This window comes from Nodosilinea sp. E11 (genome assembly GCF_032813545.1).
In the GTDB taxonomy this organism is placed as follows: domain Bacteria; phylum Cyanobacteriota; class Cyanobacteriia; order Phormidesmidales; family Phormidesmidaceae; genus Nodosilinea.
The window spans coordinates 1-115343 of sequence record NZ_CP136514.1 but is presented as its reverse complement, the minus strand read 5'-3'; the positions used below and the strand labels follow the sequence as shown (position 1 = coordinate 115343).

Sequence of the window (115343 nt, the reverse complement as noted above, 5' to 3'; positions counted from 1 at the left end):
GGGGCAGAGCTTTCGGTTAAGGCTGTCCATTGCTGCCATCAAGCGATCGCGCTTCTCAGTATCCACCGGGGCCGCAAATAAGCTACCTTGCACCTCGCCCACAGGGATTAGCTCAGTGGCGATGACTTTGGCCTTCAGATACTCATACCCCGGCGTAAATGCCGCTTCAGCTAGCCTCATGGCCTCGTGGATGAGCACAGCGGTATCGTTAGTGGGCTGGTCGAGGGCTACAGAGCGAGCCGCACCATACTGGTTCTCGGGGCGGTAGTAGCTGGTGCGCATGGAGACGGTGAAGTGACCCGCCAGCAGGCCATCGGCCCTGAGCTTTTCGGCGCAGCGGGTGGTGTAGGTGGCCACCGCCTCTTTGATGTCAGAGAGTTCTGTCACCAGGTGGCCAAAGGAGCGAGAGACAATCCGCATGGAGACGGGGGCGGCCACGGGCTCCATCGGGAAACAGGGGGTGCCGCGCAGTTCCAAAAGGGTTCTCAGGCCAAGCACTCCAAATTTTTTCTTGATCACTCGCTCGTCGGCCTGCTTGAGCTAGAGCACCGTTTTGATACCCATGCTGTTGAGCTTGGCCTTGAGGTTTTTGCCAACGCCCCAGACCTCCCCCACATCAAGGCTGGCCAGCACAGCGTCAGGATCGGCCAGGGATTCAAGGTCGAGGACTCCGTTCAGGTTTGGGTAGCGCTTGGCGACCTGGGCGGCTAGCTTGGCCAGGGTCTTGGTTTTGGCAATGCCCACTGATACCGGAATGCCTGTCCACTGCTTGACTGTGGTGCGAATCTTCTGGCCGTAGTCGCCCAGATCAGCTTTAGTGAACCCGTGCAGGCCCAGAAAGGCTTCATCGATGGAGTATTGCTCAACCTCGGGGCTAAAGTGCTGGAGGGTCTGAATGACCCGCCGCGACATGTCCTTGTAGAGCATGGGGTTTGATGAGAAGGCGTGGATCTTGCCCCGGTGCAAAATCGCATCAACTTCGGGCTCTTGGCCACTTTTGGTGATGTGCAAAACTGGCACCTTTTGCGGCCCTCAAATTACAGCTGTTTAGCTGGTCAAAATAAACCGCTTCTCTAACAACTCCAAGTTAGCTCGCCCAAACATCTGCCGTTTCAGCATCTTAAGCCGATTATTCTGCCCCTCTACTGGTCCATTGCTAACCGCTAACGTCATCGCGGCTTTGACCGCGTCATAATCCTCCTCCAATCCCTCGGCGAAGCTCTGAAACGCTTTTATTGAGCTGGTTTTAGCCGCCTGTAGCCAATCATCCAGCTGATTGGAAAGCCGCTGCCGAACGAGATTTATAAAGCCTTGGGCCAGCGAGATAGCCCCCAATAACTCGGGCTGTTGAGCCAGCTGCTCTAATAAGACATCATCTTCAGTTGTGCGGGTTTCTGTTCGCTGTAAGATCAGCCATGCCGCTCGGCGAGCACTCAAGGGCTTGTGAGGAGCGGTTGAACGGGGAGGGGCTGGCCCCCGGCCCGACAAATCGTTAAGAGATTCCGGGCTAGGTAGGCCCGAAGCCGTTAATTGACGCAGCTGATGGGTATAGCGGGCTAGGGTCGAGTAACTTCCCGGATAGCCTTGCTGTTGGATCTGGTGAAAGAGGGCTTTGGTCTGGTGCTGTCCCCGATTCCATTGATCCTGGAGATAGGGTTTATAGGCCTCCAACCCACTTCCTTGTTTATGGATAGTGGGTTGTCGTTCAGGAAAGGTTGACGCGGCCAAATACTTGTAGACCGTCCGTTTGCCAATACCGAGATGGTGGGCGATGTCTTTAATGGCGTATCCTTGCTGCCGTAAGGCATGGGTTTGCTCATAGGTCTCCAAACGATGAGCCCGGTTGAGCGCTTTGGGAGACTGTGGATCCTCAGGTAGGTCTAAGGGATGCGGAACCTCGAGACCATCCGCCTGACACTGGTCTTTTTCAACCTGTTGGAGGACTGAGTGGTGTCCCTTAAATGCTGTTTCCAACGTCTCTTCGAGATTGTGCAACAGATGAAAGCGGTCGGCCACTTGAATCGCATCCGGTGCGCCTTGGCTCATCCCTCGCTTGTAGGTCTTGGAACGGTCCCGAGATAAGATTTCGACGCCGGGATGCTCTTTGAGCCAGCGTTCAAGGGTTTCTGCCGTGCGATCCGGAAGCAACGCAATGGGCTGATGCTGCTCAAGATCCACCAAAATCGTGCCATAGTTGTGCCCTTTGCGTAGGGCAAAATCGTCTACCCCTAAGACCTTTGGGGTCGTTAAAGACGGTAACGGCAGGCTCGAAATGACCCGCAGCATTGAGTTTCGACTATGCCTATAGCCAACCTGTTCGCTCAGGCGAGCCCCAGCGGCACCCCCCAACGCTAGGGCCATGGCTTTGAGATGGTCAGCATACCGAACGGTACGCCTAGCCCAAGGGGCCACGATTTCGGGTAAGCGTTCGGTAAAAATCCGTCGAGGACAGGTGTCATTGAGGCAGAAAACCTTGCAGACCGTCAGCACTATCGTCAGGCTGAATTGGACAACAGGTAAGTCTTTCAGGGTTCTGTCGTAGTGGCTATGGATACGGTGACTCGGGCGATGACAGAGAGGACACTGAGCTACGGTCTGAGTAGAGACAAGGTGAACCGTGACCTGCTGGGTGACCGTATCCAAATCCCAGTGCTGCAAGCTCAATTCAGTTTGGCTGGGGAGTAGATGCGAGATGAGGTCCATGGGGGTAGCTGATGTGAGAATGGATCCTCCTATTGTCTATAGCTCTCCCTAGATGGATCACCAAAAGTGGCCAAGAGCCCGAAGTTATGCAAATACGCACCCGGTTCACCAGGTCTTGGATAGAGTACAGCGTTGCCTGCATGGCCACCAGCGGCTTGGCTTCGGGCGATCGCGCCACGACGGTGGGTAGGGACGGGGCGCGGTTTCTGCCTTAGCAGTTCCGTTTCCACCATCCCCCCCGTTTAGAACCGTACGTGCGACTTTCACCGCATACGGCTCAACACTTGCTTATCCTGCTGAGTTTTGAGCTTATGGCAGGTGATGCAGAGCAACTGAAGGTTTTCCAGATAATCCGCATCCCGAGGGTCTTTAAACGCTCCACGAGGTCTTTTGTGGTCAACTTCGAGGTCTGCTGCCGGGTAGCATTGCCGACAGTGGGCACAAACATGGCCATCCCTCGCCAGGATGTCAGGCCGCCAGTCCATACTTTCTCGATTTCGACTCTCGTGCCCTGTCCAGGCATCATCTAAGGAGAACACGTCCTCCCGTTGAATAGCCTGGCCCGGTGCCGTGTAAGGATTCGCATGTTGCTTGGGTAGATACCGTTTGGTCGGAATTTCCCTCAACAGCCTCAGAGTGTGGGTATCTGTCCCAAAGGTTGACCCTTGGTAGTACTTTTCCATCACCTTTGGCATGCTGAGTTTGTACTTCCGGCCCAGCCAGTGTCCCATTAGCCAGAACACCTGGGCATCGAGCCGACTAAACACATGCTTGGGGCTCGACACATACTGGTAGTATCGTCCCCATCCTGAGATGATCCGATTCAGCGCCAGCAGCTTGGCATTGACCGAGCTTTGATGGGTGCGTGGGCTCAGAACCAGCTTCATTTTGTCTAGAAACCGCTTCTTTGCCGCATCGGGAATGGCGGTTCGTGGAACCATCACTCCGCGTGACCCAATAGCTCGTTGAATCCAGATGCCGAGGAACTGGAACCCATCATTGGCATGGGTGACCTTAGTCTTGTCCATGGCCAAGTTTAAGTTGAGCTTGGCTTTCAAGAACGCCTGTAGTTCTTGTTTCATGTGGAGGGCTTGGGCTTTGGTGCCATTACACATCACGATAAAATCGTCGGCATAACGCACGTACAGGAAATTCGCGTCCCTTGCCTTTCTCCGCTTCGCCTTGAAATAAGGGCTTAGGCCGGTATAGCCCTGCATATAGTCATCCAATTCATGGAGGTATATGTTGGCTAGCAGTGGACTTAGAATTCCGCCTTGCGGGGTTCCCTGTTGGGTCTCCCGAAAGAGCTTGCCCTCCATTACTCCTGCCCGCAGGAACTGCCAGGTCAATTTCAGGAGTTTCTCGTCTTTGACCCGCCGTCTGAGCAGTCGCATGAGAATGCGGTGCTGGACGGTATCAAAGTACGAGGCAATGTCTCCCTTAATGATCCAGAAGTAGTGTCCGTTGCGAGCCCGTAGTTGATTCACGATGTAAGCTATGGCGTCCATCGTGCAACGGTTGGGTCGAAACCCATAGGAGCGAGGACTAAAATCTGCCTCATAAATGGGCTCTAGGATCATCCGAAGAGCGTCTTGTACAATCCGGTCTCGGATAGCGGGGATGCCTAACGGTCGTTGTTTAATTCGTCCGTCTGGTTTCCGCTGCTGTATCGTCACTCTCCGCACTGGGTAGGGTTCAAACGTCCCCTCTTTCAAGGCGATTCGCAAAGACAAGAGGTTGCCCTTTAGTGTCTCATCGAAGTCTGCCATCGTCATGCCGTCAGTTCCGGCCGTCTTACTACCCCGGTTCCGTTTGACATGGCCATGCGCCACCTTGAGCCAGTCATCATTCACGAGCAGTGAGTACAGGTCATAGAACTTTCGTTCTTTGTCCTGTTCTGCCCATAGACTCAGTTTTCGCTGCATTTCGCTAACGTTCACGAGACTTCACCCATGTTGGCATTCAGCTAGTTTGCATTGAAACGTTCCGCAAGCTGTGGTCCTTCGCCCTGTAAACGGCGCTACCGTCTCTTTAAGAGGGGCGTGACTCCCCCGACTATTATGACCACACCGACCCTCCTGATACTCGCTGTTTGGCGATAGGACTTGCGTGGGTTCCAGGAGACTTTCGTCGCCTGTACTCATTTGCTCACGAGTTACGTCCTTCAAGAGGTTCCCAGGTTTGTCGTTAAGGACTCTGTGAGGGAACTTAGGCGGGGGCTACACAATCCACCTTTTCCTGCGCTCTGCAGTATCCCGACGTGGGTATGGGGTAGTTCAGGTAACCCATACCAAAAGTGTAACTACGGCTGCATTGTAGCTACACTCCAGCCTCAGCGCGGATGTATTGCGTTGAGACTCTGTCGCTGTCCTGGATTAAATAGGGTAGGACAGGGGCAACGTTTAACCCGTAGGTGTCAATCCCCTTCAGTTGGATTCACCGTATTCCCTCTTAGCCAAGCACGGCCTCTTGGTGGCCTATTTCGCACCTCACCGCGCCTTTCAGGGGCATGCTGCTCACACCATAGAGCATCCTATGATGCTTAGCCCCAACGGCTTATCTCTTACCTGCATAAGAGATAGAGTTACTGATGTTAAGACGTATCCATCGTTCACTCATTCCTTAACGCCACTTCCTGGCGCACACAGCCATCGTTGTTGGAGAGCACCACCACTGGCTTGCCCTCCAGGTCGGGCCGGAAGACTTTCTCACAGGAGGCGAAAAACGGTAATTGCTCAACTGGGTTGACGGGTACCGGCGAATGAGGGAGAGTGGTAGACTTTTGGCATGAAAGACCTGCCGCCGTTAGAAGGCCTCAGTTCTGAGGAGAAAGATGCTCTGATCCGAGAGCTGTGGCAGATGGTGCAAGCGTTGCAGGCAGACGTCGAGAGGCTAAAAGGCAAACGCACCAAGAAAACGTCGCGCAATTCGAGTTTGCCACCCGCGAAAGGATTTAAGCCTAACTCAGAGGGTTCTAAGCCCAGCCAAAGCGAGCGAACGGCGAGTGTGGGTCGAGCGGGAGGTGGCCGAGACCTGAGCGCATCGCCTGACCAAGTGGTGGTAGCGCGAGTGAACCGTTGCCCTCACTGTGGCAACGCGGTAGAACGTGCTCATCAACAGCTCAAAGCGGTCTATGAGCGGATTGAACTGCCCCAGGTTCAGCCCCAGGTGACCCGAGTAGAACGGTATGGGGGTCAATGTCCATGCTGTCAGCAGAGCTATGAAGCCCCCGTGCCAGTTGGGTTAGAGCCTGGTTCGCCCTTTGGTCAAAGTATCGCCAGTGTGGTGACGTATCTGAGGTACGGTCATGCGGTGAGCTATCAACGGCTCAGCCAACTGATGGGGGAGTTGTACGGGGTGACGATATCGGAAGGGGCAATTGCGAATCTGCTCCAGCGGGTTCAAACCCAACTTGCCGCGCCAGTGGCACAAATTGTCGAGCGTCTGCGCCGTGCCCGTCTGGTGTGCAGCGATGAGACGAGTGCCCGCCTCAATGGTCGTAATCAGTGGGAGTGGGTGTTTCAGAACGAGCAGGTGTGCCTGCATGTGATTCGCCCCAGCCGGGGGAAAGCCGTGATTGATGAGACGATGGCCGGGCACCGCCCCCAGGTCTGGGTCTCCGATTTATTCAGTGCGCAAAAGGCCCATCCTGCTGAGCAGTGGCAAGTCTGTCTGGCCCATCAACTCAGGGATTGCCAGTATGCCATTGATGCGGGCGATGACCTGTTTGCCCCCCGGATGAAGCGGCTATTACTGCGCGCCATTGCCGTGAATCGACGACGACATCAATTGGCTGAATCAACCCTTCAGCAGTACCGGTCTCGATTGAGAGGCAGCCTACGGGAAATCTTGAACTTGAAGCCCAAGTCGCCCGAGGGTCAGCAATTGCTCAAACGCTACTTGAAGATTCGGGAGCATCTGCTGCTGTTCCTAGACGATGAGACGGTACCACCGACCAATAATGCCAGTGAACAAGCCTTGCGTTGGAGTGTGGTCTTTCGCAAGGTCACCCACGGCTTTCGCTCCGACTGGGGTGCAGAGTTGTTCGCCCAGGTGCGCTCGCTGGTGAACACCGCTCGGCGGCAGGGTATGTCTGCCTTCGAGGCCATTTCTCGCGCCCTTACTTCAAACCAGTCGGATTGGCTACTGAGTTGAGCAATTACGAAAAACGAGTTGCAATCTACCAGGGCGAACATGGCTAGACCCTATAAAGAATAAGGGTTTACAGCATTGGAGGCAGGAAAGATAGACGCAGTAGTAATCCTGTACTATCCTCTGCGGTGGTCACTGTCCTATGAGACTGTCCTATCGTCACCAGGGCAGCATGGGCCAACGTCTTTGGGCCACTGCGATCGCGCTGGGGCATTGTGCTTTAAAAACAAACCTCCACTGCCCAGCGCTACCAGTGGGGGTGGCTCTCAGGGTGTATCTACGCTCTAGGACGCTCTCAGGAACTCGCTGTGGGCCTATGGTGCCCTTGGTTTGGGGGGTACTCGTAGAGGTAGGCCAGATTGCGCTGTTTGGCGTATCCCTCGGGCCTGATGTGATCTCATGCAGTAGTAGGGCTGGTATTGCCGTTATGCCCTGAGCTATCGGGACTTAGAAGAGATGATGGCAGAGCGCGGCTTGTCGGTTGACCACAGCACGATCAATCGATGGGTCTTACAGTATGGACCGGAGCTAGACAAGCATTGTCGTCCGCATCTGCGCCCGACGAACGACTCCTGGAAAGTGGACGAAACCTACGTGAAAGTTAAAGGGGAATGGAAATATCTTTATCAAGCCGTAGATTCCAGCGGCCAGACCTTGGACGTTATGTTGAGTGCTCAGCGCGATGCCAAAGCGGCCAAACGCTTTTTCAAAAAGGCTTTGAGAGCCCGTCACACGTCTACTCCTCGTGTCATCAACGTGGACAAGCATGCCGCCTATCCGGCGGCGGCAGATGACCTCAAAACAGAAAAAGCGCTTCCGGAAGAGACCGAACTTCGTCCCGTCAAGTATCTCAACAACATGATTGAACAAGACCATCGCCGCATCAAGCGCTTGGTCAAACCGGGATTGGGCTTCGGCTCCTTCCATACGGCTCGACGCACCCTCAAAGGGTACGAAGCGATGGCGATGATCCGCAAAGGACAGATCCAAAATGTCGATAGAGGGGATGTGACAGGACAGATCTCTTTCATCCACCAAATCTTCGGTATCGCTGCATAGATATAGATAAGGAAGAGGGATTTCATCCCCTAATTTTGTTTTTGCGACAGAACCCGGTGGCGGATTGTTTCGCTGATTTCTAACGCCGCCTGCTCCTCAGCGCAGTCTTATCAATACTCTAGAGTTGGCAGACCGCCTGGTGGAGTCTATAGGGATTAGGTGTTTTAGCCGAAATTTTTACACAGGGCGTTTGCGTAAGTATATTGGGGGACAGAGCGGGCACACTGAACAAGGAACTTGGTCGATTGAGAAGACCGAATAAATAGGTATATCAGCATGTTTATAGCCAAAGTGGGTTAAGCCCATGGCTAATCCTAAGCCCACTGCTCTCACAGCTGCCATTATTCACGATCCCCTGACCATAGAGCCAGGTAGCTCGGTGATGAGCGCGATCGCCCTGATGAGCGACGTTCGCACCCTTTGCCCGATTGACCGCGACCACACCGCTGAGGAAAGCCTACACCCAGAGGCTCGCTCTAGCTGTGTGGTGGTGGTGGACAACGACCAGGTGGTAGGTATCTTGACCGAGCGGGATGTGGTGCGCCTCAGTGCCCAGCAGCAACCCCTCGACCAGCTTTTGGTGGCAGAGGCGATGGCCCATCCGGTGATCACCCGACGTCAATCTGACCTCGTTGACCTAATTAGCACCATTGATCTGCTGAGACAGCAGCACATCCGCCATCTGCCGATTGTAGATGAGCAAAATCGCCTAGTGGGCCTAATCACCCACGAAAGCCTGCGGCAGCTGACCCGGCCCGTAGATTTACTGCGGCTGCGGCTGGTGCACGAGGTGATGACCGCTCAGGTGCTCACGGCCGGGCCAGATCGCTCCATGCTAGAAATTGCCCGGCTGATGGCCGATCGCCGGGTGAGTTCGGTGGTGATTATGGTGCCCGGAGGCAGCGCTGATGCCCCCTTCCAGCAGGCGGTGGGGCTGTTGACGGAGCGAGATCTGGTGCAGTTCCAGTCGATGGGACTGAGTTGGACGAAAACCACGGCCCAGACGGTGATGAGTAGTCCTGTATTTAGCGTTGCCCCTGAGGTATCCCTATGGGAGGTGCAGCAAATTATGGAGCAGTGCTGGGTTCGGCGGCTGGTTGTGGCTGGCGAGCAGGGGGAATTGCTGGGTATTGTCACCCAAACCAGCCTGCTGCGAGTCTTTAACCCTGTCGAACTGTACCAACTGGCGAAAGTGCTGGAGCAAAAGGTGACGCGCTTGGAGACGGAGCGGATTGCCCTGCTACAGAGCCAGGCGGCAGCGTTGGAATGGCATACAACGGAGAGCAACCAAGCGATTACGGCCAAAAAGGCGGTAGAGGAGGAGCTACAGCGGCGAGAGGCCCGCTACCGCGCATTGATGGAGGGCGCTAGTGATGCTATTTTGCTGGCTAATCCTGGGGGATATCTGATTGAGGTTAACCCTCAAGCCGTGGAGTTGTTGGGGTACGAAAACCACGAGTTGGTGGGGATGCACTTCAGCCAGCTGCATCCGCCAGACAGTTTACCTCACGTGGCAGAAGCCTTTGCAGCCTTGGTCAAGAGGAAAAGGATCCATAATTTAGACCTTGAGATCCTGCGGCGGGATGGGCAGCGGGTACCCGTAGATATCACGGGATCGGCCATTGAAGTGGGGGGAGAAATTATCATCCAAAGCATCTTCCACGATGTTCGCGATCGCCGCCAGACAGAACAGGCTTTCAGGGATAGTGAATTACGCTTTCGGCGGGTGTTTGAGTCGAACGTAGTGGGGATGATGTTCACCGACTTCAATGGCCGCATTAGCGACGCCAACGATCGCTTCCTAGAGATGCTGGGCTACACCCGCCAGGAGCTAGAGTCGGGCAATTGCCTCAACTGGGCAGAGCTGACGCCCCCGGAGTATCAGGCCCAAGACCAGGCCGCGATCGCCCACCTCCAGCACCACAATGCCATTGATCCGTGGGAAAAAGTCTACCGCCATAAAGACGGGCATTGGGTTCCAGTGCTGATTGGGGTGGCGATGCTGTCTCGTGAAGACGAAAGCTGCGTGTGTGTGGTGGTGGATATTAGCGATCGCAAAGGCTACGAAACGGCCCTGCAAGACTCTCAGCAATTGTTGCAAACCGTTCTAAATACTGTGCCCCTGTCGGTCTTTTGGAAAGATCGGCAGTCGGTGATTCTGGGCTGCAACCAGGCCTTTGCCACCGCCGCTGGGTTTGCCGAGCCTGCCGATGTGCTCGGCAAAAACAATTTTGACCTCGGCTTGCCCCAGGCGGAAGCCGAAAGCTACACCGCTGACAGTCTTCAGGTAGTCACGTCAGGCATTGCCAGGCTAGGCATTGAAGAAACCATCACCCCAGCCGGGAGTGAACCACGGTGGGTAGAAACCAACAAACTGCCCCTCCGGGACGGAGCCGGGACTATCATCGGTGTTGTCGGCACCTCCCAAGACATCACCGTTCGCAAGCAAGCCGAGCAAACCTTGCGTCAGCAGACCGAACGGGAAACCGTGCTGCGGGAGATCACCCAACGGATTCGTCAGTCCTTAGACCTGAGGGCCATTCTAAATACTGCTGTTGAGCAAATGCAGCACACACTGCAAGCCGATCGGGTGGCTGTGTATCAGTTTCGTCCCGATTGGAGCGGTGACTTTATTGCTGAATCTGTGCATGAGCCCTGGGTCAAACTGATGAACCCTGGTATTCAGAAAGTCTGGGAAGATACCTATCTTCAGGAAACCCAGGGGGGGCGATTTCAAAACCACGAAGCCTTTGTTATTCCAGATATCTACCAGGCGGACCTTCAATCCTGTCATATTGAACTTCTAGAACAGTTTCAAGCCAAAGCCTTCGCTATTGCCCCGATCTTTTCAGGGGAAACCCTTTGGGGACTCCTGGCCATTTATCAGAATGAGACCTGCCGCCAATGGCTACATTGGGAAGTTGACTTATTGCAACAAATTGCCAATCAGTTGGCGATCGCCATTCAGCAGGCCAGCCTGTATAAGCAGGTTCAGACGGAGTTGCGAGAGCGGCAACAGGCAGAGGCCAAAATCACCCAACAACTGCGGCAGCAAACGGCCCTAGAACTGATTCTGCGACAGATTCGACAGTCCTTGGATTTGCCAGAACTGTTGGAGATCGCCACCCAGCAGGTACAGGAGTTGCTCCAGGGCGATCGGGTGATTGTGTTTCAGGTTTGCCCCAATGGCCAAAGCCACATTGTTGAAGAAGCCGTCGCCCCGGATCTCCCCCGACTCAAAGCTATGCATTGGGAGGATGAAACCTGGTCCCAAGATATTCTAGAACGCTATTGGCAAGGGCAGCCCCGGATTGTGCCCGACGTGATGGATGACATCTGGACCGATTGTTTGGTGGACTATTCCCAGGCCGGGCAAATTCAGTCCAAAATGGTCGCCCCAATTCTCCAAGAACTACGCAGTCCAGAAGATCATCGCTGGGTGTCCCCCGCAGACAGCAATAAACTGTGGGGGGTGCTAGTGGTTCATGCCTGCCACACCCGACGGGTCTGGCAGCCGGAGGAAGCTCAGCTTTTGCAACAGATTGCCAACCAACTGGCGATCGCCATTCAGCAATCCTATTTATTTGATCAATTACAGCAGGAACTCACCGAACGGCAACAGGCCCAAGCCCAACTCACCCAACGCAACGAGGAACTGATCCGCGCCACCCGCCTCAAAGATGAATTTTTGGCCAACATGAGCCACGAACTGCGCACCCCCCTCAATGCCATCCTGGGCATGACAGAAGCGCTGCAAGAGAAGGATGTATTTGGCCCGGTCAATGCCAAACAACTCAAGGCGCTTAAAACCGTTGAGCGCAGTGGCTCACACCTGCTGGAGCTGATCAACGATGTGCTAGATGTGGCCAAGATTGAAGCCGGCCAGGTAGAACTGGACTGCGCTCCCACGGCGATCGCTCCTCTGTGTCACTCTAGCCTGGCGTTTATTAAACAACTCGCCCTACACAAACGCATTCAACTCACCCTAAATTTGCCCGCAAATTTGCCCACTTTATATGTAGATGAACGCCGTATTCGGCAAGTGCTAATCAATCTGCTCAACAACGCGGTGAAATTCACCCCCGAGGGGGGTCAAATCACCCTTGAGGTCACCCCCCTTGAGCCCACGCTATCCTCAGCAGCCCCTGCCTACCTGCAATTTGCAGTGACCGACACCGGCATTGGCATTACCCCCGCAGAGCAGCAGCGTCTGTTTCAACCCTTTGTGCAGGTAGACAGTGCCCTCAACCGGCAGTACCAGGGCACCGGGCTGGGGTTGGCCTTGGTCAAGCGCATTGTGGAGCTGCACCAAGGGCGGGTGGGGCTCACCAGTGATGTGGGGGTGGGCAGCTGCTTTACCTTTGCTCTTCCCTGTGGAGCGGCGATTCCCTCCCCGGAGCCGGCGTCTATCGCTTCCCTTGAGACACCCTCACCGGCAACTACTTCTGCCCCAGCACCGCTAATTTTGCTGGCCGAAGACAATGAAGCCAACATTAGTACCATCGTGAGCTATTTACAGGCCAAGAACTATCGGGTTGAAATCGCCTACAACGGGCAGGAAGCCCTTGACTACCTCCAGCACCTCAGGCCCGATCTGATTTTGATGGATATCCAGATGCCAGGGATGGATGGCCTGGAGGCGATCGGCCATATTCGCCGTGACCCGAGCCTAGATGAGGTACCGGTGATTGCCCTGACCTCGTTGGCCATGCCCGGCGATCGCGATCGCTGCCTGGCCGCTGGCGCAACCGAATATTTGAGTAAGCCGGTTCGGCTCAAGCAACTGGTCGAGATCATCCAGACACTGATCCCGCAGACCTCCAGCATCCCCCTCCCAATTCCTGAAACCCAACACCCGAAACCCAGCCCCTAAAGCCCACAGCAGGGTCGCGGTACCGATACTACCCAGTATTCTCCAACACTTAGCTAGCCACTCGATTTAATCTCATGGCCTTACCTTCCACCGCACCTCCCACCCTCTTGGTGGTGGATGATGAACCCGACAATTTTGATGTTATTGAGGCCATGCTCAGCGTTCAGGGCTACATCCTGCATTACGTGAGTAATGGCCAGGCCGCCCTGGACTGCCTCAACACTGTGCAGCCCGACCTGATTTTGCTAGATGTGATGATGCCTGGGCTCGACGGCATGGCGGTATGTCGGCAAATCAAGGCTCTGCCCCAGGAGCGCGGCGTGCCCATCATCATGGTGACGGCTCTCGACTCCAAGCAGGATCTCAGCCGCTGCCTGGAGGCCGGGGCCGATGACTTTCTCAGCAAGCCCATCAACCGGGTTGAACTGGTGGCCAGAGTTCGCTCCATGCTGCGTATTCGCCAGCAATACCAGCAGCTAGCGAGTTTCAACGCCGAGCTTGAGAGCTTGGTCCAGCAGCGCACCGCCCAGCTCCAGGTGATGATTGACACAGATGCCCTGACTCAGCTTCCCAGTCGCCCCCAATTGTTGCAAGCGACGTCGATGGCGTTGCAGTCTGCGGACAGGTCTAAAGAGGGGGCAATCACGGCCCCTATGCCTGATCATGGAGTTGCTCTAGCCCATCTAGACTGCGACCACTTTAAGTTAGTGAATGGGGCCTTTGGCTATGACGTCGGCAACGACTTACTCAAAGCCATTGCCCAGCGCCTACAGCAGCTGCTGCGCCCTGGGGATGTGTTGGCCCGAATGGGGGGCGATGAGTTTTGCTTTCTATTGCACCACCTGGATCACCCGGCCCTGCTAGAAAGCTGGACCCAGGCTGTATTTGAGAGCTTTGCCAAACCCTTTCGGGTAGCCAACTGTGACTTTTTTATGTCGGTCTGCATGGGGGTGGCGCTGGCCGATACCGCCACGGCCCAGCCAGAGACCCTGCTCCAGGCGGCAGATACTGCCATGCATCGGGCAAAGCAGCAGGGCAAGGGTAGCTACCAAGTGTTTGATGCCCAGTTGACCACCGCCACCCGCCATCGTCTTGCCCTGGAAACTGACCTGCAACGGGCCTTGGAGCATCAGGAATTTGTCACCTACTATCAACCCATTATTCGGTCGGCCACCGGTCAGATCGTTGGCTTTGAAGCCCTAGTGCGTTGGCAGCACCCCGAGCGACATCTGGTGCCGCCAGGAGAATTTATTCCCTGTATGGAAGAGACCGGATTGGTGGTGCAAGTGGGGCTAGTGGTGTTGCGGCAAGCCTGCGAGCAACTGCGGATCTGGCACCAGCAGGGTGCCCCCGACTTAACCGTGAGCGTTAATCTCTCGGTGCGACAGTTTGACAGCCCTACCCTGGTAGCCGACATTGACCAAATGTTGGCCGCCACCGGGGTGAATCCGGCCTGCCTGAAGCTAGAAGTTACCGAAAGTGCCCTGATGAACGACGCCGAAGCGGCGATCGCGGTGATGGAACAACTGCGATCGCGCCAGATTCAAATCAGCCTAGATGACTTCGGCACTGGTTATTCCTCCCTGGCCTACCTACATCGCTTCCCCATCGATACCTTAAAAATCGATCGCTCCTTCGTGCAGCAGATTCACACCGGCAACCGCAGCCACCAGGTGATCAACACCATCATTGCCCTTAGCAGTCAGCTATCGCTGTCCGTGATTGCCGAAGGCATCGAAACCCCAGAACAACTCCAGTTTCTGCAAGCGCTGGGGTGTGAATTTTGCCAGGGCTACCTGTTTGACAAACCTCAACCCGCCTCAGAAATTTTGCTAAAACGGCCCCCATCCCGTGCCGACTTGGCAGCGTCACTGTTGGAGGCCCCAACAGTACCAACCTGAGCTGAGCTGACCTCAGAGCTGGTATGGGTACAAACGCTAGCTGGGAAGGGTTTTGGGTAGGGGAAATGGGTATCGGGTATCGACCTGATACCTAACACTTGACCCCAAACCCCTCTACAAACGATACCTCTCCCCCTATAACTTCCCCACCCATCCCTAAGCGTGGCCTGCCAGTCACAATCATCAAGGGCTTTTTGGACAGCGGCAAAACTACCCTGACCAATCAGCAAAATCTCAAGGTGCCGGTCTTAGTCAACGAGTCTGGATTTGGGGGCAAGGTAGCTGGGGAAGTGGCGTGCCCTTCGTAACGAAGGGCACGGTTGGCGCGAATCTCAAGCTTACGATGGAGTGTTCGCTTTCCAAGGAAAGCTGAGGCTCCAGCGACTGGGAGTAGCCCCCAATCCGGCTGCATAGCTGCCCGCGCCGCAACCATGCCGCAGCTGCATCTCCTGTGAAACCCCTCTTTACACAAAGCATCCCAACCAAACCTCTCGATTGACTGGGACGTTTAGGGAGAACGGCAAAATCATACTAAATCCGGATCGCATACCCCCGAAATAATTAGACTTGTCATGCGGGCCACCAGTGATAATTGGTCAAGGCTTTAATCTCGGGTTGCATTGACAGCAAAGTACGGCAGCGGGCCTCAAGGACATCTTCGAGATCATTGAGGGCCATCGACAAAACCGGGAATTAAAACATAGGCACAAAGCCGTTCGCTACTACAACAGCGACGCCGCAGACCTAGGCCTACAGCACCACACAAACTATTGGGCTAGTCAGAAACTTAACCGCTGACGAACAGCAGATCGGAGCTCATCGCTTGCTCAATCTGCCGCAACTATACTGGCCTCGCCCGAGCAAAACCGTAATATAGATTGCATCATATATGATGCAAGATCTTTGTGAGGATGCCATAGTAATTGGGGTTACAGCCCAGAGTCGTGTTTTCTGCAAGGCACTACAGCGGCTGATCTACCCTGGCAGACCTTAGCTTTTGGAGCCGCCACCTTGGTCAAGCTGCAATTGGGAAGTTTCAAGCAAGCTCCCCGCACTACCCATGCCACCGTTACTGAGCACCTCCGCCAGGCGATTCTTCTAGGGCAGTTGCCTGGCGGTACCCGTCTGGTGCAGTCGGAGTTGGCAGAAGCCTTTAACGTCAGCGTTACGCCCATTCGCGAGGCGCTGCGCGAGCTCAGTACCCAAGGTCTGATCGAGCTGGATGCGTTTAAAGGAGCCGTAGTCCGTATGCCAACCCTGGGTGAGCTGGAAGAGGTCTACGAGCTGCGATCGGTTTTGATTCCCCTCGTCGTCAAAAAGAGTATTGCTCGAATTACCCCCCAAGCGCTTCAGCAGGCTGCCGCTCTATTAACCCAAATGGAAGCTACAACTGAGCATGAGCCATGGGTTGATCTCAATCGCCAGTTCCACAACCAGCTAGATGACGCTGCCCAAGCTACCTGTGAAGTCCAATCAGGGTGCCCCCGGCATTGACGGGATGTTGCTGGACGACTTTGCCGCCTACGCCCGGCTTCACTGGGCCGAGATTCGCCAATCCTTACGAGATGGACGCTACCGCCCCGCTCCGGTGCGACGGGTCGTAATCCCCAAGCCAGGGGGGAAGGGCGAGCGCTTGTTGGGCGTGCCCACAGTCCTAGACCGGGTGATCCAACAAGCCATCTCACAAGTGCTGACGCCAATGTTTGACCCGGAGTTTTCCGAGTTCAGCTTTGGTTGTCGTCCGCAGCGCAGTGCCCACGGCGCGATTAAACAGGTAAAGGACTACGTCAAGCAAGGATATCGGGGGGTGATGGATTTGGACTTGGAAAAGTTCTTCGACACCGTGAACCACGATGTTTTGATGGCGAGGGTGGCCCGCAAGGTGCGGGATAAGACCTTGCTAGGCTTGATAGGTCGATACCTGCGAGCCGGGGTGATGGTCGAGGGCGTGGTTCAGACAACGGAGTGGGGAACCCCGCAAGGGTCACCCCTATCGCCGTTGCTCGCCAACATTCTGCTGGATGACCTCGACCAGGAGTTGAAGCGCCGAGGCCACCGTTTTGCCCGCTATGTGGACGACCTGGTTATTCTGGTCAAAACACCGCGTGCGGGCCAGCGGGTGATGGCGAGCGTGACTCGCTATCTGACCCAGGTGCTAAGACTCAAGGTGAATCCGCAGAAAAGTCGGGTTTGTCGGATTGAGCGATTGGAGTACCTGAGCTTTACGTTCCAGGGAATCCGCATTGTTTGGTCTGAGCGAGCTTTCCAGGACTTCAAGCACCGCTTGCGGGGGTTGACTTCGCGGCGGTGGCGAGTGTCGATGGAATACCGGCTGAAGCGGATCAGCCTCTACCTGCGGGGTTGGATGGGCTACTTTGGGATTTCCCAGCGGTATGGGCCAATTCCCGAGTTAGATGGGTGGCTAAGGCGTCGAATTCGGATGTGTTATTGGAAACAGTGGCGCAGACCGAGGACGCGCATTGGCAACCTGCTCAAGCTGGGAACCCCGAGACAACACGCTTTTTCAACTGGCTTGAGCCGGAAGGGCTATTGGCGGTTGTCACGGACGCTGGCGACGCAGACGGGGATGACCAATGAGTGGTTAGCACAGCAGGGATTGATCTCGATTCGTGACCTCTGGATGAAAGCCCAGGGTTACGATGAGAAGTCTGCTAATTCGTCTAGCAGTTAGGTTGAGAACCGCCCATTGCGGAGCCGCACGATGGGTGGTGTGGGAGGGGGGGATTCGTGAGGATTCTCCCTATCCCGATTTAGCTTCGTATCACAATACGCAGACTATCGCTCATTTAGCCTGAGACAGACTGCTTTAGAAAATTTATGAATGCGCGAACTTTAAGGGGCATATAGGCACGGGACGGATAGACCAACCAAGCGGCGGTGCTGAAATTTGTTGCCGTCACCTCATAGTCTGGAAACACGTTGATAAGGGTACCTGCCTGCACATCGACATCCACTAACCACTTGGGTAGAAGCGCCAATCCCATCCCCGCGATCGCACATTGCTGCAAAGCAATCGCACTTGAAATTACGGTACGTCCAGAGACTGACACCTCGCTGACCTGTCCGGTCTGATCCTTCAACAGCCACCGCGAGCGAAATCCGGCGAGGGGGAATAGCAAACAATTGTGATTGGCCAAATCCATTGACTGCTGTAAGGAGTGCGATCGCTTAAGATAAACCGGACTTGCACAGACTGCATATTGGGTGGGCATTAACCGTTGGGCCACCAGGGTAGAATCCGCCAGGACTCCGAGGCGCACGGCAACATCAATGCGGTCAGCCACCAGATCAACTACCGTATCAGTCAACCAGAGATCGACGGTGAGATCAGGATATTGTGCAGCTAATGCCGGAAGCAGTGGCACAATGCAGTGGTGCCCAAAGGAAACAGAAGCCGTGACGCGAAGGGTTCCCCGAGGCTTTCTAGAAACGTCCGTGATGATGTCAATGGCTTGCTGCATCTCGGCTAGCAGCGGTTCGATGCGCTCAAAATAGGTGGTTCCGGCCTCGGTGGGGGACAGCTGGCGGGTGGTGCGTTGAAAGAGCCGCACGCCGAGTTCAGCTTCTAGCCCCGCGATCGCTCGGGAAACTGATGAGGGGTCTAGATTGCGATCTCGCGCTACAGCCGCAAAGCTGCCCTGGTTCATGACCTCCACAAAGAGCTGCAAGGCCGATACATCCATCGCTGAAACCGACTCCCCATCAATGTTGGTGCTCGTGTGCTAACCGTGATCGTAATGGAATCACGGCGATTCATGAAAAAAACACACGAGTGTTGTTCATGAGTTGGTCTTTATTGCTTTATATGCAGTGAGTAGAGTGAGCTCATGGTTCACAGTTTCTTTGGAGGCCAATTCATGACCCGAATCGCATTATTAGGCGCGGGGGCTATGGGTTCTCGCATGGCTCAAAATCTACTCAAGGCTCAGTACAAGCTAATTGTGTATAACCGCACTGCCGATAAGGTCAAGCCCTTAATTGATCAGGGAGCGGTCTACGCCGACAACCCTAAAGCCGCCGCTGAACAAGCTGATATTGTGATCAGCATGGTTACGAATAATGAAAGTTCCCGCAACGTTTGGCTTGATCCCAAGGTCGGGGCCGCACTGGGACTGAACAAGACTAGCATTGCGATCGAGTCCAGCACCTTAACAGTCGGATACATCCGTGAGTTGGCCGCCGCGATCACCCAGCGTGGTGCAGCCCTTCTCGATGCGCCCGTAGTAGGTTCCCGCCCCCAAGCCGAAGCGGGAAAACTGATTTATCTGGTTGGGGGGGAAGCTGAAACCCTGGCTCAGGTGCAGACAGTCCTATCCTCTGCGGGGGCTAGTGAGATTCACCATCTAGGGGAGAACGGTCAAGGCATGGCGATGAAACTAGCGGTCAATGCTCTGTTTGGCATTCAAGTTGCTGCATTGGCAGAAGCCCTTGGCATGCTGGCCAAAGGCGGCATCTCTGGAGACAGGGCAATGGCCTTGCTGGGAGAGTTACCGATTCTCAGTCCCGCTGCCAAGCTGGCTGGCAACCTAATGCTGACGGGCAATCATGCTCCGCTATTTCCGATTGAACTGGTTGAAAAAGACTTTCGCTATGCAATCGCCACAGAGCAGACCTCCGGGGCCAAAATGCCTATAGCTACAGCTCTACAGGATGTTTATCAAAAGGCGATCACCGAGGGATATGGAAAGGACAATATTACCGGGGTGATTCAACTTTTCGTCTGATATCCTCTCTAGGAAGGTCATGTCAACCGACAAAATATAAGTGATTGCAATAACCTTCAGGAAGAAAGCTAACGATCGTGGTCAACGTTTGCAAATAGCTTTGAACTCATCACCAGCGGCTTGAGTCTGTCCGATGCACCACGGTTGTTAGGCCCAATTTCTGACTGGCAAATATTCTCAGGCTTCATATCCTGAAAGCAGAAATTAGTCAGGAAGCCTGACCACCAACTCCATCTCGACCTGCAATTCGGCTGCAGCCAGTGCCTCGACCCCAACACCGGTGACACAGGGTTGAGCACCCTCAAAGGTAGCCAGAAACGGTGGCATAACTTCTTCTGGCACTGGTCTGTTAAGAGGAGATGCATGGAAACCCTCTCATACCGAGGAGTTCCTGGGTGGATAGCGGGCGACTGTATAGGCCGATTGCCATCGCCGGAGTCGTCTGTTTCCCCAATCCCCAATGCGGTCTAACCCAATTGTGGATGATCCGTTGGACATCTAAGGCTCGCTGCAACCCGTCTTGCGTTTTAGCATAGAGGTTTTGACGCCGACGATAAGCGCTGCATCGCCGCCTTAAGGCCGCATTGTGAGCCTCGTTATGGTTGGCATGCACCTCGGCTAGCGGGCTAACGGCGGTGTAGGGATGCTCTGGTCTTACCCACATGATTCGCCGCAGGCCTTGAGACCCTTTCACTTTCATGGCTACTTCCAGGCCATACCGCCAGACTTTTCGGGTGCGATAGGCACTCGGAGAATTGCGTAGCACCAGATAGACACTGGCTAAGTCCCACAACGCTTTGGCGTAGCGCCACTCACCATCAGTGAACCACCGGATATAAGAGCACGCTTGCGCCCACTGCCAGGCCTGTTGAGTTCCCCGCTGAAACAGCAGTTCATCTTTGTGTCCTGCTATCGCTGACACCCAGTAGCGGCTCTGGCGCTCAATAAAGTGAATCGTCCATCCCTGAGAGCTAGCGGGGGGGACGGTTCTCGCCCACGCGAGTGTAGACTTCATCGCCTTCCAGCGTCACCTCTTGTTCGCCTGGGGCTGGGGGGGACCAGGTGTCAGCTTGACGGGCTAACCGCTCTTCCCAGCGCAAAATGGTGGAGTGCGACGTCCCAAACAGGCGACCTGTCGCTCGTACTCCCAGCCCTTCGCTGCGACCATTGAGGGCAGTCGCGACCACTGAACTGGGGGTTCGCAGGCGAGCCATCGGGGTGCCGGTTCGGTCGTTGAAGCACTTGCTACACCCTTTACACCGATAGCGCTGAAGCACAGTGCCATCTGAGAGCGATTCCCGACCATTCTTTACGACCTGTTGACTCTGGCAGTAAGGACAATCCATGAGACTGAAGTAGTTGCACTACAGTCATTTTACTCATCACCGTCTAGCAGACCAGTGCCGCCAACACGTCGTCGGTGTCATAAATGGCTTCTAAAATTAGCTCTTTAGCCGTGGCAATATCATCGCCATAGCCGATACCAATGTCGTACTGCAACCGGCGGTTTTCAAAGGCGGTGTTGACCAAAACCGAATTGGTAAATAGCTCTCCATTAGGAATCACAATGCGGCGACCGTCGTAGGTTCTAAGAGTGGTGGCGCGAGTTTCAATGTGCTCGACGGTGCCCTCAAAGTCTTTGAAAATGATTTGATCGTCGATTTGAAACGGCTCAGTCAATAAAATGAGAATGCCCGCCAAGAAATTCTGCAAGATATCTCGAAAGGCAAAGCCAATCGCCACCCCGCTGATGCCCAGGAGCTGCACCAAATCGCCAGCCTGCAGGGTGAGAATGACAATGGAAAGGGCGACAAAAAGACCCACCAAAACCGTTGTGCCCTGAGCCAAACGCCCTAAAACCAGACCGACATTTCGCGTCCGCCGCCGCCGCTGGGTGAGCCGTCTAACCGTTGTTCTAATGCCTTTAGCTACCCAAAAGAAAATTAAAAATACGACAATGGCCAGGGCAATGTTTGGCAACAGAGCCAGAAAACCATTGACCATCGCCTGAATTTTTTCCCAGATGGGTGAATAGTCGAAATTCATAGATCTAGAGAATAATATCTATGCCAGCCTAAGGAAAACCAGGGGACTCGGCCTCTACCCCCAGTGGGTTATGGGTGTGCTGAATTAATTTTTAGCAGGAGGCGCTTCGAGCACATTGACGCTGACTAAGGGCGTCACATCAAACCCCTCATCAAGCAGGTGAGCTTGAATGGCCTGGGTCAACTCAGCCCGAATGTCTGCGTCAGAATCGCTACTGTTGGGCTGGCGCTGCACAAAGACCTCCGACAGCAGCGTATTTTGGCCCTGGATGTCAGCCCGAGTAAACCGCGCCGTTGACTCCACCAGCTTGACCTGGGGAAATTGTTGAATGACGGATTGCACTTCGGCATTGGCCCGCTGGGTGCGGCTGGAGCGCTGTAGGCTGGGCGAGTTTGACAGCTGCCAGGTGAGCAGGCCGGCCAGAGCGATCGCACTGACCCCAGCGCCACCGGAAACACTCCGGGCTTGCCCCGCCGGTAGCGCGCCCCGCGGGTAGATAGCCCAAAGGTGCGAAACAAAATCGCCGCCGACAGGTTGATGCCGCTGAGCTGGAGCAGCAGCAAAAACACCCCATTGACGGCCATATCCCAGCGGCCAATGGCCATGGCCATGCCGATAATGCCCGCCGGGGGAGCCAGCGAGGCCGCCACCAGCATGCCAGTGGCCGTGCCCGACACCAGGCTGCTGCGCTCCGACTGCACCAGGTTGACGGCCCCCGCCGCCCCCGCGGCCAGGGGCAGCAGCACTGCCACCGCTGAGATCTGGCTGTTGTCGATCATCAGCGGGGTGGCAATCTGCTGCTGAAACACCAGGCTGAGCAGGGCCGCCACCGCAATGGTGACCAGCAGGGCGGTGAAGTAGCGCAGCACGCTGCGGCCCATCAGGTGGCGATCGCCCCGGGCCGAGGCAATCGCCGTATTCATGGCGGGTCCGGCAAAGGGGGCGATCAGCATGGCCGCCACCAGCAGGTATGTGGTGTTGGTAAATAGCCCAATCCAGACGATCACGCCTGCGATCGCGGCATAGCTCAAAAACCCCTTCCACGAGCCCACGCTCTGTAGCCCGGCCAGAAAAATCTCAATCGGGCTGCGCTCCTCCACCTGGGTGACCTGCTCCGCGGCCTGCCCGGCGGGGGGGTGCAGGGCCATGACCCCGGTTGGCACCAGGGTAACCTTTAGCTCCGGCAGATCTTGAAGCGCCTCTAGCAGCGACTCTACCCGCTGGTTAGAGACATGCACCAGCACCATGTCGTGGGGGTTGTCGCCAGTGGCCTGCCACTGGGCCAGGTTGGTGCCCTGATAGTCCCTGGCCTTTTGCAACACGGTCTCGCCGTTGCCGCTAGGCACTTGAATCAACAGTTGGCGCATGGAAAATCCGCAGGTAGAGCTCGTTCAGTCACGCTCTCTATCCTGGGGATGGTCGGCGAGCTTAGCATCGCCTGAAAGGCTAGTAGTTGACTGGGCCGAAGGGGATGGGCTGTTGAAACGCTAGGAACTATGGCGGGCCAGCACCCACAGCGACAGCTTTTCGAGCATAACCAGCGTGGCGGTAATGCCCACCGCTAGGCCAAATAAAAGCAGGTTACTCTCGTTGCCCGAACGCAGCGCAAAGCTCAGCGACGTCGCCACCGCAGGCGGGTGAACCACATCCAGCACAATCATCAGCACGATAGTAATCACCATTGCCAATCCGCCCGACAGGTAGCCCGAGCCCACCGTTGTGTAGGTGATAAAGCCCAGACCTGCCGCCATCAGCTGCGAGATCAGCAGCGTGCGCACCGAGTTGGTGCCGTGCTGTGGGTCGAGGTAGATCAAAAAGGCGCTGGAGGCCAACGAGGCAAACAGCAGTCGCTGCTGGCTGAGCGCTTCGACCAGGGCCAAAACTGCTAAAACTACCGCCGTTGGGGCGATCGCCAGGGCGAGTTCTCCCCTTAGATTCAGCCGGCGGCGCAGGGCACGATTAGCACCTTTAATAGGCTTCAGGCTTTTGCGATCTTGACTCATATTTGAACGAGGTTCCAGTGGCTACAGCAATCGGTTCCCACTTAGAATCAGCAACGCTGAAAAATTCAGCATGTCCAACTCTCCAAATCCAGCCGCGATCGCATGAGCCAAAACGAGCTAGACCTCACCCGACCCAACCGCGCCAAAGCTACAGATTGACGCTCCACAACTGTTCCCTTAAACAGAAGCGAGGCTGACTCAAACCGATTACTATCGGCCAAGTGAGCACCGTTTGGGGTGATAGTGACTCGTCTCCAAGGTAACTCACAAGCCTCACCTGTGGACCACTGGAGATAGAGCGATGCAGTTTAAAAAATGGGTCGGCCTGCTGGCCCTGGGAGTCTCTATCTACTTGCTCTGGGAAATTCGTCAGGTGCTGCTGCTATTGTTTGCAGCGGTGGTAATAGCGACCGTGCTAAACCGGGTGGTGCGAGTCTTACGGCGGCTGCGGATTAAACGGGGACTTGCGATCGCCATCACCATTGCCCTGCTCCTGCTGCTGGTCTTTGGCCTTTTTGCCATTATTCTGCCCCGATTTATTGGCCAACTTCAGAATCTAAGCGCGCTGCTGCCAGGGGCGCTCGAGCGCCTAAGTAACATTTACAACTGGTTTCAGGGCCGCATTCCCGGCATGGGTCTAGGAGAAAGCCAAGGGGTAGACCGCCTGCTAAATGAAGCCCAGGCACTAGTATCCAGCACGTTTGGCAACTTTTTCATCATCCTCAACTCGTCGATCAACGCGGTAGTCAACCTATTGCTCGTTGTAGCAGCTACCGTCATGTTGCTAGTCAATCCTGGCTCCTACCGACGCACCGTCATCGTCGCATTTCCCGCCTTCTACCGCGATCGCGTGAACGAAATTTTGAACAAGTGCGAACATTCGTTGGTGGGCTGGTTTCAAGGCACCCTAGTAGGCATGGCAACCATCGGCACTCTGAGCTATATTGGGCTGCTGATTTTGGGAGTGCCGCTGCCCCTAGTCAATGCCATTCTCGCCGGGCTGCTAGAGATTATTCCTAACGTTGGCCCCGTTATTAGCGCGATTCCAGCCATACTACTAGCCTTACTAGATGCTCCCTGGAAAGGGCTTGCCGTGCTGATCTTGTACTTCTTAATCCAGCAGCTTGAAAGCCTTATCCTCATGCCCATACTCATGAAACAAACCGTATCGCTCATGCCCCTGTTTACGCTGCTTTCGGTCGTCATATTTGCGGCCTTGTTTGGGTTGCTAGGGCTATTTTTGTCTGTTCCACTGCTGATTGTGGTACAAACTTGCCTACAAGAAGTGCTGGTCAAAGATGTAATGGATTCTTGGCAAGCCCCCCGTCCCCCAAGCCAAGATCAGGTGCACCAGCGATAGGCTGGGCTTAATTGCTCCCATGGGCGATTGAGCATGGCAGCCATGAAGAAATCTTCGAAGAGTTAGATCGCCAGGACGTCACAGAGCGTTATCTGCCGCCGTGAAAGCGATTGAGCAAACTTAATATGTGGAGAAAAGGTGATGTCTATCAACTGGAAAGGGTACCGCTTTGCTGCTTGGATTGGGCAAACGCTACTTGTAATCGCTGTTCTCGCCACTGCTATTCAGGGTAAGTGGCAAGATACGATCGCCCTAGCTCTTTTCCTAGTCGTCTCTCTTATATTTGTGGTGAAAGATGATAAACTACCAACCCTGTTTGATTTTCTGTTTGTCCTTGCAGCTTTACTCAATGCCGGAGGTTGGGTATGGGAATGGTTTTATGCCCCTGGACTTTATGACGAGCTAGTTCATGGGTTCACCATGTTTTCAATTACACTAGCTCTGAGTTTTTTGGTGTACAGCCCCATGCTACCGATTTTTCGTCAACACATACTGCTATATCTAGTAGCGATTACTAGCTTTGGTATTGCAATTGGAGCGTTGTGGGAAATCACTGAATGGTTAGCAGGTAGGATTTTGGCAGCCGACGTGATTGGCAACGTCGATGATACAGTCACTGACATGATCATGGACACGTTAGGATCAGGGTTGGCAGCCATTTTCAGTCTTTGGGCATTGCAAAAGTGGACAAATTTGAGTGTGGGGAAAGAGGCAGCAAAAAGCCATCTAAGTCATCATAAATAATAAGTTACTTTGCAATCACCATTTCTACTGTTGACAGAAAACAATGAAACACATACTTTCTGTTTTTTTGACAGCTGTGCTAGTTAATATATTTGGTCTATTGCCGAATTCGCCAGCGATCGCTCAATCTAGCTACTGCCCTGATCCGGGACCAATTCCAGCGGCTGAAACTACCCGAGAATTGGAGCTACCCCAGTTCGGCGTGGCACTCACGATTCCCTCCAACTTCAGAGCAATTCTTCGCAATGACGGTACAGTTGAGGTTGTAAATCCTGGAACTTATCAAGTTCTTACCTGTGTTGCCCAAGGTGGACAAGCATTAGGAAGGGGATACGCTTCCGTTATTGTTCGCTCGGTCAATAATTCCGAGAATCTTAAGTTGCAGCAATTTGTTGAGCGGAATACCCACTTTCAGGGGCAGATTTCTCCTTACACTTTAGACGATCAAATAGGATATTTAGTACAATCACGCTCAGATAGCAGCGCTCAATTTTGGCTGCAACTAGTAAATCGTTCAGACGTTGTTGTGATTTCGGCAGGCTGTAGCTGTAGAGGGATGCGCGATCGCTTAATTTCAATTTTAGATCGGTCTAGCTTGATTACCTCAAGATGACTCCTTATCTCTAGATAGCGCTTTCCCGTTAGATAAGTGGACTACAAGTTTTTAGAAGCAATTTGCGGCAATGTTTCATTGCTGTCGAAGCAAAAGATATGGAGCGAGTGCAGATCATTGTTCGGCGCTATAAGGGTACCCGACAACATCACACTCTATGTCTTTGATGCCTAGGTGTCACGGTCGATTTGGCCGCACTGACCAGGTTAACGCTCGAATTGGTGATGAAAGTAGATGGAGAAGCTGGGGTGCCTTACGTCCCTGAGGGCACGTCTGACGCCGGACTTAAAAGCATGGTGGAGTGATCGTGCCCTCAGGAAAGCTGAAGCACCAGCGACTGGGAGTTACCCTCGATTAGGCCGCACAGTGGCCTGGTATAGCTGCCTGCGCCACAGAGCAGCATCACAATCTCGCTCGGCAGCTTTCTCGTGAAACGTTCCACAAGTTGTCCAACACGGTGCTGGACAACTGCCGCTTAGCTACGTTAAAGCCCCCTGCGGGTACGGGTGTGTGGTAAGTAGATCGGCTCATTGCGCGTGCAGGCAACTATTCCTCCTTCACTCGCTAGTACGGGTCGTGTGATTTCAGCACATTTGTCTATTTCGGACGAATATATTTGGGCGTTGCTGGATGAGTGTATGACTCGTCAAAATTGTCCCTCACCCTAGCCATCTCCCAAGAGGAGATGGGACAAGACGTCCTCAACCCTTCTTCCAACGGGAGAAGAGTTGAGGGGTAATCATGCCTGGAATCAGCAACGCCAGTGGCTGAAGACCGCGAACATTCACTAGAAGGCACTATGGCAGCCTTGCTACCAGGGGCCAGGTACTCAGAACAAAGACAACAACGGCCACAATTGCTAGGAGTCCGTCAATTAAGTTGCCTAGCAGAGAGCCGACTACCGTGCCGAGGCTGGCGCGCAGGGCAACTTTGGCTTTAGACTCTCCATCGAGCTCTTTGCGGGTCAGATATTCTCCTAAAAAGGCTCCGATAAAGGGACCAATCAGGATTCCTAAGATGGGGCCGCCTAGCGGCAAGGCAGGCAGCAGTCCCACAATGCCGACCACCAGACCAATCAACGCCCCGAGCTGGCCCCACTTGCTAGCCCCAAATTGCTTAGCGCCCCAGTAGGCCGCCAAGAACTCAATAGCGGCACTGGCAATCAGCATGGCAAACACAATCAAGATGGGCCAGCCAATGCCTGCGAACTGGGTGATGACTGACCAAATCAAAATTGCCAACAGAATCAAGCTTGATCCTGGCATGCCAGGAATCAGTTCACCCACAGCTCCCAGGGCCATAACCCCCACAAGAATCCAATACAGTTGTACGTAGTCCATGTTTTGACCTCACGGAGTTAGCGTAGACGGGGCGGCACGGTTTGAGAAAAGTTCTGTTGACCCTCCTCTAACGCTGGGGGCACTCCCTGGGGATAGGTTTCTTGAATGAGCGCCTCTAAACGTTCAACCCGGTTGCCCGGATTGGGGTGGCTGCTGAGAAACTCTGGCGGTCGGCCACCTTCACTCGCCTGATCTAAAATCTCCATCAGCTCCACCAGTCCCTCGGGGTTGTACTCGGCGGCCGTCATGAAGTCAAAGCCCAAGCGATCGCTTTCTAGCTCATCCTGCCGCCCATAGTTCAGATTGACGAGCTGATTCACGGCCTGAGCAATCATCGCTGCCTGCCGACCGCTGGTGGGATCATCGCTGGCCGCTACCCCCACCGCATTGACTAAAGCCACCCCTAGCTGCCGCCGGGCCAGGTGCTCTGAGCCATGGCGGGCAATGACATGGCCAATCTCATGGCCCAAAACCCCTGCTAGCTGGGATTCTGCGGTTAGCTGGCGGAGCAGGCCGGTGGTGACAAAAATTTGTCCTCCTGGCAGAGCCAGGGCATTGACGGTATCGGGGTCGTTCAGCAGGTGAAACTCAAAGGAGTAGGACGATTGGGCAGCAGCGGAACGGCTCACCACCTGTTGGCCCACCTGATCCACGTAGCTCTGCAAGACCGGATCGGGGTACAGGCCGCCAAACGATTGCACCACTTCCTGGCTGCCCTGCTGGCCCAAAACAACCTCTTCTTGGGGGGTTAAAGCGACGCGCTGGCGTTCTCCTGTGATTGGATTTTCTGACACAGTTGTGACGTAATTGAACAGCCCAAAGAGGGCAAACAGCACCCCTATAGCCAGACGAACCAGCAACTTGATCACAACAATTGCCCCTCTCAACCCTGCTGACGTTACCGACAATTAACCCTTTTGTCCTCTGGCGCTAGGCTGATACCCGCAGTTCACTAGGGCCGACAGCTTTTGCTCAGTCAAGCTCAAATAATGATGGTTATCGGCGTTGGGCTAGTCAAGAGCCCAGACACAATATCGCTCGGTTAGCAAGCACCCAACATCTGCCGAGCGATCGCTTCACGTTTGCTCCATAAACAAGACGTTCAGCCTAAAAACAGCAAAACTGCTCAAGCTAGTTGTCCGCGCCGCAACCCTGCTGCAGCTGCATCTCCTAAGGAAACCCTCTCTGCACAAGGCATCCAAGTCAATCGAGAGCTTTAGCTGCGTTTTGCAGGTAGAACGGTAAAATCAGGCGTTGAGACAACTGGCACAAGGTAGCCGGTTAAACTAAGCCGCTGAGTCGCCTCAACGGCTCGTCTTCAGAACCAGACGTGAGAGTTTCCCCTCATCTAGCTCCTCAACAATGCAATGCCTTGACAAGGCAGACCTCCTCAAATCGCTTAGCGTTTTGTTGTCGTGACAGTGTCGGTGCAGAAGTTGCAGGTTAGAGTATCGGTTGTCCCCTCCCTGGCAAAGGGGTAGGACATGGTCTACCTCCATCCGGTCTTCTGCCCTGAAATACAGACCACAGGCTGGGCACTTCCCTGACTGTCGTTTTAGTAAGACCGCAACTCGGGTCGGGAGTTCAGGGTGCTTGCCTAGGCGTTGACTCCAATAGAGCCAGTCCCCGTCGTAAGGGCTTCTGTCGGCTTTCACTTTGACATGTCGCCTAATGGCGGTGTCTTGGTGATTGATGAGCCGACTCTTGCCATCGCTGGTCGAGAATTGGGACTGGTGCCAGTATTTACGCGCGACCCACTGACGACTCTTGTTGGAGTGCCGACGGGTCGCCCATCGCCATAGCTTCCAAAACGTCTGCCACTGCGCTTTCTGAAAGGTCTTCTTACTGACGCCAGAGGCGTAGTAATTCGTCCAGCCTCGGATAACCGGGTTGAGTACCCGAATCAGCGCACTTTGTGGTGCTGCTCTATAAGCCTGGATAATAGACCTAACTTGCGCTAGGTGTCGTTTTAGGTTCGCCTTGCTGGGCGTAATGAGCGTTTTGTGGCCAAGGTGGGACTTGGACTGATGTTTACCGACCCGGTTTTGCCGGACTGTAAACCCCAGAAAGTCAAATCCCACATTGCCCTGATACGGGTGCAAGGTGTGCGAGTACCGGGTTTTGCTTGGCTGTAGCGCTAAGCCTCGCTCGGCTAGCCAGGAGACAATGGCCTGCTGGCAGGCTTGAATGACGTCAAGCTGTTCGTGGAGAATGACGAAGTCATCGGCATATCGAATCAGATGCGCTTTAGGGCTCACCTGTTTGATTCGGCGTTCCATTCCGTGTAGGGCGATATTGGCTAGCAATGGGGAGATAACTCCTCCCTGGGGAGTGCCCTCTTCGGTTGGAAACCACTGCCCTGATTCCATCACTCCCCCCTTGAGCCACGCTCTGACCTGACGACGAATCAGGGGCGGAGCGTTGAGCTCTTGCAGCAGGGCTTGGTGACTGATGCGGTCAAAGCACTGCGCAATATCCGCGTCCAGAACGTACTTGGGAGTAATCCGGATGCAGTTAAAGATGGCCTCTATCGCATCGTGGGCTGAGCGTCCTGGGCGGAACCCGTAGCTATTGGGCTCAAATCGGGCTTCCCATTCGGGTTCCAACGCCAGCTTCAACAGCGCTTGTCGGGCTCTATCGGCCATTGTTGGAATACCGAGCGGGCGCTTTTCTTCCTTACCGGGTTTGGGAATCCATACTCGGCGAGTGGGTTGAGCTTTATCGGTCAGTCTCAATCGTTTGACCAGAAGAATCCGACGTAATGGGTTCAGTGACTTTACGCCATCTACCCCAGCGGTTCGTTTTCCCTGGTTGTCTTGACTGACCCGGCGCACAGCTAGGCATCGGGCTGCCCAGGACTTTAGTAGGAGTCGTTGCAATCTGTGAACTGTTTTGACATCGCCACGACGGGAGGCTCGATAGATTCGCGTTTGCAGCTTGTACACCTGCCGCTCTAGCTTGCGCCAGGGCAGCGAGTGCCATTCATACATCGTCGTAAAGGACGTGTTCATGACGTCTGTACTGCGACTTGCCACTCTATCTTTTGCATCATCGTGCCTACGTCAGCTTATCCCAGCCCTTCGGCTGGGCCTTTGCTTCTTAGGCAATCCTGCCTGCTACGCTCTTGCGGTTTGGCACCTACTCAAGCTATCGACCGTTGCTTGAGAGAGTCGTAGCAGGTTATCCCGTTCCAGATAACCGTTGGTTGAATGGTTAGGAGGATGCTATCCACCGGGTTTATCGGGAGTGCTTACTGATCCCTGGACCGTAGGTCAGCCCCTTATCCTTTGCCTTTTGGCCCCAGTCGATTGGCCTCGGCGACTGGTTCTAGTTAACGATGGCTACGCATCTTCGCGTTCGCTCTCCATACATTCGTGCTCGACGGGATTCCAGGTGAGGCTCCCTGGTTACCGCCTTTTATTCCCGCTTCACCCGTTGATAGCCAGTCGCTGAGTGGGGAATAGGCTGTCACCCTTGCACCTAGGGGGTAGGACTTGAGCGCATTGAGATATGGGCTCTCACCTACACGGTTATCTAGTTGTCAAGGTGCGCTTGGGCACTTTCCTTGCCGCTCATCCCTGAGTCTTTCAACTCATTTCGAGCGAACGGGTCGCACAGTCCAAAGCTAGTCCACGTTTGAGCGCTACTGGCACAGAGCATAAGTGCTCATGGCCAATGCTTCAGAAAACACAGTTTTAGCTAAAGCTCAATCTCTAGGGCTTTTTGGGTTAACTGAAGTTCGGGTTCACTCTGACAGTGAGTCAGTTGATGAGCGATTTCTTGGCAGTACTCCAACGCCGCATAGTGGCCCTGGTTGCGGCGCAGGGCTTGCGCCACTGGCCCCTGCCGGAGGATACCCACAACGGAAAAAATGGATTCTTCTTCTGAGGCAGCCAGCCGGGCAACGTCGGCATCGAGTTGTCTCCCCTGGGGCTCACCAGAGCCGCCTTGGGCGACCTTAGAATAATGAGCGTAGTGTTCCTTCCAGAGCTGCTGAAACGCCTCGTAATCGGTGAGGAGCTGCTGACACTGGGCCTGATTCATCGCCATTAATTGAGCCAGCGCCTCATCTTGGTCAGGACGATACTCAACCTGTCGGTGCTTTTGAAGACCATTGATCGAGTAAGCAGGCCCCAATCGGCGACCGGAAAAAGAATGGCCATCAACAGCGTAGGAAATACCGATAAAGGCAGGCCCATCCCCAGGATTTGAAGCTTTTCGCAGGTGAACCTCAACCCCCCTCGCCTTGAGCCGGGTTACCAGCATAGCCATGGTGGGGTTGTCGTGGGTGGCGCAGTCAATCTCATCCCAGATCGTTTCCTTGGGCAACGTTTCCCCGGTGCGTTCTTTGCGCCGACATTCGCCAGTGGAGAGGTTACGGCGCTGGCTATCTGGGGCAACATCGAGGGGCATAAGGCCCATCTCCTGCTCTAGCTGCCGCGCCAGACGTTGGAGTCTGAGCCTGCTAAAGCTGTCATTGACGCGATTGCCTTCTAAGTCGATGGCGGAGGTCGCAATGTGCCAATGCTGCACGCCATTGACCGCCTCCTTGTCGTGGTGCTCAGTGACGAAGAAGGGGCAGCCCCCATGGCCCATGCTGTCCAATATTTTCAGGGAGATCAGAGCGATCTGATGGGTATCGACGTGTTCGCTCGGTGGGAGGCTGACCATCAGGTGAGCCATGGTCTGTTTCACCTGTCGATCCCGAGGGCGAGAGACGACCCAATTAAATTCACGCGCCAAATCCTTAGGGTCACTCCAAGCCATGTTGGAGATGATGAGGGGCTGGGTGCTATTGACCTTGTTTGGGTCAAGTAGATAAGAACACAGACCGTGGGCGTTACGGCCCTTAACCATCTTGATGATCATGATTGTCCTCGCCTGGGCTGACGGGTATCAAGGTGCGCTGGATCTCAAGGTTCGACTGATATAGGTCTTTCAAGGCTTGGAGCATAGCGGGGGGTGCTGAGGTGGCATAGCGTTCTTCAATCTCAGCCAATGCCTTATTCAATCGACTGACGTGGCCGTAGAGATCGCGATGGGTAACTGAAACTGTTGGGGGACAGAGGCCCAGCGTGCGGAGGAAGCTTGCCGCCTTTGTTGGCTTAGCCGCCCGGTTAATGGCCTTGGCCTCAGCCTCAGAAACGTAGACAACGATCCGTTTGGTGCGCGAGGTATTCATGACTGGTATAGAAATACTTAACAATTCTTTGTCCAGAAAGGCGATTTTTCGATATTGGGGAGATATTCGTAAGTTACTATCCGAAGTAAGTTTTGAGCGGTAAGCCCCAGGTCATGAGCAGGCGAATTCCATGGAAAGATTTTCTGCTGTTACTGTCAGTATAAATCAGCGGTAATAGTGCTGTCTAGCCACTACTTGCCCTAAAAATTCTACTTCCAAAAAAGTTGACAAAGAGGTTGAAGAGAGTTGAGGGCAAATGTTGAGAATGGTTGATGCTAAAGGTTGAGAAGAGTTGAGGGTAAAGGTTTAGGAGAGTTGAGGGTAAGGGTTGAAAAGAGTTGAAGGCAAATGTTGAGAATGGTTGATGCTAAAGGCTGAGAAGAGTTGAGGGTAAAGGTTTAGGAGAGTTGAGGGCAAGGGTTGAAAAGAGTTGAAGGCAAATGTTGAGAATGGTTGATGCTAAAGGCTGAGAAGAGTTGAGGGTAAAGGTTTAGGAGAGTTGAGTGCAAGGATTGAAAAGAGTCGAAGGCCAATGTTGAGAATGGTTGATGCTAAAGGTTGGGAAAGAGTTGATGATAAAGGTTAAGAAGAGTTGATGCTAAAGGCTGAGAAGAGTTGAGGGTAAAGGTTTAGGAAAGTTGAGGGCAAGGGTTGAGAAAAGTTGATGGTAAAGGTTGAAAAGAGTTAAAGGCCAATGTTGAGAATGGTTGATGCTAAAGGTTGAGAAGGATTTGATTGAAAAGGTTTAGGAAAGTTGAGGGCAAGGGTTGAGAAAAGTTGATGGTAAAGGTTGAAAAGAGTTAAAGGCCAATGTTGAGAAGAGTTGATGCTAAAAGTTGAGAAAGAGTTGATTGAAGAGGTTTAGGAGAGTTGAAGGCAAGGATTGAAAAGAGTTGAGGGCAAATGTTGAGAATGGTTGAGGGTGGAAGTTTAGGGAAGATGACTATTCGTTTGATGATTTTTAATTAATCAAAGGTGTTGCTGTGGCTTTAGATGAGTCTCTTGGAGGCAAGATAAGTAATCACTTTTCTGCCACTTTTCCGCAAGAATCAGCAGTCATAAATGATGAGATAACAGCTTATGACGTTGTTAAGTCATGTTTTAAGCAAATCACTTTGTTTAGGAAAACAGAGAAGGACTGGGGTATTGCTGCAACTCACTTGATGGATTCCTTTGAGGCTGTTACCAGTCAGAAGATTTCTATCAGTTCATCCACTTTGAAGAGTTACTACTATGCCATCAAGGCTACCTCTAGTAGTAAGAAAAGGAAGAAGAGCAAGAGCAAACCTAGTGCCATCAAGTCACCACCTGTAGTTGAAGTGGCGACGGTAGACGACCTGCCGCCAGAGGTGGATTCTGCCAGTCCCGAAGAAACCGTTGCTGAGATTCCCAAGGACACCGTTGTCACTGCCGGTAAAAAGAGGAAAAAAGCGGCTGATGCTCATGGAGGCTTTCAAGTACCCCGGCGACCCGGCTTCACCCCGCCGGTTCACATCAGTGGTTTGTAGAGAGTTAACGTGTTGTTTAGAGGGCTTATTCCATGACAACTAGAACAGTCAATATTATCAATGGCGCGAAGGGAGGAACGGGAAAAACGCTGTTTGCCCGGTTGCTGTACACGGCGTTAGAGCAAGCCGGGGCTAAAGTAATTGGCATTGACTCAGACCAGGAAAACCCAGAGTTTTCATCGTTCCACTCAGACCCAGAACGCTTTGCGGTGCCGACAATGGACTGCCTATCGCTAACAGGGGGCAAAAACCTGGTAACGCTGCTGTCAGGGGAGCTGACCCCCTCAGTCGCCAGTCAGCTGCCCGTTTTGGCCCAACGCTGTCCCGCTGATGTGGTGGTGGTGGATATGCCCGCCGCCTCAAGCACAAAATTGCGGGAGCAAATAGATTTGTTTGACATCATTCCGGCCTGTAGCGATATGGGTTACGAGGTGACGTTAATCAGCGTGCTCAGCGCTAGCTACGGGCCGATCGAGTCGATTGGCCGAATGCTAGAGTTCTGCGGTGATACAGTTCGCTGGGTGGTGGTTAAGAACCAGTATTTTGCGGTTGAAGGCGCAGACGACTCGTTTTCCTTCTGGGATGAGTCGAAAGCCCGAAAGCGATTCAAGAAGTATGGCGGGGTAGAGATTGACCTTCCCCGGTTGGCCGACACCACCTTCAAAGCCATGCAAGCCAGCTACATCCCCTTCACGGCCCTCGATAGCCTGACGTTGGGCGACAAGCTCTTAGCGCGGTCGTTTGTTCGGCGTAGTAAGGCGCAGATCGAGACGGCAGGGGCGTTGATGGGTCTACCGGCCCCAGTGGCTGAGGTCGCGTAGATGGGACAGCCAAGCGTGGAGGACATTGCCAGTATTGAAACGGTTCTGCATGAACTGCTGCTGCGGATGGAAGCCCTAGAGCGAGTTCACCAGCAGGACGTTGCCCATATTCGCGTGAGTTTGGATCAATGGCAGGAGATCACCCAGAGCCTATCGCGGCTGTTGGAGGTTCGCACCCAAGAGACAGCGGAGGTGAGCAGCGGCTACAGGACACTAGGCGAACACTTAGTCAGATTCAGTCAATACTTGGTGTCATCAGAGGTGATGTTGAAGCGGGCGGAAGGGCCATTCACGACCTTAGCGACCTCGCTGCCCAACTTGATCATGGAGCTGGAGAAAATCGAGAGCCAGGTACACCCGGTGAACGATCCGCAGAGCGCAACCGAGGTCAAGGCGGAATTACAGACGCTGCGACGGTTGATTCAGCGCAGGGCCACCCTGAGAAGCGGAAGCGGAACGTCGATTTGGACTGAACTCGCGCAGTGGAGGGCAGCGGTGGTGTGGGTGTTGGTGGGTGCAGCGGTGATGGGAATGCTTCAGTACCTAATTTTCCGAGGCAGCGGGTTTCAGAGCGCCCTTACCGACGTCCGCGCCAGTGGCGGAACCGTAGATCGCCGTCTAGAGCGCATCGAAATTTGGCTGGGAATCGTCGAGGACGATTAGAACAACACGCCCTCTGAGCCAAAGGGGATAAAATCCTCTGTTTTTTTATTGGGATTCTTGGATAGAGTAAGAAAGAAATTCTAGATGCCGCAGAATTATTTTCTGAGGATTGATTCGGATTTTGACCTATATTTTTTGGGCGTTCTAAGCTATGGCAGTAAAAGAGAAAGGCGTGTTGGTTGGCAAAGAACTTCTGGCCAAGGTGAAAGAGAATGATGGCCAGAGCAAACGGGAACTGGCCAAGGAATGTGGGTATTACACCATCAGCAAAGATGGCCAGACCCGAGTGAACCTATCTGAGTTTTACGATGCCCTGTTGTCTGCCAAAGGCATTCAACTGGAACCCCAAAAGGGTTCAGAGGGACGAGGTCGAGAAGCGACTTATACCCTAACGGTGCACAAGAATGGACAGATTGTGATTGGTGCAGCCTATACCCAAGAGATGGGACTGAAGACCGGCGACGTATTCAAAATCAAGCTGGGCTATAAACATATTCACTTAGTTAAACTGGACGAAGAGGGCAATGAAGACGACGCCTAATTAGATAGCGAGGCGGTGACTTAGCTTCTAGGTTGATAGAGCCCTTCCTGTTGAAGTTTTTCGGCTGCGAATTTGAGGAACGGCTCGGTTCTGCCCTTGTTGTGAGTTTTGAGGGAGTCATCACCCAGGGATTTGTTGAAGGCCTCGATGTCCTCGTCAAGATCCGTGGTGATGGCCTTAATCGCGGCCGCATGAACGCCGACCGCCTTAAGTAACGCCCCCGAGAACTTAACCGTCTCATCGGGATGCTCCTGCGCCCACAGTCGAGCGAGTTCAAGCAACCGCACCCCGCGCAGATAAGGCTTCGTGCCTTGCGCCTTATCGTGGTTGTCAGCAGCAGGTTGAGCCCGTGTCGGTGCCGGTGCCGCCGCCGCTGGCACAGCCCCCTCGCCCTGGCCCTCGCGGTCAAAATCGAAGTCAAAGAAGCGCTGAGCAGCCTGGAGTTGATTAGGGTCATCCGCGATCGCCCTCAACTCCTCCAGCATCCCCAAAAGCCGGTCATATTCGACCTTGAGAGCTTTGAATTCCGAGTCATCACCCTGTCCCCCGCCTGCGCGCGCCAGCCGGTCAATCGTCACCGCCTGAGCCGAGATAGTTTGGGCCTGAGTCGAGATGGTCGCCGCCTGAGTGGAGATCGTCACCCACACCGGATCACCCTCCCTTGACCCATTAACCTGCGGACTCGGCGTTGTCTTAGCGGGAAGAGAATCAGCCACAATCAGCGCTCCTTGGGTTTCTATCGAGGATTGTTCAACCGGTGCATCCAACTCCTCAGGCGGCAACGGAATCGGGCCACTCGCCGCCAACTTCACCCCCCGCGCCGTCAGGGGCTTTCCATTGCGAGTGAGATAATACTGGTAGTAATGGCCCGTCACCGAGGCATTGCCCGTAGTCGTGTCATCGAGCAGCACATGACCCAGTAGATGCTGAGCCAGGCGCTGCTCCGCCATATTGGGTGGGCAAAAGAAGTGGAGCGCGATCGGCACATAGACTGCCCGGCAGCGATGAATCGAGATATTGGTAAACCCTTGAGGCGTCGGCAGCACCCCCCCCAGCACCTTAACCACCCGGCGATTGACCCGAGCGTTGAGCGCCTCCATCCTAGGGTCATCCGAGGCGACGCCGCTTAAATCCCGAACATCGGCGGAGGCCCTGAGTTTTTCAACCGCCAGCATGACATCCTGAGCGGGCACCAGGGTCAGCATGTTGTAAGCAGGCTTAGCGGCCTTCTGCTGGCCGGTAAAGCGCAGCACATAGGGATGCTGCTGGGGAATCATCTGAGCCATATCCGCCACGCAGGGTTCGAGCTGCCCGAGGCTAACGACCTCCGTATGCCGCCGTCCGGTAACAGCCGCGATCGCGATGATTAAGTCGATGGGGTCATTGGAGGCCAACAGGAGGTTAATTTTGTCCATGTAGGCATCGAGATCGACGGGTTGTCGCTCATCCTGACGAGCATTGGCATTTTGGGTCGTAGCGGCTCTGAGCTGAGCCTGCACCTCAATCGGGTACGTAAACCCGTCTAAGGCATAGTGCCGCGCCTCAGAGCCACTGCTGGGCTCCCCCGGCAGCGGATTGCGCTTCACCCACCGGCGAGGGTACGAGTTTTTGCCATTGAGGGTGATACGCCCGGCCTCGATCGCGGATTTAATCGCTTTGGTATAGCGCGGGAAATAGACCGAATTGATACTACTGCGCGGGTACGCCATTTCCAAAAGCTCCTGCTCCGCCGCACAGAGCCGGTCAATCGCCGCCTTGGTGTCCGTGCCCAGGGCATTCATCTCCACCAGCTTGGCGACGAGGATAGCGATGAGCTCCTCCAGTTCTTTTTTGGTGAGTTTAGTGCGATCGCCGTTTTCGATGCGCTGCTCCATCGCCGCGACGATTTCGGCGCGGGTGGTGTCGAAGGTTTGAGATAGAGCGGCCATAGCGATGGACAGTTGAGCGGTAACAGCATCATCTATGACGTTCAATTATAGCAGTCAATAAATTTATAGCGGTATTAGAAACCTATGTTATTCCCTCAACCCGAAAGGGTTTTTGCTGGGTGAGGAATAGGCTCAGCCCCAGATGAAGCAGGCCAAGGCGATCGATACACAAAGCCCCGCCAGGGCCAGCGGTGTTCATGGGGGTTCTTGATGGGGAAGAGAGAGACTAGGGTGCGATCGCGCTACGGGGCCATCCCAGGCAGGGACTCAGCGGTGATGGGGGCACCGTGTCGCAGCTCCTGCCATTGGGCCTCGATAGGCTAGTGGCTCCACACACAAATCACAATCTTTATGCTGGTGTCGGGGCTGTTGAATTGCTGCACTTCAGCCACGCCTCAGTCCCCATCCTTACCCTGGGTGACGCCGTTGCCGGGGTCTGCCAGGGTAAGGACTCTCGCACCCTGGGCCGCTACTGGAGTCTGCTTTGTAGATGATCCAGGTTTCGTTAGTCACCATAGCGGGTGTCCTCAAAGCTAGTTTGTTCACCCTAAAACACGCAATCGACCTTGAGTATAGGGTCTTCGTTCCGCCTCACATGTTTTAACTCCCACCCATTTCGCCTGCCCCTCTCAGAGCATTGGGCCGGGTCAGTGGCCGCATGGATGTTCTCCTGGGTGCGATCGCTCTGCGGCTGGCTCATGCCCCTGGCTCCTTATTTTTGAGCAGGTCAACGCCTCGCACTGGCCCCCCAAGTTCAGACAACTTAGTGAGCGCCGCCGCAATCTGGTCAAGGCGATCGCATGGGGGTAGGCATCGGCCCATCTCTAGATGTGGGCGTAGTGGATCTTGCTGGGCGAGATCAGACGCTCGACAGGGCCAAGGCTGACAATCTCAAAGTGGTGTTGTACTGCTCTAGCCCATGTTTGAGAACACAGCTTGCTTAGCCTATGCCCTCATAGTTTTATCTGTTCCTACTCTTCAGTTGGTGCATCTGGCTGAGAAGACTCGACCGCTGGCGGCGGGGTCGGCTCGGCTGGCGCAACTGGTGTGAGTGGTGGAGCCGCAGGAGCCGCAGGAGCCGTAGGAGTTGCAGGAGTTGCAGGAGTCGTAGGCGTAGGGGGTGGGGAAGCGCTGGGCGCAGGCGGACTAGGGGCAGGTGAAGGTTGAGGCGGGCTCACGGGTGCTGGCTCTGGGGCTATGGATTCTGCCTCGGCTGGTTCTGCCTGTGCGGGTTCTGCTTCTACGGGTTCTGCTTCTAGGGCTTCTGGCTCTGTTGTCTCTAGCGCTGAAGATGCTGGCGCAGTTGGATCTGCGGCTGGCTCAGCGACCTCAACCGGTGGAATTGGCGTGGTTGTTAGTTCAGGGCTGGGCTCGGTTGTTGCGGTTGCGGGCGTGGGGGTAGGCTCGGGCGGTAGCTCTACCGCCTGGCGCTCGCCTCGGCTGCGGGCATCGCGGTTGCGACGTGACCCTTCAATGGTGAGATCGTACTCGATGGGCACACTGGCACCGCCTGCGACCGGTTGAAAGCGGGAATTTCTGGCGGCCTGAATGGCCGCTTGGTCGATTGCTGGATTGCCGCTAGATCGGGTTAGGGTGACACTGCGCACGCTGCCGTCGGGGTTGATATCGACGCTGACCATGGGTTGGCCTTCGGCCCCTGCCTCCAGGGCGCTTTGGGGATAGCTGGGACGCACGCAGTTTTGACAGGCCACGGTGCGCGAGCCCTGGCCTTGGCCGTTGCCGCCCGAAGGGTTGGTGGTCTCTGAAGTACCAGTGCGGGCGGTGGTGGCGGCAGTACCTGCTGAGTCAGAGGCGGGAGGCCCAGCTGAGTCAGAGGCGGGAGGCCCAGCTGAGTCAGCGTTACCGTCCGCTGGAGTTGTCGTTGCGACTTCGCCCTCGGCTTCTCGCCGTCGCTGTAGAAAGTTGCGCAGGCGATCGAACTGAGAGGAGTCTTCTAAGTCAGGCTCGGTTGGCTCGGTCTCGGCAACTGACTCTTCGGCTTCAGCAACTGCCTCCTCAGGTTCAACGGTTTCGGGCGGCAGGTCGGCCTCTGGGATTTCTTCCTCCTCGTCTTCGGCCACCTCTAGCTCTGATTCCGCTGCGGTTTCGGCTAGGGGTTCAGGCTCTACCGGTTCAGGGATCTCGGGCTCGGCGACGGCGACGGGTTGGGGCGCAGTGACAACGGCAGCTTTGGGAGATGGGGCCGATGCCGCCGGAGCCGGGTCGTTAGTCTCGGTGTTGAGTTCGGCGGGCTGGGTGGGGTCAAGTACCTCTGGCTCTGGGGTTTCGACCAAAGGCTCGGTGACAATCAGCTCGATAGGGGAAATGTTGGCTTCGTCGGCGTTTGGCCACAGGTTGAGCTGGCTGAGACCCAGGGCGATCGCATGTACCCCCACCGACCCCAACAGCCCCCACAGCAACAGCTTGCGCAGCTTGGCCTGGTCTTGCTGGTGTTGTTCGTAGCAGAGGTTAGAAAGACTCATGGGCAATGTTTGAGTAACGGCAACGCACAACCCGCTTCACTATAGTTGAGAAAAATTATGGACTACACCGAGGGCTATTGATAATCTGACCGAGAAGGCTAAGGTCTGGATTTGAGACCAAAGCTTCGGCGACACGAATTTTGAGCCTAGCAAATGTAGTGCAGCTTCTGACAGCAAAGGAACTCAGGCTAAATCAAAGGTCGAATCTTCCCTGCGATCGCGTTCTTCCTAACCATACTATCAGGATCTATTCTCTTTAAGACTTGACAATAGTATCGGAATCAGGCTCAATGCATTTGACAGTGATTTGCAATAGCCTGGGTTGGGCTACCCTAACCTCGGGTTGAGGAGGCCCCAAAAATCGGGCCGCTGCAAGCGGGAATCTATGACAGGACTTAGACTATGGGCAGTATTTTTGCGGCGGGCGGCATCGTCATGTGGCCGCTGCTGGGGTTTTCGCTGGTGGCGATCGCGCTGATCATCGAGCGGCTGATCTTCTGGTTTCGGCTCAATCAGCGCCAGCGCCCGGTGATGCAAGACATTCTGCGCACCTACCGGCAGGCCCCGATGGATGTTTATCCCAAGCTGCGCCAGAACGTTAGCCTGCCGATCGCCCGCATTTTTCTAGAAGCCCTGGACATTGAAGGGGCCAGCCCCAAGCAATTTCACCTGGCCCTGGCCAGCGCCATGCAGGCCGAACTGCCCCATCTGCGACGCTTTAGCACCGTCTTTGCCACCATCATCAGCGTGGCCCCGTTGCTCGGGCTACTTGGCACCATTTTGGGCCTAATTGCCTCCTTCGATGCCCTACAGCTCGGGGATGTGGGGGCGAACGCCGGGGCGGTGACCGGCGGCATTAGCGAAGCGTTGGTTTCCACCGCTGCTGGGCTGGTGGTCGCGATTGGCACGCTGCTGTTTGCCAACCTGTTTCGCGGCCTCTACAAGCGCCAGGTGGCACTTATTCAGGAATACGGCGGGCAACTCGAAATTTTGTACGAGACCCACTATGAGCGGATGAGTCAGATCAAGGAAGAGACCTTTGCCAGGTAGGGCAGGGTATGCGGCAAACGGTCCAAGGCCCGAACCGCAAACCGTAGACCGCAAACCCAATTAATCCACCCCTGCCCCTCCCAAGAGGGGACGCCGATACCCGACACCCAACACCCTTTCTCCCATGTTTTTCCCCGAAGAGCCCGAAGACGAGTTTGAACTAAATATTGTGCCGATGATCGATGTCATCTTCGCGATTTTGACGTTTTTCATTATCTCTAGTCTGTATTTGACGCGCTCTGAGGCGCTGCCGGTAAATTTGCCCAAGGCCGACAGTTCTGAGGTGCAGGAGCGAACGCAGATTACGGTTTCAGTGGAGGATTCTGGTGCGATCGCGCTGAATCGAGAATCCATTGCCCTCGAAGATCTGCAATCGAGTGTGCGCGACCTAATGGGTACCACTCAGGAATCGGTGATTGTGATCAATGCCGATGAAGCCGTCAACCACGGTCGCGTGATTGCGGTAATGGACGAGCTGCGAGCGATCGAAGGGGCCACCCTGGGGATCGCAACTCAACGGGAGAATTAACGCTGGTGTCCTACCTTCAGTCAAACAGGCCGTCAGATGGGCCAAAGCATTTCTTAAGGCTGTCCCAATCGCCTCTAGTGCTGGTGTTAGGGTTGGCGTTGGGCAGTTTGCTGCTGCTGGTCTGTCTTTTGGCAAGCGTTTTGCTGGGGGCAGCGGATATCGCGCCGGAGATGGTATGGCAAGCCATCTTTCAGTTTGACGGCTCCACCGAACACTTGATTATTCGCACAGTGCGGCTGCCCAGGGCGATTTTGGCGGTGGTGGTAGGGGCAGCCCTGGCGGTGGCTGGAGCCATTACCCAGGGGTTGACCCGCAACCCGCTGGCAGCACCGGATATTTTGGGCATCAACGTGGGTGCGGCTCTGGCCCTGGTGCTAGCGGTGTTTTGGCGGGGTAGCGGTAGTTATGTGGGGTTTGCCTTTGCGGGAGCTGCGATCGCAGCCTTTACCGTCTACTGGCTGGGTTCCATGGGCCGCAGTGGCCTCACCCCGCTCAAGCTGGTGATCGCCGGGGCCGTTCTGACATACCTACTGAGTTCACTGACTACAGGCATTCTCATCCTCAGCCAGCGCACCCTAGATGAAATGCGCTTTTGGCTAGCGGGGTCGCTGGCCGGACAGGACATGGCGACGATGTTATCGGTGCTGCCCTACATCGCCGTGGGGCTAGTCGCATCTTTAACGCTGGGGCGGCAACTGACGCTGATGAGCCTGGGGGAAGACGTGGCCCAGGGTTTGGGGTTGCAGGCGGCCTGGGTCAAGGTGGGCGCGGCGATCGCCGTCGTCCTGCTATCCGGTAGTGCCGTGGCCCTGGCTGGTCCCATTGGCTTTGTTGGCCTGGTGGTACCCCACGTGGTGCGCTTTGTCGTGGGTGTGGACTACCGCTGGATCTTGCCCTACTCAATCATTTTTGGCGGCATTTTGCTATCGGTGGCCGACCTCGCTGCCCGGCTGGTCATTCGCCCTCAGGAACTGCCGGTGGGGATTATGACCGCGATCGTGGGGGCACCGTTCTTTATCTATTTGGCCAGGTCAAAAATTAAGCGGTGAAACACAGGCTTCGGTGTCGCAAAACGGTGCATCGCTTCGCGGATGCACCCTACAGTTCCCTCCCCTATCTTCCTAACCTCCCCCATCACCCCGTCACTCCATCACCCCCATGCCCATTACACCTTGGCTCTCCATCCGCCCTCAACGCTTCCCCCTCTCATTTCGGGTTGATCGGCGGGTGCCTGCGGTGTTGGCGGTGCTGGTGGCGATCGCCCTACTCTCTTTGATCTTCAACGTCAGCCAGGGAGAATACCCGGTGCCGCCGTTGGAGGTGGTCAAAACTATTTTGGGCTTTCCGGCCAGCCTCGACTATGCCTTTGTGGTGAATACTTTGCGTCTGCCCCGCGCCCTGGTGGCGCTGCTGGTGGGCATGGGGCTGGCGACGGCGGGAACGATTTTGCAAGGGCTGACCCGCAACCCCCTGGCGGCACCAGAAATTATCGGCATCAATGCAGGAGCCAGTCTGGTGGCGGTAGCGCTGATCGTGCTGTTTCCGCAGGTGGCGGTGGGGTGGTTACCGATCGCCGCATTTTTGGGCGGGCTGGGGGCGGCGATCGCCATCTACCTTCTAGCCTGGAACGGCGGCAGCTCGCCCATGCGTCTGATTCTGGTCGGCATCGGTCTGACCTCGCTGACCGGGGCTTTCACCACTTTGATGATCACTTTCGGCAACATCTACGACGTTAGTCAGGCTCTGGTGTGGCTGACGGGCAGTGTCTACGGGCGCAGCTGGGAGCATCTGTGGCCGCTGCTGCCCTGGCTGGCGGTGTTTCTGCCGTTGACCCTGGTGCTGGCCAGAGATCTCGACACCCTGAATCTAGGGGACAACCTGGCCCAGGGTCTCGGCAGCCGAGTGGAATGGACTCGCAGCCTGCTGCTGCTCTGCGCTGTGGCCCTGGCCGGTGCCTCGGTAGCCACCGCAGGCACCATCGGCTTTGTTGGGCTAATGGCTCCGCACCTGGCCCGCAACCTCGTTGGCCCCTCCCACGCTGGGTTAATTCCAGCCGCAGCGCTGACGGGAGCCTGCATTGTTGAACTGGCTGACATCGTGGGTCGCCTCGCCTTCGCCCCCATCGAGCTGCCCTGCGGGGTGATTACTGCCATCATCGGCGCACCCTATTTTTTGTGGCTGCTGTATCGCGATGGTCAAAGACCGGCCTCCTAGGCCAATGCAACCAGTAATTCAAAATTCAAAACTCAAAATTTGCTCATGCTCACCAATACCGCCACCCAAATCGCCCTCACCACCCGCAAGCTCACCCTGGCCTACGACGGCAACGTGATCATCCAAGGTCTAGATCTGGCGATTCCCCAGGGGCAGATCACTACGCTGGTGGGGCCAAACGGCTGTGGTAAATCCACGCTGCTGCGGGGCATGGCGCGGTTGCTCAAGCCCCAGGGCGGTACGGTGTATTTGGATGGTGATGCGATCGCCCACCTGCCCACCAAAGACCTGGCCAAGCGCCTGGGTATTTTGCCTCAAAGCCCTGCCGCCCCCGAAGGGCTGACCGTGCGCGAGCTGGTGGCCCAGGGCCGCTACCCGCACCAAAACTGGCTCCAGCAGTGGTCGAAGGACGATGAGCTGAAGGTGGAAGAGGCGATCGCCACCACCCACCTACACGAGTTTGCCAACCGCCCCCTCGACACCCTCTCCGGCGGGCAGCGCCAGCGCGCCTGGATTGCCATGGCCCTGGCCCAAGATACCGAAACCCTGTTGCTGGATGAGCCCACCACCTACCTCGATCTGGCCCACCAAATTGAAGTGCTGGATCTGCTCTACCAGCTCAATCGCCAGGGGGGTCGCACCATTGTGATGGTACTCCACGACCTGAATATGGCCTGCCGCTACAGCCATCATCTAGTTGCTTTGCGCGATGGACAGGTCATCGCCCAGGGACAACCCACTACAGTTGTAACCGAGACGATGGTGGAGCAGGTATTTGCCCTCAAGAGCCGCATTATCACCGACCCTGTGTCGAACACGCCGCTGTGCCTGCCCATCGGCCAGTCCATTGAGAATTAGTTTTATCAATCTATAAATTACTCTACCGAAGCTAAGTTTTGGGTCGAGTGCTGGTACTGGCTTAAGCCAGCTAATCAACCTGTTGTAGATCGCTAGGAGAGTCGACAAACTCCAAGCGTCCGGCTTCTAATTGCAGAATTTGATCGGCGCGATGGAGCACTGAGGGCCGATGGGAGACGACCAGACAGGTGGGGTGCATGGGTGCATGGGTGGACGGGTAGATGGGTGGATGAGTGGATGGGTTAAACAACTGCTCCCACAGGCGTTGTTCAGTCTCGACGTCCAGGGCACTAGAGAGGTCGTCAAACACCAGCAGGGCGGGCTGGCGCAGCAGCATGCGGGCGGCGGCGGCCCGCTGTTTTTGCCCACCAGAAAGCCGAAAGCCGCGAGTGCCGATTAGGGTCTCTAGCCCCTCGGGCATGGCAGTAAGATCGCGATCAAAGACAGCAGTGGCGATCGCCCATTCCATCTGTTCTGGACTGACGGCATCCCCCAGGCCCAACAGCAGATTCTCCCCCAGGGAGGCGCTAAACAGTTGAGGAATCTGCGGCGTATAGGCAGCCCGAGGCGGCACTAGGAAATTCGCCGGGTCGCGGATCCGCTGACCATTCCAATACAGCGCGCCAGACTGACTGGGCAGCAGGCCCAGCAGCACTCGCAGCAGCGTGGTTTTGCCTGCCCCCACCTGGCCTGTAATTACGGTCAAACTTCCCGCCTTTAGGCTAAAGCTGATATTGCTGATGCCGCCACCGCCTGGATAGCGGTAGGTCAACCCTTCAACCCGCAGCTCGTGAAGGGGATCGGGGATGAGAGCAGGGGCGATCGCCGGTAAGGTCGGCTCGGGGCCAAGGAGGGGTTTGAGGTAGAGGGGGTGGGGATGGGTGAGGGGGTGAGGGGTGGATGGGTAGACGAGTGGGTAGGTGGGCGAGTGAGTGGGTAGGTGGGTAGGTGGGTTCGGTTCGGTTATTTCATGGGTGCTGGTTTCGCCTACGCTCCCACGCTCCCACCCTCCTACTCGCCCACGCTCCCACGCTCCCACCAAGCCCCCCATGCGCTCAAAGGAGACTTCGCTCTGCTTGGTGGTGGCGATAAAGCCGCCGAGAAAGGCGAGGAAATAGGTAACAGACGATAAGTAATAGACAAACAGGGCAAAGTCGCCGACGGTGAGGTCGCCCTGGGCACCAAGGCTCTGGGAGGCGACCAGCAAAATTAGCCCGGTGCCGATGCTGACGATGTTTTCAAAGCCGGAGTTGAGCACGGCGCTAAACACCTGGTCGCGCACCATCAGGTCGCGGCGGCGATCGCACCGCTCCTTCAACTCATCCAGCATTTGGGCTTCGGCCCCGGCCACCTTCACGGCCTGCACGGCGGTGAACAGTTCACCAATTAGCCCGGTGACGCGCTGGGTGGCCTGGCGGCTGGCGCGGCGATAGCGTTTGAGCCGGTGCTCGGCCTGGTGGGCGAGAAGTGCGATCGCGCACAGCGGCAAAAACACCAGCAGCGTCATCGTTGGGTTAACGCTGATTAGCAGCGCTACAGAGCCCACCGCAAACACCCCAGCCCCAAAGATCTCGTTGGTGCCCACTACCACATCCTCAATCTGCGCCGCATCGTCGCGAAAATAGCTGAGAATTTCGCCGGGGGAGGCATTTTGGCCGTTGGCCCCGCCTGTGGCCAGTTCGGCTCCGGGGCGCTTGAGCAGCTCAAACAGCAGGTTGTGTCGCACCAACCCGCTGATCAAAAAGCGGTGCTGGGTCTTGGTAATGCGCCCCACAAAAATCGCCACCATCCGCGCCAGACCCACTGCCAGCAGCAGCCCAATCCACACCCATGGCGACGCCTCAAAGCGCGACTCTCCGGTGAGGGTGTCAAAAAACTCGCGAATGATCAGCCCCGGCACCGCAGGCAGGCCCAGGATGAACAGCCACAGCAGGGTATCGACCCAGTAGAGCCGCTGGGCGTAGCGGATGAGCTGCCAGAGGAGGTGGGTGATGGGGGGCATAGGGGTGATGGGGTAATGGAGTGATCGGGTGTTGAGCCATCACTCTCGCACTCCATCACTTTTCCTAGGAGCCTTTGCCGGATATTTTTGGCCACTCAACGGAGTTTTTGTAGAGGGCTGTTCTTGGGACTACACTGCTGGGTCAATTTGGCATAGGGGTTGTTAAATGGGCTGCTCAATGTGCCAAATTGCGGGGGTAGCAGGCTGGATGTTGGCGATCGCCGCCCCCGACGGCATACCCCTTGCCGTCGGGGGTAGGGTGCGCTATTCGATTAGCACGGTTTTGGTGGCAATTGCCATCCACATCTCGGCTCCGCTGGATGCTGGGCTGAGGATGTCGCTGGTGGGCGGCACGGGGATGGGGTCGCTCCAGTCGTTGGGGTCGGTGTAGCCGTGGGCGTGGAGGATTTTGATGGTGCGATCGATGCCGGCAAGGCTGCCGTAGAGCATGTGCCGCACCTTCTCGGGGGTTGAGGGCTTTAGGGACCGGGTCCCTCTGTCATTGCCCCCGGCCCCTGACGAAAGCGGCAGGGACCCGGTCCCTGGATTCCCTTGGTCGTCGCTGGCATCGGGTTCGAGGTATTCAAACATGGGTTCTGTCTCCAGTTGTGGTTTAGGAAGACAGAACGCGAAAACCCTAGCCACCCACGCTTGAATTGCAAACTGAGGGGGCTAGGGTACCATATGCCTAGCCTCGCAATCTGCCGGTCAGACTTGCGGGGTTAGCTGTCTGTTGGTGGTGAGACACCTTCAGACAGCGCCAAGATTTTCGAGTTCTGCGTAGTCACCGTTCTGCTGAACGGCTTAATGTAAAAGGATAATGATACAAAAGCTCCCCGTCAACCGTAGGGGTGGAGAACAGCACGATGCGCTGGCAAGTATTTAGCCAGAGTAGTTTTGCTCATTTTTCCTTAAGGAAGCTAATATGCAGATAATTTGCTCATAGAGGTAGTTAATCAGACAGGGGAAAATCTTAATAAACCGTCAATCTACTCAACTCAGGAATTCTTAAGTGAATCAAAATCGTATTGATTTATCAGAGTGGGTAATTCACTTCGTCCATGATAGAGATTTGAATCACTATCTCGAAGATATGGATTCACCCTTGCCAGTTCGTTTTGACAGCCTAGGAAAACCTTTGATTCATGTTTTAGATCAAATTACTTATGAAGATCAAAATGCATATGAAAATGGCCTTTATCATCCATATGGATTAGATGCTGATGCAAGCGCTTACTCTGTATTAAAAAGAATTTTATTTGACGGTTATATAAAGTCAGGATGGTCATTCCGAAAAAGGAAACCCACTATCTACGGTCCACAATCAGCTGTATGTTTTACTGAAATGCCACTTTATGCGCTTCTTGAATATGCATCCAATAGAAATAATTCTTCCTCAGTCCAGTCTTATGGTATTGCTTTGCGTAAGCAAGAATTCTTCAAAGCTGGTGGTAGACCTGTAATATATGGATTGTCTGGAAACCATAAAGAGGCATCTAAAGATGATTCTTATTTTGGAAAAGGATTTCGATGCTTAGCGTCCTCTTGCGGCATAGCACTAAATGAGCAATATCGCTATGTGGCAATGAATTTAGATAAAAACAAATGGATAGATTGGACTCATGAACGTGAGTGGAGATGGGCTGATGCTAGGGAAAGCTATGAATTCCCTGGTTTCCCAGTATGGGTAGAAAGTCAGAGTCCAAAATTGAGTCAAATTCTTGTAATAGTAAAAGAAGCATGGGAAGCAAAAGATTTTATTGATTCAGTAAAAACTCACTACGATGAGCGTGGAAATATTTATGACTCAACTTACGATCGAGAAAATTTGCAGAATACAGCAGTAGTATCTTTGGAGGAAATTGAGCAACAGTTAAGTAGCTTCTCAGTAATTCGTTTAGAAGATTTACCATTGAAAAGCTTTTCATGCATAGCGCCCAAAAAACCTTCAGCTGAAGTTCTTGAAAAAGTGAAACAAGCTTTGAAGGAAGCTCGGAAAGAAGCTGAAAAAGCTGCAAAGAAAGATAGAGATATTGCTCCTCGCAATAAAGATGGGTACATTGCTGATGTGTGCGGGTTTGCAACAGTCGTTACCTCAGAGGCTAATACAGAGATTACAGATGCCCTAATCAGCTTAGATTATGCTTCTCCTTGTGATGGAGAGCAATATTACCTCTTTAAAACAACATCTGGTATAGATACTGAACAAGCTTTAAGGGTAGCAGAAGCCGCTGCCAAAGCAGCGGCTAAAAAGCTTTCTGAGTTGTTGGGGCAGACGTTTTCCGTGGATTCAAGATGGGACTGAAAAACAATAAATAAATATGAGCAAGCTTAGAGTGATCGTAGATTTTCTGTAGGTTGGGTTGAGGCACAAAACCCAACCTACATTTGAATTAGCTCAAGCCAGCATGGCCCAAGCACCCAAGTCACCGTTCTACACTTGTGTGAAAGTTAAACAGAGCGATCAATTAATAATAGTTTTTTTACCAAAATATCTACCCTAAGCGCACCAATTCCTTTACCCATTTATGCGCGATCGCCACGCTCAAACTCTAGTGCGATCACAGAGATCCTGTAGGTTGAGCTTCCTTCGTCAACCTAATAGTTCCAGAATAATTCTATTCCCACCCACTGTGTTTTGAAAAGTGATTGTTCCATCAGTGCCTCAATTATTTGGGTAAACTCCCCGCTCAAAATATAGCGGCTCCTAGACGGGCGAGGTACGATCAAAGTAGAGGAAATGCAGAACGGCGCTACACTATCGCATTTCTGGCAGGAGGGCGTGATGAAAGCCTACTCACTTGATTTTCGAGAAAAGATAATTGATGCTCACTTTATGGAGGGGGTCTCGGTTCGTAAGGTGGCTAAGCGGTTTGGGGTGGCGACGAGTTTTGTCGAAACGCTTTTGAAGCGTCTTCGGGAAACGGGCGATATCCTACCTAAGCCCCATGGGGGTGGCCCTCAACCTAAACTCAACGGGGAACAACTCCAGCTGGTGAGAGCCTTAGTTGAGGCGGATAATGATGCGACCTTGGAAGAACTCTGCGACCAACTCGCTGCCGAAACGTCGATAACGATTAGTCGCTCGACCATGGGTCGGATGGTGCAAAAGCTTGAGCTCACCCGTAAAAAAAAGCGCTGCACGCCACCGAGGCGGAGAGTCCACGGGTGCGACAAGCCCGGGTTGACTATTGGCAGTCCATTCGAGAGGTAGCCCCGGAAGACTTGGTGTTTATGGATGAGGCGGGGGTTAACTTAGCCATGGTTCGATTGTACGCCCGTGCTCCAAAAGGCCAACGTGCAATCGGGGACCGTCCGGCCACACGAGGGCAGAACGTGTCGCTGGTCAATGCGCTGAGTTTGCGCGGTCCGATTGCTCCGTTGACAATTCTCGGTGCGATGGATGGTTTGACCTTTGAAGCCTACATCATCCGTCGAGTTGCGCCCAATCTGTGGCCTGGGGCAGTGCTTGTCGTTGATAATAGTCGTGCGCATAAAGCCACGGAAGAGGTCAATGCTGCGCTTGAAGCGGTGGGTGCACGACTGATGTTTTTGCCACCCTATTCACCAGACTTTTCACCTATTGAACCGTTCTGGTCGAAGGTCAAGAATAGCTTGAGTTCAATTGCTGCACGGACTTATCAAGCCTTAAACGAAGCGATTGAGTTTGCCTACGCTCAAGTTACCTTGGAAGACATTCGTAACTGGTTCACAAATGACTGCTACTGTACCTCATCCGAATGAGAACCGCTATAATGATGGAAGCTCAGATTAAGTGTTGGGTTTCGCTAGCTCAACCCAACCTACTAACTAACGGCATCTTCTATAGCAGACTATTACATTTCGTATACCTAGCCGTTTTGTGATCCTATCCTATCCGTGTTGTAGTCTATTACAGTGCTTTACAACTGGGTGAGGGAAAACTGCAATGGAGGTATTTCAATTTAATTGGGGACAACTCGGTGGTGACCTATTAAAGCTGGGCCTCGTTTTTCTAATCACCTTGCCCATAGCTTGGGAGCGAGAGCAGTCAACCCGGATTATGGGACTCCGTACTTTCCCTCTCGTTGCAGTTGCTAGCTGTGGCTATGTTCTAGTTGCTATTTCAGTTATTGGCGCAAGTGCAGATGCCCAATCCCGCATTATTCAAGGGCTCATGAGTGGTATCGGTTTTATTGGCGGAGGTGCAATTCTCAAAGAAGGGGCCAACGTACGGGGCACAGCAACAGCTGCAAGTGTGTGGACCACAGGTGCGATCGGTGCCGCGATCGCCTATTCCCGATACGAGATAGCAGTTCTTTTGAGCGCAGTTACTTTTTTAACCCTTCGTGTACTGACACCGCTTGAACGACAAACGGGCAAATCAGATCAACGGAACGATGATTGAGTGCGATCGCAGACCTCATGCGCCCAGACAACTCCCTCAAGGCGCAGGCGGAATGCGCGCCATTCTGCGAGATTGCAGCTCATCGGGCAGCTTGAAGTAGGGCACCATGCCATCGTCGCTGTCGAGGTAGAGTGCGGCAGCGGTGAGCAGGTCGGTGGCGCAGGTGGTGGGGTCAAAGTCGGTGAAGAGATAGGTGGTTTTGCCGGTGCCCACGTAGGCGATCGCGCGGGGCTGTTCACAAATGCACAGACACCCGGTAGATGCGATCGCCATCTCATCTTTGCGGGGCCACTGCTCGTACAGCGCTTCCAGGTGTTTCAGCAGATGGGCACCGCCAGTCTCCCCGTCGCGCTTTTCTTCAGCGGCGGTAAAGCCGCAGCTTTTGCACACAATCAGCTGGTCGGGCATGGCTAAGAGGGCTCTAGCAAGTATTTGAACAGATCATCAATCACGGCATTGGCGGCGATCGGGCCGCTGCCGATCCAATAATCCGGCACTTCATAGACTCTGCCTTGCTGCACAGCCTTTAACTTTGCCCAAAGCGGATCTGCTGTTAAGCGATCAAGCCTTTCGGTAACGCCTGGAGTGCCATGGGTTGAAATCACAAAGATGACATCACCATCGGCCTCATGCAGCACTTCTTTTGAAATCCGGTACTGAATTGGACTTGAGCTATCTCTTTGCTGGGTGGCAGTTGCATCAAGATTCTGAGCGGGTGGACGAGCCAACCCAGCATCCTGAAGAATGGTTCCGTTGAAACCGGCTGTGGTGTACACAGTAATAGTATCAGGATAAACATAAACAATGGACACTTCTGTTTGGCTGAGGCGATCGCCCATTTGTTGCTTAAAGGTGTCCAAGCGTTTGTAATAATCATCTATCACTTGTTGGGCTGCCTCGGGTTTTCCGACTGCATCGCCCGTTAACCCAAAAAAGGTTTTCCAGTCTCCGCTATGGGTAAAGGGTAACAATACCGTTGGTGCAATTTGAGAAAGTTGATGATAGATGCTTTCGTTATAGATATCACCAATAATTAGATCGGGCTTCATCGCCAGAATCTTTTCTATACTGGGTTCACCGTCTAGGCCAATATTGGGATATTCTTTTATCTTTGCTTGCAAGTGAGGTGAGTCAACAAAGGTAGAAACAGTAGCAATTGGTTCAATTCCCAAGGCTAAAAGATTATCAAATATACCCGATCCAGTTGGAATAATTCGCTGTGGATGCAGTGGAACACAGGTTTCACCAAGGGCGTGTTGGATCAGTCGACAATCTGATGATGTCGAACTGTGGAACTCTGATCTGCCACAGGCAACCGTCAAGCAAAAAGTGACGATTGCCAAGAGCAAAATCTGGAGAAACCGAGACAGTGAAGGAAGGGGCCATGCAAATTGTTGGAGCATTATTTGATCACGAAGGAGCGTTCAAACAAAAGGTCAATCAAGTAATGAATGTGAAAGGATTACAGAGAATTGGTTGGCATGTGATTAGCCTGCGAGTCCCTACTCTGCAAGTCCTTAAAATTCCACCGCAATGCTGCCAATGATGGTAAACGGCGTACCAACGGTTATTTCGGTTCGACCAAATTCCGAACCTTCAATGTAACTCCGATCAAACAGGTTTTTGATATTGAGGACGGCTCTCCAGCGATCGCGTCGGTAATATAAAGCAGCATCTGTCCGTAAGTAGCTATCTAGTCTAAAGCTATTGTCGAGATCCCCTTGTCTTTCACCAACGTAGAATAGCCCTAGGCCAAATCCTAACCCCTCCAATGTGCCGCTTTGAATTTCATAGGTTGTCCAGAGGCTAGCACTGTTTCTAGGAACATTTTGCACAAAGTTTCCCGATTCAAAATCATTACTTTCCGTGACTTGGGCATCAGTATAGGTGTAAGCCGCGATAATGTTCCATCCTGGAAGAACTTGTCCTAAAACATCTAGCTCTATACCTCGGCTCCGCTGTTCTCCAGCCGAAATACTAAAGGCATCATTGTTGGGGTCAGTGGTAGCAATATTGGTTTTGGTCACTTCATACGCTGCCAGCGTCACAGCGAGGTTGTTGGTAATTTCTCCCCTCATGCCAATTTCGTATTGAGTTCCTCGCTCTGGTTCTAGGAAAGAACCGTTTGCAGCAGTCCCAAAGTTGGGCGCAAAAGAGCGACTATAGCTGGCATAGAGTGAAATTGGCTCAATGGGTTGATACAAAATTCCGATTCTGGGACTAAAAGCTGCGTCAGATCGACCAGATGATTCACCCGTATCGTGAGTAAAACTTTGTTGCTCCACGATATCAAAGCGACCACCGACTAGGAGATTCAAATTGTCTAGAATTTCAATTTGGTCTTGCACATAAAAGCCAAAGATATCCGTTCGATCAGAACCGTCTCGCACCACATTAGTTAGCTCAGGTACATTGGGTGTGGCAATCAAGCCATATTCTGGATCAAAAATATTGATACTAGGTGTATTTCCGAGTGGCAATCGACTCTGTGTCCCGATATTAGTCCGACGATTGAAATCGAATCCTAACAACAGTGTATGATCGATTGATCCAGTCGAAAACTCGCCAATTAGATTCGTTTGAGTCGCATAGTTTTCCAGGTAATCATCATTTGATCTCACATTCCGCGACAGAATGCCTGTTTCTTCATCCAATGTGACTGGGCGAAATGCCAAATCAAAGCTGTCACCAGAGTTATAGCGAAATCCATTGCGAAGCCTGAGGTTCTCGTTGAACTGATGTTCAAATAAGTACCCAACTCTAAATTCCTCGACTTCTCTCACATCGTTCAGTTCACCTAGAACCCGATTTCTTGGTAAATCAGCCACCCGATCGCCATTGGCGACGGGGCCACTGTCGAAGGGGCGCTCATCGTGTAAATACTCAAGATCAACCACTAAACGACTCGCATCACTAATCTGCCATGCGAATACAGGCGCAACAAAAATTCGCTCAACGCCTTGATCAAATCCTCGAAATCCCTCTGACGTTTCATAGGCAACATTCAGTCGGTAGCCTAGGCTGTCATCGGAGCTTAGCGGACCTGTCAGGTCAATGGCTGAACGAATGAAGGTGCCATTGCCTACAAGTAGTTCTCCGGAATAACGTGGCTCAGCCAAGGGTTGTTCAGTAATTACACTAATAATCCCTCCAGGCTCTAGGCTGCCATACAACACTGAGGCAGGCCCTTTAAGCACTTCAATCCGTTCAAGGTTAGCTGGATCTCGAAACCCAATGTTTTCTTCTAAAAAGCCATTGCGAAGTGATGAAAGCTGGGAAAATCCACGAATCGTAAAGCGATCAAGCGTTCCTGCAAACCCATCTCCCTGGCTCACACCACTCACATTGCGGACGGCTTCATCTAAACGAATCACTTGCTGATCTTCAATCACCTGACGCGGAATCACCTGAATCGATTGGGGAATGTCGCGCAGAGGTGTATCAGTACGGGTAGCCGACGTAGCATTGCGGGGCGCATAGCCCTCATCGCCCTCCCCCGTCACCCCAATGCGGATGACCTCATCCTCTCCACCGGCCAAGCCCACACCGGGCGCAATCCCCAGCACCAGCCCAGCGGCCCCAGTGCTCACATTCACCGCAGGCGGCCCGTCGCTACCGGTGATCTCTACCCGCACCCGATTCCCAGGTTCATTAGTCACGCTCACCAAGGCAATGCCCTCAGTGGGGCCAAACTGCTCAAAACTCTCCCCCCCGGGCAAGGCCAGCACCGCATTGGGAATCTCAGCCACCAGCGCACTGCCCACCACCGCAGTCGTGAGTTCTCCCAGCCCCCTTTCGGCATCGAGCACCAGCCGTAGCCCCTCACCCTCGGCCTCTACCCGCACGCCGGTAATCTGCGTCAACCCCTGGGCCAGATCCAGATCCGCCGCCTGGCCACTGGGCTGGGCAATATCCTGTAAAGACAACGCCGTTTCCGCCTGCGCCGCCATCGGCACTAACGCCAGCCAGCCAGCCAACCACACCAACCGCTGCAATCGAACGCCCATCACACCACCTGTCAAATCGTTGAGAACAATGCCCTAGCCGCCCATGGCCTCAAGGCAATCAAGAATGCTTCTCAACAAGATACAGGGCAGTGAGAGCCGCTAAAACGAGAAATGATCCCTAGGCGGAGTTTTTGCGATCGCACCCCGGAGTTTTTACGCCCTTCTCTCCCGCGCATACACCCCCGGATTCACCCCATACTTGCGGCGAAAGGCGGCGGCGAAGTGGCCCCGGCTGGCAAAGCCTACGGCCTCGGCAGCGGCGGTGACGCTGAGATCGCCCGCTTCGAGTAGCTGGCGCGATCGCTCCATGCGGTGCTCATGCAGGTAGCCAAATACAGTGGTGCCAAACACTTGGCGAAAGCCCACTTTGAGCTTGTGGTCGTTGATGCCGACAGCGCGGGCTAACTCCATCAGCGACGGGGGCTGGGTGATCTGGCGGCACAACAGCTTGCTGGCGTAGTGGATGCGCTCCACATCGTCGGGTTTGAGGGTCGGTGGGCTGAAGCTGTTAGGTGTTGTTTTGAGGTCTTCAATCAGCAGCGCCATCAGCTCCCACACCTTGCTCTCCAGGTAGAGCCGCTGGGTCAACCCTTGAAACGGGCAGTGCAAAATCGCTTGCACCGCCATCTGCATCGCCGCCGTCGGAGTTCCAGAACGCTCAAAGTAGCGCTGATCGGCAGGGCGCAACAGGTCTGGGAGATCGTCGCACGTTTCCCCACTCCACTGTTGGAAGATGTGCGGCTCGATATGAACGTTTATGCTGACAATCCGTCGATTACCAGGAACCCGCCAGAGTTCGGCTGGGGCCAACCCACTGCCAAAAAAGTCGTAGTGCTGGCTGCGTTTACCGCCGGTCTGCACCTGCTCAAAGGTGAACTCTAGGGGGTGTTCGCGATCGCAGTGCTTGATCTCTAAATCACTCTTGAGCCAGCGGTCTTCAATACAGAGATCGATCCCCTCGCGGAGTGCCACATAGCGCTGTTGCCTTTGCCCCAAAACGGTAGGATCAGCCCTCTCGTCGCCCTCTGTGGCGGTAGCCTCGTCGAGCCAGTTTGCGTAGTCGGTTTGAGAAAGGGTAATGGGCATGACAACGGGTAGAACAGCGGTATAGCAAAAAAGAGGGATGCCCAAAAGCCCTATGGCTCCCCTTAAGGCATCCCCCTGGCAACCTACATCTAAGGCATTAGATGTCAGAGAGGATTGAATAATCTTACCCTCAATTGGCAATGGTTCTCAATACTAAGAGAGTGGGTGCTAGGTATCGGGTGTCAGGTGGGCCATGATCGCATCCAAGAGATGGCTAAGGGAGCGAGTGCCGCTGGTCAGCCCGCCCACCTCGGCGTCGCTCAGCGCGTAGAGTTGCCCAGCTTTCACTGCTGTTAGGTTGCCCCAAACGGCATCTTGGGCTAGGCCTGCCACCTGGTCGGGTGCGGGGTCTGGCACCAGCACAAAAATCACGTCTGGATCAACCTGGAGAATGTGCTCGGTGGAAAACACGGCCCAGTTGATGGCGCTGGGGGTGCGATCGCCTAAGGCCCAGGGATAATCCACCAGGTCTGCCAGAGTAGAGCCCACTAACGATTCGCGGGTGGCGACATAGAAGGTGCCCTGGGTGCCGTTGGTGACCAGCACGGTGCGATCGCGTTGAGCCTGGGTTTGGTGAATCGCCAGGCGATCGCGAAAGGTTTGGGCGGCGGCTTCAGCGGCGGCGGCGCGATCGGTGAGTTGACCGACCTGGTGCAGATTGGCGATCGCCTGCTTAGTACTGCTCACTTCCAACAAAAACAGTGGCGCAATCGGGGCCAGGGTGGCCCGCAGGCCATCGACCTGCCCCCGGTAGCCGATGATCAGATCGGGGCGCAGACCCAGCAGCGCTTCGAGGTTGGGCTCTGGGCCACCGACAATAGCAATCTGCGAGGCCGCCTCACCAAAGTAAATCGGGCTTTTGGCCCAGTCAGCCAGCCGTGGATGCCCCACCGCCAGGGGCACAAGATCTAGCTCAGCCAGAATGTCTAGGCAGCTCAGGTGCAGGCAGACAATGCGCTCGGCGGGCTGGGGCAGGGTTACCGTTGTCCCCGAGACATCGGCTAGGGCAATAGCCGGGGCTGGGGTGGTTACCTGCTCTGTGGGGGGCGACTGGCAGGCAGTGAGCCACAGCCCCATGGCTAGGGCCAACGGCGAGCAGCGATTATAGAATCGTCTGCGGTGCGGGGGTTGGGTAGATGTGGGGGTCGGCATAGTTATCGTTGGGCTGAAATCGCTAGGGCAAGTGAGAAACCCGGTTTCTGCGGCGCATGCACTGAGATGGGTGGTCAACCGCGCCATAGAAACCGGGTTTCTGCGAACGGCTTAGAACTGCACCCGGTAGCCAACGCGGAAGGTGCGGCCCGATCCTGCGGCGTTAAAGGTTTCGTTAAAGCCTCTGAGAAACTGAGACTGCGCCGGAAAGTACTGAGTGTTAAACAGGTTTTGCACACCTACTTGCAGGGTGCCTGGCCCTACCGCCACCTGGCTAACCAAATCCACCACAAAATAGTCTGTGATGCCGACATCGTCGACCCCCTGGCTAAAGGCGCGATCGCGGCTGCCCGAGTACAGCGCCTGAATGCGATTGCGCCAGCCGGGCAGAGTTTCGTTCTCCAGGTAGGCGGTGAGCTTCAGGGGTTGAATGCGAAAGGTTGAGATCGGTAGATAATCGCCCGTATCATTTTCGTCGTTTTCCCCCTCCGTCCAGCCCAGGGTGCCCCCTAGGCTCCAGGTATTCGCTAGTTGCCAATCTACCGTGGCCTCTACCCCATAAATGCGCTCCGGAGCACGCACCAGTTGGGAAACGCCGCCGACAAAGGCATAGTCTTCGCCCAGGGCAGAGGTGTTGTAGAAAGCGGCTAGGGAGGTCTGCACACCAGGCCAGTTGCCTCGCAGGCCAATTTCGTAGTTGTTTACCGTCACCGGTTCGGTCAGACGCAGGCTATCGCCCACATTGACAAACCCAGCGGGTGGGCTGCGCAGCACTCCGCCAAAGGTGGGGACCGAAAAGCCCTGGGCAAAGCTGGCAAAGGCGGTGAGTTCGGGGGTGATATCGTAGCTGGTGCCCAGGTTGAACACCGTGGCATCAAAATTCTGATTGCCGCCGGTAATGGCATCGCCAAAGAACGTGGCGTAGTCGTTGACCCGCAGGCCAATGCGCTCGTGGCGCAGGCCCCCGCTCAGCCGAAGGCGATCGCTGACATCCCACTGCACCTGGGCAAACAGGCCCAATTGCTCTAGGCCGTAGGGGGGCACAAAGGTGCGATCGCCCACCTTTTGCAACGTATTGCGGGTATCAAAGGCCACCGGGTCAAAAATTTCAAAGGGGGCAACGTTGCTCTCATCCACATAATCCACCCCCCACAGCAGGCTGGCGGCACCGGCATCCCAGAGGGGCGTTTCGACCTGCACCTGGGCACCCCACTTGTCGCCCGTGGCCCGCTGACGGCCAATCACGTCAAAGAAACCGCCTCGAAAGTCGCTAAAGCCGACGATGGAGGTGTAGTCGCGGTAGTAGAGGTTGGCCTGGAGACGGCTGCCCCAGAGGTTGTCGTGGCTGTAGCTTAGCCCGGCGGTCAAGCTGCGATCGCCCGCCAGATCGGTGCCCTCTCGCCCCAGGTTGACCGCCAGCGGACGGGCCTTTTGCACGCCCGGTTCCTGATTCACCGCCGGATCGGACAAAAACGCTGTGTCTTGGCGGCCATCGTAGAAGCTGAGGGTCAACCGTAGATGTTGATCGGTGGCGAAGCGGTAGCCCATGGAGCCTAAAAAGGCGTAGGATGTGGCGTCGATCACGCCGCCGCCGCTGGTCTCGGGAATGCGATCGCCCTCGGCATCGAAAGCGGCTCCGGTCTGCTGCCGCCGCAGCGAAAACACATAGTCCACCTCGCCGTCGTCGCCCGACACCCCCAGCTGCAAGCCATGGCCAAAGCTGTCGCCCAGGTTGCGAAAACTGCCGTCGATCTCGGGAGCGATCGTCACCTGCATCGGGGTGTTGGCCGGGGCGCGGGTGATGATATTGATCACCCCCCCGGTGGCCTGGCTGCCGTATACCGCCGTGGGGCCGCGCACCACCTCCACTCGCTCTACGGTGCTGGGGTCGAGGGCGCGCAGCTCGCGATCGAGCCCATAGTTTGAGGTCAGGGGAATGCCATTAAACAGAATGGTAGTGCTGCGCCCCCGCAGGTTTTGCACAATTGACCGGGGCGTAGCCACACTCGGCGGCGGCCCAAACCCTGGCACCAAGTTGCCTAAAATATCGCGAAAGTCAGAGGTCAGGGCCGACTGCTGCTCGATGTCGTCACGGGTGAGCACCGTCACCGATCGCGGTAAGTCCTGAAGGTCTTCTTCTGTTCGCGTCGCGCTGACGACGATCTGTAGTCCCTGGTCGGTTGCTGCCGTCGAGCCAGCTGTACCGAGCTGTAGGGTCAAAGTCAGCCCCGCCGCCGTGGCGCGGGTCGCCACCGTAGGCGGCCCATCGGTGCCCGTAATCGCCACCTGTACCCGATTGTCGGGCAGGGCAGTGACGCTGACCAGGGCAATGCCTGCCGCCGGGCCAAACTGCTCAAAGGCCTCTCCACCGGGCAATTGCAGCACCGCATTGGGAATTTCGACCAGCAGCGCATTCCCGGCAGTAGTAGTGGTGGGCGTCGACAACTCCCCCGCCGCCGTCTCTAACACCACCTCAACCCCAGCCTCCGTAGACTCAAGGCGTACCGCCGTAATTTGAATCGGGGTCGCCCCTTGCTGGGCCATCTCCAAGCCTGCCGCTGGCGGCGGCTCGCTGGGGAGCAGACTCGCCGCGATCGCACTATTGGCCCAAAACGGCAGCGCGATCGCACCACCCGCCATCAATCTCACCAGCATCCGACGATCCGGTCGCTGAACCTGTCGTGAACCCATTGTCTGTCTCTCCTCATACCGAATGCAGCAAAGGAATGGCATGCCCATCATTTGCTAGGAACTATTCTCAAGAACATATCGGTAAAGGGGGAGCGCGATCGCCCTAAGGCGGATCGTTTTGGGCCTCAGGCGGATTTTTCAACTCCGGCTATAGGCCTTCGGGTTGACGCCAAACTGCTTGCGAAAGGCGGCGGCGAAGCGGCTCTGGTTGGCGTAGCCTACGGATTGGGCCACTTCTTTCACGTTGAAGCGGCGGCTGTGGAGCAGGTGGCGGGCCGTTTCCATGCGGTGCTGGTGCAGGTAGCCAAACACCGTGGTACCAAACACCTGCTTAAAGCCCACCTTGAGCTTGTAGTCATTGAGGTTAACCCGTCGGGCCAGCTCAAGCAGGGTGGGTGGATTGTCTAGCTGGTCGATGAGAATTTTCTGGGCGGCGTAGATGCGATCGCGATCGTCGGCACTGAGGGGCCTTAACTCTTTGGTTTGGGACGATGCGGTGCTCAACTGCTCTAGCTTCAGGGCAATTAGCTCCAGACATTTGGCCTCCAAAAAAATGCGCCGGGTCTGGCCCTGAAACGGGCAGCGCCAGAGTTGCTCTAGCACGAGCCGCATGGCCGGAGTAATCACATTGATATCATTCACCCAGGGGGCACTACCCGCATCCACTGGTTGGCTAGGTGGGGACAGATTTGCAATGCCATGGGCCAGCAGTTGCCCAATCTCGTGGTCAGGATCAATGTGCAAATCGACTTTGAGTACGGGGTCATTGGCATAGTCCAGTTGCCGCCGGGGTGGCTCAACGGGGCGCGTGCCCCACTCCAAAAAGTTCTCCCCCGTGCGCTTGCCGCTGCGGTTGCCGGAGAGGTTAAAGCCCACCTCGTAGCTGTCTGGGCTGTCCGTTGCCGAGATCAGGCATACATCCTCATGCAGGTGGTAGTCGAACAGGCTCAGACCAATACCCCGCAGTTGAATCTGCTGCACATAGCCCTGCCCCAGACGCGGCGGCACGATCTCTCGCACTTCGGCTAAATCTTCGCGATCGCTCTCTCCCCGGTGGGGATTGGCGGCTTGCCAGAGTTCGTCGTAGTCGGTGCTGGAGAGGGTAATAGCCATGGCGCAGAAGCACGCAAGGAATATCTTGCCGCAGGTTCTAATGAGAGTAGTTCTCAAATGTATCAGAATCTGAGCTAGTTTCTAGGCCGGTCTTGGCCCTTGGTTGGATATTGATTTAGCTATTTCTCCCTTCAGCCTGGGGGTAAACGCGATCGGCCAACGCTCTGGCCCACACTGGGCGGTCATGTTGCCCATTATCAGGCGACCAATAGTGCTGCCCTACAACAGAGTCCGAATAATAAAGCCTTCCAGCTAAGAGTTTTATGCCTCCTGGTCGGAAGATTGCAGCAAATACTGCTCCACGTCGTCGAGCACCCACTCCGCAGCTAAGGGGCTGTTGCCCGCCCCCCAGTAGTGACCTATCAAATACACCTGGTTTTGCTGCACGGCCTTGAGTGACTGCCAAAGGGGATCGGTTTTCAATCGCTCTAGTTCGGCCTCGGCCTCGGCGGCAATCTCTGGGGTCGCACCAAAGGTGGAGAGCAAGATCACATCGCCATCGGCCTGGGTCATGGCCTCGCGGCTAATCAGTTTGGTAAACGGCGGCTGATCTGGGGTGCCTTCATCTTGAGCAGGGGGGCGCTCAAAGCCGATATCGGCCAAAATAGAGCCGCCAAAGCAGTTCTTTAGATATAGCCCAATCTGACCCGACTGGGCCATCACCCGCACCAGAGAAACCTGCATAGGCGGGTTTCCCCGTTGGTTGCTCAAGGTCTCTACACGCTGCCGATACTGCTCTAGCACCGCCTCGGCCTCGGCCTCCAGCCCCAGCACCTGGCCGTGGAAGCGAAAGGGTTGCTGCCAGTCGGCAGTAGTTTGCATCTCAAAGGCCACGGTGGGGGCGATCGCCGATAGCTTGTCGTAGGTATCCTCTAGATCTGAGGCGGCCCCGATAATCAAATCAGGCTGGAGCACCGCCAACGCTTCCAGATTGATCTGAGCGCTCTGCCCCAAACGCGGTACATCTGGCAGCCGCTCGGCTAGCTGGGGCAACAGATTGCTGGCCACCCCCGCAGGCATCACCCCCAACGACAGCAAATTAACCGCCGCCGTGTGATCTAGGGCCACCACCCGACTCGGCTGCATGGGCACACAGGTTTCCCCCAAGGGATGCTGCACCATACGGCAGTCGACGGGAGCCGGATTGGCGATGGGGGAAGTCTGACAGGCGATCGCACCCACCGCTACCAGCACCATGAGCAGTCCGTGAAGTAGCCAGTTTTTTAGAGTCATAGATCGTTGTGGATGAGTGGGAGGGTGGGAGAGTAGATGGGTGGATGGGTAAGGGGTGGATGGGTAGGTAATTGATGATTGGGGGTTTAGAGATGAAGAGTCAACGGTCCCTACTCATCCACCCTCCCACCCATCTACCCTCCCACCCGTCCACCCATCTACCCTCCCACCCCTTACCTGCCTACCCCCTACCCGCCTACCCATCTACTCCTAAAACGTCACCCGATACCCCACGGTCACCCGTCGCCCAGACGCAGCGCTATTGAAAGTTTCAGAAAACCCGCTGCTACGCTGGGCATAGGCCGGGAAATAGAACGCATCGAACAGGTTAGCAATGCCAATGTCTAAGGTGCCGGGGCCGACATCGACGCTGCTGATCAAATCCACCACGGCGTAGCTGTTTATCGGGCTGGGGTCAACCTCGGCGTCAAAGGCGGCGCTGCGGCTGCCCACGTACAGCAGTTGGAGGCGATTGCGCCAGCCCGGCAGGGTTTCATTTTCGATGTAAGCGGTGAGCTTGAGGGGCTGAATGCGGGTGCTGCTGATGGCGATGTACTCTCCGGTGTCGTCTAAATCGGCTTCGCCACCGACCAAGCTGAGGGTGGTGCCCAGGCTCCAGGTGGGGCTGGGCTGAACATCCAGGGTGGCCTCTAGGCCGTAGACGCGCTCGGGTGCCCGCACCAGGTCGTAGAGGCCAGTGGCGTCATCAAACACAAAGGTAGAGCCTAACTCGGAAGTGTTGTAAAACCCTGAAATTGAAGCCTGAACCGTGTTCCAGTCGCCGCGAATGCCGACCTCATACTCGCTGACTTTCTGGGGCCGGTTGGCTTGCACATCTGAATTCACCGCAAAGTCGGGGTCGGCAAAGCCTAACACCGCGCCAAAATCGGGCACCGAAAAACCCTGGGCAACGTTGGCAAATAGGCTGATTTCGGGGGTGATATCGGCTACGGCGCCAGCATTAAAGGCGGTGTCGCTAAAGTTGCGATCGCCCCCTGCGATCGGTTCGCCAAAAAAAGTGGTGTAGTCGCTCACCGAGAAGCCAATGCGCTCGTGGCGTACGCCCCCCGATAGCTCCAACCAGTCGGTGGTCTGCCACTGGAGCTGAGAAAACAGCCCCAGACTGCTGAGGGTATAGGGCGGCACCAGGGGTCGCTGTTCGATCAGCCGGTTGACTCGACCATTGCTGTCGTCGAAGCTGACCGGGTCAAAGAGGTTATAGGTATTGGCGGTGGTCTCGTGGTTGTAGTCAGCCCCCCAAACCAGGTTGAGGCTGTCCGCCAGGGGCGTATCGAGGGCGAGCCGTCCGCCCCAGTTTTGGGACTCTAGCTCTCCTTGAAAAATGCCAAAGGGTCGGGGACGGCGATCGCGGGGGTCGCTGCGGGATGAGTTGTCACGGAAGTAAAGCTGGCTATCGAGGCTGCCATTCAAAATGTCGTCGTGGCGATAGCTGAGATTTAGAATCACGTTGCGATCGGCCTGGGGGCCACCCCCTTCGGGAAAGCTCAGCTGCCCCACCCGCAGGGCTCGCGCCTTTTGCTCGCCGGGTTCGTCGTCAACGCTGGGGTCGGCAATCACATCGCTGTTGCGGCTTTCGCGGTAGTAGTTGAGCGAAAACTGAAGCCGCTGGTTTTCGTCGGGGTTGTAGCCTAACCGGGTAAAGAGAGACACATTCTCACTCTCATCAGTGCCTTGAATGGTGGGAATGCGATCGCCCTGCCCATCAAACGAGGCTCCCGTATCAGCCCGCGACAGCGAGGCCAAAATATCGGCATTGCCATCCCTGGCAGAGACCGTCTGCTGAACAAAGTAGCCAAAACTCTCGCCCTGCAAGCTCCCCAGGGCAGAATTGACGCTCACCTCTGAGGTGGCACTAAAGTCGGCCTCATCGGGCTGCCGCGTAATGATGTTGATGATGCCGCCGGTTGCCCCACCCCCGTAGATAGCGCTGGGGCCGCGCACCACCTCAATGCGCTCAATAATGCTGGGGTCGAGGGTGCGCAGCTCGCGGTCAAAGTCGCGCACGTTGACATTTTGCGGCACCCCATCGATCAAAATAACGGCGTTTCGGCCCCGCAGCGAGGCCGCCGTAAACGTCCGCTCTGAGGATGGCGCGAGACCCGGTACCAGCGCCCCTAAAATATCGCTCAAATCTCGACTGACGGAGGTCTGCTGCTGAATCTCCTGCTGGGTAATGACGGTCACCGATCGGGGAATTGTCGTCGCCTCTTCCTCGCTGCGGGTGGCCGTCACCACCACCTGAATGGCTTCTTCGTCAGGGGCTGCCGCGGCTGTGCCTCTAGCGACAGACATCACTAAGCGCTGCGCCGCTGCATTAATCGCCGCAGTCGGCGGAGCCTCTGAGCCCGTGATCGCCACCCGCACGCCATCTCCTAGCGGTGCAACGCTCACCAGCGCAATGCCCTCAGCCGGGTTAGTAGCCTGAAACTCACCGCCCTCTGGCAGCGTCAGCGTTGCATTGGCGATATCCACAATCAGCGCATTGCCCACCACCGACGACGAAGCCGCTAGCTCTGCCGATGTTTCTAAAACCATTTCCACGCCGTCAGCGGTAGGATTAAGCCGCACAGCTGTAATTTGGGCTATTGCCTGGGCTATTTCAGCTGACCATTCATCTACCGTGTCGGCAGGTTGCTCAATTTGGCTAAGGAGAGCTGGGGCTGCCGCTGTTTCACTCTCCTGCGCCGTAGCTTCTCCACGGGGCATTTCGGTCACAAGGCTTGCCCCCTGACTTTCAATCTTTGGCGCTGGCTCTGCCTGAGTTGGGCTAGCCATCAGCACCAGTAAAGCCCCCTCCACCCAAGCCAATCGCTGTAGTTGATTCATCACTCCACACACCAAAATATTAGAGCTGGTAGGCGTTTAGCCCACAGACTCAATTGCAACTCACTTGCAAGAAGCTTACTGGATGGCAGAAGGCCGTGGGCGATCGCTTTGATCAGCAAAAGGAATTTTTTGATCCAAACTCGGAATTTTTAGCCCGCGTGCTTCTAGTCATAAGGGAGTAGGTTTTGGGGTTAACGCCAAATTTTTTGCGAAAGGCTGCGGCAAAATGCCCCCGATTAGCAAACCCCACATCGCGGGCGACTTCGGTGACATTGAAGCGGCTATCGGCCAATAGCGCCTTGGCGCACTCCATACGGTAGTGGTGGAGGCAGCCAAAGACCGTAGTGCCAAAGAGTTGGCGGAATCCCTGCTTCAAAGTAAATTCGTTTAAGCCAACCTGACGAGCTAGTCCGTTCAGCGAGGGGGGATCGGTGAGGTGCTGCTTTAGGATTTCTCTGGCGTAGTGAAGGCGCTCAATATCGTCGGGTTTGAGGGTTTGCTTCCGGGGCTGATCGGGCTGGTGCTGCAACATCTGATCCAGGTGCAGAGCCATCAGTTCCCAAATTTTGCTCTCTAGGTAAAGTTGCTGGGTCAGGCCCGTATAGGGGCAGTTCAAAATCTGCTGTAGGGCCGCCTGCATGGCCACGGTGGGCGAGGCAGCGTAGGTATAGCGAGCCTGGCTGAGGTCGTTGACCAGGGCTTTAACGGGGGGTGCCGCCTGCTCTAGGCGATCGCCCATCCAGGTGGAAAACAAATTGGGCTCTAGATGAAAGCTCACGTCTAGAACGTGCCACCCCGCCAGTTCTTCGTTAATGCCGGAGTCTGCTAGGCCGCTACCCGAGAAGAAGTAATGATCTGTAGCCCCCGTTGACGGCTGCGAATGGTCGCGGATGACGGTGAATTCGTACTCTAGCGGGTGCTCCCGCTCAGGTATTTCAACAATGACATCCTGGTGCAGTTGGTAGCTGGCGATCGTTAGTTGTAAGCCCTCACGCAGTTTTGCCTCTCGAACCGACCCACGGCCCAACTGCGTTGGATAGGGCCAAGTTACATCCAACTCACCGGGTGCAAACTGCTGATTATTGCCGCCCTCCTGAAGCATTGCCCGATAGTCAGACTGAGAAAGAGCGATCGCCATAGTAAGTTCAAGGTCTGCGATTTACACTCCCAAAGCATCACGGCCAGAGAGTTAACTGCGGTTAATGATAAGCATTCTCAACTGGTTGGGTCGGTGCGTCAAGCTCTTGCGCTACGCCAGCTCAACGGCAGAGCCCGCTCTAAGCAACTGGGCAAAGCGAGAGGTGGGCTTTTGCGCCAGCGTGATGCGATCGCCGTACTCCACCGCCCGCCCCTGCTCCAAAATCAAAATCTGGTCGGCCCGCTCCACGGTCTTCAGCCGGTGGGCAATGATAATCCCCGTGCGGTTTTCCAACAGCCGATCCACCGCCCGCTCAATCAGCTGCTCCGTCTGCGGATCCAGCCGCGATGAGGCTTCATCCAGCACCACCAGCCCCGGATTCCTCAGAAACACCCGCGCGAACGCCAGCAGCTGCGCCTGCCCCGCCGACAGCCCGCCGCTGTCGGCCCCCAGTTCTGTGTTCAGCCCCGCAGGTAGCGCCTCTAGCCAGGGCATCAGGCCCAGCTCCTCCAGGGTTTGTAGAATAGTGCGATCGCGAATGTGCCCATTAAAAAACGTCAGATTGTTCCGCACGCTGGTCTGAAACAACTGCACATCCTGAGTTACAAACCCCACATGGTGCGGCAATTCTACCCTCGACACTTGGCTGATATCGACCCCACCCAAGCGAATCTGCCCCCGCTGAATATCGTACAGTCGCAGCAGCAACCGTGCCAGGGTGCTCTTGCCGCTACCCGTGCGACCCAGTAGGCCGAGGGTTTGCCCGGCGGGGATGTGGAGTGTGAGGTTTTGGAGTAAAGGAGTAAAGGAGTGAAGGAGTGGAGGGGTAGGCTTGAGCATCTTACTGACTTCTTCACCTCCCCACCTCTTCACCTCTTCACCTGCCCCATCCCTATACCCAAACCAAACCTCCTGAAACTCCACCGACAGCGCCCCGTTAGGTAGAACGGCCTGACCGCCAGGGTTAACTTGGGGCCGATGCCCGAATAGATCCTGAATACGCTGGATACTGGCCTGGGCCTGCTGAAGCTGCTCCAGCTCTTCGCGGATACGCTCGATCGGGTCTTGCAGCAGAGCGGCGTAGTAGAAGAGCAGGTAGACGGTGCCGATGGTGATGGCGGCTTGGCTCCAGAGGTAGGCCCCGACGGCCAGGGCGATCGCATTGCCCAGCGTAAACAGCCCTACGGTGCTGCCCCACAGCAATGTGCTGGTAAAGCGGGCCTGGTGAAAGGCCGCCAGCCACCGCCGCAGAATGGTGTAAAACCGATCCATCACGTAGCCAACGGCCCCGTTGGCGCGGATGTCTTCGAGGCCGCTGAGGTGCTCGGCCACAAAGCCGTAGAACTCGGCGCTGATCTGGCGGTAGGTGCCCCAGGGGCCAACGGCCAGGGTTTGCAGACTGCCCAGCACGCCAAAGGCCACCAGGGCAAACAGGCTCAGGCTCAGCCCGGCCCGCCAGTCTTCAAACCATAGAATCGTCAGCACGCCCACGACCAGTAACCCGTTGCCCACCACCTGCAGCACAAACTGCGAGAAAAACCGCGACAGGGCATCGACATCGCCATCGACTCGCTCCACCAGTTCGCCGGGGGTGTGGGCTTTGTGAAAGGCCAGGTCTAGACCCAGGGCGTGGCGGGCCAGGTCAAGGCGTAGGGTGTTGGTCGCGCGCCAGGCAATGGTTTCGCTGACGTAGGTGGTGGCGATCGCCAGCCCCTGCTGCACCAGTGCGATCGCCACAAAAGCCCCCGCCGCCAGCAGCAGCGAGCGCTGCTGCCCGCCTGCGATCGCTGCATCAATGAAGTAGCGCAAAATCTGAGGATTCACTAGCTGCAAGCCAATGCCCCCCAGCAAAGTTAGCGCCAACCCCCCAAACTGCCCCCGCTGCGGTTTCAGATAGGACTCCAAAATCGTTCGATATCCGGGTGTCATTGCCCCCATAGCGAGCCTACCTCGCAAAGAACCCAGCTCACAGCTTACCGATTTGCCCGCCCCCAAAGGATTCCTAAACGGAGTATCTTGACTCCTAACGGGAATTGTTTGCCTCCTGAAGAATCTGCCCAACATCATTTTGCCGTTGACCATCAGAAACTGTCCGGAGTGTTATCCAGCGCATGCCAATGCGATCGCGTTAGCCCTGGGGGTTCTCCACGCCCAGGGGAAAGGTGTTTAGGAGAGTTGAGTGAGGATGTCAGCGGCGAAGACGGTAGCGAGAGCAGAGCGGATGTCGCTGTTATGCATGTGTTGTTTGTGACCTCTGGAGTGCCGCCATTGGAGGTTGGCGAGGGTAGCGAGAGCACGGAGTTTGTTGGTCGCGGTGCCGGTGCTGTTGAGGATGGCCTGCACCTGGTCGGAGTGGATGGCGGGGGCAGCGGCAGCAGTGGTGGTGGTGACGGTGGTGGCAGCAGCGGGGCCGTGGGGCCATCGGCAGGGGCTAGGGCATGGTCGATGCGGCGGACCAGTGCGTAGGCTTCAGTGGCCCATTCGGCTTCGTAGACGCGACGAGTGGCCCGGCTTGCTTGGAGGGAATAGAGGCAGGCGAGGACAGCAAGCCAGCCCGCGACTTGGAGGAGGATAGCGATCGTGCGGTAGGCGTCGAGGGCGCAGATTGTCTTATGCAGCGGTGCCCTCGACAAAGCTTATCAGGGTAAGGAGTGCGATCGCCTCATCCCGATATACCCGCTTAGGCCTGTGGGTTGGATCTAGTCCCATGATGTTGCTCAACGCCGCCAGAGAGCGAGCTATCAGCTTCACTGCCTCAATTAGGGTCTTTCGGCTCACAGTGCTGCTAGACAAGAGCACCATGCTGAAACCTTTGAAATGAAGGCATTTCAAGCCTTAAATATAAAGGTCAGTCCGACTAAAACAGTATACAGACAGGTACCTGTATAATTAAGATATGAAATGCGCCTCGGTGAGTGCGGACACACTCAGCCGAGACGACTTCTCCAAAGTCCGACTAGACCGAACTAGGAGCAATATAAGTATGCCAAAACCCAGATATGACGAAGCTGAGGAAGTGTCTCGCCACGCCGCAGTGGACGAAGGCTGCTGTGAAGAGATGGAGCGCAAATACGGCTGGGAGCTTGTACGGGTTGAAATAACCCCGGACCCGATTTTAGAGGTTGATTGCGTTTTTGACGGTAAGACCGAGTTTCCAAAGTCCTACTACGACACTGCCAAAGAGGAAGACGATAATGCGTAAATATATTATCTTTCGGGCTGAAAAGCGTGAACTAGGTTGGAAGGAGCGGAAGCTACAACACACTCAGAGTTTAACTCGAATTTTAGCTGAACACTTCGATTCTTCAGACAAGCCAATTCCAGAACCAGGCTATCGACCGACCGAGTTTATTAGGGTAGACGCGCTGCATAACCCCGATGAACATGGGTACAGCACTCATTATCGACAAGGGGATTGGGAGGTTTCACGGGTTGAAACGTATGCTCCTGATGTTCCGATGGGTGATTTTGATCTAGTTGTGCTTTGCTACTGCAAATACAGCCCCATCAACGCACCGTTGAAACCAATGCCAGAGCGCCAAGTCTCTATTGATTCGTTTGGTGGTGATCAATCCGCTTATGACGAATGGCTAGAGACACAAAAACAGCCTGCTGAGGTGTAAAGAATAATTCCGATACCCGCTCCAGAACCGAGCGGGTATCACTTGGAAAAAAGGCAATGGCTCAAGCACTCAAGTCTAATATAAACGTTGTCTACTCCTGTAAGTATTATGTTGTTTGGTGTCCGAAATATCGTCGTAAAGTGTTAGTTAATGGGGTTGATGTTCGGCTCAAAGAGCTTTTATATGAAGTGGTCAGTGAAGCAACAGGTGAACTTCTACAGCTAGAGATTATGCCTGATCACGTTTGTCTCCTAGTCGAAATTGACCCGCAATACGGTATTGCTAAGCTGGTGCGGAACATGAAAGGACGTTCATCAAGATTTCTGAGGCAAGAATTTCCTTGGCTTAAAAGTCGCTTGCCGACTTTATGGACAAACAGCTACTTTGTTTCAACTGTCGGTGATATCCCGGTTTCAGTTGTAGAGCAGTACATCGAGAATCAAAAAAATGTCTAGCTAAGCTGTTAGTGATTAACAGTATAAATATAAAACGGGTGCGGCCCTTACCCTCGGCACACCTTACGACATTACTTTGCAAGAATTGAGGATTGAGAGTTTGTTTCCAGCCAATAACAGTACAGAGCGTAGCTAGAAAAAATCTTGAAGCCTAGAGCTTGTCTATATCAGTTGGGTAAGCTTCTGATGTCTAACCAAACGCCAGAATCGCCAGATAAACAGCCCTGCAACAAAAGCGATCGATACTGACTGCCCAATCCACAAGCCGACACCTCCCATCTGCAACTGAAAGCCCAATATATAACCTACTAACAAACCAATTCCCCAGTATCCCAACACATTTAACAACATTGGAATTTGAGTATCCTGTAGTCCTTGTAGAGAACCATAAACTGCTTTTTGAAAGCCATCGAGAACTTGGGCGATTGCTGCAACGATCAATAGCGGAAGTGCGATCGCAACAATGTTTGCATTGACGGGATTGGTGGTATCAATGTAAAGACCAATAATGAATTCAGGGAAGCAGAGAAAAATAGTTGACACACCAACCATGAAGACGGTACTAACACTCATGCTAACTAATGCTGCTTGTTGAATACCTGTGTGATCGCGCCGTCCTAACCATTGTCCGACTCGTACTGTTGTGGCGTAGGAGATCCCTAAGGGAACCATGAACACAACAAGAATGGTTTGAAACACAATCTGATGGGCAGCTAACACCTCAGTTCCCAACAATCCCATCCAGAAAGTAATCACCATGAAGAATCCGGTTTCAAGTCCAGAGAATAAGCCGATTGGCACGCCCACCCAGGCTAACTTTTTGAGGATGTGAGGTCTAATTCGATGCAGTTCTTGAAAAATGCGGTAGTGCTTTAAATTCTTGTTTGTCAAAATATACAGTGCCAAGGCCAGGAACATACCCCATAACGTAACCACACTGGCTACAGCCAATCCTGCAAGACCCATTTTGGGAAAGCCAAGCTTGCCAAAGCCGAGAATGTAATTCCAGGTGATATTAAATGCAGTTCCTAATACGACAATGATCATAACTGGGCGGGCTTGAGACAAAGCTGAAACCGTTGCCCGCAGTGCCGCAAAACCCACGGCTGGAAACAGACCCCACAGCGTAATATCCAAATAAATATTGGCAAGCTGAACAGTAGTTTCGGTTTGTCCTGTACGGCTCAAAAGGATATCTAAGTGTCCAGTGAATAGCATTGTTGGAATCGCCACCAATACAGACAACCACAATCCCTGACGCGCAATTTGCTCAACGCGGGTCTTTTGCCCTGCCCCAAATGCTTCAGCAATCAGTGGACTAACCCCCATTGCAACGCCGCTAGCAGTCATCATGATGCAGAGAAACGTAATGGCTGCCAGCCCTCCAGCTGCTAACACATCGACTCCCATTCTCCCCATCATGACCGTATCAGCAAAGCCTGTCGCAGACTGGGCAACCTGAGCACTGGCAAGGGGAACCGCCAACTTAAAAAACTCGCGTACTTCCGTTAGCAAATTGTTCTTTTGCATTTGTATAACTGTCCTGGTGAAATTGTCTCACTTCCCTAATCACTAAATTGCAGCTGATCGCGCCTCATCAACTTTCAACGTCGTTCCTGAAATGAATTTGGCATCCGCTGAAATGAGAAACGCGACGGTCTTTGCCAGTTCTTCATAGGTTGCTGGACGACCCCACATCAAATCACTGGGAACATCCCATCCTGCTAATTCCTCCAGGCTATCTGCCACGAAGTAAGGCGCAACACAATTCATGCGGATATGGTCGCCCCGATAGCGTTGAGCATATAGCTTGGTAAATCCTTCCATTGCCGCTCGCAGTGTGCCGCTAAACGGCGTTCCGAGAGAAGGTTCTTGAGAGTCACAGGCAGAAATATTGACGATCGCCCCACCTCCTTGCTGACGCATCGGTTCTGTTACCAACCGTGCCAATCGCACCACACTCAAAAACAACATCTCAAAGTTTTCCAACCACAGATCATCAGAAATCCCTAACAAGTCAGGTCGGGGGGGATCGCCAAAGCTGTTTACGACTGCATCAATTTGCCCAAACTGGTTGAGCGTTGTTTGTACTAATGTCTCCAAATCCTGGGCGTTGGATAGGGAACCCTGAAGAGCAACCCCGCCTAATTCCTGTGCTAAATCCAGAATACTGGGCGATCGCGCAAACAAGGAGACGGCATAACCTTGAGCGGCTAACTCCCGTGCACAACCTGCCCCAATGCCGCGACTTGCTGCGGTAACAATGACAACTTTCTTTGAACTCATTGCTTTACCCTTCGTTGCACTTCCACCACGATAGTCTTTGTCCCACTAGAAGAAAAAGCAGTATATTGGCAAAACATCTGTGCCAGATTGGAATAAATGCTGAATGCGCTCAATCAACTCCCTGAACTGATCGCCTTTGTCGAAAGCGTGGAGTGCAATACCTTCAGTGCGGCTGCCCGATCGCTCGACACCACTCCCTCCGCCATTAGCAAGCGAGTTGCCAAGTTAGAAGACCGATTAGGGGTAAGACTGCTGCAACGCACCACCCGATCGCTCAGCTTAACTGTAGAGGGGGCCGCTTACTATGAGCGGGTATCTCGCTTACTGAGGGAACTAGACGACGCTAACGATCTGATCATTTCCAGAGGTAAGCCACGCGGCAAGCTGACGGTCAGCACATCGCTTGATTTTGGGCAGTGGTTGCTCGTGCAATCGATTCCAGAGTTTCTAACCCAATATCCAGAGATCCAGATTGACTTACGGTTGAGCGATCGCGTGATAGATTTAGTGACCGAAGGCATTGATGTTGCCATTCGTTTGGGCACTTTAGATGACTCTCGCCTAATGGTAAGACCGTTAGGACAAACTCAATTTGTGCTTTGTGCAGCACCAAGTTATCTAAAAATGCATGGAATTCCAGCGACTCCAAACGATCTGATTCATCACAACTGTTTGCAGTATATATTTCAGGGAAGACCAGAACCCTGGATGTTTTGGGTTGACCAGGAGTGGCAGATGGTTTCAGTGAAGGGTTCGTTTTACTCCGACAATGGCGGTGCATTAAAAAATGCAGCGATGGCCGGATTAGGCATCACTCGCCTACTCGGATTTCAGGTGAAAAAAGAAGTTGATCAAGGGCAACTGATCCTGCTATTTTCTAACCAATTATCTCCTGGTCTTGCGGTTCATGCCCTGTTCACTCATCAGCGTAATTTATCACCACGAGTGCGAGTTTTTCTTGAGTTTCTGAATCATCATTGCAAACAATTCTTGAGAGAGATGGAGATGGACTTGGGAAAAAGTGACATGAAGAAAATGGAACCAATTAGAAACAGGCCACCCTCTGACAAGTGCAGTAGAGACATGGATGAAAAATTTTGAGCAACCTCGATCAGTGAGTTAATGAGAAACAGAATAGAGCCAATCAAAAATAGCCAACTTGCGATTAAGATTCGCTTTTCCACCCGACTTCCCCTGATTGCTTTGCGTAATGCTTTGAAAAAGAAAACGATTACAATGACACATTAATGGAATCTAAAATCCCTGAAATATTTGAATCTTGCCAGGTTGGCAAAACTTTGCTGTCAATTTAGCATGCCTCAAAACGTCAGTCATGGGCTGTAAGGAAGTTATCTAGAAGGTTGTGGTACTTCTCGAACCGAGCCAGTACCCGTTCCACATATCCTATCCGGGCCTGTAAGTCACCTTTCACTCTAAAAAAGGGAATCTTGCGCACCACTAGGTCACTGATGATTTGCTTCTGGAAGACGGCTCGATTGCCATCTCCAGAACGGTCCCACGTATCGTCGTAGGGAATATCTGTCTCACACAGGAACACCAGGTCATAGCGGGAGGCACAGCGGTCTGCGAGCTTGGCTAGATGGGGTGTGGCGGTGCCGTGGTAGTAGAGAGAGAAACGGTAAGTGGTTAGAGCATTGGTATCGGTGAAGAGGTAGCGGTTAGCTTGGGACAGTTGCGCTGCTTCTCGTTCCAAATGACCTGTGGCAATGGCCTCAAGCTGGTCTAGGGATAGCCGCCGATCTACCTGATGGGTTTCCCAATATTCCCTGCCGTATTCTGGCATCCAGACAGTTGTGTAGCGACGGGCTAGGGCTTCAGCTAGGGTGGTTTTGCCCGTGGAGGGTGCCCCCAGAAAGACGACATGAGTAATTAAATCCCGATAAACCAGTGGCTCTAGAAACTGGCGGTATTGGTAAGGATTAGAACGGACTTGGGTGGCTGAGATAGGGACTGCCGTGCGGTTTGTCCAAGTGGATTGGGCTGTCCAGTCTACTAGGCGGTTCACGGCTCCTAACGCCTGACTCATGTGCTCTCCATAGAACTCTCTGGAGTAGAAATGAGTCACGCTATACCCCTGAAGCTGCTGAAAAACATAGGTTTCGTGGGCTTGTTTGATCTCAGGAGTATCGCCTATCTCCGTTGGCCCATCCCAAGCTTCAATTACCCTTGCCTTGGGGTACAGCTTACGAATCCAGTTAGCCCGGATGGACAGCGGTACAGCGGTTGTTTCGGGGCAATCGTAGACCATGATGATCAATTCATCCATCTCTGCTAGCGCCGTTTCAATCAAGAACTGATGGCCTTTATGTAGGGGGGCAAACTTGCCAAGGGTAAGGCCACAGGTTGGCATGACGGCTCAGAAGATAGGTTTGAACGGCGATTTTGAAGGGAGAAGGGTTGGGGTAGACGCTTAAAACAGTGATTCCTGATAAAGAACCTGCACCACCTCATACCCTTCATCAATCGGTAGATCAGGTAGTCGAGAAGCGGCCACCGCCAGGCGATCGCACCGTTCATTCTCCACATTGCCGCTGTGGCCTTTGACCCAACGGAACTCGACCTGGTGCTGCTCACAGAGGCTTAAGAGCTGCTGCCAGAGGTCAGTATTAACAGGACTTTTAGTTTGGGTTCGTTTCCACCCCTTTGCCCGCCAGCGCACCGCCCAGCCCTTCATGATGGCATCGACGACATACTTGGAATCCGAGTACACCGTCACAGCGCACTGATGTTTTAGTGCTTGAAGGCCAACGATCGCCGCCATCATCTCCATGCGGTTGTTTGTGGTGAGTCGGTAGCCACCCGATAGCTCTCTGCGGTGTTCCCCATAGAGCAGCACTGTTCCATAGCCGCCAGGGCCAGGATTGCCAATGCATGCTCCATCGGTGTAGATCGTAACGGATTTGAGGGGTTGAGACATCGAGATTTCTGAAGTTTATTTAGACTCAGGATGCCCTGCATTTAGCGCCAGGGGCAGGGGAGCGGTGATAGTCGCCATCTGGAGCCGCTATAGCGATCACTGGATCTGGGTTGGCTGAGCCTGCAACCGCCCCCTCTTGCGGCTCCGGTCGGCAATGAGGAGGCCTCCATTCTGAGCAGAGTGGTCAACGCCAGAGCCATGGGTACCGAAGAACACCTACCCATCGGCGATCCAGGGCGATCGGATCGCCCATCCCCGTCCGGTTGCGGCAGCGCCTGCGGCGCTAGGCTGCCCACAGCTCCCGATGGTCGTGGATGTACTCTGCGAGGGAGCAGGCCGGTCGCCCCAGCAGCGTGGGGACGGTGTCGGTAACGGCCTCGGCCTCGCCCATCCGCAGCCCCCGATGCAGAAGGGTCTGCACCAAAATTTGCATCCAGGGCAGACCACGCCGCTTGAGGTGGCGGACGTAGCTCAACAGGCTGGCGGCCTCAACGCGGATGGGGCGACCCAGTTCGGCGCTGAGCATTGTCGCCACCTGGTCAAAGGTGACCGCCTCTGGCCCAGTGAGGGTGTAGCTCTGCCCAGCATGGGTGGCGGGATCGCGGAAGGCTGCCACCGCCACCGCCGCAATGTCGCGGGCGTCAATGAAAGCGACTCGCCCCTGGGCAGCGGGCACGTAAATGCGGTGATCGTGCACAATGTCGTCGCGGTAGGCATCCCCCAAGTTCTGGGCAAAGAACCCAGGCCGCAGAATCGTCCACCCCAGCGGGCCAGCCTTAAGGTGTTGCTCGACAGCATAGTGGGGCACCCAGGGCTTGTCGGCGGCTCCGGCTACAGAGATGAAGACAATCTGCTCTACTCCAGCCTTCCGGGCGACGTCGATGAAGGGGTTGAGGGTAGCCTTGGTGTTGGCTACGGCGGGGGGGCGCAGCAGGAAGAGGGCTTTGCAGTCGGCGATCGCCGCCCCAAAAGTCTCAGGCTTAAGGAAGTCAAAAGGCACCATGTGGGGCTGATCTCTGCCGGTACGAGCCCCAATGCGGTAGGCCATGCCTCGCTGCTGCAGATCCGCTACGATCGCCCGTCCCACGTTCCCTCCAGCCCCGGTCACAAACATCATGATCTGTCCTCCTGCTGTGGCAGTAGTGGGGATATAGGCTATTTTTCAGAAAACTGAACAGGATGACGATGGGAAGAGCCAATACTGGAACCCAGGTCGCGATCGCAGACCGCCGAGCCCAGGCGGTGCAGCTTCGTACAATTGAACATGACCGGCTGTCAGTTAGGTGTATCGCCTATGCTTACTGATGAGGTGTTGCAGTATATAGATCGCAGCGTGCTGTGCTGGTTGGCCACGGTGGATGGGTCGGGCGCACCCAATGTGTCGCCCAAAGAGGTGTTCTGCGCCTACGGGGTAAGCACGGTGCTGGTGGCCAATATTGCCTCACCGCAGAGCGATCGCAACCTGCGAGGCAATCCCCAGGTTTGCCTGAGCTTTGTGGACGTGTTTGTGCAAAAGGGCTATAAGCTCAAGGGTACCGCCGAGGTAGTGCGACCTGGGGATCGCCGTTATCCTGACCTAGAAGCTCCGTTGCTGAGCCTTACCCAGGGGATGTTTCCGATTCACAGCATATTTGTGGTGCAGGTACAGACGGTGGAACCCATTGTGGCCCCCAGCTACCGACTCAAGCCGGGCACAACGGAAGCCACCCAGATAGCCGGAGCGATGCAGACCTACGGCGTGCAGCAGTCTGCGGACCAGCCCCAATGAATCAGCGGATCTTGATACTGACAGCCGGTTCCCAGGGCGATGTGCAACCCTATGTGGCATTGGGGGTAGGCTTAACCCAGGCGGGTTTTGATGTGACCCTGGCCACCGACGCCAGTTTTTCTGACCTGGTCAACCGCCACGGCTTACCCTTCGCGCCGCTGCGAGCACCCTTTGCCCAACTGGCCCAAACTGAAGCGGGCAAAGCCGCCCTATCGGGCAAAAAATCCGTCCAGCTGCGCCAGATTATGCCGATGCTGCGGCAGATGATGGACGACGCCTGGGCGGTGGCCCACGCCCTCCAGCCAGGGGCCGTGATCTATCACCCCAAGGTCTTAGCAGGCTACCACATTGCCGAAAAGCTGGCGGTGCCGGGGTTTTTAGCCATGGCCCTGCCGGGCTATTCACCGACTGAAGCCTTCTTTAACCCCATGCTCGGCGGCGGCGATCGCGGCCCCTGGCTCAACCGACTCAGCTACAGCCTGTTTTTTAAGCTGGCGCTGCTGCCCTACCGGGGACTGATCAATCGCTGGCGCAGCGAGGCCCTGGCATTGCCTCCTGTTCAGAGCGAGTTTGTGCTGCGGGGGCAGCCCATTTCCAAACTCTATGGCTATAGCCCCCAGGTTGTGCCCATTCCCCAAGACTGGGATAGTTCTTCCGTTGTCACGGGCTACTGGTTTCTCGATGGAGCGGCCAACTGGCAGCCTCCGGCGGATTTGGTGGCTTTTTTGGCCCAGGGGTCACCTCCGGTCTACCTGGGCTTTGGCAGTATGGTCTCGCAGGATGCAGAACGCCTCACCCGCCTGACCCTAGATGCCCTTCAACAAGCGGGCCAGCGGGCTATTTTGGCGACGGGCTGGGGCGGGCTATCCTCATTTTCTGGGGAGGGGCCAGAGAATGTCTATGTGCTCAAGGCGGCTCCCCACGATTGGCTGTTTCCGCACTGTGTGGCGGTGGTGCACCACGGCGGCGCGGGCACCACTGGGGCGGGCCTACGGGCGGGAAAGCCTACGCTGATTTGCCCATTCATTGGCGATCAGCCCTTTTGGGGACAGCGGGTATTTGAGCTTGGGGTGGGGCCTCGCCCCATTCCCCACCGGCAGTTGACGAGCGATTCTCTGGCTCAAGCGCTGCGCACCTTGGTGGCTGACTCAGGGATGCAGCAGCGGGCCGCTAACCTGGGTGCGAGCCTTCGAGATGAGCAGGGGGTAGCCTGTGCGGTTGAGGTTTTGCGTCAGCGCTGGCTTGAGGAGATCTAGGGAGACTGGGGTGGGGTACAGATGGGGGTAAAGACGGGGGTGCGATCGCCCAGCTCAGATTGAACGCCCGTGGCAACCTACCGATATTCCGGTGCTGATTAATCAGGTGAATGGAGTGGATCTGGGTTTGCTGAGCCACCAACCGTCTCCTCTTGCTGCCCCGGTCGGCAATGAGGCGATCCCCATCGAGGCGATCGTCCTCAGACAGCCTTTCAGCTTGGATCCCCTGTCCTAGCGGCTTGAATAGGCGATCGCAAACGCTTAAGGCCGTGTGCCGGGCTTCTCATTGCTGAAGGTGAGGAGCCGATAGAGAGTCTCTCCCAGTAGCCAACCGCATTGCCTCCGCCCTACTCTGAGCAGAGTGTTAAATGCCAGTGCCATCGGTAACGAAGAATTCCCACCAAGCCTGTGGGGGGACTCGGCTGAACCGGCCCCCGCCTTGCTACCCTTAATCGTTGTTGGGCAGGACCTACAACAAGGGTTAGTCTAGAGCGGTCGGTAGCTTGCTACGCTGAGTAGCCCTCGCCAATTTTCTAGTTGTAATGCCTGTTTGGCTGTATCACATCACCCCCATCAGCAACCTGTCCACCATTGTGCAGGCTGGTACCCTGCTAGCCAAAAACCGGTTGCAAGCCAGCGAGGCCGACTACACCTCCATTGCCTACGAGCACATTCAAGACAGGCGTTACTCCAAAACAGTGCCCTGCGGCCCTGGCGGTGTGCTACACGACTACGTGCCCTTCTACTTTGCCCCGCGTTCGCCCATGCTCGGGGCAATCCACATCGGCAACGTCACCGGCTACGCCAGCGGTCAGCAGTCTATCTTGCATCTGGTCACCACCGCCGAAGGGATCGCAGAGGCTAGCCTGGGATTTGTGTTTAGCGATGGCCATGCCGTCATGGGCTACACCAGCTTCTACGACGACCTCAATGAAATCGACACCGCTATCGACTGGGACATCATGCAAACCAAGTATTGGCGAGATACTAATGAGGATGGCGATCGCAAGCGCCGCCGCCAGGCCGAGTTTTTGGTACACCAAGAGGTACCCTGGCCCTTGATTCGCGGCATAGGGGTGATGGATGAGGCGATCGCGGCCGAGGTGAACCAAATTTTGCGACAATTTGGGCAAACGATGACAGCCCGCCTGCGCCCTCAGTGGTAGTACGCGTAAAATGCAGGCGGCTCGACTGCCCTCAACGGATCTTGAACCCAACCCCTCTATTCAGTACAATTGAACTAACAATATGACGGCACAATGCTTAAGCTAAAGCGTGGCAACCTCCTAGACGAAAAAACAGAAGCCCTGGTGAACCCCGTCAACTGTGTGGGTGTGATGGGCAAAGGAGTGGCGCTGCAATTTAAGCGAGCCTTTCCAGAGAACTTTAAGCAGTATCAAAAAGCGTGCAAAAGCAACGAGGTCGATCCAGGCTGCATGTTTACTGTCGCCACCGACTCGCTGCTGAACCCACGGTATATCATCAACTTCCCCACCAAACGCCACTGGAAGCAACCCTCCCAGCTTGACGATATTAAGGCCGGGCTAGCTGCTTTAGTAGCAGACGTTCAACGATTGGGAATTCGGTCGATTGCCATTCCCCCCCTGGGTTGTGGCAACGGGGGATTAGACTGGGCCGACGTCAAACCGCTGATTATTGACGCCTTCAGACCGCTGCCTACTGTTGAAGTGATTGTGTTTGAACCTGCCGGGGCACCGCCAGTTGAAGCGATGGCGATCGCCACCTCAAAGCCCCCGATGACAGCATTTAGAGCCTCCTTGATTCGGATTTTAGAACTCTACGGGCTACCGGGGTATAGCGCCAGCCGCATCGAAATTCAAAAGCTGGCGTACTTTCTCAAGGTGGCAGGAGAGCCTACGCTACAAACCTTGATCTACCAACGCTTTCGCTATGGCCCCTATGCCCATAACCTAGGCCATGCCCTGCAAGGTATGGAGGGCCACTACATTCGTGGGTACGGTGACGGCAGTGATCGCGCCCAGATTCAGGTTTTGCCTGAAGGATACAAGGCAGCCCAACGGTTCTTAGCTGAGAGCCAAAAAGCTGACCCCTATCTAAATCGAGTCAGCCAGCTAATCGAAGGGTTTGAAACCCCCTACGGCCTGGAAATGCTGGCGACCCTGCACTGGATAGCCCAAGAAGACCCTCAGGCTGCTGTCGATTGTGAGATAGCCATTGCGCGGGTGCAAGAATGGAGCGATCGCAAGAAAAACCTCTTCAAGTCTCAGCATCTCGCAATGGCTTGGAGCCACCTGAAAGCCCAAGGCTGGCTTGGCTAGCACTTTGCCCCTTGTGCGCTTACAGCGCCGAGAGCGTGGCCTGGTAGACCTCATACGCCTCGTCGCCAAAGCAGATAAATCTGACCTCCTCAACAGAAGCTGAACGGCTCAGAAATGTGGTTACTTCAGCCATGGCAATGCGCGTGGCCCTCTCTAGCGGAAATCCATAGACCCCGGTACTGATTGCGGGAAATGCCAGGGTACGAATTGAATGGGCAACAGCCAGGGCCAGGCTGTTGCGGTAACAGCAGGCCAACAGCTCATCTTCACCCTGCCGCCCACATTGCCAGACCGGCCCCACCGTGTGAATCACCCATCGGGCAGGCAGGTTATACCCCTGCGTAATTTTGGCCTCCCCAGTGGGACAGCCACCCAGCGTTCGACATTCTGTCAGCAATTCAGGCCCCGCCGCCCGGTGGATAGCGCCATCCACACCACCCCCACCCAATAGCGACTCTTTGGCTGCATTGACGATTGCATCGACTTGCTGCCGGGTAATATCGCCCTGGACGACTCGAATTCGCTGCTGAGGTTTTGGATAAGAAGCTTTCATTTGCCCGCGAATAGTCTCTAAGCGCTTCAGTATCCCCAAAATATGTCCATTCTCAACCATCTGAGCCAGGTGCCCGCTATTGAACCGATCTGCGCGAACATGGGTTGTGATCAGTTTCTGTAGAGTCTCTAAATCTGCTGACTCGATCTGACTCGGATTTTCAAGATACTTGGCAGCCTCATCCTTCCAGGCAACCCAGTTGAAATCAATCACCAAATTTTCACGATAAAGCTCCTGGATGAACTGTGTAAACTCTGGAGCGTAGACATAGGGATCCATCATGCTCAAATCGGGGCGCACCTCGTACAAGTTGGTAGCGGGCCGCTCAAAAATTGGCATAAACGCAAGAATGCGATCTAATCCATCTGGGGTGGTCATAGAGTTACGCCTCCAGGGTGGCCGGTGGCTCAATGATGAACCATTCGTGGTAGAGAATAGCCAGGTAGAAATCTTGATCAACTAGGCGATCGCACACTGCCATATACCCACTCATAAACCAGTCGTCGCCGTAGGTGGTGTCTTTCAAAAATAGCGTGAGGGAGTTGCCATCCGCGCTCCAGATGGTGCGGAGAATGGTGATGTTGTCGTGGTGCGATCGCTCCACAGGCAGCAAAACCGCCCGTTCCTCATCGTGGGCCCCCTCAGGGCCCGTCACCAGCTGAAAAAACTTGGTGGCAAAGATGGTATCGCGCCGGGTGCGGAGTTCTTCCTTGGCCTCGGTGATGCCGACCTGCTCCTTCTCCTCGGCAATGATTTTGTTGATCGAGGGTTCTTCCTTGAACCGAGCCACGGAGGTGATCGGGTCTACATCCAGTTACCAGGCCACACCGCTCAACCGCTCCAGGGCGCGATCGACAAAGCTAATGTCTACCCCTGGGGTCAGCAGCGACAGGTTCAGTTCAGTACGGCGAATGCCCGACGAAATGCCTTGGGTGAGAGAGTGCAAGAAAATCGTGCGACCCACCCAGGTGGAGAATGGCGGCTTACCGGCACTGATCCATTCCTGGTCTTGCAGCTGAGCGTGGGCTTCGCGGCCATTGGGGTTGTAGATATCGGCTCCAATCGGCAGGCGCATTAGGGGCCGCTGGAGTCGTGAGGTCAGATCATTGGTAATTTCATCTTCTAGCCCCACCGGCAGGTGGTGGGGATGAATCATCGGCATTCGAGCATCCTGGTGCTGCCACAGGTAGCGCACCAGCCGGGCAAACAGCCGCAAGGCTCCCCGCGTGCGCTGGAACTCGGGGATAGAGGCAATCTTTTTAGTCAGCAGGTTAAACAGCTCAGGGTGGAAGGGATAGCTGTTGGCGATCGCCCTAGCGTAGGTCGCATCTTTACAGCCATCGGGCAGGTTCACCCGGCTAGCCCGAAAGGCTTGCAGATATTCCTCAGCGGCTTTCTCTGCGGCCTCAGCGCTGATGCTGGCAAACAGCCGCTGCCGTACAATGTTGTAAACCTCGATGTCAGTACTGGGGCTGAGCACCCGCTCCTGCCGCGCCGAGGCCCGAATCAGCTCTTGCTGAATCTCCGCCGTTTCCTTGGCAAAGGTGTCGGACTCTGAGGCCAGGGAGTAGACAAACACCAGGTTGTTACAGGAAGCTGCCTGATCCATCAGCGAGAACAAAAAAGCCACCACTTGATCGGCCAGGTTACTTTGCCCCACCGTTTTGGCCTTGGCCGCCCGCAGGTGACGAGCAATCTCATCCAAGATGATCAGCGTTGGTTCTGGGCCAATCAGGCGATCGATCACCGAGGTACTAGGGCTAATGCGGTTTTCGTCTGCGCCCCGCAGCAGTTGGTAACCGTCAATGCCGCCGATTTGGTAGGCAATTTCGCCCCATAGGGTGTAGGTGGTGATGCCCGTATCTGAGTGGTATACCCCCGCCTCTGGGTCTAAATCTCGTCCATCCACCGCCGCCACCTGAATATTAGACCTGCCCATATCAAAACATAATTGTCTACCAGTCGCCCTAGTGCGGATTGGTCACCTAAGGATGCCAAACCACTACGACAATAGCCACCTTCGAGATAGGCAATTATTGCATTGTCCACACTAGGATAAATTAGGTTGGTCCACAGCAGAATACTACTGTAATAAGGTCAACCTATTTACATATATCTAGAAAGTATTTCATTTGTTGCTCTTCCCGTTTTTTCCCAGCTAAATTTTTTGACTCTCAGCAGTCCTTGCGCTCGCAACACAGATCGCGTCTGCTCCTCATTCATCACTATTTTTATGGCATCAAAAATTTCATCTATATTTAATGGATTAACTAATATTGCTGCATCTCCAACAGTTTCTGGGAATGCAGCAATATTAGATGCAATGACAGGCGTCCCACAGGCCATTGACTCTATAACAGGAAGTCCAAATCCCTCCCATAGGCTAGGAAATATCACAGCAATAGCTTCATTAATAAGAATTGGCAACTGTTTATAGGAAACGTAGTCAAGAAACTTTATGGAAGATTCTAGATCTAAATCTTGTACGTAATGTTGTAGCGCCCTTGTGTAACGGTAGTCGTAAGGTCCTGCTACCCACAACTCTACATCGCTTGATTTTGGTAGTTTAGAGAAAGCCGTAATCAAGCGATGTATATTTTTGTAGGGACTGTGACGCCCAAAATATAAAAAGTAGTTTTTTGATGGCAGATTTAAAGGAATAAAATGCTGTGTATTACAGGCAAGAGGTGTAGGAGTTATTTTGTTTGCTGAAATGCCAAATCTATGCATTACCTCGTTAGCAGTAGTGACCGAATTGCAAAGGATATGACTTGCCTGGTTGAGAACCAAGGGCACATAATAACGATAATAGTAAGTTAGGGCAGGAGATAATCGTGGAAATCGAAGGGGAATTAGATCATGAACTGTAATTATTGTTTTGTGGCGGCTATTTAGTGGCGCTTCTGGTAGCGGTGAGAAAAAGAGGTTAGCCTTAATTTTCGTACAAATTTGTTGAACCTTAAATTGCATCCAAAAAATACGATTGATATGGCCTCTTATCCCCTGCTTTGCTGTTAAATCTTTAGGAATAGGGTGACATGTGTAGCCAGCAAAGGATTGATGAGTTAATAAATTAGGCTTTAAATCTTTAAGATAAGGCAATATATTTAAGGCGTAAGTGCTAATGCCTGTGGGGTTATCTAGCAAAAAGCTGAGGTTAATGCAAAGATTCTCTGATTTAATAAGTTGAGTTTCTTCAGATCGATACATTTCTAATCTTGTAAGATCGTTTGAAGCAGTAATCCACTGATTGTTTTTTTGTAAATATAGCTGTCAGTGGTCGTGTGGAAGAATGTGGCGAAATTTATAAGAAATATTTTTTGAGAGCAAAAGCCCGCGCCTAAGAATAAATGATATACCTCCGTCGCTTTTCATTCGCTTCAATTTATTTTTTAATAAAACTAAAATCTCTATGCTGGTTAGATCAGTGACAGATAAAGCTGGATTTAGTGAAGGATTTTCCCAAAGCCAAGAAGCTCCATTTTGATTTAATAAATGATAAACCTCAGAACTATATTTTTGATATACCTGGGGGTGTAGTTTGGAGATCAACTCATAGAGGTATAGCAACTGCTCTCGATTGCTGCTACTCAAGCGAGACGTAGGGTAGATGCGGTAGAAGTAATGCGGTTCCGGAATAATAACTCCCAGCCAACCCTGCTCGCAGAGGCTAAGCCAGCATTCGTAGTCTTCTAGGTTCTCAACTAAAACTGACTTCATGCCGCCTACTGCTAGGTACGCAGATTTTCGCACAACGGTACAAACGCCCAGCATATTATGTCCGAGTAGGTAGGGGAATTCTGGGTTCCAGGCAATCCAGACCTTCTGAGAATGGCCAAATTCTTTGATCCAAGAAGAGACAAATCCAACGTTGGTGTACTGATTGAGTATTTTGACTGCTTGACTGTAAAAAGTAGGGGAAACTTTATCGTCGGAGTCGAGGAAGGCGAGGTACTCACCGCTGGCAATCGCGGCCATGTGATTACGGGCGGCAGCTACCCCTTGATTTTGAGTGTGAATTACCTGAAGACTAGGATAGCGCTGCTGAACTTTGGCTAACGTTGCTAAGCTCCCGGCGTCGTTGCTGCCGTCATTAAGCAGTATTACCTCAAGATCTTGGTAGTCGGCTCCATAGACTGATGCTAAGGTTTCTTCGATGAATTGCCCGTGGTTATAAAAGGGAATGCAGACTGTCACCTTACCGGGATGATCGGGGGAATGTTCAATGGCTGGGGGATAGGCGATCGCGCCGTCGGGAGGATAGTTGAGGGATGGGAACAGCTTTCTTTGGCCATGGCGATTGCGCTCAATGACCGATTCTAAGTGCTGCAACCGCTGGTCAAGAACTGACTCATGCCCAGAAATCTTCAACATTAAGTTCCGCGCCTGTTGCCCTGCCTTCAAAATGTCTGCGGGAGTCAAGGCTAAGATCTGCTTGAGCTTTTGCTCAAAGTCACCCGGTACGTGCCAGTCAAAAAGAATGCCTGCCTGCCCATAGTTGTTGCAGAGCATTTCACGATGGCCAACGCCAGCGCTAGCCAAGACCATCTTGCTCAACAGCATAGCCTCTAAACAAGTATTGGGAAAATTCTCCCAAATTGAGGGAAATACAACACACCAGGCCTTAACAATGCGTTCATAGAGCTGGGGTTGCTGGAGGGGCGGGCAGAGAATAAGTTGCCTAGATTTGATATATGGGCGATATTTTCGCTGCAAATAATCTTTCATGTAGCAGCCCTGGAGGTGATACCAGGTGTCGCTCCCAATCGCCGTCAGGCGAAAATCTGCCCCACCATCCCATAGACGACTACAGGCTTCAACTAATGGCAAAATCCCCTTACGGACTTCTAACCGGCCAAAATAGACAATATCGCCGGGAGTCGGTTGAGTTTGGGGCAATTGTTCTGGAGAGAGAAGGGATGGAGCAGCCGGTAAAGGAATGATTTGGATATCTAAACTTGAGCCGAGCGCTGCGATCGCTTGATCCGCAATATATTGTGTGGGCGCAACGATACCGTCTGCGGCCAGGGTACAAAATTTTTCCATCCGCCCAACCCAGTAGTCAGCCAGTCGGTAGCTGGGCATCTGGTTGGCGGGGTAGAGCATGTACTGAGAACTGTGCAACGTCAGCACAATCGGAACCCCGATGAGTTCTGGACAGCCAGTCAGCTTTTTCTGAATCAGAAAATAGGCTAGTCCGCTGAAGTCCTCGCTCTCGATCGCGTCGGGTTGGCCATGCTGGCGAATATGGTCGATGACAGCTTCTGCCAGTTGATAGCTTAGCGCCCCCCAGTAACCCATGACGTTGTAGGGAAAGGCTGGATGGAGGTCAGAAAGGGGATGGACACCTGTAGCGGTTAGGAGTTCAGTATCTTTAGGGGCTATTTTGATCCAGGTACAGTGAGCGTGCCGCTCGATGCCGGGTTTAGGACTGCGGACAAAAATGGTGATATCGTGGCCAGCGTCTGCAAATAGACTGGCCGTATTACCGACATAGGTTGCAATGCCCCCTGGTACCGGAGGACACTCACTGGCAATCAAAAACAGCTTCATACTGATGTAAACTTCACAAAAGATTACACCCTTCTATAAGTGATGGGTAATCGCTATAGTAACGGCAAACAGGCAAATATAACAGCAAAGTAAATTTGTGGATTAGATTCAGCACAAGTTTCATCGTTTTTTGTATTGCGTCCAGAGTGGATTTACAAAAAAAGCCAAGTGATAAGCACCTGAAGAAATTAATTAATCATTATCGAAAATCACTACTTATTAGTCCCCGTAGCGAAACTATCTATCATCAGCTAGCAAGACTTTATTATGAATATAGAGATTTAACCAAAGCCCTCGAAACTTGCCAAAAAGCTTATCTATTTGGCCAAAGCCCCACTTTTTTTGGAAATTCCTGCCAAAATACTGACTGAGTTAGGATTTGATTCAAATGAAGTTTTCAATATGCTAAACACATTTTCAAACTCCTCGACGTTAGAAGAAGTTTTTTCAAGCTCAGTTTACACAACAGTCCCCTTAAACGAATCGGATAAAATATTAGATTTGATAGAGAAATGTCAATCGTCAAAAGTTATTAATAGCTTTGGAAAAACATGGAAGGATATTTTTTATTCATCGGTTATATCAGCACAAGAAAATGATTCTGCTTCTGCTTTAAATCTCTGTGATGCAATTATCCGGCTTGAACCGAGCTTACCATTTCCTCATTTTATAACTCAATATGAGTTGCTACCAAAGTCAGAACGAGTTGACTCATTGCTAGGTCTATACTCAAGAGTCACAAAATTATCTAAAATTCATCCAATTTCCCATAAATTTTTCGGAGATATTTTAACAGAAAAGAAACGAATTTCTGCGGCAGTTCAAGCCTATAATAATGCTTGGAGTCAGTTGTGCGATCAACCTCTCGATCAAAATGAAGATAAGCAGAAACGAACTCATATAGACTATTTGGTTATTGGTGTTGGCAAAGGAGGAATGTCTTCGCTTTATCATTACTTGTCTCAACATCCTGATATTATTAATTTATTTACAAAAGAAATAGGATTCTTTTCTGAAAAGTTCCATTACGGATTGGATTGGTATCTAGCTCAGTTCCCTCCATTGCCATTTAGGCCTGATAGATTCGTGACGGGAGAGACGTATCCTTGGCATCTAGGACAATTTGATGCAGTAGAGCGGGTTTTTAATGCGTTACCAAATATTAAGCTGATTGCCATTCTTAGAAATCCAGTTTCTAGAGCAATTTCTCATTTTTATATGGAGTCGAAGTTGGGCACAGAACGTCGAACGTTAGATCAAGCCATTAAAGATGAGCTAACAATTTTAGAGGGTGTCGAAGATCCTACAGAGGTTGCTCAAACCTACTGGGAAACGGAGAGAGGCTATATCTGGTTTAGCCTTTACTTGCCATTCTTGAAGCAGTGGATGTCAGTTTTTCCTAAAGATAGAATTTTTACTTTAAATAGTAAGGATCTTTGTTGCTCACCAGCTAAAACCTTAAACCGAGTTTTCAAATTTTTGGATTTAGCTGAATTTGAATCAATCAGTTACCCCAAAATTAACCAGGGATCATACTCTCATTCGCAAGTTGGTGTCCAATTGCGTAAAACCCTATATAGCTTCTTTTATATTCATAATCAAAAACTAGGAGAATACTTAGATGTAAATTTGAACTGGAATGACGAAATATAGCTACAGTTACCAATTAAACTGCATATCTAAATAACTTTCCAATTGCTGATTATAAGGACGAAATAAATTTTCCATTTGATTGCGACATTTTTTAGATACGAGAGGATATGTATTAGGATTTGAATTGTGGTACTGCGATAAAGCATGGGTGGCTAGGCCTAGAAACTCATATACTTTTTCCATCACTTCCACAGGTTTTTGAAATAAATCCTCGCTCTGAAGGATTAACACTTTCTCTTTTGAAAAATATTGCAGCCATGCTTTTAAGTAGTAAATATAAAAGCTCCCTAATATATGTGGCAGAATACCATTCTGTAGTATTTTTTCATCCTGATAGAAGTTTGGCACTTGTTTTAGAGATGTCTCATCTGTCAAATATAACGAAAATCTTGACAACAGTTCGAATATGCTGCAGGGATCTTCTGAATTGAGCAAACTATCGACTGATTCTTCAAAATAAGTTGGTGAGCGAATATTTAAAATCTTTTGTGCAAAGTAGAATTCAGAGATGCTTCGATTAACAGGATTGCGAAGCAAAATGATTACTTTAGTTTTTGATAAATGTTTTGATAAATCTCTTAAAAATTTGGGGAAAAGAATAGAGCTTGGCGAAGCTTCAAATGTCAAGTAACTGCTGTCAGTTATAGTGGGAAAGTGGGATAAGTATAAATCAATTTCACGCATTTCTGAGAGGTTAATCTGACGAATTTCCTTGGTGGCAGTAGGTAAAATTTTGGGATGGGATGCTAAATAACTATACAGGGAAGTCGTACCACATTTGGGGAAGCCTACAATTAAGAAGTTAGGTTGTCTTTGAAAGCTGTTGTCCCATGACTTTTTGACGAGTTCAGGATGGGACAGCATGGTTTGATGATAGCTAGCTGATCTGTAATAGGAAGTTGCCTCCTCAATATTGCCTTGCTGAGCTAATAACTCTCCTAATACGATTTTCGAAAAGTTGAAATCAGAATTTTCCTGTACAACTTGCCGTAATGCCAATACACCATCTTCAATCAGATGGGTATCACTACAACCACCAAACCAATTCATCGCCTGTAATGTAAAGTGGAGGCTATAAAAGCATGAAGATGGAGCGGGCGATAACTTAATTGCCTCAATATAGTAATAACTGGCTTGCTCAAAGTCTTTCTGGATTTTATATAATTCGCCAAGATGTTGATAGATTTTTGTATTCTTGGAGCAAATATTTAAGGCTTTTTGAGTATGAGTAATCAGCTCTCTCAAATAAGTATTTGTAACCATAATTAAGGTTGGTAATGTTGTTATAGGTCTTCTTCATCGGTTAACCGTAGGAACCGTTTGAGCCTGAACCACTGCCGTCGCAGCTTCCAGAATTTCGAAGTTTCCATTGCTTGCTTTTCCCACCATAGCTGGTACATGAGCTTTTCTTGACGACAATATTCAAGGGCCATCAGTAGCATTTCTTCCGCGATCGCAACATTAGCATCATCGGCATCGTGAGCAGTAGGTAATGGCTGACTCCGGCGGTCTGCGATTGCAGCCTGAAAAATCTTTTCCATGCAATCTGCCATAGCGCTCAGGTCAAAGGACTCCGCCACACGCTGTCGGGCATTTTGTCCAATTCGCTGTCTTAAGGCTTGGTCTTGCACTAAGGTCACCAGCCGACCTAAATAGGCATGTACCTCGGCCTGATCTGACTCGCCTAGTGGAACCAGGTAGCCTGTCTCAGGCGTTACCAGCTCACCATGACCGCCCACATCCGCCACGACCACTGGCAGCGCCATCGCCATTGCTTCGTATAGGGCTAGAGAGAGGCCCTCATAGGCTGACGGCAGGAGCAGAATGTCTGACGCTGCATAGAAATCTGGCATATCGGTCGGTGAGGCTGGAGGCAGGATGTGGAAGTGAGAGCTTAAGCGGAGCTGACTGACCTTAGCTCGTAGATCAGGCAATAAGTCGCCATCGCCTACAACAATTACAGCAACTGATGAAATTGTTTCGACCAGTGCTTTAACCACATCCACCATAAACAGAGGGCGTTTCTGTTCAACGATGCGAGCCGGATAGAGCAGTACAACAGTTTCATCAGCAATGCCGAGTTTATCTCGAAGCTTTTGCCGCTTTTGTTGGTTCGGTTGCCAAAGGTCGGTCGCAATGTTGGTATAACAAACACACAGTTTTTCTGGCGCGATCGCACCCATCCCACGGTAAACGTTTGCTAAAAACTGAGACGATACAATCTGGCGATCGAGAAACGAGCTGAACTGGCAAGACAGACGAGGATAGCCGTTACCACGCCAGCCCGGATCGGTGGTGTGGGTAAAGTCTACAAACGCCACCTGAGGGAACGTGCGCCGCAGCAGCGGAAGAAAATAATAGGCAATGTAGCAGTTAGAAATTAGTATCAGATCTACCTGCCGCGACTCGATTAGATATTGTATACAGGCCAGCCAGTGTAGTTCATCTAGCACGTTCGGCAGATGAAAGATATCTGGAGTGACGGCATAAAAGTGCTTGTACCAAACGTGATCGGCAGGCAGGGTGGTGACAATGGTAAAGGCGTAGCCACGAGCCGCCAAGCTTGTCACCAAATCGACATTAAAGCGATCAGCGCCCCCCATTTCTAAATGTGGAAAACAGCAGAGAACCTGCAAAGCTGTGGCATTGCGCTGAAGTGGATTGGTCAGGTTTAGCTGGGAGCGTAGGGAAGGGAGGTCAAATCTAGGATTATTGAGATGCACAGGAGGAATCTGATGGGTGCTGAAAAACGCCTGATACCGATCGCGAATCTGGTTGAGTGTGCTTTGGTTATTTGCCGGTTGCCGTAGTGTAGCTGCCATTAGCCCTGAACCATGACGGCGGTAGCAGTCTAAATACTCAGGTATGGTCCACCCCTGCTGGTTGTGGGTAATGGCTCGTAACCAGCGCTCCCAGTCTTCGTAAACCCTCAACGTCTCGTCAAAGCCACCTAGAGCCTCAAAATCGGTTTTACGATACAGTAGTCGTCCTGTTACCCAGTTTTGCTGAATAAACTGAGCGGGCTGATGGAATCCAAATGACCACCAATATTCCTGATCTTGAAACCCAACCGAGTAAGCATTGACTAAAGAAAAGTCTGGATGGGTTGCCAGAAACAAAACACACTTTTCGATATAGGTCGGATCTATTAGATCGTCTAGATCCATGAAAAAAAGGTATTCGCCTCGGGCCTGAGCGATCGCAGTATTTCTGGCTGCCGATGGGCCTCGGTTCACAGAATGCCGCAGGGTTTTGATCTTTGGCGACCGCTGGGGTAGCTCTTCAAATAGGGCAATGGCTGCCGGGTCGGTGGAGCCATCATCGACAATTAGCCATTCAAAATTCTGCCAGGTTTGATTGAGAACAGAGTGACAGGCTGCCTCAAAGTAATGATGGGCATTGAAGAATGAGGAAATTACCGTTACGCCGGGATCGGAAGTGTCTGCCAGCGGCCAAAAAATTCGGGGTCTCGATTGCAGCAGGTCGGTGTATTCTGTGACCTTAGAGAAGGGTGGTCGGGTTGCCATGCCTCGGTTGCTAAGTCTTGTCAGTGCTCATCTTGCCAGTCCTGTAGCGTTATCCTACCTTGTTGTTTCAAAATCTTTATCGGTACCGTCGCTATATTGCCTACAACGCCTGGAACGATCTGCGCTTCCGCTATGCAGGCACCGGCATGGGCATATTATGGAACCTTGTGCATCCCCTATGCGAAATAATTGTTTACACCATTGTTTTTTCGCTGCTGATTACCCGAGGCACGGGCGAAGGCTCTTACGCTCTATATTTGACCAGTGGGTTACTGCCCTGGCGGACGTTCATAGATGCAATCACCCAGGGCGGCAATGCCTTTACTCAAAATGCTCACTTCCTCAAGCGCTTAGCGCTGCCGCCAGAAATTTTTGTCGCCAAAGCTGCCGTTACGTCTCTGTTTCTGTTGGTGATATACCTGGTATTTCTGCTGCCGCTGAGCGCTCTATTTGGCGGAACGCTGGGCCTGGGGATTTTCTTGCTGCCGCTCTTGGCCGTCATGCTGCAAGGTCTCGGCTTTGGCATGGAGCTAACCCTGGCTAATTTACAGACGCTTTTCCCCGACATTCGGCAAATGCTTCAGTTTCTGATTCCCCTCTGGAGCTGGACGATGCCGATTTTTTATCCCGATGAGGTGATTCCCCCCAATATTCGACCGTTTCTTTACCTGAATCCGCCCTATAGCTTTATTGAATCCATCCGCTATGTAATTCTAGAAAATCGGTTGCCTCGCCTTCCAGTTTGGGGCATTATGATTGCCTGGATTCTAGTCTTCCTTTGGCTAGGGGTTGTTGTGAATAGGAACCTCCAAGATGAGGTGCGGGATACCCTATGAGCGAAACCGTCCTACGAGTTGAAAATCTGGGAAAGTGCTTCAAAATCTACCGCAATCCCTGGGATCGGGCGCGGGAGTGGGTGAGCTGGCGCGATCGCACTTATCACACCCCCTTTTGGGCATTCAGAAATATATCCTTCGAGGTAAAACGGGGCGAATTTCTCGGTATTATTGGCGAGAATGGGGCTGGTAAAAGCACCTTGCTGAAAATTATCACAGGAATATTGAAGCCAACAGAGGGTACATACCAGCTCAATGGTCGGGTGCTCTCGCTACTTGAGCTGGGGCGCGATTTTAACTTTGAGCTGAGCGGTCGCGCTAATGCCCTCTACAGTGCAGAACTTCTGGGGTTTCCGCCGGGTTATGTGCAGAGTCGCCTGGCCGAAATTGAGGCATTTTCGGAACTGGGGGAGTTTTTTGATCGCCCGATGAAGCTGTACTCCTCCGGTATGAAGTCTCGGCTGGCCTTTTCCCTGTTTGCATTTTTAGACTGTGATGTGCTGATTTTGGATGAGGTGCTGGCGGTGGGGGATATTTTCTTTCAGCAAAAGTGCTACGCCCGAATGGAAACGCTGATTGAGAAGCAAACGACCATTATTCTAGTCACGCACCAACTAGCAGCTGTACAGCAGTATTGCAATGAGGTGGTGCTCCTCCATGGGGGAGAAAAGGTTTTTCAGGGAGAGCCGCGCCAGGGAATTTTGCAGTTTTACCAGCTGCGGCAGCAACAGTCAGCCGTTCCACAACCGAAATCAGAACCCAAGCCTGCACCGTCTCCACCCCCTGAGGTTCAAGACTTTTTTTGGCCAACTGACGAAAATTGCGTCGTGTTTGAAGATGCTAAGGCCGATGATGCTGATGAGGCCGAGGCGGCGGAGAGTTATGCGGCTTGTCTGACTCGTTATGCCATGTGTAACCAGGACGGAAAGTTTACAGCGGTCTTTCAGGCAGGGGAACAGGCTTATTTGTGCTGCGAGTTTAAGCTGACAGAACCTATGGAAGAGGTACCAATCGTAGCGGTGATGATTACCAATCAATTCAACGTGCTGGTACATAGTAAAAGCACCCACCAGCAGAATGCGATCGCACCGGATTCTGTTGCTCAGGGAGATACGATTCGGTTTTATCACCACATTGATCTCAACATTGCGCCAGGTCAGTATGTGCTGGGCTTTGCATTATGCAGCTTATCCCCAGCTTTGTACGCCTGCTTGGGTAAGTTGCCCTGGGCTGAAATTAACAACCAAATCAAGATTTGCCGGATCTATGACCAGGTTGGTGCTTTTCACGTCAAGCCTCAGAATACGGGGCCTACTCACTACGGTCTCTGTGATTTACCAGGAGAGGGCAAACTGCAAGTTGTAAAAGCAGCTTACGATTGAAACTGCAAGGAGCGGCGATAGGCGACGCTGGCTTCATTAAGTTGACCGTGGGCAGCGAGAGCATTACCCAGGAGTTGATGGACATAAGCATCGTGAGGATTGAGTTCAATCGCGCAACGATAGGTGGCGATCGCTTCCTCCCACCGTTTCGCAGTTTCCAGGGTCTTAGCCAGTTCCAAGTGGAGGTCGAAGTGGTTAGGGCAGTGCTGAATTGCAGTTTGGCAGCAGCTGATGGCTTCGTCGAGCTTACCCTGCTGGACCAGGTAGGCGGCTAACTGAAGATGCAGTTGTGCGTCATGGGGATACAGGGCGAGGGCCTGGTCATAGAGTTGGAGATTGTCGGGATCGGTGGCGATCGCATGGCGGTAATAGTCTATGACCACCGATGATCCCGGGGTGTGAAGGAAGGCCGTGAGCTGGGTTGTTTCGGTCTGGGCAGCTTGCCGTACCGCTTCGGCTTGAGCTAGCTCTGCCCTCAGGTTTGCCAGTTCGGACTGGATCTGGGTTAGCGCGGACTGGAGATTTGCCAGTTCGGTCTGAGTATGGTGGCGATCGCGCGCGCTGTTGCTTTGTAATTGTCGGAGTTGATCGTGAGACTGTTGCAGATAGTCCTGGAATTGCTCTAATTGCGATGGAATTAGTTGGGTCTTGGATGGGATCTGTTCTGACTGACTTTGGACAGGTATGGACGAAGTTTCGGAGTTGGTACACAGACTGCTATCGGATGCAGGCACAGAAACGTTCTCTGTCAAAGCCTGGACATGTGTTATGGATCTATTCTGAGTTGACTGGGGAGAGTCGTTAATCGGTGCCGAACCAGGCCGAGGCAGATTCAACGGTGATTGTGCAGGTGGCTTACGAATGAACTGGATCAGGTTGGTGATACGCCTTTCAAAGCCGGGATAAAACAGGAAGGTATGCAGGAGTAAAAGAATAGTAAAGTAGGGATTTTTGAGACCAAGAATAGTCGCCAGAGTGAGGGGTAGGCTAACTTCATAGAAGTCATGGGGAATGACGTAGGCTTTTTGAACGGGGGCGGGATCAAGGGTGGCTGTGGGATCGAGTTTGGTCAAGATGAGCTTGAGCAGAAAGTAAAAAACGGTAAATACGAGGATAAGGGGTGCGGCTGGAGCTATTACCAGAATCAGTGCACCCATAAGCAACATCTCAACAGGAAAGAGAAGGCGGCTCATCCAAAATCGGACGGTTTCAACCCGGGATTTTGTGACGAAGGTTATGACACTGGATTTTAGATCATCACTACGATCCCAAAGCTGATGTAAGAGAATACCGCGCAGTCCGGCGAAGAATGCCCAGGTGGTGGCAGAGATCGTAAGTGCGGTTGCTTGCAGAGAGGGTGCCGTGACGAGGTGGGTAAAGGTAGTGGCTATGAAGAGGGTTGGAATAGCGTGTGCGCCAGCGGCATCGCTGATGATACCTAAGATACCTTTTTCTTTAAAGCGGAAAGGTGGGGTCGAGTAGAGGGTGGGCAGCAGATAGTTGATGCCTAGCAGGATGATCGGCAGAATGCCAAAGTGGAGCAGGACGGGTAGGCTGAATCCGAGTCCGGTGAAGGCAAGGCAGAATAGGGCGCGTTGCCAGGGTGAGAATCGAGCCATTGAGTTATGTTTGCCAACCTGCTGATCGGCTCCAATGTCAAAGCTGTCATTGATAATGTGCCCGTAGGCTGCGACACAGGCGATCGTAAATAACAACGCAGCTACAGTCAGAATTGATTGGAGAACAGGAAAATCTAGCAACAGAATTTCGGCATAGGCGATCGCCAGTAGTGGTGGAATTTTGTAGAGCCACCAATCGTGCGATCGAATTGCTTTGAAAAATGATGCCAGGAATCTACCTGCTGTTGAGATTTCAGTTTTTACAGTTGTCTTAAGACCCTCTCTCTGTTTTTTTGAACGGGCAATGATCGCTATTGTTTTGCCTGCCTGAAAAAGAGGCGACTCAATAGTTTCTACTTGATCAAAGTATTTTTCAAATAAGGCTATTAAATATTCTGGCTGTGGTGCAATCATATTTCTATGAAGTTTATTAGAGCCATCGAGCCAACTCCAAATGACTGCTTCAAAGCAAATTTCCCCACCATATACAGCGACACTTTGGCTATAGGGAAGTTTGACATTGCCAGCCCCAATTTCTTCTGGAACGCATATTGGAAGAAAGCAAACTCCTTGATCAGATGTCCAGCTCACAAGGTTTTCAACGACTGTTTCTAATTGTAACAGTGACTCTACATACCCATACGCCCACCACATGCAAGTTACTAAATCCCATTTCCCCTCCCACTGAGGGCGTTCATCTCGATAGTCTCCTTGCACAAGTGAAGCATTAGGATTTTCCTGTTTTGCAACCCTGAGCATGGCAGGCGAAACATCTAGACCAGCTCGTTTTATATTAGGAAAACGACTCAGAAAATAACCTGTACCACAGGCAACATCTAACCATGTTGCGCCTTCCCCAATTTGGCCTAAGAGTTTACTAATTGTTTCTTCTTCAAAATCAGTATTCTTTTTAGACGCCTCATTCAAAAGAAACTTTTGGTTGTATTCCTGGGCATAATCCTCATCATAAATCTCAATCACTTTATTTTTTCTCATGGAATTAAATTTGTCTAACAGCGTAGGCTCGGAATTTACTTGACTATTCTTGTTAAGTAAATATTTTTTAGCTTCAGTCTCAGAATCATTTAAATCTCCCATAGCTTCAACCTGAAATATCCAACCCTTATGACTCATTTTTTTTTTGATAAATTCATTTTCTGTTAATAGTTTACTTTTATTTTTTCTAAAGCCTAGGCTTGTCAAGTTGGCAGGTTTTCTATTGCAACCCTGAAATATGGAACTTTGAGGAATGAAAAAATTAGGTTCTATTTGAAGAATTTCAAACCCTTTTTCAGGTGAATTTTGATCTAAATGGTAAAAAACAGGGTCAACCTCTTTAGGTATTGCAATTACTTTCATAACATTTAGGTGAACAAATGGGTTGTGGTCAGCGCTAATGAAGCCCTCGCATCCGCTTTGATCGCGTCCAACCTTGACAGCGTTCGCTTTAGCCGCGACAGTTGTAGCTCTGGAGCTGGAATCGCTACAATGTCCATATACAAGCAACCTAACAGCGCCGCGATCGCCTCTAAGCCTTGGAAAATACACCAGTAAAACGCGATTGCCCGGTGAAAGTGAAGACCGCAGGCAGGCGGCGACCAATCTTTTCATCTTTAACTACTAGGTCACTGATGCCATGGTATCGTGATGTTTGCGGTGTTTACTCTTAGCTAGGCTATAGAGAATAGAAGCGGGTGATACAAACAGTCAGCGATTACGGCCTCATCTTACTATCCCCACTTGTTTAGATTAAGCATCTCTCCGGGGGCTTAATATAGGTTGAGGCTGAGCCGAGTGAAACTGGAGCCCAGAGCGCCACCCCTGCCGAATACCGGCGATCGCCTCTCCCAGATATTGCTGCAACACCTGATTGGGCAAGCGATGGGTCAATTTCAGCCGCAAGATTCTCAAAAAGCAACGATAGGTCAGCAATCCAGCCAAACGCATCCGAAACCAGAGCGAATCCTGGCAGTGGCTAGCCCCATGCTTGAGGGCAAAATAGGTCGTGTTCTTGGCCAGCGCATACCAGCAGGTCAAATGTCTACCATCTTGGCGATTGTGACTTGGCTGAACATAATGGTCAACCGTACAGTCAATGTGATGTATGGTATAGCCCGCTTCGAGCAGGCGTAAGCACACATCAGTTTCCTCTAGAAAATATTCAAAAAACTCATCAAAGCCACCAATCTGTAAAAGCGCCTCCCGTTTGTACGACGCATTGGCCCCCATCACCCCCGAAAACCAACCAGCACTCGATAGATAGCGCTGCTCCGACTCTAGCGACAGTACAGGCCGAGACCTACTCATGCGAGTGTGAACTCCCCTCGAAAACTGAAGCGGTGCCTTCGGTCGAGTCTGATCAGCCACAGCTCCTGCCACGCACCCGCAACGCCGTCCCTGCTCTTGGTGCGCCCTCCCATGGTGCTCCACCCAGTCCGCCGATGGAATAACATCATCATCCAGATATAAAACAATTTCCTGCGAGGCGGCTCTCAAGCCCAAGTTTCGCGCCACGCTCACATTTTTACATTCCGCAACAATAGTTTGAGTAATTAAATGTTTGTATTCTGATAAAACTGTGTTCGTATCATCTTGAGTAGGGCCTATAACAACAATTAGCTCCTGCAAGGTAGAACGCCAGCTCGATACTGAGTCCATGACCTGTCGGAGAGACGTACTCCTGCCTACAGTGCAGATGATCACAGACACCGAAAATTGCGTCATCCAAATTAACTTGACCTTAAAGAATCAACAACGAACTGAAAGTTATTGTATAGTAGATGATTAAATCAAGCGCAAAGAAGCGAAACCCGTTGACAAATTTAATAGTTAATATTTTTCATGAAAACAGTTAGTATAAATTCCCGTTATCAATCAATCGATTCACCAGCAAAAATCTTGCTATTCTCTACTTGAAATTCTAGATATTTTTGGCTTTGAAAAAAAGTACTGAAGATTAGTTAATCCTCAAAATTATGCTTTGTCAAGAGCGTCGATATATCGATTATACTGCCCCTAGTCTCTAGCTAAAAATGGCTGAATTTAAGGCTGTTCTTCAGCCCAGATTTGCAGAAAAAATAAACATTTCAACTCAAAAGATTGCTGTTTTAGTCAGTAACGAATTTGAGGGGCTAACTCATAACGGAGGAATTGGCACTTATTATACCAATCTCAGTCAAAAACTGTCTGCTGATAGCTGGACGGTTATTCTATTGCTTTGTCAAGCAAATCTTGAGCATCAAGAAAAATGTCAATTTGACCACATTGTGCAGGTTGTTTCAGTCGGGCAGATCCCCGAACTGTTAATCCTTCAACCGCTACATCAACACATTCTCAATGCAGCTCAGAGAGACCATGCCAGTCGTAGCTTCAGCTACCACAGCATCTGCTGCCTATTTTTTATTCAGGCTCTTGAATCAGCTTTTTCTGAGGCAATTATATATGCCGAATTTCCCGAGATTTGGGGTTTTGGCTACCACACGATTCAGGCAAAGCAAGCAGGGTATTTAAGTCATAATTGTTTGACCGGTGTAACATCCCACGGCAGCTTTGAATGGCTACGAGAGATCAACAGCCAGTATCAAAGTATAGATGACCGCTGGTTTTGGCAAGCCTACCATTGCGAACAGTTCTCCTATGAAAATGCAGACGTTACCTACTCTCCCTCCCAGTTCCTTAAGGAAAAGGTAGCTAGCTACGGCTGGAAAACGGATCATGTTAAACACTTACCCTATTTTATCCCTACTTTCCAACTGCCCCTAGAAGATAGCCCTGCTAAAACCATTGAAATTAAGCCCGATCACATTCCAGTAGTATTTTTTGGACGACTGGAAGAGCGCAAAGGGCTATGCGACTTTCTAGAGGCGGTGAAACTACTTGAGCCAACCGTTGCTGACCAAATCCACCTAATTTTTATGGGCAAGGTAGTTCCGCTTCATTCGCCCTGCCTAGCGGCCCTCAATAGCCAGCACTACATTGAACGCGAATTGAGCGATGAATTTACCTATACCTTATGTACTGATTTCTCCAGTCAGGAAGCGGTTGCTGCGATCGCAAACTTAAACCACCCTATCGTCTGCCTTACCAGTTTGCAAGAGAACTTTCCAAATGCTGCCTTAGAAATGGGACAGTTGCCGGTTCACTTGGTTGTATCAGACACTGGCGGCTTTCATGAAACGCTAGACCTAACTCAGCGTACAGACGCAGTTCATTGGTTTCATCCTGGCAATGCTAATTCCCTAGTCCAGGTGCTTACTCAAGCTGTAAAATTTGTTTCTGATCAGCCTTCCATTCTGTTCCCTGAAACTCATCACCAAATCAACCAGCACTTGCTCAATCAGCGACTAGAATATATGAGCCAAGCCTTTCTCGCGGTTGCGCCAAAAGAGCCATTAACGCCAGATGTGACCCTCATCCTGATCTGTCGGCAGTCTGGTGATTCAGTGCTGGAGTGTCTGACTAGCTTAGCCGCACAGACCTATGAGCATCTGAATATAACCGTGGTAGTACCCGCCGGGGCTGATGAACCCACTGTGGCAGCGATCGCTCAGGCCCAAACCCAGTTTCCCGACTACAAATATCTTACAGTTGAAGACGGTTGGAGTTTAGGGATAACCTATAACCATCTAATTCAGCAAGCAACGGAAAATTATATCCTCTTTTTCCCTGCCAATCAGGTGGCCACAGCAGACATGCTTGAGCGGTTAGTAACTGCTGCCAATGAATCTGATGCTGTTGCCGTTGTTTGTCCACAGTTGGTGCTGTCAAATGACGATCAGCCAGAACACATCACCTTGGTTGACGGCAATTTGCTCAAGTTGTTAGAGTTCAACCACCACTATGATCTCACAGCATTATTTGCTCGCTCCTTTCTAAACGCTTTCCCCTTTAACGAAGAACAGGGCCTGCTGGGATTGAACTGGCAACTATTTGCCGCTGCGATCGCGACAGATCAGCCTATTGCCTACTATCCATATCCGCTATACACTATCCAGGCCAATGCAGATGTGATGATTCCCGCGACAAATTGGCCCAAAGAGCGGTACTACCTGCGTCAGTTCCTCGGTCAAATTCCATCTGATCAGTGGCACCGCCGTCAAATTAATCTGCTGCTAACCGGATTTGAGCAGATCACTCAACGTGTTACCCCTCAGCAATCGTTGCCTACTCCTTCTTCTCCCCAAGATCAGGCGTGGCAAATCACAGCTCAGCAGCTGCAATCAGAGCTTGTTCAGGCCCAAGCACGTCTTCAGCGCTTCGAACCCTGGAATCAAGAATTGCAAGCGGGTAAAGCCTGGTTAGAATCCCAGTGGCAAAGCTGGATGCTGAAGGCTCAAAAAGCAGAAGCTGAAAGCTCACAACTGCAATCACTAATTCATGAAATGCAGGCCAGCAAATTTTGGCGACTCCGCCGAGGCTGGCTTAAGCTGAAACGCCATCTTGGCCAGTTTCAAAGCGATCCTCTACTGCCACCTGCTCATACCTATACACCCGGCGTACAGGCTTTTATCGCCCGCATGGCAGGGCAAAAAGTTCGCTTCTTTCAGCCAGAAGCTACTTCGCTCCCAGTTGTAACAGTTATTTCCTCTTGCGTCCAAGGCTATGAATACCTGGAAACTACCTACCGTAGCATTACCAATCAGACCTTACAAAGCTTTGAATGGTTGCTGGTTAAAGACAGTTCGACTACGCCGGAGTACAACGGCTTACTCACTTCTTTATCGCAGAGAACACCGAAGATTCGTCTTCTTGCCCAGGAAAGCTCTAGCAATGTTGCAGCCCACTACAACCAGGCAATCTCGCAGGCTCAAGGTCAGTACCTCTGCTTCGTTGATATTGGCGCTGTACTCGACCCGACCTACTTAGAAAAATGTGTTCTCTTTCTAGAAAGTCATCCTCCAGTGGCGGTTGTGAATAGCTACTCCGTTGTGTTTCAATCCCAAGAACACTGGTGGCAAACTGAACTTAACTATCTCCACGTTCTTATAAATGAATCAGGGCTCTTCTGTCATCCGGTTTATCGCAAGGTAGCTGTTGACGAAGCGGGTGGATTTGATGAATCGTTATTGTGCTGCGCTGAGTGGGATTACTGCCTCAAGATCATGGCACAGAGTTCTACTCATCATCTCGGTTGGACAATTCCTGAGTATTTAGATGGCTACCGAGCCACACCACATACTGCGCCCGCACTCTCGCCTTCTCCCACGGCAGAATTTCAACACACCCTCTCAGCTATCCGATCTCGCTATCACAATAAGCTTTCTAATCAGCCCATTGTGTCGTTAGTACCACCTCCGTTGATCCTGGATACACTAAATGAGCGGTTTCAGATAGCTAACCAACGTCCAGCAATTAAGCCGAGCAAACGGGTCATGCTGCTCAGTGACGCACTAGATACGAGTGAGATGGCTAAATGGAATTGTGATCTAGTTAGTTGGTTAACAGAGTGTGGCTACGAAGTTGTGATTATAACAACTTCAACGTCAGACCACGCCTGCCAAGAATATTTCTACCCAGCCACCGCTGATATTTTTCATCTACCTAACCTATTCAATCAAGCCTATTGGTTAGCTTGTATCCGTTACTTGCTGAAAGCACGGCGAGCGGATGCTGTTTTTGTATCTGGCTCAACCATTGCCGAGTCGTTTCTGCCGATAATCCGCGCCGAGTTTCCACAGGTTGCTCTGCTGATCTATACCCATCTCAACAACCAGCAGCATAACCAGCATGGACATCATTCAGCCATGCAGGACCACGACCCTTACCTGGACTACTACTTAGCTGCATCTTATCGGCAGGCTAGAAGCTATACAGCGTCTCATCCCAACTCTCCCACCAAAACGAAAGTTTGTCGGTCTTATCCCGATGTAGAAGCCGCTTTGGCAAAAGCCATCCAAAGGCGTCAGGGTTTTGCTCAACCGACAACGATGCCCAATAGGGAGCAGGCTGTTTGGGAATTACTCGAAGACTTGCAAACATTAATGACAGCAGAACCGACAACAGCCAGCCAACCTACAGCCGTTCCAACTGAATTATTGACAGAACCGACCATTCGCCAACTAACCAAGCTTTTATTGAAAAAAATCGTAAAAAGGTGATAAGGCAGACCATTCAAACAACCTTAGCTTAAGAGATCAACCCCAAAGTATGCACTTGCCGCTTTTTGAACATCAGCCAACTCTAACCAGTCACAAGGATCAAGATTTGCGATCGCGTCCTTAAACTCTATTTTTGCTCTTTCAAAGTTTCTGATATGAACAAAGTACATCACTTTAGCCGCTAAAATATTCGGTCTCATTTTCTCAGCCGTAATATTCAGCGAATAGGCAAAGGTTGCTTCAACTTCCGCCTCTGTAAAGCTACTAAATGAATAAACTTCTTGTAGAACTCTATTTGAGATCGGTTTAACAAGCTGAAATACTCTAGAGGAATAAATAAAAGGATGCTCAATTGGAACTAGATAGTCCCTTAACCGATACATCAGCAGATGAATCCAAACAGTATAAAAGTGAGCGAAATCCTGATGGATGATGAATGACAACCCTGGAATCAGACGAGGAAAGAAGTTTTTCAAAATACTGTTTGCTAATTCCCAAGATTTCATCGCATCAATAAATAAGCACTCAATTTCGCCCTGCCCCCAACCGATTTCTGTCAGATCACCAGGATAGACTTCGACAAAATGCTTCCAGGGACTAATTCGCTCTAGATACTCATCTAAGAAACTATCTCCGTCACTATATTTGCCTTGCAGTGAAGTACCCAGAACGCTTTGCTCCATGTTTGCTGTTGTCTGCCAAACAAAGAGATCATAAGCATGAATTCGTTGGTCTTTATTGATGACAGAAGCATTGTTCTCAAGGCCCATTGCCAAAGAAATCGTAGATGAACCAAACCAGCAGCCGAGTTCTACAATCTCTCCTCGGCCTGAATATTCATTTTGAGCATAATTTTCTAAGAAAAGTTGCTCTTCCATAGATGTCATACCTAGTACCCATCGCCTGGTTTGACTGCTGCCTTCGTGCCCATCTTCTAAAAGTTCTAAAGGGAAAGCTTGCCTCATGTACTCAAGCCTTTGATTCAGCAAGCGCCGATTGACAAAATGAAGAAACTCTCTATAGGGTGCGCTGATTTTTTCTGGATGCACTGCTAATACTTGAGTGATAGTCTTTGCTAGTGAATTTGAATTTTTCGGGCTAAACCAATGTACTCCCTGAGTATGCCCAATCAAACTCAGTGTCTCTCGAAATCCACCTGTGTCAGCAACGACTAGACTAATTGGCAATTGCCCCATTTCTAAGGCAGCATTAGGGAAATTTTCTTGGTGGCTAGTTAGACAGACAATTGGATTATCTAGGCTGCTAATTAGCTGAATTGCATCTTGACTAAACAAATCAATAATAATGTTATATTGGTACTCTTTGTCTAATACTTGCTGAATGTAGTCTTGGCTGTCTAATCCTTGTAAATCCGTCGTATGAAGTTCAACATTTTTGCCTAAGAAAATGATATGAATTTTTTCTATGATGCTGCGATCAAGCAGCCGAAGTGATTCTAGAAAAGTTAATAGTCCCTTTCTCTCCTCTAGTCGACCAAAAAAGACTAGTGGGACAGAAGAATCTTTAATCGGCAGTTGAAAATTGCTTCCAGAGGTGGCAGGTTCTGACGTTGCTTCAATTACTGGAAAGCAATAGGGCAAATGCAAGGCGTGGTCAGTTTTCCAGCCGTATTTTTCTACTTTTTCCTTTAAATAGTGAGAAAGAAAAAAGGCTAAATCAGCGTGCTCAAAAGAATACTGCTCATAATGGCTTGTTTGCCAAAACCATTGAGGACTAGCTTGATTATAGTGTTCATGAGCTTCAGTAAGCCACTCCTGGCCGCTATGCAGGGTAACTGCGATCGCACAATTTTTCCCTAGAATTCCTGCCTGTTTTGCTTGTATGGTTTGGTATCCAAAACCCAGCATCTCTGGGAACTCAACGTATATATAGGCATGCGGGAAAGTTTTGGCGATCGCCTGAGTAAAAAATAGTGCGCAATAGCTTTCATAAGTTACCCATTCCCATGGCTTAAGCTGAGACAACAAAGCCTGGTGAGTGGGTTGTAGATCCAGCACTTGATTGCACTCGCTAGTCAAAAAAACCTGTCCCACAGTAGGGATAGTTGACTTACTCACGATTATTCCCTGGCTTTGGCATAGTAATAGCACCACATAGAACCCTTCCGTAGCCAGGTTCTTACTAAGCGTGCAGTAATAAGTACCAATGCCGCCATTCCTAAAAATGCCCTCATACTCAGAGGTAACCAATAGTGCTACTCGATTGGTAGATTGAGGCACATTGTTAATGATTCCCCGCCTGAAAGAGACATCAGTGACGTTGCCGTAATTGTTTAAGAAAGGCAGTTTTTTCATCTGAATATCTCAAATTAAGATTTTATTTGCCAGAAAAGTTTCTAGTATATCCCGAATTTCTCACTGGCCTTGCCGCTGGGGCTGTGGCGACGTTGACCAGGGTATACAGCATTTCTCAGCCTGTTGAGGTACAGCAAAAGACCCGAAACACTTGCTATGTAGGAATCTCAGATCTTGATTCGTACCTCACTAGAGTGGAAAACGCTGTAAGCGTTCGGGACAGCTTCCGGCCGTTCCAGGGCCATTTGAGCGGGGCTAGGTGGCCGCGCCTCATTTCCCCCAGAACAAAGACGTTCCGGTTGGGGTGGCCCTGGGTTCTCCAGCCAGTAGGGTTTTATCTCCGGCAGCAGGGCTAGCTGTATTCCTTTGAGCGTTGCCATTACACTCTTTCAATCCTGATCTGGCGGTGGCGCTCTTGCTTGAGCATGATCTTTTAGCCCATCTGCTGTAGATCATAGCGACAGTGGCACGGGTTGCAGAGCGCTTTCAGGTTGGTGTGATCGTAGTCTGATGAAACGTGGTTCAGGTGGGCAACCGTCATTAACCAGCGTGGGGGGAATGCTTTGAAGTCAGCCATCACAGGGCACTCGTCAGGGATACCGGTGGTGCGAATGCGATCGCAGAACTCCTCGACTAATTCTTTTGGGCGAATGCAGGTACAATCGCAAGTCTCCTACCTGTCCTCTACCAGTGCCATTGCCAGAATCCTCCTGACTAGGTTTCTCTTTGCCACCGCTCCCATTTCCACCGCTCACCCCAGGGCACACTTGTAGCACCGTACCGATAGGGCAGGGCCATTGCTGTCGATCGGGGCAGGGCACCGCTGGCCCATGGGGGGCTTTATGGGGAAGAGAGAGGCGGCCTGATCGCGCTATCGGGCCACCCCAGCCAGGGACTCAGCAGTGATGGGGGCACCGCGTCGTAGTTCCTGCCATTGGGCCTCGATGGGCTGGTAGCTGCACACACAAATCATAATTGTCATGTCGGTGTCGGGGCTGTTGAATTGCTGCACCTCAGCCACGACCCAGTCTCCATCCTTGCCATGGGTGACACCGTTGCCGGGGTCTGTCAGGTTGGCATAATCCCGAGTGCGATCGCCCACCTTGGGGATCTGCTCTGACCAGTTCCATTCCTCAGCCAGGATGGCCGTCAGTCCACCGTTAGGCGAAAGGTGGCGATCCTCCCACCCTGGGGCGCTACTGGAGTCTGCTTTGTAGATGATCCAGGTTTCGTTAGTCGCCATAACGGGTGTCCTCAAATCTGGTTTGTTCACTCTAAAACACACAATCGACCTTGGAGTATAGGGTCTTTGTTCCGCCTCACATTTTTTAATCCCACCCATTGCGCCTGCCCATCTCACGGCACTGTTCCGGGTCAGTGGCGGCATGGATGTTCTCCTGGGAGCGATCGCTCTGCGACTTGCTCATGCGCCCGACTCCCTATCTTCGAGGAGGTCAACGCCTCGTACTGTTCCCCCAAATTTAGACAACGTAGTGAGCGCCGCAGCAATCTGGTCAAGGCGATGGCCGTTGATTTTGGGCATTGTTTCAGCCGTGCGCAGTGCCGACACAGCATTGGTGCTAATGCCCAGCTCATCAGCCAGCGCCTTTCCCGAAACCCGATGCCGGGCCATTAACTCATTCAGCCGCCACATTGTCGGCATCAAACCCGCGCTCATAGGACAACTCCATTACGGTACAGGGCAAGCGTAGCCCATATCAATCAAAGTTGCACTTGTAAATATAAATATCAAGCTTAGATGAATGTAGTGGCCTCTGGGGAGAGTGCGATCGCAACGTCTTGTCGGCTTAGCCCTCCTTTGCAACGTTGTTTTGGTGCTGTAGCGGCTGCTCGAAGCGTATTCCCACAGAGAGGGGAGCAGCGATCGCACCCTGCCGGAGGGGTTTACAGGAGCCCTCCGGGGATTAGCCGTCGAATCTGAACTGGGTCAACCAGTTAGGCCCGCCGCCATTCCTGACGTGTTGTAGTTCGGGCTTGTACGGGCTCAGGGAACGGGGGTACACACCGGTTTCCCAACAGACTCTCAGCTTGGCCTTCCACTGCCGCCCAAAGCTCTCTCTGGCCTTTTCCAGGGCGTAGTATTGGCTGTTCGTTGCTTCAAAGGTGGTGTTCATGGTGTTTCGGTGATAGGGGTATCTGCTGTCTCTGTAGCGGTTGGGGAGGCTGCGATCGCAAGGTGCTGTAGCGAGTCGAGGGGGATGCGATCGCAATCGCCTTTGGGGTGTGTATTGCCCTACCCCCAGGGCGAGACGGCTAGGAGAGTTATGCGAGAAGGTCAGCGGGGAGGACGGATGCTAGGGCTGAGCGGATGTCGCCGTTACGCATGTGTTTTTTGTGACCTCTAGAGTGCCGCCATTGGAGGTTGACGAGGTTGGCGAGAGCGCGGAGTTTGTTGGTAGCGGTGCCGGTGCTGTTGAGGATGGCCTGCACCTGGTCGGGGTGGATGGTGGTGCTGCTAGTGGAGGGGAGGTCAAGCAGGGTAGCAGCGGAATTGACATCGGCCTGGGGCAGGGCAGCGCCGCCATCGAGGGGGTCGATCGCATTGTCAATGCGTAGAGCCAGTGCGTAGGCTTCGGTGGCCCATTGGGCCTCGTAGAAGCGACGAGCGGCCTTGCCTGCTTGGAGGGTATAGAGGCAGGCGAGGAAAGCCAGCCAACCAGCGATCTGGAGCAGGATTGAGAGAGTGTGGTAGACGTCGAGGGCGCGATCGCTTCGCAGTACTTGCCAGGTGTGTCGGGAGGCGTTGGCCAGGATGGAAGGGGCGATCGCGTAGGGGGCCAGCAGGGGGGAAACGAGAGCTTGAGTAGGGTTCATGGGGGATTGCCTGAACGTGAGGGGTGGGGTGCCCTCATAGCGCTGAGGGCAAGCGTTGGGGAGAAGCCGTGGACGGATTCAGCAGGGGGTTGGAGGGGCTGCTGGTAGCGGCTGAGGTATTGCACATCTCTGGGGTCTAGCCCTAGGGCGAGGTGCCGTTTGATCTCGGGTTGGGGGGTGGCGATGGCAGTGGTCATGGGGTGTTTCCCCATTTGGCTGACTACTACATAATATCTTAACTGCAATAAATATGCAATAGCAGTCAAATTGTTTATAGCTAAATCTATTGCAGTTTGTGGGTCTTAGTAAATCTGTCGCGTGCCACGATAAATGTCATCGTTGTGCCACGATAATTGTCATGGGTGCTAGAACGGTTGCCTGCTGGGACATCTATCGATCTTGGGTCTGAGCCAGCGACATGATGATGAGCCGACGTTCAAGGTTGCGATCGCGTCCGTAATGCTTGTCCCGCAGGGGTTTGGGGATTTGATGACAAATAACGTGGCACAAAATTGATGACAAATAATGTGGCACGTGAAAGAGGCTAGTAAGATCGGCAAAACGGTTGTGCTGCGGTGATTTGAGAGCCTTTAGAGAACTCGAATTAAAATTGCAGAGAATGACAAATATCGTGGCACGTGAGACTGGCGAAAAACGTGAACCCCTGGCTCTGCCGCCACTAGAGCGAGAGTCTTTGTCCTTCACTGGAAAAGGTGATCTAATGCGATCGCCGCGCTCAAGGAGAGCGTGTGGATACCCTCTCTGCGCTGGGGGCAGGTGGCGGGCGAGACATGGTGAAAGGTTACAGCAGGGGGTTGGAGGGGCTGCTGAGGGATTGCATGTCCCTGGGAGCTAGCCCTAGGGCGAGGAGGCATTCTACTCCATAACATCAACATCCTGACTTAAACCAGTATTCAATAGCAGCTAGGGTTATTTATAGCTAAATCCATTGCAGTCTATAGGTCTTTGCATATTTATTGTGGCACGAGATAGAGGCGATTAGACGTGGCCGAAACCCTTGTGAGATAAGGGTTTCAAGGCTTTGCCTGAAACCAGGGGCAACGGTGGTCAACGGCCAAATATCGTGGCACATGAGAACGACGAAAAAAAGGAAATTGAAGCGGCGATCGCCCATCCTCATCCCGTCGCGCTTCCTTGTCGTTACCGAAGATCGCGACGACGATAGATAGTTTCGGCAGAGGGATGGTTGTTGGCAGAGACTTGGGATGTAGCCTTAGGCGCATAGGTTGCGACGACATTGACGGGGTAGATGACGCGATCGATTCTTAGAGCCAGTGGCTGCTGCCTCAGCGTCACATTCGGTGTCGTAGCGTCGTGCGGCCCGCCCTGCCTGGACACCCTATAAGCAGGGGGGGAAAGCCAGTCAGCCCGTGCTCTGGAGCATGATTCAGAGAGTGCGGTAGAAGTCGATGGCGCGATCGTTATGCCCAAGGCCTGCCAGGTGTTGCGGGTGGCAGAGACAAGGATGCTAGCGGGCGATTGCATTCATCGTTGTCATAGTGGGCTGCGATCGCCCACTGTGACGACGAACAGCCAGAGCATCGGTGTAGTAGACCCATGCCAGCGCGATCGCCAATCTCTTGAGTGGTGGCCCCCGTAACGCTGTGCAGGGCCATGGGTAGGGTTCTGCTGCTGGAGAGGGTGCGATCGTGGCGTGCGATCGCTGCGCTCAAGGATGGTGTGGGGGTACCTCCCTGCGCTGAGGACTGGCGGTTCGAGCTATTTGATAGAGAAGCTGTAGAAGGCTTCAGCAGGGGGTTGGAGGGGCTGCTGGTGGTTGCTGAGGTATTGCACGTCCCTGGGGTCTAACCCTAGGGTGAGGAGCCGCTTTACATCGGGTTTGGGGGTGGCGATGGTCATGGAGTGTTGCTCCTGTTTGGCTGACTACACACGACGACAAGACTGCAATAAATACAGAATAGTAGTCAGGATAAAGTTTAGCGAGTTACGTTGCAGTCTAGAAGTTGTAAGCGATGATGCAGGGGTGCGATCGCACGTCTTAGGGGCTGAAAGCATTGGAATCTCGTAGAAATTGATTGATACAGATTCCTTATGTCGCCATAGAATATGAGGTTTTATATATTGAATACAGGTATAGAAATAGCATAAAGGATAGGAATATTTTATAGGAGTCGGGGATCACTGGGGATCGGCGCAGGGGTTGAAAGGGCCAAAAGCCTTTATCCATAGGGACTTTGGGGGTTTAAGAGGGTTGCGATCGCATAATGGGGATCACGGCAAAAGGTACAGAAATATAAGAAATAAAGATATAAGAATGGTTTATAGGGGTATAGAGGGTGCAGTCTAGAGTTTTTTGGAATTTGTCGCGTGCCACGATATTTGTCATCGTTGTGCCACGATAATTGTCATGGCGGCTAGAACAGTTGCCTGCTGGGGCTTCCAGCGATTTTGGGGCTGATTCAGCGCCGTGATCGGGGCCGCTGTTCGAGGTTGCGATTGCGCCTGGAGTGCTTGTCCTATAAGGGTTTGGGGATTTGATGACAAATATTGTGGCACGAATTTGATGACAAATATCGTGGCACAAAAAAGGTGCTGGTAAAGAACGGTAAAACGGTTGTGCTGCAATGCTTTGAGAGGGTTTAGAGTAGCAGAATTAAAAGTGCAGAGAATGACAAATATCGTGGCACGTGAGAAAGGTGAAAAAAGTGAACCGGTGACATTGCCGCACCTAGAGACACTGTCCTTAGACGAACGCCGCCGCCTGGAGGTCATTCAAGGCCTAGAACGCTATCGCGGTCAATCCACGTACCGAGAGGTGGAGGCTGCGGCAGCCGCCACTCTGAGCTTGAGCGTGCGCAATCTGAAGCGGTTAGTGCGTCACTATCGCGAACGGGGCATTGAGGGCTTGAAGCGCCAAGTACGCTTCGACGAAGGCAATGTGAGAGTGGACGATAGCTGGCGGGAATTCATCCTTGAGCGCTACCGCAACGGGAACCGAGGCACCCGTAAAACGAGCCGTGCCCAAATCGCCAAACAAGTCGCCAGCCACGCCGCCGCCATCGGTAGCCCCAATTATCCGAGCCGTCGCACGGTATACCGCATCCTGTCGGGTGAGATTAGGCAAGCCGAGCAAAAGCAGAAGCAACGCTCCATCGGCTGGCAGGGAGATACCCTGACGCTGACCGCAAAATCAGGGATTGAGATCGCCGTTGAATACAGCAACCAGGTATGGCAATGCGACCACACACCAGCCGATATTGTGGTCGTCGATAGCCAAGGCGACGTTTTGGGTCGACCGACCTTGACCACCGTCATCGACACCTACTCGCGATGCATCATGGGGATACACCTGGGCCTGGAACCCCCCAGTGCCGCCGTCACCGGCTTAGCCCTGCGCCACGCGATCCTGCCGAAACAGTATCAACGGGGCTACGAACCCGAAGCCCTGTGGGAGAGCTACGGCGTCCCGAAGTACCTGTACACCGACGCCGGTTCCGACTTCACCTCAGCCCACATCGATCAAGTCGCCAGCCGATTAGGCATCGTGCTGTGCCTGCGTCGCCGTCCCGCCGAAGGCGGCATCGTCGAACGGCCCTTCGGCACCCTCAACCGTGAATTCTTCTCCACCCTACCGGGCTATACCACCGCCAACGCCAAGCCCCATCTAGCGTCGATCAACGCAGACGCCTGCCTGAGCCTAGAGCAACTAGAGGGCCTGCTCATCCGCTACATCGTGGATAACTACAACCAGCAACCGGACGCCCGCGATCGCCAACACAGTCGGATAGAGCGGTGGCGCGCCGGACAGATGGCCCAAGGGAAACCCCCAGACGAACGAGAACTGGACTTACTGCTGATGCGCCAACAGCGCCGCCGCATTTACCAGGGCGGGTACCTGCGCTTTGCCAACCTGATTTATCGCGGCGAATACCTATCAGGCCATGCCGGAGCCGACGTCGTCCTCCGCTATGACCCCCGAGACATCACCACCGTCCTGGTGTACCAACCCCAGGGTACGACCGACGTCTTTTTAGCCCGTGCCCACGCCCAAAACCTCGAAACAGAACGCCTCTCGCTAGCCGAAGCCAAAGCCATCAGTCGTCGTTTGCGCGAAGCTCGCACCGAGATTACCAATCAGTCCATCCTCAGCGAGATTCAATCTCGCGTGCAATTCATTGACGAGCTGCTGTCAGCGCCCCCGCTGCCCGCCAACCACGAAGACCTACCGTCCGACGAAGCAAGCGAGCCTGAATCGTCCCCGGCCCCTAAGCCCCTACCCGCCATACGCGTCTACGACTACGAGCAACTGCGTCAATCGCACGGCCTTTAAGCGCCCTCAACATCAACCCCCCCTTCCGGAGCCTCCTATCCCATGTCTCCCTCCCCTGCTGCCGACCCCAATCCTGCGATCGCCGACGTGAATGAGCGAATTCGAGACCTGGGCCGTCGTCGCGTCCTGGAACTGCCCCAGATGTTGGAATTTCATACCTGGCTAGACGGTAAACGCTTAGCCAGACAATCCTGCCGAGTCATCGGGGAATCGCGTACCGGCAAGACCGTGAGCTGTGATACCTACCACCTCAAATCCAAAGTGACCCAGCGACCCGGTGAAGCCCCCCTGATACCAGTGATGTACTGGCACTGTCGTGAGAACCTCTCCGTGAGCAACCTGTTGGTCGGCCTGCTAGAAAGCCTTCAGTATCAAGCCACGCGAGGGCGCATCCCTGAACTCCGGGAGCGGGTCTACCACGTGCTCCGGAGTTGCCAGGTTGAGATGATCATCTTCGACGAAGCCCAACGGGTAACCGCTCAAGCGATGTCTGAAATTAGAGACATATCCGACCTCTTAGAGATTGCCGTCGTGCTAGTGGGCACCGATCGGCTCAACGCCGTCATTCAACGTGATGAACAAGTCCTCTATCGATTTCTATCGGCCTATCGCTTTTCTCGACTCAGCAGTGAAGAACTTCAGGAGATGACCGCCCTCTGGGAAGAGCATGTGCTGCAATTACCCAAACCCTCCAACCTGGCCAACCCGAAAGCCCAGAGCCTGCTGCTCCAGGCCAGCCGAGGCTATATTGGCGTCCTGAATCAAATCCTCTGTGAAGCCGCCATTCGGGCCTTGCAACGCGGTCAGCCACGCATTGAGTTGCCCTTACTGCGACAAGTGGTCAAAGAATGTTCACTGGCGATCAAGTAATGGCCGGAGACCCGTCTTCACCAGCACCAGCAGCAGCACCAGCCTCCGTTACCCCTTGGCTGTTCCAGGTCGAGCCTCATGCTGACGAGAGCTTTGGTCACTTTTTGGGGCGATTTCGTCGAGCCAATCGCCTCAGTAGTGCCCAGTTATCGGCCATGCTGGGACAGCGATCCTATGTCGTCTCCTATTGGGAAAGCCCCTCTCGCCAGCGGCGACCGACCCCCGGTTCTCTTCAGCAGCTCTCCCAGATGAGCGGTGTTGCGATCGCCCGCCTCCATGGGATGTGGTCACCCTCCGACACCCGATTGCATTGGCCCACGCGGTTGTGTCCTGACTGTTACGCCGAAGCCCCCTGGCACAGACTCACCTGGCAATTGAGTGCCCAACCCGATTGCGAAATCCATCAGCGGCGGCGCAGCCGTCCTGGAAGGGCATCCCTATTAGCTCAATGTCCCCGCTGTCATCATGCGTTTCCACTGCCGAGCCATTGGGTCAGCGGCCAGTGTGCTCATTGCCAACTCCCGTTCGCGCAGATGCGGTTTTAGCGAACTGCCACGTACCCGCTCTAGGGTTGAGGTGTCAACTTAATTGACCAGCTAACTTCGCGTCCAGCTACTGGCTCGTGGGTTTGTTGGAACCGCTGCTTCAGCTGCTTCAAGCGTTGTTCCTGTTCGGTAATGTCGCTCGGGTAGTTCCATTGGCCCGGCGTGAGCCGACGAAAGATGACCGCTGACTCGCGCTGGAGTTGGGATGCTGCTTGAGTCGCGCAGGCGTCAAAGAAAGCTGGTTTTAGAGCTTCAATTTGGGTTTCGAGTTGAGCTAACTGAATCCGGAGCGCCACCATTTGATCAATTACATCGCTAGGCTCAGCCGTGGTTCTGGTCATTGATGGCCTAAAGAATTTTGTCGCTCATCATGATAGGAGTGATGCCGTATCCCTCATGCCAGACTGGCTACCAAAGGGTCTACTGCGCGTACCTGGCAGCCTTCAGGGGGAGTTGGTGCGATCGCTCTGTTGTGCCTTGCTGCGATCGCACCCATCGTCGTCATAGTGGGCTGCGATGGGTGCGATCGCTTGAGTCATGGCCCCCGCAACGTTGTGCAGAGCCATTGGTAGGGTTCTGCTGCTGGAGAGGGTGCGATCGTGGTGAGTGAGCCAGTGCGATCGCTGGGTTCGAGGATAGTGTGCGGGT

The 115343-nt window shown here is 53.1% G+C and carries 91 protein-coding genes and 6 pseudogenes (1 of these 97 running past the window's edge); 41 read left to right on the top strand and 56 right to left on the bottom strand.

Annotation, left to right across the window (positions count from 1 at the left end):
* The 3 genes from RRF56_RS00475 to RRF56_RS00465 form a co-directional block, all read right to left on the bottom strand.
* Positions 1-447: the 5' portion of a DUF4113 domain-containing protein gene (locus tag RRF56_RS00475; protein ID WP_317033452.1), read on the bottom strand. 165 nt of this gene lie to the left of the window's left edge; the window shows 447 of its 612 coding nt (coding positions 1-447); its start codon is at positions 445-447; its stop codon lies off the left edge, out of view.
* Positions 448-540: 93 nt separating this feature from the next.
* Positions 541-1011, bottom strand: a complete 471-nt coding sequence (locus RRF56_RS00470) for a hypothetical protein (RefSeq protein ID WP_317033451.1) — start codon at positions 1009-1011, stop codon at positions 541-543.
* 36 nt (positions 1012-1047) lie between these two features.
* Positions 1048-2703 (bottom strand): ISL3 family transposase, encoded by a 1656-nt coding sequence (locus tag RRF56_RS00465; protein ID WP_317033450.1) that lies wholly within the window; start codon positions 2701-2703, stop codon positions 1048-1050.
* An 86-nt stretch (positions 2704-2789) separates the two neighbouring features.
* On the opposite strand from RRF56_RS00465, the gene RRF56_RS00460 reads away from it, so the two are divergent.
* Positions 2790-2918 carry a hypothetical protein gene (locus tag RRF56_RS00460; RefSeq protein ID WP_317033449.1) on the top strand — a complete coding sequence of 43 codons (129 nt, stop codon included), beginning with the start codon at positions 2790-2792 and terminating at the stop codon, positions 2916-2918.
* Positions 2919-2966: 48 nt separating this feature from the next.
* On the opposite strand, the gene ltrA (RRF56_RS00455) is transcribed toward RRF56_RS00460, so the two are convergent.
* Together ltrA (RRF56_RS00455) and RRF56_RS26250 are read right to left on the bottom strand one after the other, a co-directional pair.
* On the bottom strand, positions 2967-4643 hold the full coding sequence (ltrA, locus tag RRF56_RS00455) for a group II intron reverse transcriptase/maturase (RefSeq protein WP_317033448.1): 1677 nt from the start codon (positions 4641-4643) through the stop codon (positions 2967-2969).
* Positions 4644-5344: 701 nt separating this feature from the next.
* Positions 5345-5428: pseudogene (locus RRF56_RS26250) on the bottom strand (hypothetical protein); the annotation flags it as partial.
* A gap of 62 nt (positions 5429-5490) precedes the next feature.
* Between RRF56_RS26250 and tnpC the strand changes: the two are divergent.
* The 7 genes and pseudogenes from tnpC (at position 5491) to ltrA (RRF56_RS00420) (ending at position 17380) form a co-directional block, all read left to right on the top strand.
* Entirely contained in the window at positions 5491-6858 is a 1368-nt protein-coding gene (tnpC, locus tag RRF56_RS00450) for an IS66 family transposase (protein ID WP_317033447.1), read from the top strand.
* Between the two features lie 411 nt (positions 6859-7269).
* A pseudogene (locus RRF56_RS00445) lies at positions 7270-7914 on the top strand (IS6 family transposase); the annotation flags it as partial.
* Positions 7915-8218: 304 nt separating this feature from the next.
* Positions 8219-12787, top strand: a complete 4569-nt coding sequence (locus RRF56_RS00440) for a PAS domain S-box protein (RefSeq protein WP_317033446.1) — start codon at positions 8219-8221, stop codon at positions 12785-12787.
* A gap of 74 nt (positions 12788-12861) precedes the next feature.
* Entirely contained in the window at positions 12862-14688 is a 1827-nt protein-coding gene (locus RRF56_RS00435; protein ID WP_317033445.1) for an EAL domain-containing protein, read from the top strand.
* Between the two features lie 137 nt (positions 14689-14825).
* Positions 14826-14954 (top strand): annotated as a pseudogene (locus RRF56_RS00430) (GTP-binding protein); the annotation flags it as partial.
* A gap of 745 nt (positions 14955-15699) precedes the next feature.
* Positions 15700-16182 (top strand): GntR family transcriptional regulator, encoded by a 483-nt coding sequence (locus tag RRF56_RS00425; RefSeq protein WP_317033444.1) that lies wholly within the window; start codon positions 15700-15702, stop codon positions 16180-16182.
* Positions 16183-16186: 4 nt separating this feature from the next.
* Entirely contained in the window at positions 16187-17380 is a 1194-nt protein-coding gene (ltrA, locus tag RRF56_RS00420; RefSeq protein ID WP_317033730.1) for a group II intron reverse transcriptase/maturase, read from the top strand.
* A gap of 115 nt (positions 17381-17495) precedes the next feature.
* Here the strand turns inward: ltrA (RRF56_RS00420) and RRF56_RS00415 are convergent, their stop codons facing one another.
* Positions 17496-18392, bottom strand: a complete 897-nt coding sequence (locus RRF56_RS00415; protein WP_317033443.1) for a LysR family transcriptional regulator — start codon at positions 18390-18392, stop codon at positions 17496-17498.
* 174 nt (positions 18393-18566) lie between these two features.
* Between RRF56_RS00415 and RRF56_RS00410 the strand changes: the two genes are divergently transcribed.
* Positions 18567-19433 (top strand): NAD(P)-dependent oxidoreductase, encoded by an 867-nt coding sequence (locus tag RRF56_RS00410; RefSeq protein ID WP_317033442.1) that lies wholly within the window; start codon positions 18567-18569, stop codon positions 19431-19433.
* Positions 19434-19637: 204 nt separating this feature from the next.
* On the opposite strand, the gene RRF56_RS00405 is transcribed toward RRF56_RS00410, so the two are convergent.
* The 5 genes and pseudogenes from RRF56_RS00405 to RRF56_RS00385 form a co-directional block, all read right to left on the bottom strand.
* A complete protein-coding gene (locus RRF56_RS00405; RefSeq protein WP_317033441.1) occupies positions 19638-19775 on the bottom strand; it encodes a hypothetical protein in 138 nt (45 codons plus the stop codon).
* Positions 19776-19782: 7 nt separating this feature from the next.
* A protein-coding gene (locus RRF56_RS00400) for an IS1 family transposase (protein WP_317033440.1) occupies positions 19783-20779 on the bottom strand; the annotation gives its coding sequence in 2 pieces (ribosomal slippage) (positions 19783-20418 and positions 20420-20779; 996 coding nt in all).
* 61 nt (positions 20780-20840) lie between these two features.
* Positions 20841-21479, bottom strand: a pseudogene (locus tag RRF56_RS00395) (mechanosensitive ion channel family protein); the annotation flags it as partial.
* A gap of 84 nt (positions 21480-21563) precedes the next feature.
* Positions 21564-22846: pseudogene (locus RRF56_RS00390) on the bottom strand (DUF389 domain-containing protein).
* A gap of 120 nt (positions 22847-22966) precedes the next feature.
* Positions 22967-23482 carry an HPP family protein gene (locus RRF56_RS00385; protein WP_317033439.1) on the bottom strand — a complete coding sequence of 172 codons (516 nt, stop codon included), beginning with the start codon at positions 23480-23482 and terminating at the stop codon, positions 22967-22969.
* A gap of 301 nt (positions 23483-23783) precedes the next feature.
* On the opposite strand from RRF56_RS00385, the gene RRF56_RS00380 reads away from it, so the two are divergent.
* The 3 genes from RRF56_RS00380 to RRF56_RS00370 all read left to right on the top strand — a co-directional run bounded on the left by RRF56_RS00380 (position 23784) and on the right by RRF56_RS00370 (position 26199).
* On the top strand, positions 23784-24842 hold the full coding sequence (locus RRF56_RS00380; protein ID WP_317033438.1) for an AI-2E family transporter: 1059 nt from the start codon (positions 23784-23786) through the stop codon (positions 24840-24842).
* Positions 24843-24980: 138 nt separating this feature from the next.
* Positions 24981-25586: a hypothetical protein gene (locus RRF56_RS00375; RefSeq protein ID WP_317033437.1), complete on the top strand. Its 606-nt coding sequence runs from the start codon at positions 24981-24983 to the stop codon at positions 25584-25586.
* 43 nt (positions 25587-25629) lie between these two features.
* Entirely contained in the window at positions 25630-26199 is a 570-nt protein-coding gene (locus RRF56_RS00370) for a hypothetical protein (protein WP_317033436.1), read from the top strand.
* A 797-nt stretch (positions 26200-26996) separates the two neighbouring features.
* Here RRF56_RS00370 and RRF56_RS00365 read toward each other — a convergent pair.
* From RRF56_RS00365 to RRF56_RS00345, 5 genes are all read right to left on the bottom strand, one after another.
* Positions 26997-27539: a DUF456 domain-containing protein gene (locus RRF56_RS00365; protein WP_317033435.1), complete on the bottom strand. Its 543-nt coding sequence runs from the start codon at positions 27537-27539 to the stop codon at positions 26997-26999.
* A 17-nt stretch (positions 27540-27556) separates the two neighbouring features.
* Positions 27557-28408: a M48 family metallopeptidase gene (locus tag RRF56_RS00360; protein WP_317033434.1), complete on the bottom strand. Its 852-nt coding sequence runs from the start codon at positions 28406-28408 to the stop codon at positions 27557-27559.
* A 435-nt stretch (positions 28409-28843) separates the two neighbouring features.
* Complete coding sequence (ltrA, locus tag RRF56_RS00355) at positions 28844-30529, bottom strand: group II intron reverse transcriptase/maturase (protein ID WP_317033433.1); 1686 nt, start codon at positions 30527-30529, stop codon at positions 28844-28846.
* 709 nt (positions 30530-31238) lie between these two features.
* Positions 31239-32396, bottom strand: coding sequence for a relaxase/mobilization nuclease domain-containing protein (locus RRF56_RS00350; RefSeq protein ID WP_410510482.1), 1158 nt, complete (start codon positions 32394-32396; stop codon positions 31239-31241).
* Positions 32389-32721 (bottom strand): hypothetical protein, encoded by a 333-nt coding sequence (locus tag RRF56_RS00345; protein ID WP_317033432.1) that lies wholly within the window; start codon positions 32719-32721, stop codon positions 32389-32391. Before RRF56_RS00345 ends, RRF56_RS00350 begins: the two co-directional genes overlap by 8 nt.
* A gap of 983 nt (positions 32722-33704) precedes the next feature.
* Here RRF56_RS00345 and RRF56_RS00340 point away from each other — a divergent pair.
* The 4 genes from RRF56_RS00340 to RRF56_RS00325 all read left to right on the top strand — a co-directional run bounded on the left by RRF56_RS00340 (position 33705) and on the right by RRF56_RS00325 (position 36254).
* Positions 33705-34229, top strand: a complete 525-nt coding sequence (locus RRF56_RS00340; protein ID WP_317033431.1) for a hypothetical protein — start codon at positions 33705-33707, stop codon at positions 34227-34229.
* 32 nt (positions 34230-34261) lie between these two features.
* Positions 34262-35050: a hypothetical protein gene (locus RRF56_RS00335; protein WP_317033430.1), complete on the top strand. Its 789-nt coding sequence runs from the start codon at positions 34262-34264 to the stop codon at positions 35048-35050.
* Positions 35051-35713 carry a hypothetical protein gene (locus tag RRF56_RS00330; protein ID WP_317033429.1) on the top strand — a complete coding sequence of 221 codons (663 nt, stop codon included), beginning with the start codon at positions 35051-35053 and terminating at the stop codon, positions 35711-35713.
* Positions 35714-35864: 151 nt separating this feature from the next.
* Positions 35865-36254 carry an AbrB family transcriptional regulator gene (locus RRF56_RS00325; RefSeq protein WP_317033428.1) on the top strand — a complete coding sequence of 130 codons (390 nt, stop codon included), beginning with the start codon at positions 35865-35867 and terminating at the stop codon, positions 36252-36254.
* Positions 36255-36274: 20 nt separating this feature from the next.
* Here RRF56_RS00325 and RRF56_RS00320 read toward each other — a convergent pair whose 3' ends face one another.
* Together RRF56_RS00320 and RRF56_RS00315 are read right to left on the bottom strand one after the other, a co-directional pair.
* Positions 36275-38182 (bottom strand): protelomerase family protein, encoded by a 1908-nt coding sequence (locus RRF56_RS00320; protein WP_317033427.1) that lies wholly within the window; start codon positions 38180-38182, stop codon positions 36275-36277.
* 971 nt (positions 38183-39153) lie between these two features.
* The gene (locus RRF56_RS00315) at positions 39154-40665 is read right to left on the bottom strand and encodes a TonB family protein (RefSeq protein WP_317033426.1); all 1512 of its coding nucleotides are present in this window, start codon (positions 40663-40665) and stop codon (positions 39154-39156) included.
* A gap of 402 nt (positions 40666-41067) precedes the next feature.
* Here RRF56_RS00315 and RRF56_RS00310 point away from each other — a divergent pair, with 402 nt between their 5' ends.
* The 5 genes from RRF56_RS00310 (at position 41068) to RRF56_RS00290 (ending at position 45316) form a co-directional block, all read left to right on the top strand.
* Positions 41068-41715: a MotA/TolQ/ExbB proton channel family protein gene (locus tag RRF56_RS00310; protein WP_317033425.1), complete on the top strand. Its 648-nt coding sequence runs from the start codon at positions 41068-41070 to the stop codon at positions 41713-41715.
* A gap of 124 nt (positions 41716-41839) precedes the next feature.
* Positions 41840-42244 (top strand): biopolymer transporter ExbD, encoded by a 405-nt coding sequence (locus RRF56_RS00305; RefSeq protein ID WP_317033424.1) that lies wholly within the window; start codon positions 41840-41842, stop codon positions 42242-42244.
* A gap of 80 nt (positions 42245-42324) precedes the next feature.
* A complete protein-coding gene (locus tag RRF56_RS00300) occupies positions 42325-43293 on the top strand; it encodes an iron ABC transporter permease (RefSeq protein WP_317033728.1) in 969 nt (322 codons plus the stop codon).
* Between the two features lie 109 nt (positions 43294-43402).
* Positions 43403-44458, top strand: a complete 1056-nt coding sequence (locus RRF56_RS00295) for an iron ABC transporter permease (RefSeq protein ID WP_317033423.1) — start codon at positions 43403-43405, stop codon at positions 44456-44458.
* A gap of 45 nt (positions 44459-44503) precedes the next feature.
* A complete protein-coding gene (locus RRF56_RS00290) occupies positions 44504-45316 on the top strand; it encodes an ABC transporter ATP-binding protein (RefSeq protein WP_317033422.1) in 813 nt (270 codons plus the stop codon).
* 70 nt (positions 45317-45386) lie between these two features.
* Here the strand turns inward: RRF56_RS00290 and RRF56_RS00285 are convergent, their stop codons facing one another.
* Positions 45387-47318 carry an ABC transporter ATP-binding protein gene (locus tag RRF56_RS00285; RefSeq protein ID WP_317033421.1) on the bottom strand — a complete coding sequence of 644 codons (1932 nt, stop codon included), beginning with the start codon at positions 47316-47318 and terminating at the stop codon, positions 45387-45389.
* Positions 47319-47582: 264 nt separating this feature from the next.
* Positions 47583-47909, bottom strand: a complete 327-nt coding sequence (locus RRF56_RS00280; RefSeq protein ID WP_317033420.1) for a hypothetical protein — start codon at positions 47907-47909, stop codon at positions 47583-47585.
* Between the two features lie 421 nt (positions 47910-48330).
* On the opposite strand from RRF56_RS00280, the gene RRF56_RS00275 reads away from it, so the two are divergent.
* The 3 genes from RRF56_RS00275 (at position 48331) to RRF56_RS00265 (ending at position 51705) form a co-directional block, all read left to right on the top strand.
* Complete coding sequence (locus RRF56_RS00275; RefSeq protein ID WP_317033419.1) at positions 48331-49623, top strand: hypothetical protein; 1293 nt, start codon at positions 48331-48333, stop codon at positions 49621-49623.
* A gap of 480 nt (positions 49624-50103) precedes the next feature.
* A protein-coding gene (locus RRF56_RS00270; protein WP_317033418.1) for an IS630 family transposase occupies positions 50104-51062 on the top strand; the annotation gives its coding sequence in 2 pieces (ribosomal slippage) (positions 50104-50455 and positions 50455-51062; 960 coding nt in all).
* A gap of 184 nt (positions 51063-51246) precedes the next feature.
* On the top strand, positions 51247-51705 hold the full coding sequence (locus tag RRF56_RS00265; RefSeq protein ID WP_317033417.1) for an MgtC/SapB family protein: 459 nt from the start codon (positions 51247-51249) through the stop codon (positions 51703-51705).
* Positions 51706-51741: 36 nt separating this feature from the next.
* Here RRF56_RS00265 and RRF56_RS00260 read toward each other — a convergent pair whose 3' ends face one another.
* From RRF56_RS00260 to RRF56_RS00210, 11 genes are all read right to left on the bottom strand, one after another.
* Positions 51742-52113, bottom strand: coding sequence for a DUF1636 domain-containing protein (locus tag RRF56_RS00260; protein WP_317033416.1), 372 nt, complete (start codon positions 52111-52113; stop codon positions 51742-51744).
* A gap of 2 nt (positions 52114-52115) precedes the next feature.
* Entirely contained in the window at positions 52116-53048 is a 933-nt protein-coding gene (locus RRF56_RS00255; RefSeq protein WP_317033415.1) for an iron-siderophore ABC transporter substrate-binding protein, read from the bottom strand.
* A 174-nt stretch (positions 53049-53222) separates the two neighbouring features.
* Positions 53223-55712, bottom strand: a complete 2490-nt coding sequence (locus RRF56_RS00250) for a TonB-dependent siderophore receptor (protein WP_317033414.1) — start codon at positions 55710-55712, stop codon at positions 53223-53225.
* Positions 55713-55865: 153 nt separating this feature from the next.
* A complete protein-coding gene (locus RRF56_RS00245) occupies positions 55866-56798 on the bottom strand; it encodes an AraC family transcriptional regulator (protein ID WP_317033413.1) in 933 nt (310 codons plus the stop codon).
* A gap of 168 nt (positions 56799-56966) precedes the next feature.
* A complete protein-coding gene (locus tag RRF56_RS00240) occupies positions 56967-57950 on the bottom strand; it encodes an ABC transporter substrate-binding protein (RefSeq protein ID WP_317033412.1) in 984 nt (327 codons plus the stop codon).
* 111 nt (positions 57951-58061) lie between these two features.
* On the bottom strand, positions 58062-60641 hold the full coding sequence (locus tag RRF56_RS00235; protein ID WP_317033411.1) for a TonB-dependent receptor domain-containing protein: 2580 nt from the start codon (positions 60639-60641) through the stop codon (positions 58062-58064).
* Between the two features lie 138 nt (positions 60642-60779).
* Positions 60780-61754: an AraC family transcriptional regulator gene (locus RRF56_RS00230; protein ID WP_317033410.1), complete on the bottom strand. Its 975-nt coding sequence runs from the start codon at positions 61752-61754 to the stop codon at positions 60780-60782.
* Between the two features lie 261 nt (positions 61755-62015).
* Complete coding sequence (locus RRF56_RS00225) at positions 62016-62987, bottom strand: iron-siderophore ABC transporter substrate-binding protein (RefSeq protein ID WP_317033409.1); 972 nt, start codon at positions 62985-62987, stop codon at positions 62016-62018.
* Between the two features lie 210 nt (positions 62988-63197).
* Complete coding sequence (locus tag RRF56_RS00220) at positions 63198-65834, bottom strand: TonB-dependent receptor domain-containing protein (protein ID WP_317033408.1); 2637 nt, start codon at positions 65832-65834, stop codon at positions 63198-63200.
* 112 nt (positions 65835-65946) lie between these two features.
* The gene (locus tag RRF56_RS00215; RefSeq protein ID WP_317033407.1) at positions 65947-66972 is read right to left on the bottom strand and encodes an AraC family transcriptional regulator; all 1026 of its coding nucleotides are present in this window, start codon (positions 66970-66972) and stop codon (positions 65947-65949) included.
* Positions 66973-67083: 111 nt separating this feature from the next.
* On the bottom strand, positions 67084-68910 hold the full coding sequence (locus RRF56_RS00210; protein WP_317033406.1) for an ABC transporter ATP-binding protein: 1827 nt from the start codon (positions 68908-68910) through the stop codon (positions 67084-67086).
* Between the two features lie 237 nt (positions 68911-69147).
* Here RRF56_RS00210 and RRF56_RS00205 point away from each other — a divergent pair, with 237 nt between their 5' ends.
* Positions 69148-69438, top strand: coding sequence for a hypothetical protein (locus RRF56_RS00205; protein WP_317033405.1), 291 nt, complete (start codon positions 69148-69150; stop codon positions 69436-69438).
* Positions 69439-69582: 144 nt separating this feature from the next.
* Here the strand turns inward: RRF56_RS00205 and RRF56_RS00200 are convergent, their stop codons facing one another.
* Complete coding sequence (locus tag RRF56_RS00200; RefSeq protein ID WP_317033404.1) at positions 69583-69774, bottom strand: hypothetical protein; 192 nt, start codon at positions 69772-69774, stop codon at positions 69583-69585.
* Positions 69775-69955: 181 nt separating this feature from the next.
* On the opposite strand from RRF56_RS00200, the gene RRF56_RS00195 reads away from it, so the two are divergent.
* The 3 genes from RRF56_RS00195 to tnpA are packed head-to-tail and all read left to right on the top strand — an operon-like array spanning position 69956 to position 71050.
* The gene (locus RRF56_RS00195) at positions 69956-70174 is read left to right on the top strand and encodes a hypothetical protein (RefSeq protein ID WP_317033403.1); all 219 of its coding nucleotides are present in this window, start codon (positions 69956-69958) and stop codon (positions 70172-70174) included.
* On the top strand, positions 70167-70595 hold the full coding sequence (locus RRF56_RS00190; RefSeq protein WP_317033402.1) for a hypothetical protein: 429 nt from the start codon (positions 70167-70169) through the stop codon (positions 70593-70595). Before RRF56_RS00195 ends, RRF56_RS00190 begins: the two co-directional genes overlap by 8 nt.
* Before the next feature lie 56 nt (positions 70596-70651).
* Complete coding sequence (tnpA, locus tag RRF56_RS00185; protein WP_317033401.1) at positions 70652-71050, top strand: IS200/IS605 family transposase; 399 nt, start codon at positions 70652-70654, stop codon at positions 71048-71050.
* 162 nt (positions 71051-71212) lie between these two features.
* Here tnpA and RRF56_RS00180 read toward each other — a convergent pair whose 3' ends face one another.
* Complete coding sequence (locus RRF56_RS00180; RefSeq protein ID WP_317033400.1) at positions 71213-72580, bottom strand: MATE family efflux transporter; 1368 nt, start codon at positions 72578-72580, stop codon at positions 71213-71215.
* Positions 72581-72622: 42 nt separating this feature from the next.
* Complete coding sequence (locus tag RRF56_RS00175) at positions 72623-73336, bottom strand: SDR family oxidoreductase (protein WP_317033399.1); 714 nt, start codon at positions 73334-73336, stop codon at positions 72623-72625.
* 96 nt (positions 73337-73432) lie between these two features.
* On the opposite strand from RRF56_RS00175, the gene RRF56_RS00170 reads away from it, so the two are divergent.
* Positions 73433-74437, top strand: a complete 1005-nt coding sequence (locus tag RRF56_RS00170; protein WP_317033398.1) for a LysR family transcriptional regulator — start codon at positions 73433-73435, stop codon at positions 74435-74437.
* A 32-nt stretch (positions 74438-74469) separates the two neighbouring features.
* Here the strand turns inward: RRF56_RS00170 and RRF56_RS26245 are convergent.
* The 4 genes and pseudogenes from RRF56_RS26245 to RRF56_RS00155 all read right to left on the bottom strand — a co-directional run.
* Positions 74470-74520 (bottom strand): annotated as a pseudogene (locus RRF56_RS26245) (hypothetical protein); the annotation flags it as partial.
* A 143-nt stretch (positions 74521-74663) separates the two neighbouring features.
* A complete protein-coding gene (locus tag RRF56_RS00165) occupies positions 74664-75707 on the bottom strand; it encodes an AAA family ATPase (RefSeq protein WP_317033397.1) in 1044 nt (347 codons plus the stop codon).
* A gap of 60 nt (positions 75708-75767) precedes the next feature.
* A complete protein-coding gene (gene rnhA / locus RRF56_RS00160) occupies positions 75768-76274 on the bottom strand; it encodes a ribonuclease HI (protein WP_317033396.1) in 507 nt (168 codons plus the stop codon).
* Between the two features lie 283 nt (positions 76275-76557).
* On the bottom strand, positions 76558-77391 hold the full coding sequence (locus RRF56_RS00155) for an NAD(P)H-binding protein (RefSeq protein ID WP_317033395.1): 834 nt from the start codon (positions 77389-77391) through the stop codon (positions 76558-76560).
* A gap of 177 nt (positions 77392-77568) precedes the next feature.
* Between RRF56_RS00155 and RRF56_RS00150 the strand changes: the two genes are divergently transcribed.
* The 4 genes from RRF56_RS00150 (at position 77569) to RRF56_RS00135 (ending at position 81598) form a co-directional block, all read left to right on the top strand.
* Positions 77569-78042 carry a pyridoxamine 5'-phosphate oxidase family protein gene (locus RRF56_RS00150; protein WP_317033394.1) on the top strand — a complete coding sequence of 158 codons (474 nt, stop codon included), beginning with the start codon at positions 77569-77571 and terminating at the stop codon, positions 78040-78042.
* Positions 78039-79298, top strand: a complete 1260-nt coding sequence (locus tag RRF56_RS00145) for a glycosyltransferase (protein ID WP_317033393.1) — start codon at positions 78039-78041, stop codon at positions 79296-79298. Before RRF56_RS00150 ends, RRF56_RS00145 begins: the two co-directional genes overlap by 4 nt.
* Positions 79299-79840: 542 nt before the next feature.
* Entirely contained in the window at positions 79841-80464 is a 624-nt protein-coding gene (locus RRF56_RS00140; protein WP_317033392.1) for a DUF4433 domain-containing protein, read from the top strand.
* A 93-nt stretch (positions 80465-80557) separates the two neighbouring features.
* Positions 80558-81598, top strand: coding sequence for a macro domain-containing protein (locus RRF56_RS00135; protein ID WP_317033391.1), 1041 nt, complete (start codon positions 80558-80560; stop codon positions 81596-81598).
* A gap of 19 nt (positions 81599-81617) precedes the next feature.
* On the opposite strand, the gene RRF56_RS00130 is transcribed toward RRF56_RS00135, so the two are convergent.
* From RRF56_RS00130 to RRF56_RS00110, 5 genes are all read right to left on the bottom strand, one after another.
* On the bottom strand, positions 81618-82529 hold the full coding sequence (locus RRF56_RS00130) for an O-acetyl-ADP-ribose deacetylase (protein WP_317033390.1): 912 nt from the start codon (positions 82527-82529) through the stop codon (positions 81618-81620).
* Between the two features lie 4 nt (positions 82530-82533).
* Positions 82534-82941 carry a hypothetical protein gene (locus RRF56_RS00125; RefSeq protein ID WP_317033389.1) on the bottom strand — a complete coding sequence of 136 codons (408 nt, stop codon included), beginning with the start codon at positions 82939-82941 and terminating at the stop codon, positions 82534-82536.
* A 24-nt stretch (positions 82942-82965) separates the two neighbouring features.
* Entirely contained in the window at positions 82966-84090 is a 1125-nt protein-coding gene (locus tag RRF56_RS00120) for a DUF499 domain-containing protein (protein WP_317033388.1), read from the bottom strand.
* Between the two features lie 167 nt (positions 84091-84257).
* The gene (locus tag RRF56_RS00115) at positions 84258-85361 is read right to left on the bottom strand and encodes a glycosyltransferase family 1 protein (protein WP_317033387.1); all 1104 of its coding nucleotides are present in this window, start codon (positions 85359-85361) and stop codon (positions 84258-84260) included.
* A 63-nt stretch (positions 85362-85424) separates the two neighbouring features.
* Positions 85425-87704: a glycosyltransferase gene (locus tag RRF56_RS00110; RefSeq protein WP_317033386.1), complete on the bottom strand. Its 2280-nt coding sequence runs from the start codon at positions 87702-87704 to the stop codon at positions 85425-85427.
* Positions 87705-88025: 321 nt separating this feature from the next.
* Here RRF56_RS00110 and RRF56_RS00105 point away from each other — a divergent pair, with 321 nt between their 5' ends.
* Positions 88026-89357, top strand: a complete 1332-nt coding sequence (locus RRF56_RS00105; protein ID WP_317033385.1) for a sulfotransferase — start codon at positions 88026-88028, stop codon at positions 89355-89357.
* A gap of 6 nt (positions 89358-89363) precedes the next feature.
* Here RRF56_RS00105 and RRF56_RS00100 read toward each other — a convergent pair whose 3' ends face one another.
* Both RRF56_RS00100 and RRF56_RS00095 read right to left on the bottom strand, forming a co-directional pair.
* A complete protein-coding gene (locus tag RRF56_RS00100; protein ID WP_317033384.1) occupies positions 89364-90620 on the bottom strand; it encodes a sulfotransferase domain-containing protein in 1257 nt (418 codons plus the stop codon).
* A gap of 20 nt (positions 90621-90640) precedes the next feature.
* On the bottom strand, positions 90641-92884 hold the full coding sequence (locus RRF56_RS00095; RefSeq protein ID WP_317033383.1) for a glycosyltransferase: 2244 nt from the start codon (positions 92882-92884) through the stop codon (positions 90641-90643).
* 62 nt (positions 92885-92946) lie between these two features.
* Between RRF56_RS00095 and RRF56_RS00090 the strand changes: the two genes are divergently transcribed.
* Positions 92947-93720, top strand: coding sequence for an ABC transporter permease (locus RRF56_RS00090; protein ID WP_317033382.1), 774 nt, complete (start codon positions 92947-92949; stop codon positions 93718-93720).
* A complete protein-coding gene (locus RRF56_RS00085) occupies positions 93717-95102 on the top strand; it encodes an ABC transporter ATP-binding protein (protein ID WP_317033381.1) in 1386 nt (461 codons plus the stop codon). Before RRF56_RS00090 ends, RRF56_RS00085 begins: the two co-directional genes overlap by 4 nt.
* Here the strand turns inward: RRF56_RS00085 and RRF56_RS00080 are convergent.
* The gene (locus RRF56_RS00080) at positions 95093-98080 is read right to left on the bottom strand and encodes a tetratricopeptide repeat protein (RefSeq protein ID WP_317033380.1); all 2988 of its coding nucleotides are present in this window, start codon (positions 98078-98080) and stop codon (positions 95093-95095) included. The genes RRF56_RS00085 and RRF56_RS00080 overlap by 10 nt on opposite strands.
* Positions 98081-98470: 390 nt before the next feature.
* Positions 98471-99445: a glycosyltransferase family 2 protein gene (locus RRF56_RS00075; protein WP_317033379.1), complete on the bottom strand. Its 975-nt coding sequence runs from the start codon at positions 99443-99445 to the stop codon at positions 98471-98473.
* Positions 99446-99753: 308 nt separating this feature from the next.
* On the opposite strand from RRF56_RS00075, the gene RRF56_RS00070 reads away from it, so the two are divergent.
* Complete coding sequence (locus RRF56_RS00070; RefSeq protein WP_317033378.1) at positions 99754-103818, top strand: glycosyltransferase; 4065 nt, start codon at positions 99754-99756, stop codon at positions 103816-103818.
* 23 nt (positions 103819-103841) lie between these two features.
* On the opposite strand, the gene RRF56_RS00065 is transcribed toward RRF56_RS00070, so the two are convergent.
* The 6 genes from RRF56_RS00065 to RRF56_RS00040 form a co-directional block, all read right to left on the bottom strand.
* A complete protein-coding gene (locus RRF56_RS00065) occupies positions 103842-106133 on the bottom strand; it encodes a glycosyltransferase (protein WP_317033377.1) in 2292 nt (763 codons plus the stop codon).
* Between the two features lie 871 nt (positions 106134-107004).
* Complete coding sequence (locus tag RRF56_RS00060) at positions 107005-107376, bottom strand: hypothetical protein (RefSeq protein ID WP_317033376.1); 372 nt, start codon at positions 107374-107376, stop codon at positions 107005-107007.
* A gap of 180 nt (positions 107377-107556) precedes the next feature.
* Positions 107557-107811, bottom strand: a complete 255-nt coding sequence (locus RRF56_RS00055) for a helix-turn-helix domain-containing protein (protein ID WP_317033375.1) — start codon at positions 107809-107811, stop codon at positions 107557-107559.
* A 247-nt stretch (positions 107812-108058) separates the two neighbouring features.
* Positions 108059-108268, bottom strand: coding sequence for a hypothetical protein (locus tag RRF56_RS00050; RefSeq protein WP_317033374.1), 210 nt, complete (start codon positions 108266-108268; stop codon positions 108059-108061).
* Positions 108269-108416: 148 nt separating this feature from the next.
* Positions 108417-108968, bottom strand: coding sequence for a hypothetical protein (locus RRF56_RS00045; protein ID WP_317033373.1), 552 nt, complete (start codon positions 108966-108968; stop codon positions 108417-108419).
* Positions 108965-109165 carry a hypothetical protein gene (locus RRF56_RS00040; protein WP_317033372.1) on the bottom strand — a complete coding sequence of 67 codons (201 nt, stop codon included), beginning with the start codon at positions 109163-109165 and terminating at the stop codon, positions 108965-108967. Before RRF56_RS00040 ends, RRF56_RS00045 begins: the two co-directional genes overlap by 4 nt.
* 1247 nt (positions 109166-110412) lie before the next feature.
* Here RRF56_RS00040 and RRF56_RS00035 point away from each other — a divergent pair.
* Positions 110413-110589 carry a hypothetical protein gene (locus RRF56_RS00035; protein WP_317033371.1) on the top strand — a complete coding sequence of 59 codons (177 nt, stop codon included), beginning with the start codon at positions 110413-110415 and terminating at the stop codon, positions 110587-110589.
* A gap of 119 nt (positions 110590-110708) precedes the next feature.
* Here RRF56_RS00035 and RRF56_RS00030 read toward each other — a convergent pair whose 3' ends face one another.
* Complete coding sequence (locus RRF56_RS00030) at positions 110709-110849, bottom strand: hypothetical protein (protein ID WP_317033370.1); 141 nt, start codon at positions 110847-110849, stop codon at positions 110709-110711.
* A gap of 814 nt (positions 110850-111663) precedes the next feature.
* On the opposite strand from RRF56_RS00030, the gene RRF56_RS00025 reads away from it, so the two are divergent.
* Genes RRF56_RS00025 through RRF56_RS00015 form a run of 3 tightly spaced genes read left to right on the top strand, consistent with a single transcriptional unit; the run spans position 111664 to position 114695 of the window.
* Positions 111664-113280: a Mu transposase C-terminal domain-containing protein gene (locus RRF56_RS00025; protein ID WP_317033369.1), complete on the top strand. Its 1617-nt coding sequence runs from the start codon at positions 111664-111666 to the stop codon at positions 113278-113280.
* A gap of 42 nt (positions 113281-113322) precedes the next feature.
* Positions 113323-114150, top strand: coding sequence for a TniB family NTP-binding protein (locus RRF56_RS00020; RefSeq protein ID WP_317033368.1), 828 nt, complete (start codon positions 113323-113325; stop codon positions 114148-114150).
* The gene (locus tag RRF56_RS00015; protein ID WP_317033367.1) at positions 114150-114695 is read left to right on the top strand and encodes a TniQ family protein; all 546 of its coding nucleotides are present in this window, start codon (positions 114150-114152) and stop codon (positions 114693-114695) included. The genes RRF56_RS00020 and RRF56_RS00015 overlap by 1 nt, the downstream gene beginning before the upstream one ends.
* Before the next feature lie 20 nt (positions 114696-114715).
* Here the strand turns inward: RRF56_RS00015 and RRF56_RS00010 are convergent, their stop codons facing one another.
* Positions 114716-115036: a hypothetical protein gene (locus tag RRF56_RS00010; protein ID WP_317033366.1), complete on the bottom strand. Its 321-nt coding sequence runs from the start codon at positions 115034-115036 to the stop codon at positions 114716-114718.
* A gap of 102 nt (positions 115037-115138) precedes the next feature.
* The coding region (locus RRF56_RS00005) for a hypothetical protein (protein WP_317033365.1) at positions 115139-115343 on the bottom strand (205 nt) is incomplete at its 5' end.

Excerpts from the sequence above, each read along its gene's own strand:
- RRF56_RS00465 (WP_317033450.1), bottom strand. The coding sequence starts at position 2,703 with ATGGACCTCATCTCGCATCTACTCCCCAGCCAAACTGAATTGAGCTTG.
- RRF56_RS00460 (WP_317033449.1), top strand. The coding sequence starts at position 2,790 with ATGCAAATACGCACCCGGTTCACCAGGTCTTGGATAGAGTACAGCGTT.
- tnpC (WP_317033447.1), top strand. The coding sequence starts at position 5,491 with ATGAAAGACCTGCCGCCGTTAGAAGGCCTCAGTTCTGAGGAGAAAGAT.
- RRF56_RS00440 (WP_317033446.1), top strand. The coding sequence starts at position 8,219 with ATGGCTAATCCTAAGCCCACTGCTCTCACAGCTGCCATTATTCACGAT.
- RRF56_RS00435 (WP_317033445.1), top strand. The coding sequence starts at position 12,862 with ATGGCCTTACCTTCCACCGCACCTCCCACCCTCTTGGTGGTGGATGAT.
- ltrA (WP_317033730.1), top strand. The coding sequence starts at position 16,187 with ATGTTGCTGGACGACTTTGCCGCCTACGCCCGGCTTCACTGGGCCGAG.
- RRF56_RS00415 (WP_317033443.1), bottom strand. The coding sequence starts at position 18,392 with ATGGATGTATCGGCCTTGCAGCTCTTTGTGGAGGTCATGAACCAGGGC.
- RRF56_RS00410 (WP_317033442.1), top strand. The coding sequence starts at position 18,567 with ATGACCCGAATCGCATTATTAGGCGCGGGGGCTATGGGTTCTCGCATG.
- RRF56_RS00385 (WP_317033439.1), bottom strand. The coding sequence starts at position 23,482 with ATGAGTCAAGATCGCAAAAGCCTGAAGCCTATTAAAGGTGCTAATCGT.
- RRF56_RS00380 (WP_317033438.1), top strand. The coding sequence starts at position 23,784 with ATGCAGTTTAAAAAATGGGTCGGCCTGCTGGCCCTGGGAGTCTCTATC.
- RRF56_RS00370 (WP_317033436.1), top strand. The coding sequence starts at position 25,630 with ATGAAACACATACTTTCTGTTTTTTTGACAGCTGTGCTAGTTAATATA.
- RRF56_RS00365 (WP_317033435.1), bottom strand. The coding sequence starts at position 27,539 with ATGGACTACGTACAACTGTATTGGATTCTTGTGGGGGTTATGGCCCTG.
- ltrA (WP_317033433.1), bottom strand. The coding sequence starts at position 30,529 with ATGTATGAATGGCACTCGCTGCCCTGGCGCAAGCTAGAGCGGCAGGTG.
- RRF56_RS00350 (WP_410510482.1), bottom strand. The coding sequence starts at position 32,396 with ATGGTTAAGGGCCGTAACGCCCACGGTCTGTGTTCTTATCTACTTGAC.
- RRF56_RS00345 (WP_317033432.1), bottom strand. The coding sequence starts at position 32,721 with ATGAATACCTCGCGCACCAAACGGATCGTTGTCTACGTTTCTGAGGCT.
- RRF56_RS00335 (WP_317033430.1), top strand. The coding sequence starts at position 34,262 with ATGACAACTAGAACAGTCAATATTATCAATGGCGCGAAGGGAGGAACG.
- RRF56_RS00330 (WP_317033429.1), top strand. The coding sequence starts at position 35,051 with ATGGGACAGCCAAGCGTGGAGGACATTGCCAGTATTGAAACGGTTCTG.
- RRF56_RS00325 (WP_317033428.1), top strand. The coding sequence starts at position 35,865 with ATGGCAGTAAAAGAGAAAGGCGTGTTGGTTGGCAAAGAACTTCTGGCC.
- RRF56_RS00320 (WP_317033427.1), bottom strand. The coding sequence starts at position 38,182 with ATGGCCGCTCTATCTCAAACCTTCGACACCACCCGCGCCGAAATCGTC.
- RRF56_RS00315 (WP_317033426.1), bottom strand. The coding sequence starts at position 40,665 with ATGAGTCTTTCTAACCTCTGCTACGAACAACACCAGCAAGACCAGGCC.
- RRF56_RS00310 (WP_317033425.1), top strand. The coding sequence starts at position 41,068 with ATGGGCAGTATTTTTGCGGCGGGCGGCATCGTCATGTGGCCGCTGCTG.
- RRF56_RS00305 (WP_317033424.1), top strand. The coding sequence starts at position 41,840 with ATGTTTTTCCCCGAAGAGCCCGAAGACGAGTTTGAACTAAATATTGTG.
- RRF56_RS00295 (WP_317033423.1), top strand. The coding sequence starts at position 43,403 with ATGCCCATTACACCTTGGCTCTCCATCCGCCCTCAACGCTTCCCCCTC.
- RRF56_RS00290 (WP_317033422.1), top strand. The coding sequence starts at position 44,504 with ATGCTCACCAATACCGCCACCCAAATCGCCCTCACCACCCGCAAGCTC.
- RRF56_RS00285 (WP_317033421.1), bottom strand. The coding sequence starts at position 47,318 with ATGCCCCCCATCACCCACCTCCTCTGGCAGCTCATCCGCTACGCCCAG.
- RRF56_RS00280 (WP_317033420.1), bottom strand. The coding sequence starts at position 47,909 with ATGTTTGAATACCTCGAACCCGATGCCAGCGACGACCAAGGGAATCCA.
- RRF56_RS00265 (WP_317033417.1), top strand. The coding sequence starts at position 51,247 with ATGGAGGTATTTCAATTTAATTGGGGACAACTCGGTGGTGACCTATTA.
- RRF56_RS00260 (WP_317033416.1), bottom strand. The coding sequence starts at position 52,113 with ATGCCCGACCAGCTGATTGTGTGCAAAAGCTGCGGCTTTACCGCCGCT.
- RRF56_RS00250 (WP_317033414.1), bottom strand. The coding sequence starts at position 55,712 with ATGGGCGTTCGATTGCAGCGGTTGGTGTGGTTGGCTGGCTGGCTGGCG.
- RRF56_RS00245 (WP_317033413.1), bottom strand. The coding sequence starts at position 56,798 with ATGCCCATTACCCTTTCTCAAACCGACTACGCAAACTGGCTCGACGAG.
- RRF56_RS00240 (WP_317033412.1), bottom strand. The coding sequence starts at position 57,950 with ATGCCGACCCCCACATCTACCCAACCCCCGCACCGCAGACGATTCTAT.
- RRF56_RS00235 (WP_317033411.1), bottom strand. The coding sequence starts at position 60,641 with ATGGGTTCACGACAGGTTCAGCGACCGGATCGTCGGATGCTGGTGAGA.
- RRF56_RS00230 (WP_317033410.1), bottom strand. The coding sequence starts at position 61,754 with ATGGCTATTACCCTCTCCAGCACCGACTACGACGAACTCTGGCAAGCC.
- RRF56_RS00225 (WP_317033409.1), bottom strand. The coding sequence starts at position 62,987 with ATGACTCTAAAAAACTGGCTACTTCACGGACTGCTCATGGTGCTGGTA.
- RRF56_RS00220 (WP_317033408.1), bottom strand. The coding sequence starts at position 65,834 with ATGAATCAACTACAGCGATTGGCTTGGGTGGAGGGGGCTTTACTGGTG.
- RRF56_RS00215 (WP_317033407.1), bottom strand. The coding sequence starts at position 66,972 with ATGGCGATCGCTCTTTCTCAGTCTGACTATCGGGCAATGCTTCAGGAG.
- RRF56_RS00210 (WP_317033406.1), bottom strand. The coding sequence starts at position 68,910 with ATGGGGGCAATGACACCCGGATATCGAACGATTTTGGAGTCCTATCTG.
- RRF56_RS00200 (WP_317033404.1), bottom strand. The coding sequence starts at position 69,774 with ATGGTGCTCTTGTCTAGCAGCACTGTGAGCCGAAAGACCCTAATTGAG.
- RRF56_RS00195 (WP_317033403.1), top strand. The coding sequence starts at position 69,956 with ATGCCAAAACCCAGATATGACGAAGCTGAGGAAGTGTCTCGCCACGCC.
- RRF56_RS00190 (WP_317033402.1), top strand. The coding sequence starts at position 70,167 with ATGCGTAAATATATTATCTTTCGGGCTGAAAAGCGTGAACTAGGTTGG.
- tnpA (WP_317033401.1), top strand. The coding sequence starts at position 70,652 with ATGGCTCAAGCACTCAAGTCTAATATAAACGTTGTCTACTCCTGTAAG.
- RRF56_RS00180 (WP_317033400.1), bottom strand. The coding sequence starts at position 72,580 with ATGCAAAAGAACAATTTGCTAACGGAAGTACGCGAGTTTTTTAAGTTG.
- RRF56_RS00175 (WP_317033399.1), bottom strand. The coding sequence starts at position 73,336 with ATGAGTTCAAAGAAAGTTGTCATTGTTACCGCAGCAAGTCGCGGCATT.
- RRF56_RS00170 (WP_317033398.1), top strand. The coding sequence starts at position 73,433 with ATGCTGAATGCGCTCAATCAACTCCCTGAACTGATCGCCTTTGTCGAA.
- RRF56_RS00165 (WP_317033397.1), bottom strand. The coding sequence starts at position 75,707 with ATGCCAACCTGTGGCCTTACCCTTGGCAAGTTTGCCCCCCTACATAAA.
- rnhA (WP_317033396.1), bottom strand. The coding sequence starts at position 76,274 with ATGTCTCAACCCCTCAAATCCGTTACGATCTACACCGATGGAGCATGC.
- RRF56_RS00155 (WP_317033395.1), bottom strand. The coding sequence starts at position 77,391 with ATGATGTTTGTGACCGGGGCTGGAGGGAACGTGGGACGGGCGATCGTA.
- RRF56_RS00150 (WP_317033394.1), top strand. The coding sequence starts at position 77,569 with ATGCTTACTGATGAGGTGTTGCAGTATATAGATCGCAGCGTGCTGTGC.
- RRF56_RS00145 (WP_317033393.1), top strand. The coding sequence starts at position 78,039 with ATGAATCAGCGGATCTTGATACTGACAGCCGGTTCCCAGGGCGATGTG.
- RRF56_RS00140 (WP_317033392.1), top strand. The coding sequence starts at position 79,841 with ATGCCTGTTTGGCTGTATCACATCACCCCCATCAGCAACCTGTCCACC.
- RRF56_RS00135 (WP_317033391.1), top strand. The coding sequence starts at position 80,558 with ATGCTTAAGCTAAAGCGTGGCAACCTCCTAGACGAAAAAACAGAAGCC.
- RRF56_RS00130 (WP_317033390.1), bottom strand. The coding sequence starts at position 82,529 with ATGACCACCCCAGATGGATTAGATCGCATTCTTGCGTTTATGCCAATT.
- RRF56_RS00120 (WP_317033388.1), bottom strand. The coding sequence starts at position 84,090 with ATGGGCAGGTCTAATATTCAGGTGGCGGCGGTGGATGGACGAGATTTA.
- RRF56_RS00115 (WP_317033387.1), bottom strand. The coding sequence starts at position 85,361 with ATGTATCGATCTGAAGAAACTCAACTTATTAAATCAGAGAATCTTTGC.
- RRF56_RS00110 (WP_317033386.1), bottom strand. The coding sequence starts at position 87,704 with ATGAAGCTGTTTTTGATTGCCAGTGAGTGTCCTCCGGTACCAGGGGGC.
- RRF56_RS00100 (WP_317033384.1), bottom strand. The coding sequence starts at position 90,620 with ATGGTTACAAATACTTATTTGAGAGAGCTGATTACTCATACTCAAAAA.
- RRF56_RS00095 (WP_317033383.1), bottom strand. The coding sequence starts at position 92,884 with ATGGCAACCCGACCACCCTTCTCTAAGGTCACAGAATACACCGACCTG.
- RRF56_RS00085 (WP_317033381.1), top strand. The coding sequence starts at position 93,717 with ATGAGCGAAACCGTCCTACGAGTTGAAAATCTGGGAAAGTGCTTCAAA.
- RRF56_RS00080 (WP_317033380.1), bottom strand. The coding sequence starts at position 98,080 with ATGAAAGTAATTGCAATACCTAAAGAGGTTGACCCTGTTTTTTACCAT.
- RRF56_RS00075 (WP_317033379.1), bottom strand. The coding sequence starts at position 99,445 with ATGACGCAATTTTCGGTGTCTGTGATCATCTGCACTGTAGGCAGGAGT.
- RRF56_RS00070 (WP_317033378.1), top strand. The coding sequence starts at position 99,754 with ATGGCTGAATTTAAGGCTGTTCTTCAGCCCAGATTTGCAGAAAAAATA.
- RRF56_RS00065 (WP_317033377.1), bottom strand. The coding sequence starts at position 106,133 with ATGAAAAAACTGCCTTTCTTAAACAATTACGGCAACGTCACTGATGTC.
- RRF56_RS00060 (WP_317033376.1), bottom strand. The coding sequence starts at position 107,376 with ATGGCGACTAACGAAACCTGGATCATCTACAAAGCAGACTCCAGTAGC.
- RRF56_RS00055 (WP_317033375.1), bottom strand. The coding sequence starts at position 107,811 with ATGAGCGCGGGTTTGATGCCGACAATGTGGCGGCTGAATGAGTTAATG.
- RRF56_RS00050 (WP_317033374.1), bottom strand. The coding sequence starts at position 108,268 with ATGAACACCACCTTTGAAGCAACGAACAGCCAATACTACGCCCTGGAA.
- RRF56_RS00045 (WP_317033373.1), bottom strand. The coding sequence starts at position 108,968 with ATGAACCCTACTCAAGCTCTCGTTTCCCCCCTGCTGGCCCCCTACGCG.
- RRF56_RS00040 (WP_317033372.1), bottom strand. The coding sequence starts at position 109,165 with ATGACCACTGCCATCGCCACCCCCCAACCCGAGATCAAACGGCACCTC.
- RRF56_RS00035 (WP_317033371.1), top strand. The coding sequence starts at position 110,413 with ATGCCCAAGGCCTGCCAGGTGTTGCGGGTGGCAGAGACAAGGATGCTA.
- RRF56_RS00030 (WP_317033370.1), bottom strand. The coding sequence starts at position 110,849 with ATGACCATCGCCACCCCCAAACCCGATGTAAAGCGGCTCCTCACCCTA.
- RRF56_RS00020 (WP_317033368.1), top strand. The coding sequence starts at position 113,323 with ATGTCTCCCTCCCCTGCTGCCGACCCCAATCCTGCGATCGCCGACGTG.
- RRF56_RS00015 (WP_317033367.1), top strand. The coding sequence starts at position 114,150 with ATGGCCGGAGACCCGTCTTCACCAGCACCAGCAGCAGCACCAGCCTCC.
- RRF56_RS00010 (WP_317033366.1), bottom strand. The coding sequence starts at position 115,036 with ATGACCAGAACCACGGCTGAGCCTAGCGATGTAATTGATCAAATGGTG.